The 108,623-nt window shown below is 49.5% G+C and carries 85 protein-coding genes, 8 tRNA genes, 1 rRNA gene and 2 pseudogenes; 78 read left to right on the top strand and 18 right to left on the bottom strand.

Annotation, left to right across the window (positions count from 1 at the left end; all coding sequences use genetic code 11):
* Positions 1–154: 154 nt before the first annotated feature.
* From rrf to IEY53_RS22220, 10 genes are all read left to right on the top strand, one after another.
* Positions 155–271 (top strand): 5S ribosomal RNA (gene rrf / locus IEY53_RS22265).
* A gap of 74 nt (positions 272–345) precedes the next feature.
* Positions 346–945, top strand: coding sequence for a DEAD/DEAH box helicase family protein (locus IEY53_RS22260; protein WP_189028904.1), 600 nt, complete (start codon positions 346–348; stop codon positions 943–945).
* Between the two features lie 89 nt (positions 946–1,034).
* A tRNA-Glu gene (locus IEY53_RS22255) sits at positions 1,035–1,106 on the top strand.
* 77 nt (positions 1,107–1,183) lie between these two features.
* Positions 1,184–1,259: transfer RNA gene (locus tag IEY53_RS22250), tRNA-Val, on the top strand.
* Between the two features lie 29 nt (positions 1,260–1,288).
* Positions 1,289–1,365, top strand: a tRNA-Met gene (locus IEY53_RS22245).
* 25 nt (positions 1,366–1,390) lie between these two features.
* Positions 1,391–1,468, top strand: a tRNA-Asp gene (locus IEY53_RS22240).
* 12 nt (positions 1,469–1,480) lie between these two features.
* Positions 1,481–1,553, top strand: a tRNA-Lys gene (locus IEY53_RS22235).
* A gap of 35 nt (positions 1,554–1,588) precedes the next feature.
* A tRNA-Gly gene (locus IEY53_RS22230) sits at positions 1,589–1,663 on the top strand.
* Between the two features lie 8 nt (positions 1,664–1,671).
* Positions 1,672–1,748: transfer RNA gene (locus IEY53_RS22225), tRNA-Arg, on the top strand.
* Between the two features lie 23 nt (positions 1,749–1,771).
* Positions 1,772–1,850, top strand: a tRNA-Leu gene (locus IEY53_RS22220).
* Positions 1,851–1,919: 69 nt separating this feature from the next.
* On the opposite strand, the gene IEY53_RS22215 is transcribed toward IEY53_RS22220, so the two are convergent.
* The gene (locus IEY53_RS22215) at positions 1,920–2,219 is read right to left on the bottom strand and encodes a hypothetical protein (RefSeq protein WP_189028903.1); all 300 of its coding nucleotides are present in this window, start codon (positions 2,217–2,219) and stop codon (positions 1,920–1,922) included.
* Between the two features lie 522 nt (positions 2,220–2,741).
* Between IEY53_RS22215 and IEY53_RS22210 the strand changes: the two genes are divergently transcribed.
* The 3 genes from IEY53_RS22210 to IEY53_RS22200 all read left to right on the top strand — a co-directional run bounded on the left by IEY53_RS22210 (position 2,742) and on the right by IEY53_RS22200 (position 11,789).
* Positions 2,742–3,245 (top strand): hypothetical protein, encoded by a 504-nt coding sequence (locus IEY53_RS22210; protein WP_189028901.1) that lies wholly within the window; start codon positions 2,742–2,744, stop codon positions 3,243–3,245.
* Positions 3,246–3,413: 168 nt separating this feature from the next.
* Complete coding sequence (locus tag IEY53_RS22205; RefSeq protein ID WP_189028899.1) at positions 3,414–4,232, top strand: alpha-amylase family protein; 819 nt, start codon at positions 3,414–3,416, stop codon at positions 4,230–4,232.
* 684 nt (positions 4,233–4,916) lie between these two features.
* The gene (locus IEY53_RS22200; protein ID WP_189028897.1) at positions 4,917–11,789 is read left to right on the top strand and encodes an S-layer homology domain-containing protein; all 6,873 of its coding nucleotides are present in this window, start codon (positions 4,917–4,919) and stop codon (positions 11,787–11,789) included.
* A 432-nt stretch (positions 11,790–12,221) separates the two neighbouring features.
* Here IEY53_RS22200 and IEY53_RS35220 read toward each other — a convergent pair.
* A pseudogene (locus tag IEY53_RS35220) lies at positions 12,222–12,695 on the bottom strand (class II fructose-bisphosphate aldolase).
* A 1-nt stretch (position 12,696) separates the two neighbouring features.
* Here IEY53_RS35220 and IEY53_RS22185 point away from each other — a divergent pair.
* The 6 genes from IEY53_RS22185 (at position 12,697) to IEY53_RS22160 (ending at position 20,678) form a co-directional block, all read left to right on the top strand.
* Positions 12,697–14,004: an Ig-like domain-containing protein gene (locus tag IEY53_RS22185; protein ID WP_229696291.1), complete on the top strand. Its 1,308-nt coding sequence runs from the start codon at positions 12,697–12,699 to the stop codon at positions 14,002–14,004.
* A 280-nt stretch (positions 14,005–14,284) separates the two neighbouring features.
* The gene (locus IEY53_RS22180) at positions 14,285–15,235 is read left to right on the top strand and encodes an ABC transporter permease (protein WP_189028891.1); all 951 of its coding nucleotides are present in this window, start codon (positions 14,285–14,287) and stop codon (positions 15,233–15,235) included.
* A gap of 19 nt (positions 15,236–15,254) precedes the next feature.
* Entirely contained in the window at positions 15,255–16,130 is an 876-nt protein-coding gene (locus tag IEY53_RS22175) for a carbohydrate ABC transporter permease (RefSeq protein WP_189028889.1), read from the top strand.
* A gap of 92 nt (positions 16,131–16,222) precedes the next feature.
* On the top strand, positions 16,223–17,860 hold the full coding sequence (locus tag IEY53_RS22170) for an extracellular solute-binding protein (RefSeq protein WP_189028887.1): 1,638 nt from the start codon (positions 16,223–16,225) through the stop codon (positions 17,858–17,860).
* A gap of 162 nt (positions 17,861–18,022) precedes the next feature.
* Positions 18,023–19,879, top strand: a complete 1,857-nt coding sequence (locus tag IEY53_RS22165; protein WP_189028885.1) for a cache domain-containing sensor histidine kinase — start codon at positions 18,023–18,025, stop codon at positions 19,877–19,879.
* The gene (locus IEY53_RS22160; protein ID WP_189028883.1) at positions 19,872–20,678 is read left to right on the top strand and encodes a response regulator transcription factor; all 807 of its coding nucleotides are present in this window, start codon (positions 19,872–19,874) and stop codon (positions 20,676–20,678) included. The genes IEY53_RS22165 and IEY53_RS22160 overlap by 8 nt, the downstream gene beginning before the upstream one ends.
* A gap of 5 nt (positions 20,679–20,683) precedes the next feature.
* On the opposite strand, the gene IEY53_RS22155 is transcribed toward IEY53_RS22160, so the two are convergent.
* Positions 20,684–20,887 carry a ParA family protein gene (locus IEY53_RS22155; RefSeq protein WP_308424241.1) on the bottom strand — a complete coding sequence of 68 codons (204 nt, stop codon included), beginning with the start codon at positions 20,885–20,887 and terminating at the stop codon, positions 20,684–20,686.
* A gap of 256 nt (positions 20,888–21,143) precedes the next feature.
* On the opposite strand from IEY53_RS22155, the gene IEY53_RS22150 reads away from it, so the two are divergent.
* From IEY53_RS22150 to IEY53_RS35215, 24 genes are all read left to right on the top strand, one after another.
* Positions 21,144–22,544 (top strand): ABC transporter substrate-binding protein, encoded by a 1,401-nt coding sequence (locus tag IEY53_RS22150; RefSeq protein WP_189028881.1) that lies wholly within the window; start codon positions 21,144–21,146, stop codon positions 22,542–22,544.
* A 104-nt stretch (positions 22,545–22,648) separates the two neighbouring features.
* Complete coding sequence (locus IEY53_RS22145) at positions 22,649–23,539, top strand: carbohydrate ABC transporter permease (RefSeq protein ID WP_189028879.1); 891 nt, start codon at positions 22,649–22,651, stop codon at positions 23,537–23,539.
* Between the two features lie 15 nt (positions 23,540–23,554).
* Positions 23,555–24,388, top strand: coding sequence for a carbohydrate ABC transporter permease (locus IEY53_RS22140; protein WP_189028877.1), 834 nt, complete (start codon positions 23,555–23,557; stop codon positions 24,386–24,388).
* Positions 24,389–24,601: 213 nt separating this feature from the next.
* Complete coding sequence (kimA, locus tag IEY53_RS22135) at positions 24,602–26,428, top strand: potassium transporter KimA (RefSeq protein ID WP_189028876.1); 1,827 nt, start codon at positions 24,602–24,604, stop codon at positions 26,426–26,428.
* 1,002 nt (positions 26,429–27,430) lie between these two features.
* On the top strand, positions 27,431–30,133 hold the full coding sequence (locus IEY53_RS22130) for an ATP-binding protein (protein WP_189028873.1): 2,703 nt from the start codon (positions 27,431–27,433) through the stop codon (positions 30,131–30,133).
* Positions 30,126–30,833, top strand: coding sequence for a response regulator (locus tag IEY53_RS22125; RefSeq protein WP_189028871.1), 708 nt, complete (start codon positions 30,126–30,128; stop codon positions 30,831–30,833). The genes IEY53_RS22130 and IEY53_RS22125 overlap by 8 nt, the downstream gene beginning before the upstream one ends.
* A gap of 180 nt (positions 30,834–31,013) precedes the next feature.
* The gene (locus tag IEY53_RS22120; RefSeq protein WP_189028869.1) at positions 31,014–31,370 is read left to right on the top strand and encodes a hypothetical protein; all 357 of its coding nucleotides are present in this window, start codon (positions 31,014–31,016) and stop codon (positions 31,368–31,370) included.
* A gap of 236 nt (positions 31,371–31,606) precedes the next feature.
* Positions 31,607–31,684 carry a K(+)-transporting ATPase subunit F gene (gene kdpF, locus IEY53_RS36105; RefSeq protein ID WP_189028922.1) on the top strand — a complete coding sequence of 26 codons (78 nt, stop codon included), beginning with the start codon at positions 31,607–31,609 and terminating at the stop codon, positions 31,682–31,684.
* A 75-nt stretch (positions 31,685–31,759) separates the two neighbouring features.
* Complete coding sequence (kdpA, locus tag IEY53_RS22110; RefSeq protein WP_189028867.1) at positions 31,760–33,436, top strand: potassium-transporting ATPase subunit KdpA; 1,677 nt, start codon at positions 31,760–31,762, stop codon at positions 33,434–33,436.
* 17 nt (positions 33,437–33,453) lie between these two features.
* Positions 33,454–35,487, top strand: coding sequence for a potassium-transporting ATPase subunit KdpB (kdpB, locus tag IEY53_RS22105; RefSeq protein WP_189028865.1), 2,034 nt, complete (start codon positions 33,454–33,456; stop codon positions 35,485–35,487).
* A 36-nt stretch (positions 35,488–35,523) separates the two neighbouring features.
* Positions 35,524–36,144 (top strand): potassium-transporting ATPase subunit KdpC, encoded by a 621-nt coding sequence (kdpC, locus tag IEY53_RS22100; protein ID WP_189028863.1) that lies wholly within the window; start codon positions 35,524–35,526, stop codon positions 36,142–36,144.
* Between the two features lie 66 nt (positions 36,145–36,210).
* The gene (locus IEY53_RS22095) at positions 36,211–38,544 is read left to right on the top strand and encodes a histidine kinase (protein WP_189028861.1); all 2,334 of its coding nucleotides are present in this window, start codon (positions 36,211–36,213) and stop codon (positions 38,542–38,544) included.
* A 125-nt stretch (positions 38,545–38,669) separates the two neighbouring features.
* Entirely contained in the window at positions 38,670–40,307 is a 1,638-nt protein-coding gene (nikA, locus tag IEY53_RS22090) for a nickel ABC transporter substrate-binding protein (protein WP_189028859.1), read from the top strand.
* A gap of 44 nt (positions 40,308–40,351) precedes the next feature.
* Positions 40,352–41,296 (top strand): nickel ABC transporter permease subunit NikB, encoded by a 945-nt coding sequence (gene nikB / locus IEY53_RS22085; protein WP_189028858.1) that lies wholly within the window; start codon positions 40,352–40,354, stop codon positions 41,294–41,296.
* Positions 41,293–42,123, top strand: a complete 831-nt coding sequence (nikC, locus tag IEY53_RS22080; protein ID WP_189028856.1) for a nickel ABC transporter permease subunit NikC — start codon at positions 41,293–41,295, stop codon at positions 42,121–42,123. The genes nikB and nikC overlap by 4 nt, the downstream gene beginning before the upstream one ends.
* Before the next feature lie 33 nt (positions 42,124–42,156).
* Complete coding sequence (locus IEY53_RS22075) at positions 42,157–42,975, top strand: ABC transporter ATP-binding protein (RefSeq protein WP_229696290.1); 819 nt, start codon at positions 42,157–42,159, stop codon at positions 42,973–42,975.
* Between the two features lie 34 nt (positions 42,976–43,009).
* Positions 43,010–43,807: a nickel import ATP-binding protein NikE gene (gene nikE, locus IEY53_RS22070; RefSeq protein WP_189028854.1), complete on the top strand. Its 798-nt coding sequence runs from the start codon at positions 43,010–43,012 to the stop codon at positions 43,805–43,807.
* A 238-nt stretch (positions 43,808–44,045) separates the two neighbouring features.
* Complete coding sequence (locus IEY53_RS22065; protein ID WP_189028852.1) at positions 44,046–44,939, top strand: ABC transporter permease; 894 nt, start codon at positions 44,046–44,048, stop codon at positions 44,937–44,939.
* Between the two features lie 6 nt (positions 44,940–44,945).
* A complete protein-coding gene (locus IEY53_RS22060; protein WP_189028850.1) occupies positions 44,946–45,842 on the top strand; it encodes a carbohydrate ABC transporter permease in 897 nt (298 codons plus the stop codon).
* Positions 45,843–45,913: 71 nt separating this feature from the next.
* Positions 45,914–47,590: a type 2 periplasmic-binding domain-containing protein gene (locus tag IEY53_RS22055; protein ID WP_229696289.1), complete on the top strand. Its 1,677-nt coding sequence runs from the start codon at positions 45,914–45,916 to the stop codon at positions 47,588–47,590.
* Positions 47,591–47,650: 60 nt separating this feature from the next.
* Entirely contained in the window at positions 47,651–49,444 is a 1,794-nt protein-coding gene (locus IEY53_RS22050) for a cache domain-containing sensor histidine kinase (RefSeq protein ID WP_189028848.1), read from the top strand.
* A complete protein-coding gene (locus IEY53_RS22045) occupies positions 49,441–51,066 on the top strand; it encodes a response regulator (protein WP_229696288.1) in 1,626 nt (541 codons plus the stop codon). Before IEY53_RS22050 ends, IEY53_RS22045 begins: the two co-directional genes overlap by 4 nt.
* A gap of 10 nt (positions 51,067–51,076) precedes the next feature.
* Positions 51,077–53,074, top strand: a complete 1,998-nt coding sequence (locus IEY53_RS22040) for a glycoside hydrolase family 2 TIM barrel-domain containing protein (protein ID WP_229696287.1) — start codon at positions 51,077–51,079, stop codon at positions 53,072–53,074.
* The gene (locus IEY53_RS35215; RefSeq protein WP_229696286.1) at positions 53,001–53,882 is read left to right on the top strand and encodes a DUF8487 domain-containing protein; all 882 of its coding nucleotides are present in this window, start codon (positions 53,001–53,003) and stop codon (positions 53,880–53,882) included. Before IEY53_RS22040 ends, IEY53_RS35215 begins: the two co-directional genes overlap by 74 nt.
* 541 nt (positions 53,883–54,423) lie before the next feature.
* Here IEY53_RS35215 and IEY53_RS22035 read toward each other — a convergent pair.
* The 3 genes from IEY53_RS22035 to IEY53_RS22025 form a co-directional block, all read right to left on the bottom strand.
* Complete coding sequence (locus tag IEY53_RS22035; RefSeq protein WP_189028846.1) at positions 54,424–55,254, bottom strand: carbohydrate ABC transporter permease; 831 nt, start codon at positions 55,252–55,254, stop codon at positions 54,424–54,426.
* Complete coding sequence (locus IEY53_RS22030) at positions 55,254–56,126, bottom strand: carbohydrate ABC transporter permease (protein WP_189028844.1); 873 nt, start codon at positions 56,124–56,126, stop codon at positions 55,254–55,256. Before IEY53_RS22030 ends, IEY53_RS22035 begins: the two co-directional genes overlap by 1 nt.
* Before the next feature lie 75 nt (positions 56,127–56,201).
* Positions 56,202–57,533, bottom strand: coding sequence for an ABC transporter substrate-binding protein (locus tag IEY53_RS22025; protein WP_229696285.1), 1,332 nt, complete (start codon positions 57,531–57,533; stop codon positions 56,202–56,204).
* 195 nt (positions 57,534–57,728) lie between these two features.
* On the opposite strand from IEY53_RS22025, the gene IEY53_RS22020 reads away from it, so the two are divergent.
* The 3 genes from IEY53_RS22020 to IEY53_RS22010 all read left to right on the top strand — a co-directional run bounded on the left by IEY53_RS22020 (position 57,729) and on the right by IEY53_RS22010 (position 61,496).
* Positions 57,729–59,516 (top strand): cache domain-containing sensor histidine kinase, encoded by a 1,788-nt coding sequence (locus tag IEY53_RS22020; protein WP_229696284.1) that lies wholly within the window; start codon positions 57,729–57,731, stop codon positions 59,514–59,516.
* A gap of 15 nt (positions 59,517–59,531) precedes the next feature.
* Entirely contained in the window at positions 59,532–61,034 is a 1,503-nt protein-coding gene (locus IEY53_RS22015; protein WP_189028842.1) for a response regulator, read from the top strand.
* Between the two features lie 141 nt (positions 61,035–61,175).
* Complete coding sequence (locus IEY53_RS22010) at positions 61,176–61,496, top strand: iron-sulfur cluster biosynthesis family protein (protein WP_308424240.1); 321 nt, start codon at positions 61,176–61,178, stop codon at positions 61,494–61,496.
* On the opposite strand, the gene IEY53_RS22005 is transcribed toward IEY53_RS22010, so the two are convergent.
* Genes IEY53_RS22005 through IEY53_RS21990 form a run of 4 tightly spaced genes read right to left on the bottom strand, consistent with a single transcriptional unit; the run spans position 61,497 to position 64,929 of the window.
* Complete coding sequence (locus IEY53_RS22005; protein ID WP_189028840.1) at positions 61,497–62,195, bottom strand: Crp/Fnr family transcriptional regulator; 699 nt, start codon at positions 62,193–62,195, stop codon at positions 61,497–61,499. It lies immediately after the preceding gene.
* Positions 62,196–62,234: 39 nt separating this feature from the next.
* Positions 62,235–62,408 (bottom strand): rubredoxin, encoded by a 174-nt coding sequence (gene rd, locus IEY53_RS22000; protein WP_189028838.1) that lies wholly within the window; start codon positions 62,406–62,408, stop codon positions 62,235–62,237.
* Between the two features lie 23 nt (positions 62,409–62,431).
* Positions 62,432–63,661: an NAD(P)/FAD-dependent oxidoreductase gene (locus IEY53_RS21995; RefSeq protein WP_189028836.1), complete on the bottom strand. Its 1,230-nt coding sequence runs from the start codon at positions 63,659–63,661 to the stop codon at positions 62,432–62,434.
* 32 nt (positions 63,662–63,693) lie between these two features.
* Positions 63,694–64,929 (bottom strand): FprA family A-type flavoprotein, encoded by a 1,236-nt coding sequence (locus IEY53_RS21990; protein WP_189028835.1) that lies wholly within the window; start codon positions 64,927–64,929, stop codon positions 63,694–63,696.
* A 155-nt stretch (positions 64,930–65,084) separates the two neighbouring features.
* Here IEY53_RS21990 and IEY53_RS21985 point away from each other — a divergent pair, with 155 nt between their 5' ends.
* The 3 genes from IEY53_RS21985 (at position 65,085) to IEY53_RS21975 (ending at position 68,230) form a co-directional block, all read left to right on the top strand.
* Complete coding sequence (locus tag IEY53_RS21985) at positions 65,085–65,444, top strand: DUF488 domain-containing protein (protein WP_189028833.1); 360 nt, start codon at positions 65,085–65,087, stop codon at positions 65,442–65,444.
* A gap of 127 nt (positions 65,445–65,571) precedes the next feature.
* Positions 65,572–67,251: a biosynthetic-type acetolactate synthase large subunit gene (gene ilvB / locus IEY53_RS21980; protein WP_189028831.1), complete on the top strand. Its 1,680-nt coding sequence runs from the start codon at positions 65,572–65,574 to the stop codon at positions 67,249–67,251.
* 457 nt (positions 67,252–67,708) lie between these two features.
* The gene (locus tag IEY53_RS21975) at positions 67,709–68,230 is read left to right on the top strand and encodes a hypothetical protein (protein ID WP_189028829.1); all 522 of its coding nucleotides are present in this window, start codon (positions 67,709–67,711) and stop codon (positions 68,228–68,230) included.
* 120 nt (positions 68,231–68,350) lie between these two features.
* Here IEY53_RS21975 and IEY53_RS21970 read toward each other — a convergent pair whose 3' ends face one another.
* Entirely contained in the window at positions 68,351–69,268 is a 918-nt protein-coding gene (locus IEY53_RS21970; RefSeq protein WP_189028908.1) for an aldo/keto reductase, read from the bottom strand.
* A 165-nt stretch (positions 69,269–69,433) separates the two neighbouring features.
* On the opposite strand from IEY53_RS21970, the gene IEY53_RS21965 reads away from it, so the two are divergent.
* Positions 69,434–69,835 (top strand): RrF2 family transcriptional regulator, encoded by a 402-nt coding sequence (locus IEY53_RS21965; RefSeq protein WP_189028827.1) that lies wholly within the window; start codon positions 69,434–69,436, stop codon positions 69,833–69,835.
* Between the two features lie 77 nt (positions 69,836–69,912).
* Entirely contained in the window at positions 69,913–70,821 is a 909-nt protein-coding gene (locus IEY53_RS21960) for an NAD(P)/FAD-dependent oxidoreductase (protein WP_189028825.1), read from the top strand.
* A gap of 103 nt (positions 70,822–70,924) precedes the next feature.
* On the opposite strand, the gene fabV is transcribed toward IEY53_RS21960, so the two are convergent.
* The 3 genes from fabV to IEY53_RS21945 form a co-directional block, all read right to left on the bottom strand.
* Entirely contained in the window at positions 70,925–72,115 is a 1,191-nt protein-coding gene (fabV, locus tag IEY53_RS21955; protein WP_189028823.1) for an enoyl-ACP reductase FabV, read from the bottom strand.
* Between the two features lie 105 nt (positions 72,116–72,220).
* A complete protein-coding gene (locus IEY53_RS21950) occupies positions 72,221–72,604 on the bottom strand; it encodes a MerR family transcriptional regulator (RefSeq protein ID WP_308424242.1) in 384 nt (127 codons plus the stop codon).
* Positions 72,605–72,642: 38 nt separating this feature from the next.
* A complete protein-coding gene (locus IEY53_RS21945) occupies positions 72,643–74,097 on the bottom strand; it encodes an alpha/beta hydrolase family protein (protein WP_189028820.1) in 1,455 nt (484 codons plus the stop codon).
* Between the two features lie 236 nt (positions 74,098–74,333).
* Here IEY53_RS21945 and IEY53_RS21940 point away from each other — a divergent pair, with 236 nt between their 5' ends.
* The 9 genes from IEY53_RS21940 to yajC all read left to right on the top strand — a co-directional run bounded on the left by IEY53_RS21940 (position 74,334) and on the right by yajC (position 83,496).
* Positions 74,334–75,578, top strand: coding sequence for a serpin family protein (locus IEY53_RS21940; RefSeq protein WP_189028818.1), 1,245 nt, complete (start codon positions 74,334–74,336; stop codon positions 75,576–75,578).
* Between the two features lie 48 nt (positions 75,579–75,626).
* On the top strand, positions 75,627–76,442 hold the full coding sequence (locus tag IEY53_RS21935; RefSeq protein ID WP_189028816.1) for a BofC C-terminal domain-containing protein: 816 nt from the start codon (positions 75,627–75,629) through the stop codon (positions 76,440–76,442).
* A gap of 205 nt (positions 76,443–76,647) precedes the next feature.
* Positions 76,648–77,151, top strand: coding sequence for a crossover junction endodeoxyribonuclease RuvC (gene ruvC / locus IEY53_RS21930; RefSeq protein WP_189028814.1), 504 nt, complete (start codon positions 76,648–76,650; stop codon positions 77,149–77,151).
* Positions 77,148–77,762, top strand: a complete 615-nt coding sequence (gene ruvA, locus IEY53_RS21925; protein WP_189028812.1) for a Holliday junction branch migration protein RuvA — start codon at positions 77,148–77,150, stop codon at positions 77,760–77,762. The genes ruvC and ruvA overlap by 4 nt, the downstream gene beginning before the upstream one ends.
* A gap of 41 nt (positions 77,763–77,803) precedes the next feature.
* The gene (gene ruvB, locus IEY53_RS21920; protein ID WP_189028810.1) at positions 77,804–78,811 is read left to right on the top strand and encodes a Holliday junction branch migration DNA helicase RuvB; all 1,008 of its coding nucleotides are present in this window, start codon (positions 77,804–77,806) and stop codon (positions 78,809–78,811) included.
* A gap of 3 nt (positions 78,812–78,814) precedes the next feature.
* A complete protein-coding gene (locus IEY53_RS21915; protein WP_229696283.1) occupies positions 78,815–80,947 on the top strand; it encodes a SpoIID/LytB domain-containing protein in 2,133 nt (710 codons plus the stop codon).
* Positions 80,948–80,956: 9 nt separating this feature from the next.
* Positions 80,957–81,985 (top strand): tRNA preQ1(34) S-adenosylmethionine ribosyltransferase-isomerase QueA, encoded by a 1,029-nt coding sequence (gene queA, locus IEY53_RS21910; RefSeq protein WP_189028808.1) that lies wholly within the window; start codon positions 80,957–80,959, stop codon positions 81,983–81,985.
* 20 nt (positions 81,986–82,005) lie between these two features.
* The gene (gene tgt, locus IEY53_RS21905) at positions 82,006–83,142 is read left to right on the top strand and encodes a tRNA guanosine(34) transglycosylase Tgt (protein WP_189028806.1); all 1,137 of its coding nucleotides are present in this window, start codon (positions 82,006–82,008) and stop codon (positions 83,140–83,142) included.
* 42 nt (positions 83,143–83,184) lie between these two features.
* A complete protein-coding gene (yajC, locus tag IEY53_RS21900; protein WP_189028805.1) occupies positions 83,185–83,496 on the top strand; it encodes a preprotein translocase subunit YajC in 312 nt (103 codons plus the stop codon).
* A gap of 517 nt (positions 83,497–84,013) precedes the next feature.
* On the opposite strand, the gene IEY53_RS21895 is transcribed toward yajC, so the two are convergent.
* Positions 84,014–84,838: a phosphatase PAP2 family protein gene (locus tag IEY53_RS21895; RefSeq protein WP_189028803.1), complete on the bottom strand. Its 825-nt coding sequence runs from the start codon at positions 84,836–84,838 to the stop codon at positions 84,014–84,016.
* Positions 84,839–85,198: 360 nt separating this feature from the next.
* Here IEY53_RS21895 and IEY53_RS21890 point away from each other — a divergent pair, with 360 nt between their 5' ends.
* The 6 genes from IEY53_RS21890 to IEY53_RS21865 all read left to right on the top strand — a co-directional run bounded on the left by IEY53_RS21890 (position 85,199) and on the right by IEY53_RS21865 (position 91,473).
* Entirely contained in the window at positions 85,199–86,953 is a 1,755-nt protein-coding gene (locus tag IEY53_RS21890) for an ABC transporter ATP-binding protein (protein WP_189028801.1), read from the top strand.
* A 106-nt stretch (positions 86,954–87,059) separates the two neighbouring features.
* Complete coding sequence (locus IEY53_RS21885) at positions 87,060–87,227, top strand: CLI_3235 family bacteriocin precursor (protein ID WP_189028799.1); 168 nt, start codon at positions 87,060–87,062, stop codon at positions 87,225–87,227.
* Between the two features lie 81 nt (positions 87,228–87,308).
* Positions 87,309–88,739, top strand: a complete 1,431-nt coding sequence (gene ccpM / locus IEY53_RS21880) for a Cys-rich peptide radical SAM maturase CcpM (RefSeq protein WP_189028797.1) — start codon at positions 87,309–87,311, stop codon at positions 88,737–88,739.
* A 14-nt stretch (positions 88,740–88,753) separates the two neighbouring features.
* Positions 88,754–89,875 carry a TIGR04066 family peptide maturation system protein gene (locus tag IEY53_RS21875; protein WP_189028795.1) on the top strand — a complete coding sequence of 374 codons (1,122 nt, stop codon included), beginning with the start codon at positions 88,754–88,756 and terminating at the stop codon, positions 89,873–89,875.
* A 35-nt stretch (positions 89,876–89,910) separates the two neighbouring features.
* A complete protein-coding gene (locus IEY53_RS21870; RefSeq protein ID WP_189028793.1) occupies positions 89,911–90,192 on the top strand; it encodes a peptide maturation system acyl carrier-related protein in 282 nt (93 codons plus the stop codon).
* A 3-nt stretch (positions 90,193–90,195) separates the two neighbouring features.
* Entirely contained in the window at positions 90,196–91,473 is a 1,278-nt protein-coding gene (locus IEY53_RS21865) for a S8 family serine peptidase (RefSeq protein ID WP_189028792.1), read from the top strand.
* A 1,136-nt stretch (positions 91,474–92,609) separates the two neighbouring features.
* On the opposite strand, the gene IEY53_RS21860 is transcribed toward IEY53_RS21865, so the two are convergent.
* Positions 92,610–93,002 (bottom strand): TIGR04086 family membrane protein, encoded by a 393-nt coding sequence (locus IEY53_RS21860; protein WP_189028790.1) that lies wholly within the window; start codon positions 93,000–93,002, stop codon positions 92,610–92,612.
* A gap of 294 nt (positions 93,003–93,296) precedes the next feature.
* Between IEY53_RS21860 and IEY53_RS21855 the strand changes: the two genes are divergently transcribed.
* Positions 93,297–94,061, top strand: coding sequence for a YetF domain-containing protein (locus IEY53_RS21855; RefSeq protein ID WP_189028788.1), 765 nt, complete (start codon positions 93,297–93,299; stop codon positions 94,059–94,061).
* Between the two features lie 6 nt (positions 94,062–94,067).
* Here the strand turns inward: IEY53_RS21855 and spoVB are convergent, their stop codons facing one another.
* Entirely contained in the window at positions 94,068–95,687 is a 1,620-nt protein-coding gene (gene spoVB / locus IEY53_RS21850) for a stage V sporulation protein B (protein WP_189028786.1), read from the bottom strand.
* 188 nt (positions 95,688–95,875) lie between these two features.
* Between spoVB and IEY53_RS21845 the strand changes: the two genes are divergently transcribed.
* The 6 genes from IEY53_RS21845 (at position 95,876) to IEY53_RS21820 (ending at position 102,609) form a co-directional block, all read left to right on the top strand.
* A complete protein-coding gene (locus tag IEY53_RS21845) occupies positions 95,876–96,127 on the top strand; it encodes a post-transcriptional regulator (protein WP_189028784.1) in 252 nt (83 codons plus the stop codon).
* Between the two features lie 221 nt (positions 96,128–96,348).
* Positions 96,349–97,599, top strand: coding sequence for a protein translocase subunit SecD (gene secD / locus IEY53_RS21840; RefSeq protein WP_189028782.1), 1,251 nt, complete (start codon positions 96,349–96,351; stop codon positions 97,597–97,599).
* Complete coding sequence (secF, locus tag IEY53_RS21835; RefSeq protein WP_189028780.1) at positions 97,589–98,491, top strand: protein translocase subunit SecF; 903 nt, start codon at positions 97,589–97,591, stop codon at positions 98,489–98,491. The genes secD and secF overlap by 11 nt, the downstream gene beginning before the upstream one ends.
* Positions 98,492–98,629: 138 nt before the next feature.
* Positions 98,630–99,592 (top strand): cation diffusion facilitator family transporter, encoded by a 963-nt coding sequence (locus tag IEY53_RS21830; RefSeq protein ID WP_189028778.1) that lies wholly within the window; start codon positions 98,630–98,632, stop codon positions 99,590–99,592.
* A 29-nt stretch (positions 99,593–99,621) separates the two neighbouring features.
* Positions 99,622–102,024, top strand: coding sequence for a single-stranded-DNA-specific exonuclease RecJ (recJ, locus tag IEY53_RS21825; protein ID WP_189028776.1), 2,403 nt, complete (start codon positions 99,622–99,624; stop codon positions 102,022–102,024).
* A gap of 66 nt (positions 102,025–102,090) precedes the next feature.
* Positions 102,091–102,609 (top strand): adenine phosphoribosyltransferase, encoded by a 519-nt coding sequence (locus IEY53_RS21820; protein ID WP_189028774.1) that lies wholly within the window; start codon positions 102,091–102,093, stop codon positions 102,607–102,609.
* Between the two features lie 109 nt (positions 102,610–102,718).
* Here IEY53_RS21820 and uraA read toward each other — a convergent pair whose 3' ends face one another.
* The gene (gene uraA, locus IEY53_RS21815) at positions 102,719–104,026 is read right to left on the bottom strand and encodes a uracil permease (RefSeq protein WP_189028772.1); all 1,308 of its coding nucleotides are present in this window, start codon (positions 104,024–104,026) and stop codon (positions 102,719–102,721) included.
* A gap of 307 nt (positions 104,027–104,333) precedes the next feature.
* Between uraA and IEY53_RS21810 the strand changes: the two genes are divergently transcribed.
* The 5 genes and pseudogenes from IEY53_RS21810 (at position 104,334) to IEY53_RS21790 (ending at position 108,426) form a co-directional block, all read left to right on the top strand.
* Positions 104,334–106,517: a RelA/SpoT family protein gene (locus IEY53_RS21810; protein ID WP_189028770.1), complete on the top strand. Its 2,184-nt coding sequence runs from the start codon at positions 104,334–104,336 to the stop codon at positions 106,515–106,517.
* Positions 106,518–106,539: 22 nt separating this feature from the next.
* The gene (gene dtd / locus IEY53_RS21805) at positions 106,540–106,983 is read left to right on the top strand and encodes a D-aminoacyl-tRNA deacylase (protein ID WP_189028768.1); all 444 of its coding nucleotides are present in this window, start codon (positions 106,540–106,542) and stop codon (positions 106,981–106,983) included.
* A gap of 201 nt (positions 106,984–107,184) precedes the next feature.
* A complete protein-coding gene (locus tag IEY53_RS21800; protein ID WP_189028766.1) occupies positions 107,185–107,340 on the top strand; it encodes a hypothetical protein in 156 nt (51 codons plus the stop codon).
* A 101-nt stretch (positions 107,341–107,441) separates the two neighbouring features.
* Positions 107,442–107,947, top strand: a pseudogene (locus tag IEY53_RS21795) (type 1 glutamine amidotransferase domain-containing protein).
* A 41-nt stretch (positions 107,948–107,988) separates the two neighbouring features.
* Positions 107,989–108,426, top strand: coding sequence for a hypothetical protein (locus IEY53_RS21790; RefSeq protein ID WP_189028762.1), 438 nt, complete (start codon positions 107,989–107,991; stop codon positions 108,424–108,426).
* The last annotated feature ends 197 nt before the right edge of the window (positions 108,427–108,623 follow it).

Genomic DNA, 108,623 nt, shown 5'->3' with positions numbered 1-108,623 from the left:
GGTCGAGGGCTTATCCAAATAAATATAGAACGCAAATTCGATTCGGATTCAGTTTTCAGGGAGTCAAACACCTGAACCACAAGCTGCATGTCTTTTCTGTAGACGGTTATTTTCCTGAAGGGATTCGGGGAGAGAAGCGAGCGGAAAAAACCTGTTTGGTGGCGATAGCGGAGGGGTTCCACACGTACCCATCCCGAACACGACCGTTAAGCCCTCCAGCGCCGATGGTACTTGGACCGAAGGGTCCTGGGAGAGTAGGACGTCGCCAAGCACATGAAACCACTGTTGATTATATAACAGTGGTTTTTTTGTTATAGGAGCTGATAACTTTCAGGAGGTACGGCCATGATTATCTGGATAAATGGAGCCTTTGGTTCGGGAAAGACCCAAACGGCCTTTGAGTTAAATCGCAGGATTCCCGAATCCTTTGTGTTTGACCCGGAAAATGCCGGTTACTACATACAAAAGAATATCCCTCCCGTGTTAAAGAAAAATGATTTTCAGAATTATTCTCAATGGCGTGAATTTAATTATTCCATGTTACATTACATCGCCTCAGAATATGATGGCGTTCTTATTGTTCCCATGACCGTAGTAGATCCTGATTACTTCATAGAAATTGCAGGACGGCTGAGACGTGATGGGATCCTTCTTCATCATTACACCTTGTGTGCTTCCCGGAAGCGTCTGTTGTCCAGGCTAAGGAGCCGTGGAGAAGGCAAACACTCGTGGGCTGCCCAGCAGATCGACAGATGTATACTAGGCCACCAGCATCCCGTATTTGCAGAGTATCTGAATACAGATAATTTGAGTATTGAACAAGTGGCAGAGACCATAGCATCCAGGCTTGAAATTCCTCTACTGCCCGCTGCTCAAGGCATGGTAAGAAGATTTATTCAGCGACTAAAGGTGAAGTATAAACATATTCGTCTGCTGGGCAGATAGATGTACCATAACTTTTTCTTGAAAACTATTGCTATATTCTTATTCGTTTGATATAATATTTTTTGTTGTCGAAAGAAAGATAACACTATGGCCCGTTGGTCAAGGGGTTAAGACACCTCCCTTTCACGGAGGTAACATGGGTTCGAATCCCATACGGGTCATTCTTTTTTACTTAATTATTTTGGACATCTTGCTTTCGGTGATCAAATGTGATATGATCATTAAGTTGCTTCTTTATGGAGGCTTAGCTCAGCTGGGAGAGCATCTGCCTTACAAGCAGAGGGTCGGGGGTTCGATCCCCTCAGCCTCCACCATGAAGCTACAATTGAATATTCTTTAATGACGCGGGGTGGAGCAGCCCGGTAGCTCGTCGGGCTCATAACCCGAAGGCCGCAGGTTCAAATCCTGCCCCCGCAACCAATTTACACTTAAGCAATTATTTCATGGAACCGTGGTGTAGTTGGCCTAACATGCCTGCCTGTCACGCAGGAGATCGCGGGTTCGAATCCCGTCGGTTCCGCCATTTAGTAATTATGAGCCATTAGCTCAGTTGGTAGAGCACCTGACTTTTAATCAGGGTGTCGAAGGTTCGAGTCCTTCATGGCTCACTCTTATGTGAGTCCATTGATTATACATACCGTGTGCGGACGTGGCTCAGCGGTAGAGCATCGCCTTGCCAAGGCGAGGGTCGCGGGTTCGATTCCCGTCGTCCGCTCCATTATATTTGCGCCCTTAGCTCAGCTGGATAGAGCGTTTGACTACGAATCAAAAGGTCGGGAGTTCGAATCTCTCAGGGCGCGCCATTATACTTACAGATTTATAATTTGCCGGTGTGGCGGAATGGCAGACGCGCTCGACTCAAAATCGAGTGGGAAACCGTGGAGGTTCGAGTCCTCTCACCGGTATACCTGAATTAGACTTGTAAGATTGCTTCCCGCAATTTTATGAGTCTTTTTATATTTTCAGGCAGTTGCTCATGGCTTTGGCTGAAGAAGGTTGACACTGTATTCCAAATGAGGGGATATGCTGGCCGTAGTCGAGAAATTGAGTAATATATCCCCCGCCTTAATTCGTTGTCCCATCTTGTCCATATAAATATTCTCCAGGTATTCCGTGCAGTAGCTCGACTTGCTTTGTATACAATCTTGATTTTGCTGCTCTTTCAGCCGTAATAGCAGTTCTTCAAAAGCAACTGCCAGCGCAGTTCGGTGGCTTATTTTGTTTTTGGTGCGATCTTTTCTACGGTAATGAGAGTTTCCCATCAAGAGATCCATTCGCATTGTAGAAGTCAGGACTCCGCTCCTCCTTAATCACCATATACTCCTCCCGCATAGTGATCGATTCGCTGAGAAAATCAAAATAGATGCCTGATATGAATTGCTGAGGGAGACTCTGCTGACGGGCTGGTTCGGCCAGGTGACTAAGGGATATTTTACTATGGATCCGGTGCCCCAAGGATTGGTTTCTTGGTGAGAAGCTCAGCGTAGGCCGATTGTAGTCTGCATAGTTTATATTTTCGTAAGATAGGCTCCCGCAGGCTACTAAAAAGGATGCAAAAGCGTATCTATTTTGTGCTTGCCGACTTTGGACAGGATCGTCCATTTTTGCAGTTTGCATGGTTAGACTTTCCCTTACAGATCTGGCCTGAATGCATGTTCATCTGCTGGAGCAAGAGCGATAATGCTCTTTCAACAAAACCAAGAATTTTACCCTGTAAAATAATCCTTATTTCCGGTTTTCACCAGTACCGCCATGAGGTAATCTCAACTTACTGAGAAAACCCTTTCGTCGAAACGATGCAAGCGGATGTTACCTTGGAAACTCCCGAAGTTGGCATTGAGCTCGTTCATATTCGGCTGAGCACGGAACAGCCCGCGGCACCGCCGGTTATCCGGTTGGCATGGGAGCAGCCGATAACCGATATCCACGGGGTATGGCATCCAAACGGCTGCCGGAACCGGGGGATGGTTCCAGACTGGGGAGCAGGCTATGCCAGCAAGCTGACTGTCTCCTCGCCGGTTGTCTGTCTGTTTAGCGGCGCCGGCCGCAACCGGATGACCTTCGCGTTCTCGGATACGTTGAACCCGGTAGTATGCCATGCGGGTGTTCACGAGGAAACGGCGGTATTTCACTGCTCGGTTACCTTATTTGAGGAACCGGTGGCTCCGCTTACCAGCTATGAAGCGACACTGCGGGTGGACTGCCGTGATTTGGCTTATTATGATAGCTTGAACCACGTGCAGATGTGGTGGAGCGGACTGCCGGGTTTGACGCCTTCACCCGTTCCGCGCCTCCCGTGAACCGATGTATTCAACCTGGTACAGCTTTCATCAAAAGCTGGCTTCCGCATCGGTAGAGGAGATGTGCCGCCTAGCGAAGGAAATTGGCTGCGAGTCGGTCATCATGGATGACGGCTGGCAAACCTCGGACAATACGCGGGGTTATGCATACTGTGGCGACTGGGAAGTATGCGCGACTGGGACCTGGATGGCTTCAAGCTGGACTTTGTGGACAGCTTCAATCTCCCCAAGGAAGCGAATCAAGAATATGGGAATGGGCGGGACTATATATCGGTGCCGGATGCGGTTGACCGGCTAATGACCGATATTCTTATGCGGCTTCGCAGGATCAATCCGGATGTGATGATTGAATTTCGCCAGGCCTATGTAGGCCCGTATATGCGCAAATACGGCAATATGTTCCGGGCTGCGGATTGTCCGAACGATTCCGTCGAGAACCGGGTGCACACTATCGATATCCGTCTCCTTTGCGGCAATACGGCAGCCCATGCGGACCCTATCATGTGGAATCCCGAGGACCCGGTGGAGTCCGCGGCGCTTCAATTGATCAGCGTGCTGTTTGCGGTTCCACAAATTTCTGTGCTGCTTGACCGTCTTCCGGTCAAAGACCGGGAGATGACCGCCTTTTGGCTGGCCTTCTGGAAGGAGCACCGGACTGTTTTGCTGGATGGGCATCTGGAGCCTCATCATCCGGAGCTTTTGTACCCGCTTGTTACGGCAAGCAATGAGGAGACGCTGATCGCCGCCGCCTATGAACGAACAGTCGTTACGCTAAACCGGGAGCTGCCGGAAACGGTCATCCTGGTGAACGGCACCCGCACCGCCGGAATGGTTGTAGAATTGGATAGAAGCTCCGGGCAGAGGGCCGTTGAAGTGATGGACTGCACAGGTCAGGTTGTGGAACAATTCACGCAGCATATGGAAGCTGGGATTCATCTTATTTCTGTTCCGCCGGCAGGTGTTGTCAGCCTGATAAGTGGAGAATGAGACTTTTCCCCTGTATTATCGTTCTTCTCTCCGGTTTTCCTATCTGTTGATTTCCGTTAAGTTACTATTGTAAGCACTTTCTTTTACGGATGCAGATCAACAATCTGCTTTATCCCATAGAGGTGTTTATGGATCACATCTATCAAGGGCTTTATTCATGTAAAACCGGCAATCCGCCGCTGTGTCGTCTCTTGTGGATTATCGGAAATTCCTTGTTGCTTAAGAATCAAATGCTCACAGTATGGGGCCTTAAAGGGGGAAACACAGGAGTAAGAATGCCAAGATGTCGCTGGTTGCCATCTGGTCGATCCCAAACACAGCAGGATAAAAACGGGGATTTCCGCATTATCCAAAGCTAGCTGTTTGCTTCCGGCCTGAAGGGCTGGCTCTTGTTACTTGAAGGCGCTTCCGCTCCATCAAACCCAGCGCTGGATATTTCTATTAACAAAAACATCAAATTACAGAGGCTTCCAACTTCCTGAATTCCCCGACAAAGATTGCTAAGCTTGTGGAGCTGAACATGCTGCGTGACTCCGTCATTGCCCAAATCATTATGGGCGGCGACATCAGGAAGTTAATGAATTTGCATGAAAATGGAAATCGCAAAGCGACACACAAATTCTGACTGAGCTTGAGGCAACCATCAAGCCGAAGTCAGGCAAGTAATGAGGGGAGAATCCATTTATGAGTCATTCGTTCAAACGTTTATCCGTGATCCTGCTTGCCGTTCTTCTGCTTCCATGGTTTCCGGTTCATGCCGGAGCTGCACAGCCGTCCCCGTTGTTTGAGGATGGCTTTGCAGGAGGATTGGACAACTGGGATTTATTCGGAAGCAATGCATGGTCAATAGACGGGGCAGGAACAGAAGCTCAGCTTAAGGGCACTACATCCTTGACCTCTCCCCAGCGTGCAGTGGTCAAAGCATCCAAACTGCCTTACAGCTCCACCGATTACAACGTGGAATTTACCGCGCAGGGAGACCGGTTTCGAGTTATCTTCCGGTATTCCTCCGGAACCGCCTATTATTTTCTGGAATTCAAAAGCACCAAGTCGGTTGAAATGTGGAAATACCCCAATTCCTCCGCAACCAAGCAGGTCGGGACACCGGTTGATATCGGGGCGGCCATTCCCGGCTTCAGCCTGTCGAGTTGGCATAAATACCGGCTGGAGGCTAAAGGAAGCACGTTCGGGCTTTATGTGGACGGAACACTGGTTACGACTTTCACGGACTCCACACTTTCTGCAGGGGGCGTCGGTTTTTCCTTGAAAAGCCTGAACGGCAGCACGACCGCAAATCTGAAGGTGGAGCAAGTGCTGGTTTCGCCTATAGGGGCCCAGGCTGCATTCTCCATCGTTCATACATCGGTTGCAGAGATTCCCTACAATTCGGATATTCCGGTATCCTTTCTCATTGAGGGTGCGGATTCTACGCTTAATGCCTCGATTCATTATGCATACGGGGATGCAGCGCCGGATCAGATCATTCAGGCGGCAGGAAGCGGCACAGGTCCCTATTTGGGGACCATTGCCGGGACGAACCAGACCAGCAAAATCCGCTATTATTTGACCGCCCAGGACGAGGAAGGCAGGATAGTGCGTTACCCGGAGTTGGGGGAAATCTCGGTTCCTGTCGGGGAAATCGTGCCCTACATCAATGATTTTGAAAGGGAAACGCTGAATGTTGTCCCCGTGGGCTGGAAGGTAGGCGGAAATACGAAGGTTATTCAGCTGCCGGACGGCAACAAGGTGTTCAATCTGAATGGATCGGGAAGCGCCAAGCTGAATCTTCCGATGTACCTGAATGCGGACAATTTTACCGTGAAATTCAAGGTGAGATATGAACGCACGAGCGAAGCGGCGCAGAATACCTGGCGCTTTCGTTACCGGTCGGTAGACGGTGCCAATAACAATGCCGTAGAATGGGCGACACACAACTCCAAATATTTCCTGATGCGAAAAACAACGCTTGGCGGCAACTATTATATAGCCAACTATGTCAAGTCGCTGCTTGATGAGTGGCACGATTACGAGCTTCGGGTAAGCGGAATTACGCACACGCTGTTCATTGACGGAGTGGAAATTGCAAGCGGAGACGATTCCGATCCGCTGGCGTTGAAGAAAGGGTACTTTCAGTGGAACGTAGTCGGCGGCATTAACCTGATGATTGACGACTTGGTAATCGAGCCGATTCAGGCACCGCCTGTTATTGATCTTCAGCCGTCTGGAAATTATGCCGGTATCTATTCGCTGGAGGAATCACCTGGATTCAAGCTGGCACTGGAAGCTGGAGCGGAAGCCCATGATTTTCAGATCGATTATACTGTGCGCCGAGCAGATCGGGACCAGGCGGTCGTTGCTTCCGGCACAAAGACGTACCAAATGGAGAAATATGCGAAGAATACCGATACCGTACTGTTTGTCCCAAGGCTGAATACGATTGGAACCTATGAGGTAGCGGCCGATTTTAGGATTGATGGCGTCGCTCAGCCTGCCAAGTCCAAGAAGATGCGTCTGGCCGTTATCAATGTGGCAGCTCCCGTCAGTCAGCCCGATCTGGACAATGAGAGCAAATTCGGTCTGAATACGCACTATGCCCTCAACTGGAACGATGATATTATCGACGGAGCCCGCAAGATGGGGGCGCGCCATCACCGCTCGTTCATCACCTGGGACAGCGTGGACAAGAATGTGAAGGATGCCTCAGGCAATACGGTCTACGATTACAGCGGAACTGATCCTCTGCTGAACAAGCTGTATTCTTACGGCTTCAACCAGATTACAGCATTAGGTATAGACAAGAATGCATTTTACCAGGAAGGCACCATCAATACGACCTCAGGTCTGAAGGCTATGGGCGACTTTGTAGCCAATACCGTCAGCAGGTACAAGAACCAGATCCGGCAGTGGGAAATGCCGAATGAGCCTGAGATTTTCTCCAAGCCTTATGTGCCCAGCGAGTTCGTGCAACTGCAGAAGGTAGCTTATCTGAACATGAAGAAAGCGGACCAAAACGCCATGCTGCTGGCCGGTGATCATACCTCCAGTGTGCTCAGTGTTCTTCCGAAGGAGCTGGAGCTTGGTTCCTTTGACTATGCGGACGCTTATTCCTACCATCCGTATGTGTACAATGCTATGCCGGACGGCAATTTGCAGAACATTATGAATGGTGTGAAGGATCTTGTAAACGCATACGGCGGCTGGAAGGACTATTATTTGACGGAGGGAGGCTGGCCTACCGCCACGGCGGGTTACCCTTCCGTGTCGGAGGAAACACAGCGGGACTACATCGTCCGCGCATTTCTGAATTACATGATTACCGATCAGATAAAGGCTTACGAATATTACAATTACAAAAACGATGGTACGGATGATCGGTATTACGACATATTCTGGGGGCTAACGGATAATGACGGCCGGCCGAAGCTGGCTTACACCGCTGCCAATCAACTGATGACCACTCTGGATAAATCCCGGTATATCGGAACCTGGGATACCGGGAATCCGGACATTGCCGTTCACGTGTTCCTGAACGATGGCGTACCGGTTGTCACAGCTTGGAAAAAGGTCGACCACAAGGATAATCCGGCTGTCAAACCTCCTGTCAGCACAATCACGCTACCATTTAGATCAGAGGGTGTAAGCATCAAGGATATCAACGGTACGGCTGTTCCTGTAACACCGGCAGGCGGCGGAGACCTGCAGCTTGCTGTATCCGGATCGCCCGTTTACATCACGGGTGCATCATCCGAATTTGTGTATCAGTCAGCGGTGAAGCTTTTGCAAGGCAAGCGGCAGGAAGCATCCACCAAGCTGGGTAAGGTGCAAACGGCGGGCAATGCTGCCCTTATCCAGGCTGATCTGACGGAGCTTTCCCGCATAGAATCACAGCTGGAGACAGCGTTGACAGGCGATAGCCAGGCAGCAGACGTGGAGCAGGGAATCAAGGATATTTATGCGCTGATGGCGCAGATGGCCGGACAAATCAAGAGCGGCTCTCTGGAGCAGACACCTGCTTATGTGGCGCTGGAGACTCTGTACAATATGGCAGAGAGCGCATCTGTGGCATTGACCTTTGCACTTGACGGCACAGGCGCGAACAGCCTGGATTATGCCGATTCCGTACAAGCCGTGACAGCAGCGTTCAACGCCAAGAAAGGCGATTACAGCGTGATGCCTGTCGCCACATCTGCGGTGCTGCGCTTGAACAGGTACGGCAGGCTGGCGGCTGCCGCCTACACACGGGGAAGCTATGCGGACAGCTACGCCTATAATCTGCTGGCACGGGAGTTTGCTTCTGCGGCTGCCGAAATCTCGGATTCCGAGCCTGCCAAATTCATCGGAGTGCTGGCCAATGCGGTGCCCACTCAGGCAAACGGAGAAGCGGGTTACGCTAATGGAATTACACTCTCCCTTGTAAACAATACCGATGTTCCCCAGCAGGTGTCGGTGAAGCTGCATGTGCCTGAAGGGTGGGAGTCATCGCAAAACGTGCAGTTGCCGGAGGCAGTGATCATACCCGCCGGGAGCTCACTTGATCTGCCGTATTCGATTCTTGTACCGGAAAATACGCTGAAGGGCCGCTACGATATCGCGTTTGAGATTTTGTACAATGGCGCGGCATTCGATACGAAGACGGTGCAGCTGACAGTGGAGGACGGACTTGATGTGAAGCTGATCCCCGTCAAGAAGACCATTGAGGAACTGGATGTGCTGTCCGTGCAATTGACGGGAACCTCGTCATTTTCCAAGACGGGCAAGGTCAGCGTTAAGGGTCCCGATGGAGTCCTTCTTGAGCCGTTAACCACAGACACCTTCAGCGGATTGCAAAAAGGCGGCAGTATCCGCCTGGACTTCCGGTGGACTTACCATGACCCGCTGCCATTTAATGAGTATACCATTGATATGCAGATTGTAGAGACGGATAAGAACAAGCTCATTTACCATGATCCCTTCCTGCCCCTTGAGTTCAACCTGGTCCAGCAGGCGCATGGTCTGACAATTGACGGAGACCTGAGTGATTGGGAAGATGCTTTTCCATTCCATCTCCGCAGCAAGTCCCAGCATGCAAGCGGCTATCGCGATCCCGGCAATCTGGAGGCGGTAGCATACGCCAAATGGAATGCCGAAGGGATGTATGTCGCCGTTTCGGTTAAGGATGACATCCACAAGCAGTCGGAGAATCCGGCGAACATGTGGAAGAACGACTCTGTGCAGGTCAGTCTGGATCCTCTGAACAACAGGGAGTCCCCTTATGGGCCGGATGATACGGAATGGGGCTTTGCACTGGCTAACGATGGTAGGCGGCACGTCAATATATTCAATTCGACGCTTCCCAATCCGAATGGGGATGTGAGCGGTCTAACGCCGTTTGAGGCAGTCCGGGATGAGGCTGCGCACCGGACGATTTATGAGTTCCAGCTCCCTGCCTCCTATATCAAAGATCTGAAGCCGGAGCTTGAAGGCAAAATTGGATTAAACATCGCTGTTAACGATGCGGATCTTCAGAACGGGCGGGATGATTTTGTTCAATGGACCCAAGGGACGGCTGATTCGAAGAACACATCGCTGTATCATTCCTTTATTTTCATAGACTACTCGCCTGCTGAGCCGCCTGCTGATTCGGAATCTCCCACATGGCCAGAGAATGCGGCAGTGACAGCATCGAATGTGACAACGGACAGTGTCGCGCTCAGCTGGACGGAAGCCCAGGATAACACAGCTGTGACGGGATACCGGATCGTCTGGGGCGACACTGAATCACTGAGCACGTACGGCAGTGTTACGAGTGCTGTCTACGGTACAGTCACAGACAGCGTTTATACCGCAGCAACAGCAGCCATTATTACAGGTCTAACTGCGGATACACCATATACATTCCTCGTATACGCCCGTGATGCTGCAGGAAACTGGAGTGTGAAAGGTTTGGAGGTGGGGATGAGAACAGCGTCTATGCCTCCTGCAGCGGATGTGAATGCGCCGGTGTGGAGCGATGCGAGCTTAAGTGTATCGGACAAAAGAACGACAGCCCTTACCTTGAACTGGCTCGCTGCGGTAGACGATACGGGAGTAACGCAGTACAGAATTCTCCTCGACGGCAGGGAACTGGCGGAAGTCACCGGCTCGGTTTATGAATATGAAGCCGCCGGTTTGACGCCGGATACCTCTTATACGTTCAAGGTGGAAGCGGGTGATGCTTCAGGCAATTGGAGCATTGACGGTCCGGCGGTTACGGTGAGAACGAATGCCGAATCCGGCGCCAGCCAAGGGACCACGGTCACGGTTGTCCAACCGGAGCCTCAGCCAGAGAAGGTCGTCAATGGTGTTAGAGTGCACGGCAAGGAGAGCGTTGAGGAACGTGCAGACGGAACAGGCCTTCTTAAGCTTGCTGTCAGCAGCAAAGCTTTGGATCAGGCGGTAGAAATGATTAAAGGCCAAGTAAAGCCTGTCATAATAATCCAGGCAGACTCTGCTTCAAGTGAATTGAAGGCGGAACTGCCGGCCGGCTCATTAATCACTGCGGCCCGGACTGCTCCGGATGCGGTCATCTTGGTTAAGACGCTTTCTTCCAGCTACAGTCTTCCGCTCAGTATTCTTCCTCTCGAAGCTCTGGCGGAATCCCTGGGTGCTCAGGTCCAGGACATGAAAATCGTGATTACCATTGAAAATGCCAACGCCAAAGAGCAGCGCAAGCTTGCGGACAAAGCACTGGAGTCCGGGATCCGGCTGCTGGGGATGCCGGTCGGGTTCAGCGTATGGGCTGAAGCAAATGGGAGAACACAGGAAATCCACGACTTTGGAAGTACGTATGTCTCCCGTACGATTCAGATCGAACAATCGGTGGATGCGAAGCATGCCACAGCCCTTCTATATAACACGGCGACCAGTGAGCTATCCTTTGTGCCGGCAACGTTCAAAGCGGAGGATGACAGTACCGAAGTCACCATCATGCGCAATGGCAACAGCATCTACACGGTCGCCGAATCGGATAAAACATTCGCAGACCTGTCTCGGCATTGGGCCAGGGAGGATATCGAGCTGATGGCCTCCAAGCTCATTGTTAAGGGAGAAGAAGAGAATTCATTCGCTCCAGAGCGAAGTATCACCCGCGCGGAATATGCCGCTTTGCTGGTAAGAGCGTTTAGTCTGACGGAAATTAGTGATTATGTTAATTTCAGGGATATATCCGCCGGGGAGTGGTATGCGGGTGCTGTTGGCGCTGCGGTGAAGGCCGGGCTTGCGGAAGGCTTTGAAGACGGAACCTTCAAGCCGGATGAAAGCATTACCCGTGAGCAAATAGCGGTTATGATGGTCAGGGCCATGGCTGCAGCAGGAGTAAAGCCCGATAACGGCAACACCCAGGATTCGCTTCTTACGAAATTTGCCGACATGGACTCCATTTCAAGCTGGTCGAGATCTTCTGTATCCTTACTAGCCGATGAGAGTATCATTCAGGGCATGACGGAGTCAGCGTTCGAGCCGGCAGCTCATGCAAGCCGGGCCCAAGCAGTTGTTATATTGAAGCGGATGCTGCTGCATATCGGCTTTATAAACGAATAATCAAGCGAGGGACCTCTATAAATATGGGGGTCCTTTGTCTTTTGGTGCGCGAACAGAAGCGTTCACGGGATCAATGGAATGAAGGTAGATGAATATCTACCCTATCCCAAAGTAAACGAAGAAGCCCTCTGGCTATCCATTCTGGACGGAACGGACCGCCCAAATATCGAGAGGCAACGGAATGGGAACCGAAGACCGAGCATAGAAACTTAGGCGCTACATCATGGTATGGGTCAACTACTTAAAGATAGCGGATATGAAAAACTGCTCCAGTCTGCGTATGAATGGACAAAAAAGCCGGGCTCTCATGATCTACTGGAAACAATGGAAACGAGTGAGAACACGGTTCAAGATGCTACAATCACTCGGAGGTCGGCTGCTCAATTAATGGCGTAGCCTCCTGCCCGATAGAGGGATGGCCGTTCCGGGCGCTTACGCCCGGTTCTGACTGCCGAACAATACTAACTTGCTCTTAACCACTTCTGTCAGGGCTGCCTCCGTTGCGGTCATAACCTCCGTGTAATTGATAGTACCGCTGTTGGTCACGGCCTTGATCCGGTTCATCATGCTGATAAACATGTCCGTACAAATGTTGATTTTCCCAACGCCATGAAGTACAATCGGCATTTACACTTTATTATAGATGTCTTGCAGCCTCTTGATATCCAGACGTGGTTCGGACCGGTAGACACCGTGAACGGTGCCGATCGCTACCGCAAGCGCGTCACAGCTGGTACGGCTGACAAAATCGCCGGCCTGCTCCACATCCGTAAAAAAGGCTTCAGCCTGCTGCTGCTCCGTGCCTGCTTCACCCCCGCCCAGATGACCGAGCTCCGCTTCCACGGAGGCTCCGGTTGCCCGGGCCCACTGGACAACCTGGCGGGTGTAATCGACATTTGGGCGCAATTTGAAAACCTACCGCCAGGCTTATGTGAAGCCGACCTGGGGGCTTGCGACCGAGGTGATCTACAACCGGGTGGACAACTGGATTGAGGACATTCCCGTCGCTCTGCGCTGGCAGTCCGCTGCGCCGGATTCGTTGTTCAGAATCAACGCCGATCAGGGCGACAACCCAATCGGCAATTATGACCAGCCGGAGAACCACCGGATTATGCAGGACGGCAAAGCTGCGGTCGGCGTGTATAAATCCTTAAGCGCGCCAAATGCAACCGATAATTATCTCAATGCGATGTTCCCGGACACAGGCTCGATTTTGAATCGAACGGAGCAAGCCGGCTGGGTCTTCAGCGACACGGGAGAGATGTACTTCGCCTTTAAGATGATCAAGCCGTATGCCTGGTACCATCAAACGCCTACCGATCCGGCCAACAAGGTAAAAACGACGACCCAGTTGCATCCCACCAAGCAATTGTATTACAGCTATAATATTCTCCGCAGCCAGGCCGATAAGAACGGTTGGGTGCTGGAAGCAGCGGACGCCGCGGAGTACGCCGATTTCGCCAGCTTCCGGAATGCTGTTCTGGCCAATGCAACGGTAGACAGCTCCCATACCTGGAGCTCGGATCACCCTTCAGTTGCAGCCGTCAGCACGGACGGCAAAGTGACGGCGGCAGTACCGGGAACAGCGACGATAACGGCAACAACGGAGGACGGCTCCTATACGGCAAGCTGTCTTGTAACCGTAATCCTTGAACCGCTGTTTGAGGACAGCTTTGCCGGAGGGCTTGCGAGCTGGGATTTCTTCGGCAGCACGGCCTGGAGCATTCAGGGCAGCGGAACGGAAGCTTTACTGACCGGCTCGACAACGCTGACCGGGCCGCAGCGCGCCGTGGTCAAGGCGGCCGCGCTTCCTTACCGTTCGCAGGATTACAGCCTGAGCTTCACGGCAGAAGCCGACCGCTTCCGCACGATGTTCCGCTACACCTCGGGAACCAGCTTTTACTTTCTGGAATTCAAAAACACGAGCATTGTCGAGCTGCGGAAATATCCCAATGCCTCCACCCCCGTGCAGGTGGGGATTGCCGTAGATATTGCGGCTGTCCTTCCAGGCTTCAATCTGGAGGCTCGGCACCCTTATAAAGTGGAGGTGCTGGGGAGCGAATATAAGCTATACATTGATGATGTGCTGGTTGCTGCCTTCACGGACGCTGACCTGACGGCAGGCGGAATCGGGTTCGCCCTGAAAAGTGCCGGTCCGGCGGTTCATTTGCTGGTGGATCAAGTGGTGGTCATGCCAAGGATAGCCACGCCATAGAACTGATGGCCAACCTTCATCGGACCTTGTAGCCGATTCCGGGCAGACTTTGAGTGGACAGTTTCCCAAGTGCCAGAGGATGCCTTCCGGAAGGAAGGCATCCTCTGTTTCATCGGCTGCTGCCCCATGATTTGCTTGTCCGGGGAGGAAAACGCGACTTTTCCCGGGTATTATTGTCCTTCGCTCCGGTTACCTGGCCCGGTCATTTCAGATAATATAGTACATGTAAGCACTTACATGTTTTGAATAGACAGAGAGAAGAAGACAGGAGGAGAGTTGGATGGGGATGGAAACTGCCAGGATAGCCGAGAGAGTAGAACCGCAGTTCAGGTGGAAGCTTAGAAGGATATGGAAGTACAAGCTGCTATATATCCTGCTGCTTCCCGCATTTGCCTGGGTTTTTGTTTTTGATTATCTGCCTCTCAAAGGGATCAGCATAGCCTTTATGGACTATAACGTCATTCAGGGCTTTTCCGCGAGTGATTGGGTGGGATTTAAGTATTTCCGCATGCTGTTCGAATCTGAAATGTTCCGTAATGCCTTCATGAACACGCTGCTCATCAGCTTGTACAAAATGCTCAGCGGTTTCCTCAGCCCGATTGTACTGGCGCTGGCATTGAATGAAATCCGCACAGTCTGGTTCAAGAAGACCCTGCAGACCGCGGTTTACTTGCCGAGATTCGTCTCCTGGGTGGTCTATGGTGGGATTATCTCCCTGCTGCTCTCGCCCGAGACCGGCGTGATCAATTCAATTATTGAATTTTTTGGCGGAAAGCCTGCTTACCTGCTTGCTGAACCTGCATACTTCCGGACCATTCTTGTGATCACGGATGCGCTCAAGGAGATGGGCTGGGCAGCCATTATCTATATAGCTGCCATTGCCGGGCTCAATCCGGAGGTTTACGAGGCAGCCACTATGGATGGAGCAACCCGCTTCAAGAAGATGCTGCATGTGACCCTTCCGGGCATTACGAGCACCATCATCGTTATCTTCATCCTCAGGGTGGGGACCGTCATGAGCGCCGGGCTGGACCAAGTGATCAATTTGTACAATCCCATGGTGTTTGAGGTAGGGGACATTCTCGACACCTACATTTACCGCATAGGTATCGAGCAGTTCAACCTCAGCCTCGCAGCGGCTGCTGACGTCATCAAGGGTTTGATCGGCTTCGTGCTGGTGCTCCTTACCAATCACGTCGCTGCCAAAGTCAATGATTCAGGAATTTTCTGACAAAGGGGAACACAAGCCGATGAAAACGTCAAAAAGGGAGGCAGGTTTTGCTGTCTCCAACTATATCATCCTCACCATACTCACCCTGGTTATCGTTCTGCCCTTCTGGTATGTGCTGTCCGTCTCTGTTACGCCTTATCAGATTTACAGCGAGAAGAACGGCCTGGTGCTGTTTCCTACCTCCTTCAGCCTCCAGTACTTCGATTATCTGCTGAAGGAAGGCTCCATGATTTATAATGCTTACGGCAATACCATCCGCAATACGGTGGGTGGTGTCGCGCTTGCCCTGCTGCTCACGGTTACGGCAGCTTATTCGCTGGCTGAGAAGAAGCTACCTGGCAGAAGGGTAATCATGCTGTACTTTGTCTTTACCATGCTGTTTAAAGGCGGCATGATCCCCACCTATATCACAATCAAGCAGTTGGGCCTGCTGAATACCAATTATGTACTCATTCTGGTCATGGCATACAGTGCCTTCAATATGATCCTGATGAAATCTTTTTTTGAGGGCATACCGGAAAGCCTCAAGGAGTCCGCCTCTATCGACGGCGCCTCAGAGTTCAGGATTCTGTGGAGAATCGTACTTCCCCTGTCCATGCCGGTGATTGCCACAGTGAGCTTACTCTACCTGGTTATTTACTGGAATGATTTCTTCAACGCTCTGCTGTATACCAGCGACTGGTCCAAAGCGCCGGTGCAGCTTGTGCTGCGGACGATCATTGCCAGCTCCAGCCTGCCGCCGGAGTTGCTTGAGACGGCCGGCTCCGCGCCGCCGCCGACAATCGGCATTCAGATGGCGGCAATTGTAATTGTAGCTCTACCGATGATGATCATCTATCCGTTCGTCCAGCGGTTCTTTGAGCAGGGCATGCTGATTGGATCGGTTAAAGGCTAGAGGCCTGGCTACTCAAGGTTGTCCTTCAACTTTGGTTTACTCTCTCAAGAGTAAATATACACACAGATTGATTCGAGGAGGTCTTATTGTTCATGCCTAAACAAAAAAGAAATTGGTCGTTTGGCGTACTTGCCGTCCTTCTGGCCGGAAGCGTAGCGCTTTCGGGCTGCGGCAAAAGCAATGAAGAAGGCAGTGCGTCACCATCCCTTGCGCCATCCGCACCGGGAGCTGAATCGCCGGCTGCCGAGGCGCCTTATGTGCTCAATTGGATGAAGGCGCAGGACATTTCCAAGCCCTATGATCCAGCCGCAGACGTGGTCATGCATGCCATTGAGCAGAAGCTCAATATCAAGATTGTTCCTGAGATGGTGGACGTCCAGCAATATAAAACAAAGCTTAATCTGAAAATAGCCAGCGGCGCCATTCCCGATGTGGTCAGAATCGACTTTGCTGACGATTTTCAGAAATATGCGCAGCAAGGAGCCTTCGTCGATCTGACTGATCTGATCAATGAGCAGGATACGCCGAACATCATGCGGGAGGTTCCACAGGATGTATTCGAGAAGGCCAAGGTAAACGGCAAAATTTATGGTATTCCCTATCAGGGCGGACCGGGTGCCGGGTATCGCTGGAATTTGGATATGCGCAAGGATTATCTGGAAAAAGTAAAGGCGGACATACCCAAGACGCTCGATGAGTATTACAACCTGCTCAAGAAGATCAAGACGGAGATGCCGGATGTCATTCCGCTCGGCGGTTATACGGCCCAGATTGGCGAGCAGAAATACGCTAACAATTCCTTCGACCATATCTTTGGCGCTTTTGGCGTAACGCCAGGCTTTTTCACTGAGAAAGACGGCAAGTTCAGCAACTATGATATTGAGCCGCAAATGCGGGAAGCGCTGCTGTTTCTGCAAAAGATGTACGCGGAGGGCCTAATTGACAAGGAATTCCCCACGATCAAGGAGGAGCAGGAGCGGACGAAGCTATACAGTGGCAAGCTGTTCTCCTGGATGGGCTGGTGGTCAACCCCCAATGGCTATGATACACAGATCGAAACTGGAGAGCTGATCAAGAGCGGCAGTCTGGCCAAGGATGGAACCTTGCCGGATCAGGCCAATGAGCCGTACAAATATTTGGCCTTGACCGATTCGCTTGTCGGTCCGGACGGAACGGCGGTTGCGCCAATGGGAGCCCCCTTCTCCCAGATGAATGCGATCAGTGTCAAAACAAAGGACCCGAAGAGAGTTTTGAAGATCATCGAGGACTCTCTGTCCCTGGAAAACCAGATCTTGACGGTATGGGGTATTGAAGGAGAGGATTACAAAATCGAGAACGGCGTGCTGAAGACTGTGACCGATCTCGTTGATCCGAAGACGTTGAAGGACAAGGGTGGCAACTACCGCGGCACACAAAGTTATCTGTTCGCTCCTGGACTTACAGGCTGGCCCCGCTATCTGGAGTCACTGCCGCTGCGCATGTCCGAGTCGCTGGGCATTGCAATTAACAATAAGTTCCAGATTACCGATGCCTCCAACTATCTGGACTCGCCTACGAAGATCGCCAAGCTGGTAGAGCTCAACACCATGCGCGACTCCGTATTCACGCAAATTATTATGGGTGGAGACATTAAGAAATTCGATGAATTCGTCGAGAAATGGAAGGCTCAGGGCGGAGCGAAAATCCTGCAGGAGCTGGAGGAGTCCTTCCAGAAGAAAGCGGGCAAGTAAAAGTTGTGCGTCTGCTCCGAAATCTCCCGCCAGGGCACAATTGCCCCGGCGGGGGATTTTTGAGCTGGCAGGGAGCTGCACCAAACCATGCTGACAAAGCGCCGGCGGTAGAGCATAATAATAGAGCCTAAACACACAAGGATCAATGGAGGGGAGACAACGATGCGTATACACAAATGGAAGGGCAGTTCCCGGTTATTATCCAGACTCAGCCTCCCGATTTTTGTCTTGATCGTTACGTTCATCGCCCTTTTTGCTACGGCTGCTAGCTACATTCTCATCCGGGTGCAGAACGATCACACGCTCAAGCTGGCGGAGCAATCAATGAAATTTGTCTATATGAACGCGGGATACCAGTTTGACACGATGAACAATGTCGCCGCTTTTATTGCCACCAATCAATCCATTGAGAATTTGCTGGAGAGCACCTATCAGGAGCCCTTTGATGCTGTTGATGACTTTTACATCCTCCAGGCGAATCTGCAAAACCTGTCTCTGCTTTCCCTGCTGAACGATTTCCGGTCGCAAGAGGCTGTGCAGCAATCCTATGTCGTATCTGTTGCGCTGGAGCCAGGCGCCGGGTTATATGAAATGGCGACAAACCACTTTTATCCGGTGACGGGCATCTTCAAGTCGGATGATCTGAAGAACCAGCCCTGGTTTCGCGGCCTGAGCAGCAAGGAGCGGCAGACGGAGTGGTGGGGCGAGAGGACAGACCGGCCGGAGGGTGCCATGATCTATTCGGCGCGGCGGAAGACCAGCCTTAAGGACGGCCGGAGCATCGGTACGGTGATCGTTGGGGCCAATATCAGGAGCATTCAGAGTGTATTCCGCAATGCGGAGCTGGAGCAGGGCTACCATTTGTTGCTGGATGAGAGCAAACGGGTTATTTTCAGTGAACGGTACAGCTTTCTGGAATCCGCAGACGAATTGCCGGTTGTGCGCGCATTGGACGCCTCTAAGGAGTCGATAATCGCCAACATTGACGGAGAAAAGCAGCGGGTGATGTCCGAAACGTTCGAGAACGGCTGGCGGCTGTTAACCATCGTTCCGGAGAGCCATATCAGCCGGTACACCCTGGTCATATCGGCAATCGGAGCAGCGAGCGTTGCCGCCGCCTTGTTGATCGCCGGCTTCTGGCTGCGGAGAATCGTGGTGCGGGTGACCGTTCCGATCACCAGGTTGGTAACCACCATCCAACGCCTGGAGGTTAGCGGGTTTAAAGAAACGCTGCCCCAGCAGAAATCCGGCATCTATGAGGTCGATGAGCTCAGCCAGACGTTCGGCTCCATGCTGGTCACGCTTCATGGCCTGATCGAGAAATCCTTTGAGGAAGAGCTGGAACGGCGTGAGCTGCAGCTTGAACTGCTGCATGCCCAGATCAATCCTCATTTTATCTACAACACATTGGATTTAATCAATTGCCGGGCCATTATGGCGGGTGATATGGAATCAAGCAAAATTGTCCGTTCTCTTGCTAATGTCTTTCGCTTCAGCCTTAACCGTGGGCAGACCCTGATCTCCCTGGAAGAGGAGATCAAACAGGTTGAAGCTTATCTGCACATTCAAAAAATGATGATGGATCATTTGCAGGTGGTCATTCAAGTGCCGGTTGGGCTGCTGCAGGCGAGAATGGTTCACCTTACCTTGCAACCGCTTGCGGAGAATGCTATCGTTCATGGGTTTACTGACCGGCAGAGCGACTGCAGGATCACGATTACGGCCCGGCTTGAGGGCAAGCTGCTTCTGCTGCACGTTGAGGACAACGGGACTGGCTGTGATGTGGAGCGGATGAACGAAGCGCTTCAGGAGAAACCGGCCAGTGAATCGGGGATCAAGTTCCTCGAGCCGGGGAACGGATACGGTATGATGAATGTTCACCGCAGAATCCAGCTGCATTGCGGCAAAGCCTACGGCTTGCACTATTTGCCCGCTGCAAAGGGGACATGCGTTGAGGTTGTACTGCCTTTTTACTCAGATTCGATTCTGCCAGGAATGGGGGCTGCGTCGTATGTATAAGCTGCTGATAGCTGAGGATGTCAAAATGGTCCGCGATACGCTGATGCACGCCATTGACTGGGAATCCTTGGGCATCACTGTACTGGGCGCCGTTGAGAATGGGGAGGAGGTGCTGGCGTGGCTGGAGCGGGAGGTCCCGGATCTGATTCTAACGGACATTGGCATGCCCGTAATGAACGGCTTGCAGCTGATTGAAGCTATAATGGCGAGCCATCCGGACATTCGCTGCATCATCCTGTCCGGGCTGAGTGAATTCGAGCATGCCCGCCAGGCGATCAAGCTGCATGTTCTTGACTATATTCTCAAGCCTATCGATCCGGAAGAGATTGAGCGGGTACTGGCCCATGCCGTAGGTGAGCTTAAGCTGCAGAGGGAGAAACAGCGTGGAATCTCCATGGCGGAGCAGGCCGTAAAAGAAAAGCTTCCGCATCTGGCAGATGTGCTTCCGGACGCAGGGTGGCCGGAAAACATCAAGAAGCGGAAACTGGTTGAACAGGCGATCGGGTATATAAAGGAACAATTCATGCGCCGGGATCTGTCCCTGGCGGACGTGGCCGGCTCCGTCGGACTCAGCGACAAATATTTGAATCTGCTGGTTAAAGAGGTGACCGGGAATACCATCAACCAAATGATCATTTCCTTGCGGATGGAAGAGGCAGCCCGACTGCTTAAGGACCCGCTGATCAAAATTTATAAAATCTGCGATCAGATCGGGTACACGGACCAAGATCATTTCCGTGAGAGCTTTAAGAAGCAGTTCGGGCTGACGCCGACCAAATACCGCAATCTTTTCCTTTGATTAAGCTAATCACCAAGGACGGTGCTGAGGGACAGTTGATCTGGCTGCTCAATCCCGAAGCAAAGAGTCAAATTGCCTTGCGGGTCGAAGTCTACCAGCAGCACCTTTTTTCCTTCATGGAATAGGGCATGGGCTAAATTGTAAGCGGTGGTCGTATTGCCTGTGCCGCCTTTCTGGTTGGCGATGGTTATCGTCTTGGCTTTGATCATCGGAAAAACCTCCCCCGAGTTTACGTTCCGCTAAAATTTGTTATCTTTTTTTAAAAGAAACAGAAGGTTTGGCGGCTTTTTGCTTATTCCCAATCCATGCCTGGGGGCCAGTCTGATAGGGGGCTTTTTGTCATGAAAAAAAGTTCAGAATATCTGAACAGACTTGGAAATAGAGATGAACATACGCTTTTTGTAAGCGTATTCTAATTAATTGGATGATGCATCCATTTTTCTATAGCCAAAAGGAGGGTGAAGGATGAAGTCAGGCAAGAGGGGATTTTGGCTTGTTGCGACGTCGGTTGTAAGTATGTCCTTATTGTTTGGTTGTTCCGGAGGCAAAACTAGCCCGGCTGAGACGGGTGATCCGGGGGAAGGGGAAGGGGGCGCGACGGCCAAAAAAACGATTATGGTCACATTCAGGGACGACGGTATCGGTGAGAATGGAGCGTTCTATAAGTGGCTTAAGGAAGTGGCGGCAAGCTATCCTGACAAAAATGTGGAGATCAAGCCTGCACCGATTCAAGCGTCGGAAGGCGATTATTTTGCGAAGGTCGCCCTGGCTTTGAAATCGAAGGATACCGCACCGGATATCGTGACTGAAGATACGTTTATTCTAAACTCAGATGCAAGCGCGGGATACCTGGAGCCGCTGGATGATAGATTGGCGAAGTGGGAGGACTGGGGCAACGGTTCTTTCATTGAAGCGATGAAGAAGGGCGTTACAGCCAGTGACGGTAAAGTATATGGGATTCCTTACAATACGGATTCCCGCGGGCTATGGTATAACAAGGAGATTTTCAAGCAGGCCGGCCTTCCGGAAGAATGGCAGCCGAAGACATGGGAGGATGTCTTGAACGCAGCCAGAACAATCAAGGAGAAAACGCCGGATGTCGTACCTTTATGGATGAACATGGGCAAGGCGTCGGGCGAGGCGACCTCCATGCAGACCTATGAAATGCTGCTGTATGGTACAGGGGAGAGGTTGTACGATGACGCCACCGGTAAATGGACGATCAAAAGCCAGGGCATTCTCGATGCGCTCGCCTTCATAGAGAAGGTCAATAAGGAAAAGCTGGGGCCGCCGCTATCCAAGGTTCTGAACGGTCAGGCGGGCAACACCGCTTCCCGCGAATACCTGCCGCAAGGCAAGCTGGGGATATCCCTGGATGGATCATGGATTACGGGGAATTACCTCGATACCGGGGCGGCGCCATGGCCCGAATACAAGGATTTGCTCGGTTTCGCGCCGATGCCGACCAGCCAGGGACAGGAGCCAGGCTCCATTACGCTGGCTGGAGGCTGGGCCCTGTCGATTCCAAGCAACTCCAGGAACAAGGATGAAGCTTGGGCATTTGTCCAATATGCCTTAGGCAAGGAAAACACCCAGAAGCTGGTTATATCTTCCGGAAATATCACCGTACGTGCCGATGTCGCCAAGGACCCGGAATATACCCAAATGCCGTTTAACGAGCTTGCGACGGAATACCTGAAGAACGCCGAGTTCAGACCGGCTCAGGATAAATATCCGGAAGTGTCCACACAAATCCAAACGATGGTGGAATCTGTGGCAACGGGGACCGCACCTGCCGATGCGATGAATAAATATGCGCAGGATGTTACCCGCATTGTCGGCGCCGATCATGTGGTCGAGGAATAGAGGAGGATAGGACAGAACCGGCTTGCTCAAGCGTTTTTTGACTCCCACGTGATGCTTGGGCAAGCGGCTTTTTGCAGAACTACAGCATGGAAGGAGAACGGTGCATGAGCAGTTTGTCTGTGGACGTCTACGGTAAGCCGAGAAAAACGTATAATTGGCTCTTTTTTTTACTGCCTTCGGTCGCGATCATGCTCGTGTTTTTTATTTATCCAATTGTATTGACGTTCTTCTATTCCTTTACGAATCTGGCGTTGACCGGCGAAGCCGCGAAAGAACTGAAATTTATCGGGTTCGATAACTATACGCGGATGTTCCAGGACCCGACAGTGAGAGTAAGTATCTGGAATACGCTGATCTTCCTCATCGGCTCGGCCGTTATCGGTCAGCAGGTGCTTGGATTTCTCATTGCCCTGCTGATGAAGCAGCGCAATAAGACGTTCCGGCGCATCATCGGGACCATCGTGCTTGCGGGATGGGTCACGCCCGAGATTGTATGCGCACTGTGCCTGTACAGCTTTTTTGGGGATGATGGGACGTTGAATGCCATGATCAGCTTTTTCGGCTTTTCGGAAGTAACGTGGTTGTTCACGGTGCCGATGCTCACCGTTATCCTGGCGAACATATGGCATGGTACGGCATTTTCGATGCTGGTGTTTCAAGCCGCGCTGGACGATGTACCGAGCGAAATCGAGGAGGCTGCGGTGGTGGACGGGGCCTCCAAGTGGAAAATATTCACACGTATCATTCTCCCTTATATCAAAGGGACAATCACAACCAATATGATGCTGGTCACGCTGCAGACACTTGGGGTGTTCGGCCTGATTTATGCGATGACCGGGGGCGGTCCCGGCTCCTCTACGACTACGCTGCCAATCTTCATGTACAACCAGGCTTTCATCAACTATCAGCTCGGTTACGGGACAGCGATATCGCTGCTGCTGCTGTTAATCGGCATCGTGCTCAGTCTGTTGTATATCCGATCAATGAAAGAATAGCCGAGGTGAATCCATATGAACGCCAAACAACGCAAACTGGTCTTTCGCATCCTGCCGTATGCCATCCTTGCAGGTATTGGAATATGCTTCGTGCTTCCGCTTCTCTGGATTCTCGTGGCTTCAGTAGATCCCAATGCGATGCAATCCCTGAAGGCTCCAAGCCGGATTACCGGAGCAAATTATGTCGAAGTTATCACAAGCAGAGACAATCAAAGAGCTTTTATGATCGGCCTTGTGATGTCGCTAAGCCAAGCCGTGGTTGTTGTAGTTCTGGCCTTATTGGCAGCCTATCCGCTATCTCGTTATCAGATGAAATACAAAAAGCCCTTCATGCTTACGATTCTGTTCATGACTTCCCTGCCCATCACAGCGGTAATGGTACCGGTGTATCAGTTGTTTCTGGGGCTGAAGCTGTATGACAGCATTATTGGGGTCATTTTGTTTTATGTGGCGTCTTCGATGCCGTATGGAATCTGGATGATGAAAAATTTCATGGATTCCGTACCGGGCGACCTGGAGGAAGCTGCCTGGGTGGATGGAGCTTCGGTATTTACCGGTATCCGCAAGGTCGTGGCCCCGCTGATGGTTCCGGGAATTTGCACAGTGGCGATTTTCACCTTCTCCGGCAGCTGGGGCAACTTCTTCGTGCCGTATATTCTGCTCCAATCCCCCGAGAAGTTCCCCGCTTCCGTGAAGCTGTATCAGTTCTTCGGGCAATACGGGATGGTCGACTACGGCAGCCTGGCTGCGTTTTCGGTCCTGTATGCGATCCCGGCGATCATTTTGTATATCCTCTCGCAACAGTACATGTCCAAGGGTTTTGGACTGCAGGGAGGTACGAAAGGGTAGGGGCGCTTCCGCAAAGTGTCCCCTGAAAGTCATATTGTTGATCTGAAAAACAAACGGCAGCAATGCCGTTTTTGTTTGCCATTTGTCTGTTCCTTTTTACAATAGAAAGTACTCGTAAAGCGAGTATAAATGTGGAAATAGGAGAGCAAAGTAAATAAAAGCGTTAAACCCAATGCCTGTTAATTCAAAAATGAAAAGTGAGTGGTGAAACCCGTGACATCCTTTTTAAAAAGGTTTTTAATTGGAAGACCATTAAAGTCCACCGAATTAGGGGAGCAAAAGCTGAATAAAGCAAAAGCGCTCGCCATCCTTTCTTCAGACGCGTTGTCTTCCGTAGCCTACGGGCCGGAGCAAATATTGCTTGTTTTGATTACTATTGGTGCAACTGCACTCTGGTACTCGATTCCCATTGCAATTGGTGTATTGCTTTTGTTAACCGCACTGATTTTATCCTACAGGCAAATTATCTTCGCTTACTCTCACGGTGGGGGAGCCTATGTTGTATCGAAGGAAAATTTGGGGAAATACCCAGGACTGATTGCGGGTGGTTCGTTATTGGTTGACTATATCTTAACGGTAGCGGTAAGTGTATCTGCCGGCGCAGATGCCATCACATCGGCTTTTCCAAACCTGCATGAGTATAATGTGATGATCTCTGTAGTATTTATCGTGTTTATTACGATATTGAATTTAAGAGGTGTAACGGAGTCCGCTTCTGTATTGGCTTACCCTGTTTATTTATTCGTACTGGCCTTAGCCATTTTGATGGGTACAGGCCTGTACAATATCCTTACGGGCAATGTTCCAGCGGAACTGCACGTCCCTTTAGGCACACCGGTGGCCGGTATCAGTTTGTTCCTGCTGCTGCGGGCATTTTCTTCCGGGAGCTCCGCTTTAACCGGTGTTGAAGCCATTTCCAATGCGATTCCCAATTTTAAAAGTCCCGCGGCTGCGAATGCCGCCAAAACTTTAATGGCAATGGGGGCCATACTGGCTGTTTTATTCTCAGGAATTGTTGTGTTAGCGTATTATTATGGAGTTGCTCCCATGGCGGAAGTGACAGTCGTTTCCCAAATTGCAGAACAAACCTTCGGACGAAATGCGATGTATTATTTTATTCAGGGGACAACTGCATTGATTTTGGTTCTGGCCGCCAATACAGGCTACTCGGCTTTTCCCTTGCTGGCCGTTAATCTTGCCAAAGATAAGTTTATTCCGAGAATGTTCACCATGAGAGGGGACAGGCTGGGGTATTCCAACGGCATTATCATACTGGGGGTGCTCTCGATCCTTTTACTCTTTGTATTTGGTGGCAAGACAGAGCAGCTAATTCCCTTATACGCGGTAGGGGTCTTTATTCCCTTTACGTTGTCCCAGACAGGGATGATGGTGAAATGGATGCGGGGAAAACCTAAGGGCTGGGTGCAAAAGTTTACGATTAACACCGTAGGTGCTTTGATAAGCTTTCTGGTCACCATAATGTTCTTTTTGACCAAATTTACACAAGTATGGCCTGTCTTAATCTTTTTGCCTCTTCTCATTCTGCTGTTTCATCGGATTAACAAGCATTACGAGGCGGTGGCCGATCAACTCAGGATAACCACTTGTGAACAAGGGATACAAATTGAAGGGAATGTGATCATCGTGCCTGTTGCCGGGATCACTCATGTGGTGATGAATTCATTAAATTATGCTAAATCACTGTCTGCACATCAGATTATTGCTGTACATGTGCCGTTCGAAAGAGAGGAAGAAGCAGTATTTGAGGAAAAATGGGAAAAGTGGCAGCCGGATGTGAGGCTGGTGACGCTTTTCACTCCTTATAGAAGTATTATTCAGCCCCTGACCAAATTTATTGATACCGTTCAGCGAAAAGCGAACGAATCAAACTATAAGGTTACCGTGATCATTCCACAGTTCATTCCCAAAAAAGGCTGGCATAACATTCTGCATAATCAATCAAGCCTGTTGATCCGTGCTCATTTGCTTTTTCGCAAAGATGTGATCGTGACGACTGTACCTTATCACTTGAAAAAGTAGCACAGCAGGAAAAGAACGCTCCAGAATCATGATTATGGATTCCGGAGCGCCCATTCTTTTAATAAAGACAATCTTGGGACAATAGTGAACAGTAAGAAATCGATTCTTCGAATAAAAGGGATACATTCAAATGGCCGATGCGCTGGTTCATTGGATAAGACATCGATATGGCCTGAGGCACGGGAACGTTTAATTGATGCTCACATCTTGCTGACCCGGAGGCGATTTGTAACTGGGGGCTCCTGGCCCGCAGCATGCCGGATAAAGCAGACTGCAGCAATACCAGTTGGCTTGATGTCCATTCTTGTCTCTGATGGCGCATTGTCATTAACGCTTCCTCAAGTGTAGAACGGCGGATGCATCTCAGAAAAGATCCCCATTTAATTAAATCGATAGTTTTTCCTTTCATGGAAACCTCACATTCCCCGTAACTGACTTGTTCTCCGCAGGTGAGTCTCAACACCAGATATAAACATCCGGTCCGGATGGACCTGTATGCAAACGAAGGCTGTTTGTCAAAAGCGAAGAGTTCAATTCGTGAAAGCCTGCCGCTATTCATAGATACTGCCCCCTTGAATTTCCATGGACCCAAAAGATTGCAGGTGATGGGTTTGTACATCAGCTGTTTGTCCGTGCTTACTCGTCTCCAGTCAGCATATGTGTTAAGGGGAATCATACACGGAGTTTCTAGGTCTGTAAAAAAGCAAAGCTTCCCTTTAGAGTCAGGAATAAGCCATATTCGAGTGAAAAGTCAAAATAAGCTTACTGAAGCTCGTAGTTAGCTTTGTTTTTCTACCGAATACGCTTATTTCTTGCGTTCTTAATAGGTTCTTAATCGACTACCGAAACATTCTTATGCATTCTTAATTTCCTGTGAAAGGTGAAATCTTAATGTAATCTTAATACTAGAGTCAAAGTTATAACACGATGCTGATATTGCCCGTGATATACTTACAAATAAAAGAAATCACTATAATAAACAGAAACGAAAGCAGGCTTAAGATGGCAGCCAAACCGATTGAAGCCAGGTCGACGTTCAAGCAGATTAGCGATATACCACCAGAAAAAAGACGTGGAAAGCTGAAAATTTTTATCGGGTACGCGCCAGGCGTCGGCAAAACCTGTGCGATGCTGAGCGCCGGTCATAAAGGGCAAAAAGATGGAGTGGACGTGGTCGCCGGATATATTAATCCTCAGGCAAGGCCGGATACAGCAGCTTTCCTTAAAGGTTTGGAAATGTTGCCTCATACGGGAAATTCCAGTGAGGGTCGTGGCTTTAAAGAATTTGACCTGGATCATGCACTCCAAAGAAGTCCTGACCTCATTCTGGTTGACGATCTGGCCCATACCAATGCGGCGGGATATCGTCATAAAAAAAGGTACCAGGATGTGGAGGAACTTCTTCGGGCGGGAATTCATGTGTACACAACGATTAATGTTCAGCAGATTGAAAGTATGGCTGATCTTGTTTCCTCTATCACCGGGATGTCCGTGCAGGATTGCATTCCCGACAGCGTATTTGACAATGCCGATCAGGTGGAATTGGTCGATATTGAACCGGATGTTCTTCTGGGCCGATTGAAGAAGGGAAAGATTTACAACAGTAATGAGGAGACAGAAAAAGCACAAAACCATCTATTTACCAAAGAGAAGCTGAATGCTTTGCGTGAAATTGCTTTGCATAAAACGGCAAGTCAGTTGAACCGAATCGCGGCGCAAATCAGCGTACAGGTGAAAAGAAAGGAATATGACACAAAAGATCATATTCTGGTCTGCCTGTCTTCGGCCGATTCCAACAAAAAGGTGATCCGAACAGCAGCGAGGATGGCTGAAGTTTATCATAGTCAATTCACAGCACTGTTTGTGGAGACACCGGAAACCAGACAAGTAACACAAAAAAACAAAACGGGACTAAGAGAAAATCTGAGATTGGCTGAGCAGCTGGGCGCACAAATTGCAACAGTGTATGGAGAAGATGTGCCAGGACAAATTGCGGAATATGTCAAAACAAGCCATGTATCAAAGATCGTCCTGGGCCGCTCGCTCTATAAAAAGAGAGGGTTCTCTAAATCCACTGTGGTTGATAAATTAATCGCTTTGGTCCCTAATATCGAGACGTATATTATTCCCTATACCGAGCCCGCGTTCGCTAAAAGATCATCTTTTTCCCTGGAATCTCCAAGGGTATCACTGGCCGATATGGCCAAGACGGCCTCTATACTGGTTGCCTGTACACTGGTTGGAAAGTGGTTTCATGAGCTGGGCTTCAGAGAGGCGAACATTATCACGGTGTACATTCTGGGTGTTCTTCTAAATGCGATGGTTACCAAAGGGAGGATATATAGCGTAGTTTCATCGATAATGAGTGTGCTCGTGTTCAATTACTTCTTTACCGAGCCTTATTATTCCTTGCAGGCGTATGATTCAGGTTATCCGGTTACCTTTCTGGTGATGCTTGCGGCTTCTTTCATCATGAGCACATTGACCATGCGGGTAAGGGAGCAGGCCGCTCAATCCGCACAGAAAGCCTATCGTACAGAGGTGCTTTTAGAGACCAGCCGCAAATTGCAGCAGGCAAAGGACTTCCCGGCAATTATTGATGAAACGGCACATCAGATGGTGAAACTGTTGGATAGAACGATTATTTTTTATGCCATTGGGCAACAGGCCCTGAGCGCACCGCTGATTTTCCCGAAAAATGAGTCAGTTGCCGTTCCGCAGGTCTATACGGGAGAGAGGGAACAGGCGGTAGCGGAGTGGGTGCTCAAAAACAATAAACGCGCCGGCGCGACTACGGATACGTTTTCTGACGCTCACTGCCTGTACCACGCGGTGCGCGGAGGGGATACGGTGTTTGCCGTGGCGGCCATTGTTATGGATCAGGAAGAGCCCTTGGAGATATTCGAAAAAAGCCTGATGATTGCCATGCTCGGCGAATGCGCACTCGCGATGGAAAAGGAGAGACTGAATGAAAAGCAGAAGGAAATCTTCATGCAGATCCAGCAGGAGCAGCTCCGCGCCAATTTGCTTCGGGCGATTTCCCATGATTTACGTACTCCCCTGACCAGCATTTCCGGCAATGCAGGAATTCTGATTGGCAACTTTGAGGTGTTGAGCGAGGAACAGAAAAAGGGCCTGTATACAGACATCTACGACGACTCCATCTGGCTGATTCATTTGGTGGAGAATTTGCTGTCCATCAGCCGTATTGAAAATGGTACGTTAAATCTGAATCTGCAGGCCGAATTAATAGAGGAGGTCATCTCCGAAGCTTTGCTTCATGTGAACCGCAACAGCAAGAACTATATAATCCAAACCGTATTAGACGATGAATGGCTTATGGCCCGGATGGATTCACGGCTTATTGTTCAGGTTCTGATCAATCTTGTGGACAATGCCATCAAGTATACCCCGTGCGGATCGCATATCACGCTTTCTGCAAGGCGTGACAAGCATATGATCGTAGTGGAAGTGTCTGACGATGGTCCGGGGATTGCAGAAGAAGCGAAAGCCAGACTGTTTGAGATGTTCTATACCGCGGATAATATTCGCGGGGACGGGCGCCGCGGCCTGGGGCTGGGGCTTTCTCTATGCAAATCAATTGTGAATGCCCATGGGGGCACTATTGGTATCAGAGACCATTATCCGAAGGGAACGGTATTTTATTTTACCCTGCAGGCTGAGGAGGTAAGTGTTTATGAATAGACCTTTTATTCTTGTCGTGGAGGATGACAAGCCTATACGCAAGCTGATCACGACCACTCTGGAGACCCAAGGGTATCGGTATCACACGGCGGAAACAGGGGAAGCCTCAATTATTGAAGCGGTATCCAGACAACCGGATCTGATGATTCTGGATTTGGGGCTGCCGGATATGGATGGGGTGGATATTATAAAAAAAGTGCGGACATGGTCTAATCTACCGATTATTGTGGTCAGCGCGCGCAGTGAGGACCGGGATAAAATTGAGGCGCTGGATGCAGGGGCAGACGACTATTTGACCAAGCCCTTCAGCGTGGAAGAACTGCTCGCCAGACTCCGGGTCAGTTTGCGGCGAATCCGCCATGACAGTGATAAGCTCCTGAAGGATGCCTCCAGTTTTATTAACGGGCCTTTAAAAATTGATTATGCGGCAGGATGCGTGTGGCTGGCTGAAGAAGAAATTCATCTGACACCAAGCGAGTATAGACTTTTATGCCTGCTGGCCAAGAATGTGGGTAAAGTGTTGACCCATAATTATATTCTGCATGAGATTTGGGGCAACCACCCCTACGATGTCTCCGCTTTGCGTGTATTTATGGCTACTTTGCGAAAAAAAATCGAAAAAACGTCCTCGCAGCCCAGATATATTCAAACGCATATTGGAATCGGTTACCGAATGCTGCAGGTGGGCGATGACGGTTAAACGCTCTGAATACGATTGGATTACAACAACCATGCCCTTATGGAGCATGGTTTTTTTGTGTTATCGGAATCTTAAGACGATCTTTATCCGTTCATGCAAACCCTAATCCTAAACTAATGGCGGGAGTGTTACGCTTTATGACGGAAGCAAGAAGAATACATGGGGAAAGAGGTTATGGAGATGATGAGAATTTTGGCCGGGGTGGGTCTGCTCTCACTGTCGTTGCTGGTGCTGTATTCCGTCAAAAAAGTATACGATTATCGCGACATGCGGGAGATGGATCCAACGGTCTACTATGAGGACTACGGCATCTATAAGGCAGCCAAAGTTTTTGCTGAGGGAGTGCCTGTCAATGTCATTGAAGAAATGCTGTCAAAGAGCTATGAGCTTGATGTTATGCAGATAGAGCAGATACTGTCTCTGGCGTTGCCTTATAGGAATGACAGCGATGGAGGCTATGACGCTTTTATCCAGGCTGTAAATCAGGTGTTGGGAGAAGAAGTATACCAGATAAATAATATAGGTGAAATATCTTAATGCGATCTTAATCCTTTCATATAGGATCCTAATCCTGAATTAATGACAGACATGATACGCTGAACAGGAATCTTTTTAAATCAAAAGGGAGCGCTTTGAAGCATGTTACTAGGAGAGGAGAGAGAAACGATGATGGATGTGTACATGGTTGCGGCATTGGTTGCAATCTTCGGTCTGTTCTATGCATTCGCGAGCTGGTGCGAACGTGTTGTTGACGATAGAGGGGGGCAAGGGCAATGACGGTAATTATTGCAGCTACCTTGTTTTTGTTTCTCTATCTGGTCTATGCCTTGATCCATCCGGAGAAGTTCTAGCAGATCATCATGAAGCATTGTTAAAAAGAAACGATTAGGCGGGCGATCGCTTGCCTAAATTAAGGAGGGTCATTCGTGGGTATTGTGCAAATCGTCGCAGTCATCATTATTCTGCTGCTGCTCGTCAAACCGCTCGGAACTTATCTCTATAACGTCTTTTCCAATGAGCCGAACCGGACAGACCGGATCTTCGGCGGGATCGAGCGGGGAATATATAAATTAGGCGGCCTGAAAAAGAGAGAGGGCATGTCTTGGAAAAGGTATGCTATCAGTTTTCTGTCCACCAATATTGTGCTTGTGGCCTTTGGCTATCTTATTCTCCGTGTGCAGGGAGGATTGCCGCTTAATCCGAACGGAATCGGTGAGATGGAGCAGACGCTCACCTTTAATACAGTGATCAGTTTTATGACCAACACCAATCTGCAGCATTACAGCGGGGAGACAGGGCTTTCGTATTTTTCGCAAATGGCTGTCATCACCATGATGATGTTCACGTCGGCGGCGAGCGGCTTTTCCGTGGCGGTGGCTTTTGTAAGAGGCATTACGGGCAGAAAGACACTGGGGAACTTTTTTGAAGACTTTGTCAAAGCCCACACACGGGTGTTTATCCCCCTTGCCTTGCTCGTAACGCTGCTGCTCGTAGCGCAACAAGTTCCGCAGACGTTGAAGCCGACACTGGAGGTCGCAACCCTGGAGGGACAGACCCAGCAGATTGCGATTGGGCCAGTGGCTTCCCTGGAATCCATCAAGCATCTCGGAACGAACGGCGGCGGATTCTTCGGGGCCAACTCGGCTCATCCGTTTGAGAATCCGTCCCCCCTTACCAATGTCATTGAAATTCTGTCAATGTGGATGCTGCCCGCAGCGCTGCCGTATATGTACGGTCTGTTTGCCAAAAACAAGCGGCAAGGCTGGGGAATATTTACGGCGATGATGGTGTTGTTCCTCTTGCTGCTTTCCTTGAACTTTTATGCGGAGAGCAAAGGCAACCCGGCGATCAATGCCATGGGAATTGATGCCTCTCAAGGCAGTATGGAGGGCAAGGAAGTCCGCTTTGGCATTCCGCAATCCTCCTTGTTTACAACGGTGACCACCGCGGCGACAACAGGCAGTGTCAACAATATGCATGACACCCAGACCCCGCTGGGAGGAATTACCCCGCTGGCACTGATGATGCTGAACAACGTGTTCGGAGGTAAAGGGGTAGGTTTGATTAACATGCTGATGTACGCCATACTTGCGGTCTTCTTGTGCGGATTGATGGTGGGGCGGACGCCTGAATTCCTCGGCCGAAAAATCGAAGCCAGGGAAATGAAGCTGATTGCGATTGCGATTTTGATTCATCCACTGATCATTCTGGCGCCGACGGCTGCTTCCTTCCTGACGGATCTCGGCCAAGGGGCGATCAGCAATGCCGGTTATCATGGATTGACGCAGGTGCTGTACGAGTACGCCTCATCTGCCGCTAACAACGGCTCAGGTTTTGAAGGACTTGCGGATAACAGTACGTTCTGGAATATGATGACGGGGCTAGTGATGCTGCTTGGACGTTATGTTTCCATGATTGCCATGCTGGCTGTTGCCGGTTCTCTGCTGCGCAAGCAGCCCGTTCCGGAAACCATCGGCACCTTCCGCACGGACAACGGCCTCTTTACCGGGATTTTGATCGGCACGGTACTGATTATTGGCGCGCTGACGTTCCTGCCGGTCATCGTGCTGGGACCGATTGCGGAACATTTGACTCTACGGTAGAGAGAGGGAGAACAAAGATGAGTACGGTACAAAAAAAGAGGCTGTTGAGTGGTCCTATCATACGAAGTGCGGTCAAGGACAGTTTTGTTAAACTGAACCCGATGACTTTAATCAAGAATCCGGTCATGTTTGTCGTAGAAATGGGGACGATTATGGTCCTGCTGATGGTACTCGCCCCCGGTTATTTCGGTGCCAAGGAATCGATAGGGTTCAATATCACGGTGTTTTTCATCCTGCTGGTAACGGTTTTGTTCGCGAATTTTGCAGAAGCCCTGGCGGAGGGACGCGGCAAAGCGCAGGCTGATTCGCTGAAGAAAACGAAGCAGGATATTACTGCCAATAAGCTGGTGGGTGATGCCGTCAAGACGGTCGTTTCCTCCGAGCTGCGGAAGGGGGATATCGTCCTCGTCAGTCAGGGAGAACTGATTCCCGGCGACGGAGAGGTCATTGAAGGGCTGGCTTCTGTTGACGAATCAGCGATTACGGGAGAATCGGCCCCTGTCATTAAGGAAGCGGGTGGAGACTTCAACTCGGTCACTGGCGGTACGAGAGTGGTCAGTGATCAAATCAAGGTGCGGATTACGAGCGATCCGGGCGAATCTTTTCTCGACCGGATGATTTCTTTGGTCGAAGGCGCCAAGCGGCAGAAGACACCCAACGAAATTGCTCTTAACACGCTATTGATCAGCTTGACCATTATCTTTTTGATTGTGGTCGTTACGCTGCGCCCGATTGCGGCTTACCTTGGAGTTAACCTGGACATTCCGGTTCTGATTGCGCTGCTGGTCTGTTTGATTCCCACGACCATTGGCGGGTTGTTGTCTGCTATCGGGATCGCGGGCATGGATCGGGTCACCCAATTCAACGTTCTGGCGATGTCCGGGAAAGCGGTAGAAGCAGCAGGGGATATCAATACGATGATTCTCGACAAAACGGGCACTATCACCTTCGGCAACCGCATGGCCAGCGAATTTGTTCCAGTGGGGAAAGAGACGGAGGAGGATTTGGCCGTATGGGCAGCGATCAGCTCAGTGAAGGATGAGACACCGGAAGGGCGTTCTGTTATCGAATTGGTCAAGAAGCTGGGCCACGGCTATGATACCGGATGGGAAGCGGAAGGGGAATTTATTGAATTCCGTGCCGAAACCCGGATGAGTGGATTGGATTTGAAAGACGGCCGGAAGGTTCGCAAAGGAGCTGTGGATTCCATTAAGCGCTGGGTGCTGTCGCAGGGAGGTCAGGTTCCCGATAATCTGGACAAAAATTCGAACGCAATCGCCGGCAAAGGCGGCACCCCGCTTGCTGTGGCTGTAGATAACCGGATTTATGGACTCATCTATCTGAAAGACACGGTAAAGCCGGGAATGAAGGAACGATTTGATGAACTGCGCAAAATGGGCATCAAGACCATCATGTGTACGGGAGATAATCCGCTGACTGCCGCGACGATTGCGGCAGAAGCCGGGGTGGACGGTTACATTGCCGAAAGCACACCGGAGAACAAAATTGAAGTTATTCGCCGTGAACAGAAGGAAGGCAAGCTGGTTGCCATGACAGGCGACGGGACAAACGATGCGCCCGCCCTGGCGCAGGCGGATGTGGGACTTGCGATGAATAGCGGGACCTCCGCTGCCAAGGAAGCGGCCAATATGGTCGACCTGGACTCCGATCCGTCCAAAATCATTGAAGTCGTAGCTATCGGCAAGCAGTTGCTGATGACGCGCGGCGCCCTGACGACCTTCAGCATTGCCAATGACATCGCCAAATATTTTGCCATTATTCCTGCGATGTTCACCTTGGCTATCCCGCAAATGGAGTTGCTGAACGTGATGGGGCTGGGCTCTCCAAGCTCGGCGATTATCTCGGCGCTGATTTTCAATGCAATTATTATTCCGCTGCTGATTCCGCTGGCGATGAGAGGCGTATCTTATAAACCGATGAGTTCGGTCAAATTGCTGCGGCGGAATATTTTCATCTATGGTCTGGGGGGAATCGTTGTTCCTTTCCTCGGCATTAAAGCGATTGATTTGCTTGTCAGTATTTGGATCTAAAAGAAGTGTATTATGGTGCCAGAGAGGATGATAAAGATGGAAAATATAAATACGGAATTATCGGATCATGAGCCTGTCTCCAAAGGAGCCTATTTGTTGAGTGTGGTACGACTCAGCGCCGTGTTCATCATACTGTGCGGTATTGTTTACCCGCTGGCCTCTACGGCCCTTGCCCAGGTGCTAATGCCTTCTCAGGCGAATGGAAGTTTGTTGAAGAACAGCGAAGGCAAGATCATTGGCTCTGAGCTGATTGGCCAAAACTTCACAAATCCGGCGTTGTTTCATGGCCGCGTATCCAGCATTGAATATAAAGCCGAGGCTTCAGGCTCCAACAACTATGGTCCGTCCAATCCGGATATGCTGCAGCGCACAAGAGAATTCATCGCCAAGTGGAAGGTGGACAATCCCGAAGTTCCTATCCATGAACTGCCGATTGGTCTCGTTACGAACTCCGGCTCAGGGCTGGACCCGCATCTCTCTCCGGCTTCTGCACGGGTACAGATTCCCAGAATTAGCGGCCTGACCGGTATTTCAGCGGATAAGCTGGAAGAACTCGTAAGGGAACACACCGAAGGACGCGATCTTGGTTTATTCGGCGAGGAACGTGTCAATGTACTGAAGCTGAATATGGCTTTATCGCAGTTGTCGGTGAAATAGCCACACACCCTGTCCGTGCAGTCGATGCGGACAGGGTTATTAACAGTTTGGGGAGAAGGTGAAGGAGTGGCGCCTTATAAACGCAAAACGCCTGAAGAAATCTTGTATTCCATATACCGGCTGCATCGGGGCAGATTAAAAATTATTATCGGCTCTGTCAGCGGTTCGGGTAAGACGTATCATATGTTGCAAGAGGGCCGGCTTTTGAAGAAGCAGGGGATCGATGTGGTATTCAGTGCCGTATCGACCATGCAACGTGCGGAGACCGTCCAGCAGCTTGAGAACTTGGAACGCGTGCCCAGTATCCATTGGTGGAAGGACGGCAAGGAGCAGAAGGACCTTCCTCTGGAGGTTCTGCTGGCACGAAATCCCGAGGTGCTGCTGGTGGATGGACTGGCCCATCACAATCGTGAGGATGCGCGCTTTCCTACCCGGCTCGAAGATATCCGATATTTGATGGACAACGGCATCAGCGTAATTACGACCATCAATGTGTATGAGCTGGCCGGAGTTGAGGAATTTATCTTTCAAATGACGGGTATTCGGGCAGAAGAGACGGTGCCTTTGAATACGCTGGAACTGGCGGATGAAGTGCGTCTGATTGACGTATCTCCGGAAACGATTTTGAAGCGAATGGAAGATGGGGTTCTGGGCGGTGAGACTCACCCCGCTATGTCCCGCCGGGGCAATCTTGGCGTGCTGCGTGAGGTATCCTTGCGGCTGGTGGCGGAGGGGGTAAACGATTCTCTGGAAAAACATCGGGAAGAGCATGGGCTTATCGGCCCTTCTGGCGCCACAGAGCGGATACTGGTATCTGCACAATACCATTGGAATGGGTCCCTTTATGTGAGAAGAGGCCAGCAAATCGCCAAGCGGCTTAATGGTGATCTGATGGTGGTGACATTTGTTGTACTTGATTCTCCGCTGACAAAGGAACAGCAAACCTTTAAACGTTCCATCATTAAACTGGTTGGACGGGTGGAGGCGAAGTTTGAGGAGCTTGAGCTGGCTCGCCTGCGTCAGCTTCCTTCTGTATTGGTGCGTTATGCGATTCAACATAACGTCACCCGGATCGTCATGGGTCATTCTAAAAAAAGCCGCTGGCAGGAAAAATGGCAGGGCTCCATAGCAAACCGCGTATTGCGAAAAACGCGAAACATTGATGTGTTTCTGATGGCGGATCGTTCCGAGCAGGAGGGGGAGAGGATTCTGCCCATCAGGCCCAGCTCGAAGAAAAAAGAGGAGCCATTCCATCGGTTGACCACCAAGGAAATGGAGAAGAAGATTGAAACCATTCGCCGTGGCAGCTTCAAGGTCTATATCGGTGCAGCTCCGGGTGTAGGCAAGACATACAAAATGTTGCAAGAGGGCAATCTTCTGTTGAACCGGGGGATTGATGTCGTCATCGGGCTTCTTGAGACGCATGGACGGAAGGAAACCAAAGAGCAAGTAGGCGGATTATCAACGATTTCGCGGGCTAAAATGAATTATCAATCAACCTTGTTGGAAGAAATGGACACCGATGCAATTATTGCACGCCATCCAGAGGTTGTGCTGGTTGATGAACTGGCGCACACTAATGTACCTGGCAGTAAGACTCGAAAGCGATATGAAGATGTCATCCGCCTGCTGGAGAATGGCATCTCTGTGATTACCACTGTGAATGTGCAGCATCTGGAAAGCCTGAATGATGCGGTAGCCCAATTAACCGGTGTGCGTGTCCGGGAGACGGTGCCGGACGCGATCTTGAAAATGGCGGGGGAAGTGGAGCTTATCGACGTTACGCCGCAAATGCTGCAGGAGCGGATGCGGGAAGGAAAAATTTACGCGGCAGAGAAGGTGAACCAGGCACTGAATTCGTTTTTTAAGATCGGCAATCTGATTGCGCTGCGTGAGCTGGCCCTGCGGGAACTTGCCGATGATGTGGACGAACGGCTGGAAGCCTGGGACCGGGATACCTCTTTGCGGGGGCCATGGAGCAGGCGGGAGGTTATTTGCGTCTGTGTGGATATGGGGCCGCAGGCAGAGCGGCTGATACGCCGCGGATTCCGGATTGCGCATCGCTTGAAGGCAGAATGGTATGTACATTATGTGCATTGCAGGGAAGCGCAAACGTCCGAATACCAGAAGCGGCTGGAGACGCTTCGCCATTTGACAGAACGGCTCGGCGGAAAAATGGAGGTGGCCGAGGCCAGCAGCAGGGCGAACATCCATCGGCATCTACTGGATAGGATGAACGGCCTGCAGACGACACAGCTTATTATTGGCCAGTCCCGAAAACCTTTATGGCGGACGTTGTTTAAAGAGAGCTTCGTTCACTACTTGCTCCGGAACGCCCGCCATATGGATATGCTGATTGTGGCTGATTTTGATCCGAATGTTGCAGAACCGACAAAATAGATTTCCCATTATCTGCTATCCGGTACCATGCCATTATTGTGTTGACAAAAGCAACGGTTCTCCCTATTCTTAATGAATGCATATGAGAATCATTATCATACACAAAAAAGGAGATTTTACAGTTCATGTTTGTATTTCATCGTAGATCTACAGCTCTGATTCTGTCGGTAACGCTCTTGCTCTTGTTTATTATTGTGGGTTGCAGTAATGAGGGAAGCAGCAAGGACGCTTCCACAAGCTCTGCTAATGATGTATCCTCCTCCCAATCAATTACCATGTCATGGCCTCGCGATATCGGTACAATGAATCCGCATACGTATAATCCTTCACAACTTTTTGCCCAATCCATGATTTATGAGCCACTGGTAAGCTACCAGAAGGACGGGAAATTGGAGCCTGCATTGGCTGAATCGTGGACTACATCGGGCGATGGGAAGGTATACACGTTCAAACTTCGTCAAGGCGTAAAATTTTCCGATGGCACTGATTTTAATGCAGAGATCGTGAAAAAGAATTTTGATGCAGTCATGAAACACAAGGATATGCATAGCTGGCTCGGCGTTGTAGGTGTACTCGATAAAGCAGAGGTTGTGGACGACCATACCTTCCGCCTGACGCTTACTGAGCCGTATTATCCCGTCTTGCAGGATCTCTCTGTCGTTCGTCCGTTCCGTTTCCTCGGGAAAGCCGGGTTTCCGGAGGATGGTGATACATCGGAGGGTGTCAAGGAGCCGGTCGGAACAGGTCCATGGATGCTGGCCGAATACAAACAGGATGAATATGCCGTCTTTAAGCGTAATCCGAATTATTGGGGGACTGCACCAAAGATCGATCAGGTAACCGTCAAAATCATTCCTGATGCGGAAACCCGCGTAGCCGCTTTTGAAAAAGGAGATCTTGACCTGATTTATGGTGAAGGTGTTATCAGCCTCGACGCGTTCAAACTGCTTCGTGAGAATGATGAGTATGTAACTCAATTGTCCGATCCTGTAGGAACCCGCAGCCTGTTATTGAACTCGTCCAATCCGAAGCTGTCTGACGTCAAAGTGCGGATGGCGCTGCATAAAGGCTTTAACAAACAGGTTATGGTTGAAGGGATTACCTCTGGCCTCGAAGAAGCGGCTGATTCGGTATTGTCCAAAAACTATCCATACACCAATGTGGACCTTGAGCCCGTTCGGTATGATCTGGAGCAATCCAAGGCATTGCTGGATGAAGCGGGCTGGAAGCTGCCTGCCGGGGGAACGATTAGAGAAAAAGAGGGTCAACCGCTGGAACTGGAGATGATTTTCGACAAAACAGACCCGATCCAGAAAGCCATGGCGGAAACGATCCAGGCGGAGTGGGGACAACTCGGTGTCAAAGTCAATCTTACCGGACTGGAGCTGACTGTCCAAATTAAACGCCTGAAAGCAAATGATTTTGATCTGTATTTCTGGTATAACTACGGTGCACCGTATGATCCACATTCCTTCATAAATGTCGTAGCCAGTCCTGGATTTGGTATATCCGAAACACTGAGTGCGATTCCGATGAAAAAGGAACTGGATGATCGGGTCCATGCGGCACTGTCATCCACGGACGAAACCAAACGCCAGGAGCTGTATGGCTTTATTCTGAAAACATTGCAGGAGCAGTCGGCCATCGTACCGATCTCATACATCAAAAAAACGGCTGTATATCAGAAGAAAATTACCGACTTTGTCTTCCCGGCAAACCGTGATGAACACCCGTTGACTGGGATTGAAGTAGGCGCTCCGTGAATTTCGGAATTGCTTGTGCATGTTGTGCAAAGGGAGGCAGATGAGTGATCAGTTATATCGGTAAACGAATGATATCAATCATTCCTATCGTTTTTGTCGCTACTCTTGTAACCTTTGCACTTATTCATATTTCACCGGTTGATCCAGCCGAGGCCTACCTGACGGCAGCCCACATCTATCCAACACCAGAAGTGCTGGAGCAGAAGCGGCATGAATTTGGCCTGGATCAGCCTTTGCTGACCCAATACTTGAACACGATCAAACGAATGGCCAAGATGGATTTCGGGACATCCTATCTCACCAACAAACCCGTATGGGACGAGGTGAAATCAAGATTACCCGCAACCGTTGAATTGGCGCTGTGGAGTATGCTTTTTTCCGCACTGGTGAGCATACCGCTGGGGATATTGGCGGCAGTGTACAAGAATAGCTGGATTGATAGGGTTAGCCGGGGAATTTCATATTTCGGAGCTTCAATTCCGCAATTTTGGCTGGGATATTTGCTGATATTCTTGTTCTCGGTCAAGCTTGACTGGCTGCCCGTGGAGGGACGCGGGACATGGGAGAACCTTGTTTTGCCGACAATAACCCTTTCACTGGTGCTTATTGCCGTGTATACGCGTCTGCTGCGTTCCAGTATGCTGGAGCAGATGCAGGAGACCTATGTGCAGTATGCCAGAACACGGGGGCTTCGGGAGCGGTCAATCCTGCTGAAGCACGTGTTGAAAATTGCCATATCACCACTGATTACCGGAATGGGCATGAATCTTGGAAAGCTGTTAACAGGTACGATTATTGTCGAGCAGGTATTTTCATGGCCGGGTTTTGGACGTTATTTTGTGGATGCAATCTTTAACCGGGATATCCCGGTGATACAATGTTATGTTTTTCTGGCGGCGTGCTTGTTCATCGTTTGCAATCTGCTCGTTGATCTGGTACAGCTCTACATGGACCCACGGATATCGACGAAAGGACGGGCGGAGCTGTGATTAATAAATGGCGCGCAGTTTTTAGAGGCCAGAAAGCCATCCAGATTTGCTCGGCAGTGGTTCTTTTTTTCTTCATCGTTATGCTGCTGGCTCCCTGGATTGCTCCCCACGACCCTGTAAAGGTGAACTTGTTGGAGAAACTGGATGGCCCATCGGTAGAGCACTGGCTGGGAACGGATCATTTGGGACGGGATAATCTTTCAAGACTGATTTATGGCGCAAGGATATCGATCGGTTTTGCTGCGCTGATCTTTCTGTCTTCCTTAATTATTGGTGTTGTTGTTGGTTCAGTCTCCGGTTATGTTGGTGGATGGGTGGACAGCTTGCTAATGCGTCTCTGCGAAGGTATTATGGCGTTTCCAAATCTGGTACTGGTGCTTGGCATTGTGGGCATTTTTGGACCTGGACTGATGCAAGTGCTGCTGGCACTTATGATGGTGCAGTGGGTTTATTATGCGAGAGTATGCCGGAACATGGTAGTTAGTCTGAGGGAACGCAATTTTATTACAGCGGCAAGGATCAGCGGCTCGTCCTCCTGGAGCATCATTCGGCGGCATATCATTCCGAACGTACAACGACCCATTGTAGTCATGGGTACATTGGAGATGGGCTGGGCCATTATGGATATATCTGCACTGTCGTTTCTTGGGTTAGGAATTCAGCCGCCAAATGCAGAATGGGGCGCCATGATTCATGAAGGGACAAGCTACATGCGAAGCCATCCGGAACTGATGATTTATCCGGGCCTGCTGATTCTGGCTGTAGTGATTACGTTCAATATCCTGGGTGAGGCTTTGTCGGAACGATTTGGTGTTGCCAAACGGTAGTCGTTGGATTTATGGATGCATGGGGGTGAAGTTGTGGAAGTTGATACGCCGAATGTGCTTGAAGTTCGTAATCTGCAGGTGAATCTAAACACGGGGACGGGTCTGGTTTCGCTTCTGGAGCCCGTTCATTTCCAACTTGGAAAAGGTCGCGTATTTGGTCTTGTGGGTGAGAGTGGCAGTGGAAAGTCGATAACCTGCAAGGCCATTCTTCAGCTCTTGGATCAGCGAAGGATGGAGGTCTCGGGGAGCGTCCGCCTCAATGGCCGCGAACTCGGTTCCTTATCGAGTGAGGAGATGCGGTGCATTCGTGGAAAAGAGATCGGATGCATAATGCAGAATCCGATGAATGCTTTCACACCGGTCTTTACTATCGGGGCCCAATTCATTGAAACGCTGCGAACGCATACCGGACTGTCAAAAAGGCAGGCGCGGGAACGGGCAACCGCTGCACTTGCCGACATGAACCTCCCTGAACCTGGAAAACTGATGAGGATGTATCCCTTTCAGTTAAGCGGGGGGATGTTGCAGCGGGTAATGATAGCGATATCCATGTGTTTGCAGCCCGCCCTGGTCATTGCTGATGAGCCTACGACAGCTCTAGATGTGGTAAATCAGCTTAAGGTACTCCGCGAGCTTGACAGGCTTCGTATGGAATATGGAACATCCATTTTGCTGGTTTCGCATGATTTGGGGGTGATCTCCCAAATGGCAGATGAGGTGGCTGTCATGTATAAAGGAAACATTGTAGAGCAGGCTGAAGTGTATGAGCTGTTTAATAATCCACAGCATAAATATACACGTGAGTTGCTGCAAGCAAGGCCGCGATCTTCAAAAGCCCTGAGTCCTTTATGATTGAAATCCAAAGAAGCAGAGAGGAAGGTGACATGTGCTTCAGGTCCGTGAAGTAAGCCACAGCTATGGCAATCGCAACTGGTTGGACCGTTCGGGATCACGTCCTGTTCTGGAAAACATTTCACTTACAATGGATAAGGGCTCGTGTTATGGATTACTGGGTACAAGCGGAGCCGGCAAAAGCACGCTAGGCAAAATCATATTGGGAATCGAGAAGCCGAGCAAGGGAGAAGTATGGTTTGAGGGGAAGAACCTTTATCATTCCAGCAGGAAATTGCTGAAGGAATGGAGACGTGACCTGCAAGTCGTATTTCAGGACTGTTATTCGGCAGTGAATCCGCTGATGACTGCCGCACAGATTATCGGCGAGCCGTTGCGTAACTTTGAACGTTATTCACCCAAAGAACTTCAGCGGCGTATCGGTATATTGCTTGAACAGGTCGGACTTCGTCCTGAGGATGAGAGGAAGTATCCGCATCAGTTTAGCGGCGGTCAGCTGCAGCGGGTCAATATCGCCAGGGCGATTGCGCTTAAACCGAAGTTAATCGTGCTGGATGAGTCGGTGAGCAGCCTGGACATGGTGCATCAAACTCAAATTTTATCCTTGCTTGCGGATTTGAGAACACATTATGGTTTGTCCTATCTATTCATTACACATGACATTCGGGCAGCAACAGCCATTTGCGATCATATCGCCGTGATGGATCAGGGAAGTTTGGTGTATCAGGGAGGTGACAGGGAATCTTTGATCCAATGTGCTCATCCTGCCGTAAAGCAGCTGGTCTCATCGATTTTGCCGGAACATCCTTCCGAACGTATTGTCTTAAATTGAAAAAGTTTGTTTTATGCCCCCCATCTCTCTTTTGCTATTACCGGATCGTTGTTCCTTGTATCCGGTGATAGCTTCAATTTCCCCAGATTTATTCTGATCCCCCTTTGCTGCATCTCCAAAGAGCTGCAATATGAAAGCGCTTAATAAATTCTAATCAGAACGATAGATATCCAATCGCTGTTATATAGGCGTGTGTTAACTTTCCCCTTATGATAGAAATATCAAGGAGGGATGCAGATTGTACGCTAAGTTTTACAAATATCGCTGGCAATATTTGATGATTTTACCGGGGGTTGTCCTGCTTCTGTTGTTCAGCTATATTCCCATGGCAGGCATACAGGTTGCATTCCGTGATTTTCAGATCGGGTCATCGATCTGGAACAGTCCATGGGTGGGTCTGGATAACTTCTCCTTTTTCCAAGATCCTCAGTTTTTGACTGTAGTCAAAAATACGCTCTATATATCGGTGTTGAAATTCGTCTTCGGTTTTCCGGCACCGATTCTGCTGGCCCTGCTAATCAATGAAGTGACCCGGCCGGTATTCAAACGTTTCGTTCAGTCTGTCAGCTACCTGCCGCATTTCTTTTCCTGGATTGTAGTCGCCTATATTCTGCAATCCTTTCTGACACTTGACGGCGGCCTGGTCAACCAGCTCATCACCAAAACCGGCGGTGAGCCAGTCTTCTTCCTCGGCTCTACAGAATGGTTCCGCCCCATGGTGGTGTTCAGCGGCCTCTGGAAGGAAACCGGATGGAACACCATTCTCTATCTGGCTGCCATTACGACCATTGATCCGCAGTTGTATGAATCAGCCAAGGTAGAGGGAGCCGGCAAACTGGCCCAGATTCGGCATATTACCATTCCGGGCATTCTGCCGACCATTTCAATTGTCCTGATCCTCAGTATTCCAAGCCTGATCACAGTAGGGATGGATCAAATTTACCCGCTGATGAATTCAGCCAACCAGGAGGTGGCGGATGTGCTGGATACGTATATTCTCCGGAGTGGTTTACAGCAGGGGTATTTTGGGATGGCGACAGCAGTAGGTTTGATCTCTTCGTTGATCAGTCTGGTGCTCGTCGTTTCGACGAATCAATTATCCAGAAAAATTAACGGCGAAGGATTATGGTGATTGCCTATGAAGATGAGCAGAGGAGAAAAAATTGCCCAATATGTCATCGTAACGCTGTTGGCCTTGCTGTGCGTATCCGTGTTGTATCCATTCTTGTACATGCTGGCCATTTCGCTCAATGACGGCGCAGATGCAGCCAAAGGCGGAGTGTATCTGTGGCCGCGGAATTTCACGCTTATTAATTACGAGATCGTTCTGGGCAATGAGACTATACGAAATTCTTATCTGATTACGATTGGAAGAACAGTAATTGGCACGTTTGGCGGATTGCTCGTAACCCTTCTGGTAGCGTTTGGCCTATCATACCGTGGGCTTCCGCTTAGAAGCACCATACTCGGCTACATTCTGCTGACGATGTTGTTTAACGGTGGACTTGTTCCGTTTTATATCCAATTGAATCATCTCGGGCTTATCAATACCTTCTGGGTGTATATCCTTCCTGGCCTCTTTTCGGTATGGAACATGTTCGTCATGCTGAAGTTTATCCAAGGGATACCAGAGGCGCTGGTAGAGTCGGCAGAGCTGGATGGAGCCGGTCCGGTTCGCATATTAATGCAGATCATTATTCCGTTGTCTAAGCCGATGCTTGCGGCACTGGGGCTGTTTACTGCCGTTGGGCATTGGAATGACTGGTTCGCGGGCGCCTTTTTCGTCACAAAGCAGAATCTGATTCCGGTACAAACCTTTCTGCAGCAGTTGCTTGCGGCATCGGATCTGTCCGCAGTACTGGGTTCAAACTCTAATCAGGAGGCACTCGCCAGAGGCTCACAGCTCCAGAACATTACCCTGATGTCGATCAAGATGGCGGTGGTCATGGTCAGTGCGCTTCCGATCCTCTGCGTGTATCCGTTTCTGCAGAAATATTTTGTCAAAGGGGTCCTCGTGGGCTCGGTGAAAGGGTGAATTCCAGGGTATTATGGCAGCAACTCTATACCATTTGTGAAGTATAACTTTTGAACAGGGGGAGTATAAGAGTGACTAACAAAAAGAATCGCCTGGCGGCACTGGCCATTGCGGCAATGCTGACGGTTGTTGCGGGATGCTCAGGTTCCGGTGGAAATCAGGCAGAGAACGTGGGCACAGGCAACGAGTCCAAGAGCGGATCTCCGTCGTTCAATCTGTGGCTCGGATGGACGTTGACCATCAACAACGACAGCCTGGTTCAGAAATATTGGCGGGACAAGGAGCCTGGGGTCGATGTGAAACTGGAAACCACCCAAGGGGACGCGATGACGGCACTCAATTTGAAGATCAACACGGGCGGCTTTGAGGATGCAGCCATCTTTGGACGAAACGAAACAGTCAGGAGTGCTATGAACCGTTCTAAGCAGATTATGTCCTTAGAGCAATATTTCGATATGCCTGACAAATATCCGGGCCTGGCGTCTATACCGAAGCAGTACCTGGAGCTGATGAAGGATGAGGAGGGGCATATTTGGTCGATTCCAACCTGGTTTGACCAGAATCCGGATGAACCGTGGCCGGGCTGGGCTTCGCAGGCTTGGTTTATTAGAACAGATGTGCTGGAGAAAGCAGGGTTGACCAAAGAAGATTTAACTACGATCGAAGGGGTGGAAGTCTATCTGAGAAAGGCTGCAGAGCAAAAGGATGCTGCCGGCAAAGCGCTTTTGCCGCTTTCCTTCCTGATGGACACCAACGATACGCTGAACTGGAGCGACGAGAATGCGATCCTAACCTCTTTTGGGGTGACAACGGCAGGTAGAGGGATTGATAAAAGAGGCGATGATTTTGTATTCGCTTACGACGATCCGGGCTTCAAGGCAGCTTATCAATGGATGAACAAGCTGTACCGGGAGAAACTGATCGATCCCGAAGTGGTGACCAATAAGAAAGAGCAATACATGGAGAAGAACAAGGCTGGCCGTGTCGCCCTTAATGCAGGCACCTTCTGGAACATTTCTCCCACTGTTTGGGAAACGCTGGACGGTCCCACAGAGCCGGGCTGGTATTATGATGTGATTCCATTCCCTAAAGTGCAGGGTGTAGAGAAGGTCGGTATCAATCAAGTGACGAATCCGAATCCGGGTTATGATGTTTATATCAGCAAGAAGACCAAAAATTTGGAGGCCATTCTGAAATTTTTCGATTATTCTCTGCAGCAGAAGCCTGAGCAGCAGCAGGTTATCAACGAAGGACCAGCAGGACTTTATTGGGATTGGATTGACAAGCCGATAGGGAAATGGGAGTTTACTGATGAGACCTATAAGGCCAGCCGGAATTCCGGCGATGCAGCCCAGAAAGCAAAAGCGACACCGGAACTGTACATGGTATCTTCCTACAGCAACGAGTGGTACCCTTGGTGGAACACCGCAGAAGCTGAGAAGGCTGGGGCGGCCAAAACGATTAAGTTAACGGAATCCATCGGCAAAATGGGCAGTATCCGGGTCGCTGAGCCCTATGACCTGTTAGAAATGAAGCAGGGCGGGGTTTGGGAAAAGTATTCGCCGGAGGTAGAAAACATCCGCAAGGAATACAGAGCCAAACTGCTGATGGCTAAGGATGATGCCCAGTTTGAATCGGAATGGGAAAAATTCCGGGAAGCGTTGGAAAAACGCGGGCACTGGAGCGAAGTGAAACAGGAATGGCTTGACACTTACCAGGCGGCAATGAAAGCAGGCGAACAAAAATAAATGAAACGGAGCAGCCCCGCTTTTTGGGGTGCTCCCTTTGTAGTTTTATGGGGGGGCCATATGAATCTGAGGCAGCGTATAGAGAAATCGATCATTCGTATGACCCGTTCTATGAATTTAAGAAGCAAAATCGTGCTGTTTTATAGTGTAATTGTGTTTATTCCAACGGTGCTTCTGGTGCTGGGGGCCGGATATATGACGCTCCATATTGTGCGTGCCAATTATATGCTGACCATCAAGGAGGCGGTTCGCCAGAGTGCCCAGAGCATTGAATTTCGCAAGCAAAGCTACGATCTTCTCGCCACCCGGACCGCGACTGACGGGGAGTTGATTTCCAGATTATCACGTGACTACAAAGATATTTCCGAACAATTGGGTACGGTTGAATATGTGGACCGCTCTTTTCTGTTTACGAGTAAATACCTGCCTGGCATTGAGAATTTCCGGATCTATCACACCAACGACACACTGGTTCAGGACGGCGGACTTTTGTGGAAGCCGGAAGAACGTAAACTCTCTGGCTTGACCGAGCAGGTATGGTATCAAGAGAGGTTCCGTTCACAGGACAACCTGATGTGGACTAATGCCCTGGACGACAAGACGCGGCTGGTGGTTTCACACAAAATCCTTAATGCCTACGGAGATGTATACGGGATTGTATACCTGCTGCTAAACTATAACGTAGTATTTGCCGAATCGTTTGACCGGCCTTTTGAGGGTGCGGGACAAATGTATATCGTGGACGGCAACGAGCAGATTATCGCCTCCTCGGAGCCAGATGAGATTGGGAGCCGGTTGTCTGCCTCTTCCTTAAGTCCCTATTGGGGAAGTCCGGAAGGAACGGCAGTGAACGGCGACGGCAGGGTATTGATCACGCAAAAAATCAAGTCCGGCTGGACGGTAGCAGCACTTGTGCATCTTGACCGGATGGAGGAGCAGTCCACACGTATTCAGTATTCGATTGTCGGAGTCATTGCCTTTTTTCTATTGCTATCCATTTTCCTCATCACGATCGTGCTTAAGAATGTGATCTGGCGAATCCGCAAGCTTGGGGTTCGGATGACAGATATCTCGGAGGGTTACTTTGAGGCGACCGTGAAGAATAGAGACAACGATGAACTGGGTGAGCTTGAGCTGCTGTTTAATTCCATGTCCGGCCGACTTGGGAATCTGGTCAAAGAGCATACGGAAGCTGTTCTTAAGGAGCGGGAGCAATCGTTCAGAGCTCTGCAGGCGCAGATCAATCCCCATTTTATCTATAACTCGCTGAGCTTAATCCGCTGGCGGGCTATGGACCAGCAGGATGAGATCCAGGTCCGGACTATTGATGCTTTGACGACATTCTACCGGCTGGCCCTTAACAACCGGGTCAACGTTACCCGGATTCGTGACGAAATAGAACATCTGAAGGCGTACGTCGAGATCCAGCAGTTGCGTTATCCCGGCCAGGTGCTGGTGGAATGGCAGGTCGATCCGGACGTTCTTGATCTGTACACCATTAAGCTTATCTTGCAGCCCATCGTGGAGAACTGCTACCTGCATGGCGGCATTACAACAAAACAACATGCTTTTATCCAGATTACGATCCAACGACTTGGGGATACCGTTCAGTTTGAGGTGTTTGACAACGGTCAAGGGATTGACAGCGAGAAGCTGCAACGAATACGCAGCGGCAGCTATACCGGGACTGCCAACGGATTCGGCATGAACAACATCCGTGACCGGCTGACGCTGTATTTCGGTTCGGCAGGCCGTTTTGAAATTAACAGTATGGAAGACGAGTGGACGGCCGTAACGGTTCAAATCCCTGTTTATGAAGAAAGTCCTGAAATTAAAAAGGGGGATGAAGCATGATCCAGGCTTTGATCGTCGATGACGAACTAATGCAGGTTCAGGGACTTGTCCGTCATATCGGGTGGGAGAAATTGGGGTATCACCGGCCTCTGACCGCGCAATCTGCGGAGGAAGCCCTCTCCCTGTTGGCTGCCCATAAAGTGGATGTCCTGATTACGGATGTGTTGATGCCGGGCATGACGGGAATTGAGCTCTTGGCCAAGTGCAGGTCTGACTTTCAAAGCCTTCAGTCTCTGCAGACCGTGATGATCAGCGGATATGACGAATTTGAATTTGTGCAGGAGGCTATTCATCTGGGGGCCAAGGCGTATGTGCTTAAGCCCGTTAAGACGGAAGAATTAGAAACGAAGCTGGCTGTATTCCGGGATTCCATCGAGAAGAAGAACCGGATCGAAGAGGAAACGAATAACCTCCGGGAAAAGGTGACAGACAGCTATGAGGTGCTGCAGGAGCGTTTCGTCAAGGATCTGATTGAAGGCTGGATACATAGTGACGATCTGCTTGAATCCTGGCGGCGTCTGCTGGAATTGCCTTTGGGGGAATGGCAGCCCGCATTATTTCTGTTCAGCTATGACCAGCTGCTGTTGTCCGGTCCTTACGATGCCAAAGAGCGCATAATGCTGAGTGAAGGGCTCTTGAACTGTGTTAAGCTGGGGTTATCCGAATTCTCAGGGACGTATATCGGAAAAACGGGAGCCGACGAGGTGGTAGTCATCCTGCTGAATGTTTCTCCGCATGACCGCGTTAGGCTTGCGAAGCAGCTCACCTTCATACAGGATGTTCTGCGGGAGCAGTTCAATGCCTCTGTCACGGTCGGGATCAGCAGGGAATGCAGCTGCTGGGAAGAGATTCCGCTGTTGTATAAGGAAGTGAGGCATATGCTGGCCGGTGCCCGATTGTCCGGTTATGGGCAGATTTTGTATTTCGATCATATCGAAATGAATGAATATCATGATTTCCGGCTGCGGGAGGAGTATATCCCTGAAATCGTCAAACTGCTGGACAGCGGGGAGAGCGGGAAGAGCGGGGAGAGCGGGAAGGCGGCAGCCTATTTCGACCATGCATTTGAAATGCTGCTTGCGAAGCAGCCCGTATCCTTTTCCTATATCCAGGCGTTCGGGATGGTTCTGATCAGTGAACTGGCCCGCAAGTTGAAACGGACGAAGGACACGGACGCCGAAATGAACATCCTTGTCTGGCAGAAACTAATTGACTGTACAGGTGCGGAGGAGGTCAGGCGGGCCGTTCTGGATTACCTTGCACAGTATACTCAGTTGAAGCAGAAGGAGCAGACCGTTCAGCAGCACAACCTGATTCAGAAAGTCGCCTGTTACCTGGAGGAGCATCTGCAGGATAATGTGACCGTGAAGCAGCTCGCTGAGCAGTTTCATTTGAACTCAAGTTATCTGAGTGTCCTGTTCAAAAAAGAAATGGGCAGAACCATCTCCGACTTTGCCCAGGAGGCGCGGATGAACAAAGCTAAGGAATTGCTCCGGGACCCGAGCATTAAGGTCTATGAGGTGGCCGAGCAGGTTGGGTTTCAGACGGCAGCCTACTTTACGTTTTTATTCAAGAAATTGAACGGCACTACACCTCAGGAATTTAGAGATTACTACTATTAGGAGGGATATCTTGAAGACAAAGATTAGCTTGGAAGGTGAATGGAAGCTGCAGCTTGATGAACGGAAGCAGGGACTGTCGCTTCCGTTCATGGATTCAATGACATTGCCCGGCACTACGTCGCACGCACGTAAAGGGCCAAAAAATGAGACGGTGCTGGTGGATGCATTAACGGATGAGTATTGGTTTGAAGGGTACGCCTGGTATTCAAAAGAGGTGGAGATTCCGGAATCGCTTGCTGATAAGACCTGCTATCTCTTTCTGGAAAGAACCCGGCAGACGAAGGTCTGGTTGAACGATCAGGAGATAGGCACATGCAACAGCCTGAACACCCCCCATATCTATGAATTGACAGGCCTGCTTCGAAAGGGCCGGCAGACGATTACGATCCGGGTCGATAATACCGATTACCCGACCAAAGGAGGGCATTTGACTTCCAAGGATACGCAGACCAACTGGAATGGAATTACAGGCCGCATGGAGCTTCAGTTCTTTGGAGCCTCCTATCTGAGCGACATCCGGGTCTATCCGAATCTGTCCACGCGTTCTGTTACGATCACTGCCAGTCTGGCAGGTGCAGCGCAGGGAACGGTTGCTGTCTCAGCCGCCAGTTGGAACAGTGAGCTGGAACATAGGGCAGAAGTGCAGGAGTTCGCCCTCTGGTCGCCGGACCTGTCTATTGAATATCCGCTGGGGCAGGATGCATTGTTATGGAGTGAAGCCAGTCCTAATCTATATACACTGAACATCAGCCTGAAAGACGAGCGGGGCGAGGAAACGGATCGGCACGAGCTGAGCTTTGGCCTGCGGGAATTCAAGACAGACCAAGACAAGTTTACGATCAACGGGGAGCGGACCTTTCTCCGTGGCAAACATGACGGATTAATCTTCCCGCTCACAGCTTATGCCCCAACCGATGTGGAGGAATGGTTGAGAATCCTCAGCATTTCCAAGTCCTACGGCATCAACCATTACCGGTTCCATACCTGCTGCCCGCCGGAAGCGGCTTTCACCGCAGCGGACATGCTGGGGATATACATGGAGCCGGAGCTTCCATTCTGGGGAACGATCACTGAAGACGGCGATGAGCGTCATAATCAGGCGGAGCAGGATTACCTGGTCAGCGAAGGGTATGCGATCTTGAAGGCATTCGGCAATCATCCGTCTTTCGTGATGATGTCGCTGGGCAACGAGCTGTGGGGCAGCAGAACTAGAATCGATTCGATTCAGAAAGCCTATAAAGCGTTTGATAACAGGCATCTGTACACTCAGGGCTCCAATAATCATCAGTTCGCACCGGCCGTTCTGGAGCATGATGATTTCTTCTGCGGGGTGCGCTTTTCGAAAAATCGGCTGTTCAGAGGTTCCTACGCGATGTGTGATGCCCCGCTGGGCCATGTCCAGACTGACCTGCCGGGCACATTAAAGGATTATGATGATCAGATCGTTCCTCCGGATCTGCAAAGCGGGCCTAACACGTCCAGTGAGACTGGCGGAACCGTACAGATCCAGTATGGCACGGAAGCCAAGACCGTACAGCTCGGAGAGGCCGATAAGGAGTGGATTCCCGAAATCCCCGTGATCTCCCATGAAATCGGACAATATGCGACTTATCCCGATTATGCGGAAATTGAGAAATACAAGGGCTCCCTGAAAGCCGGGAATTTCAAAATATTCCGGGAGCGGCTGGAGGAGAAAGGGCTTGGCCATTTGGCCTCCAAATATTTTGCCAGCTCGGGGCAACTGGCGGTAGCCTGCTACAAGGAAGAGCTGGAGGCTGCGTTCCGGTCCAGACGGCTTGCAGGTTTTCAACTGCTGGACCTGCAGGATTTCAGCGGACAGGGAACTGCGCTGGTCGGCATCCTTGATGCCTTTATGGACACAAAGGGACTGATCTCGCCGGAAGAATGGCGCACCTTCTGCAGCGATGCCGGTGATGGCAAGGTTCGAGAAATACAACTATGTTTCGGGAGAGGGCTTCAATGCCCATATCGAGCTGTGTTGGTATAGAAGCTACGCGCCGGGTCGAATCAAGCTGCAGTGGAAGCTGGCCGCTGGCCAGAGGGTGTTGGCTTCCGGTACAGCCAACGCGGCTCCCCCTTCAAGGGCTAATTACATCGATATCTGTGAGCTGGCTATCGACATGCCGGCTGTAGACCAGATGACCAAGGTCACTTTTGCCCTCCAAATCGAAGGGACGGATATCTGCAAGGTGTACGACCTCTGGATATATCCTCAGCAGGTTAATGCAGGCCTAAAGGATATCCACCTTTTTGAAGAGCTTTCCGGTGAAGCTCTCGCACTGCTGGAGAAGGGTGAGAATGTGCTGCTCATGCCGAAGCCCGAGCGCCTTGAGAACGCTGTAGAAGGTTTTTACTGTACGGATTTCTGGTGTTATCCCATGTTCCGGTCCATCTCCGAAAGCATGAACCGGCCCGTTCCCGTCGGGACCATGGGTCTCTTGATTGATAACAGCCATCCGGTATTCCGCGATTTCCCCAGCGAACAATATTCAACATATCCCTGGTGGAGCATCGTGTCGCATTCAAAGTCAATCATTATGGACGGGACCGCCAAAGAATGGAGCCCTATCGTACAGACGATCGATAATTTCGAGCGGAACCACAAACTTGGCTTCCTGTTGGAGTGCCGTGTAGGCCAAGGCAATCTGCTTGTATGTGCGCTGGATGCCGACAAAGCCGGTGGAACTCCGGAAGGAAGACAGTTTCTGTCCAGTCTGACTGCCTACATGAAATCTGCGGAATTCAGACCCCGGTACGAGGCCAGCGTATCCGAACTTTTACAGCTTATTCACTAAGGCTACAGCCAAAGTATTTGCCTGGACTGCCGTGAGTATCACGCTCATCCTCATGATCGAGCATCTGATCATCCATCCTTTGCGAAGGTATATCATGCGCTGGAACACCGGAGAGTAGGATACCGCGAGCACTCCTGTGGATGCTCCGCGATCGGGCATTTTTCACATCACTGATATGAACGAGACTGTCAAACGCAAATTGTAGCTCCCTTAGTTTCGCTGTACTCGTAGGAGCAGGGTGAACGTTGCCACGGCCGGATTGCACGAATGAAAGGCAAAAATGCCTTAGAAATGTGCCGTACAGGTAGATTGGCACGAATGAAAGGCAAAAATGCCTTAGAATGTGCTGTACAGGGTAAATTGGCCCGAATGAAAGGCAAAAATGCCTCAGAAATGTGCCGTTCGGGCCTGTTGCAGACGAAAGGGTTGAATGAGTTACACTATTCCCACATTCCAAAACGAAAAGGGCTGCCTCTTGAGAGACAGCCCCTTTCATTTATTTCAGTCTGCGCTAAAGGGGCATGAGAGGAAGTAGCCCCGCTTAACCCTTTACGGCTCCCGCCGTAAGCCCGCTGACAATGTATTTTTGGCAGAATAGATACAGGATCAGTACAGGCAAGGAGGTGAGGACCAGGTCGGCGAAGATCAGGTTCCAGTCCCGGCTGTATTTGCCGTAGAAATTGTAGACTGACAGCGGCATCGTCCAATCGGAGCTGTCGGTCAGGAAGTAGAGCGGGATGGTAATATCATTCCAGACAGACATAAATACCATAATGGCTACCGTAGCGTTGACCGGTACGATCAGCGGTGTCACGATTTTGAAGAAGACATCAAACGTATTGGCACCTTCGAGAAAGGCCACCTCATCCAGCGCTTTGGGGATGGATCTGATGAACCCGCTGTAGAGAAATACGCTGAATGCCGTATTTAGTGAAGCATAAATCAGGATAACACTGGTGATGCTGCCGTAGAAGCCCATCCATTGCACTACACGTATAGTAGTAATCGTAGACATCGGGGCGATGAGTCCCATAAAAAAGAACATGTACAGAAATCCGGACCATTTCGTTTCTCTGCGGACCAGAATAAAGGAAGCAGCCGAGGATGTGAATATATTAAGTACGGACGAGACACCGGTAATCAGCAAGCCGTTTAAAAAGGCCCTCCCCAAACCACCTTCCCGGAAGACCTGGGTGTAGTTGGAGAATATCCATTTCTCCGGCAGCCGCAGCGAGAAGCGCAGCACCTCCGAACTCGTCATAAAACTTCCGAAGAGCATAATAAGCAGCGGAAAAATAATCGTGAGCGAGGCCAGAATCAGAAAGCCTTCGACCAGATAGTTGCGCCAAGCCATTTTACGTGTGAAGCTCATTATTCCGATACCTCCTTACGCCGCATAAAGATCAGCAGTGGAATAGCAATGATGGTAACCGCCGCGAACAGCAGGGTATTGACTGCGGTGCCCAGACCCCAGCTTCCTTCTCCAAACGAACGCAGGATGATGGTACCTACCACCTGGGAGGCGTTGCCCGGGCCCCCGCCGGTCAGAACAAAAACTTCCGAGAAGACCTTAAGTCCCCCGATCAGCGTCAGCATCAGATTGATGTTGATGGCAGGCAGCAGAAGTGGCAGGGTGATGGCCGTAAAGCTTTTCCAGGAGCCGGCCCCGTCAATGGTGGCCGCTTCATAATATTCCTTGGAGATCGACTGTAATCCGGCCAGGTAGATCGCCATTTGAAAGCCGGTATGCTGCCAGATCGAGACAGCGGCGACCGTCCAGATGACGATGGATGGATCGGTCAGCCAAGCCTGGCTTAAGGAATGCAGGCCTACGGTATCCAGTAATTTGTTGATGGTCCCTTCGGATCGCAGCATCGGTGTAAACACAATGCTAATAACCAAAACACTGAGAATTGAAGGCGAATAAAAGATGGCCCGCAGAATATTTTTGGATTTTAGCCGCATGTTTAAGCCGACGGCAAGAGCGATCCCGAGAATGTTTTTCCCAAGCACCGTGACCACTGCAAAAATACATGTATTTTTGATGGCCAACAGCAACGTTTTGTCGGTGAAGATTCGTTCAAAATTGTCCCAGCCGATGAACTTGATCGTCTCCCGGTCCAAACGCCAATCGGTGAAGGAATAATATAAGCCGGTTAACGCCGGGAACACGAAAAAGACGGAGTAAATGATAAGTGCTGGCCAGATTAAGTAATATGAGTACAGCTTCTTTGATATTTTCATCTCTTCACACTCCATTATAGCGTGGGGCAGAATAAAGCCCGGTACGGGTCCTTATTCTGCCTGTTGTCTGTTTATTTAGAATCCGGCAACTCCTTTGTCCTTCATCAGCTGGTTGAATTTCTCATCCCAGGCTTTTAGTACGCCCTGAGGATCCAGCCCGCCTGCGAATTCATCCTGCAGCAGTCTGTACAGTTCACTGCGGTCGACCAGCATGTAGGCATCGGTCGTCAGTACGGTTTTTTTAGGCGTAATGTATTGATCCACAATTTCCTGCTTGTACTCAGGAAGCTCCGGGGTGTTGACATCGTTAAAGTTGGAGACATATCCCTGGTTATCCACGATCTTCTGTGCTATTTCTTTGGTGGCAATGAATTCAAGGAATTTCTTGGCTTCGGCCAGGTGTTTGGCTTTTTTCGGCACGAACAATTGACCGCCCAGCGGGCTTGCGCCAAGGCTGGCTCCTTCGGCAGAAGGAATGGCGAACAGGCCAAGATGCATGTTAGGGTCTTTTTCGCTCACATTCTCAATCAGCCAGTCACCCATAAACATCATCGCCACTTCTTTATTCAGGAATTTGCCTACAGCCATATCATAGCTGTCGCTTAGAATATCAGCGTTGGTGTAGCCTTTTTTGTAGACATCGTATTGCTGCTGCAGGAAGGTGGCGAATTCTGGAATGTCCGCCCATTTCTTACGGTTGGCGTTGATGTCGTCGAAGAGGGCAGGTTCGTTTTTGGCAGCATAATCGGCAAAAGCGGCCGCCGGCCAGATATTCGCAGCCCATGCATCCTTAAATGGCATAAAGACCGGTGTAATTCCGCTGGCCTTGATCTTTTCGCATACCGCGAGGAATTCTTCAAAGTTGTTCGGAATCTCAAGACCCAGCTCCTTAAAGATGTCCTTATTGTAGACAACCCCTTGCATCCCTGTGTCCTGGCTTACATGGAAGCTGTACACATGCCCCTCGGCGGAAAGCACATCTTTGTTCAGCAGCCTGGCGACCCAAGGTTCATTGTCGAGAATTTCAAAGTTGCGTTCCAGGTTCAGATCCGTTACGGCACTTGCCAGATTGTACTGGATAATGTCCGGCGTTTCATCCACGGCGAGCTTGGTTTGCAGTACGGTTGCCGTTTGTTCGGCAGGAAGCAATTGAAGATTAACTTTGATGTTGTGCTTTTGTTCAAATTCGTCCAGCAGGTCCTGTGCGATAAAAGCGGAATCCTGCGAGCTTTTGGAGATAGCCAGTTCGATGGTTACTTTCTCGCCGCTGCCGCTGCCACTGTTGCCTGAGCCGGAAGCATTGGAATTTGAAGGGGTATTGGCATTTTCTGAACCGCAAGCGGCCAGAGACACCGCCATTACACTCGCCAGAATGCCTGTCGCCATTTTCTTCATTTTGTCATTCACAGTTATCGCCCCCAAAAGAAATGTATGTTTGTTGTTTGAATTCGCTTTCACAACTGATTATAGAGGCTGGCCAGTAAGAGGTACATGTTTGTGCTTTACTCTTTTTGTGTAATATCCTGAACACGAATTTAGCTTGTCCATAAAGCAATCGGGATGATACAGTAGGAGCATTAAGCTGTTCAAGGAGGATATGATTTGGTTACTTTCATCAAAAGAGGCTTCGACAGCAGCAAATTACAGGCTAGTCTTCAGACTAAATTTCTCCTGACCTTTGTCATCCTCTTGCTGATTGTGCTGGGTTGTTTTTTGGTGTATGTCAATGTTCTGGTGATTCAGCCGCTCAAGGAGAAGACAGAAAATGAGAAGCAGATGATGGCCGCCAAGGTCAGCGATCAGCTTAATCTGTATATCAACAATCAGAACCAGCTTTCACAGCGGATTTTATCCAATAAGGATGTCTTCCAACTGCTCTCGGGCGGCGATTATTCGGGAGTCACCATTGAAGGACTGACGCGAAGCCGGAAGCTGAAGGACTTTATGTTTCAGGCGATTGGCCCCAGCTTAAATATTGAGGACATGATGATCTATGATCTGAAAGGGACTGAGATCGCTTCCTACATCGGATATGCAGGCAACCCAACCTCCCTGGCAGCTTTTTTAAAAGAAAGCAAGTCCATGCCCACCTGGAGCCGGAGCGGTTATACGTTATACCGCCAGCCGAACGGGAGCATTTCATTTGTGCGGACGATCATGAATCAGAATGGGCAAGTGTTCGGGTATCTGGCAATTCAGCTGGATCAAGCCTTTTTACAGCAATCGGTGTCCGGTCTGGGGGACGGGGAAGGGTTCATTTTGGATAATGAGGGTCAAGTGATCGCGAGCTCGGTACCCCTTGAAGAAGAGGAAGAAATCCCTGTCTTCCGGGAGTTTGCAGCAGACAGCGGGATTTATATGGACAACCAGGATAACTACGTGGCTTATTACAAGTCTCCCGATACGGGCTGGACCAGTTATATTATAACCCCCAAGCATTTTGTGCTCGGCCCGGTTGATTCCGTTAAATATATATCTATTCTCCTGATTACATCGCTGATGCTGTTTTCCTTTGTTTATATTTATATCTCGGCCCGAAGGCTTCTTCTCCCTATTCGGAAGCTGCGCAGCCAGATTTTGCGGATTAATTACAGCAATATGAACATAAAACTGGAAGCGCGTTCACACAATAACGAATTGATTCAACTGAATGAAGCGTTCCAGGAGCTGCTTGAGCGGCTGCAGGGGTCTATTGACAGAGAGAAGCTGGCGCTGCATGAAGAAGTGAAGGCCAGAAATTCGGCCCTCCAGGCGCAGATCGCTCCCCATTTCATCCACAATGTGCTGTATCTGATCAGTATTGCCGCCCAGGAGGGCAAAAACGCCATTGTCTCTGAGATGTGCAAGCATTTGTCGGACAGTCTGCGCTACATTGTCTCCTCCCCTTATCAGCATGTTACACTCACCGAAGAGCTGAGGCATACCCAGCATTATTTGTCTTTGGTGCAGCAGAATTTTGAGGATGATCTGGAGTGGGAGATTGATGAGGATGAAGCCTTTGACCTTATCGAATTGCCGCGCCTTGTGATTCAGCCTTTTGTGGAGAATTGTATTGAGCATGCTTTTAGATGTACCGATCCGCCTTGGCGGATTAAGGTCCGGGTGAAGGTGTATAACGGGATATGGGCCATTGAAATCACGGACAACGGGGACGGGTTCGAGCCTGGCCGGATTCAGGAGATCCTGGACAATATTCATGAATCGGATTCAGGGGTGTACCAGCTGCAGAACAATACCTCCGCGATAGGGAATATGGGAATTGTGAATACGGTGAACCGGCTTAAGCTAATGTACAAAAACCGGCTGTTTTTTAACATATACAATCATTCGGAGGAAGGTAAGGGGGCGACGGTCCAGCTTATTGCCTCTCTGACCAAAGACTTCTACTGACCGGGAGGGAATGCCATGTACCGTGCATTAATTGCTGAGGACAGCAAACCGATTCTGCGTAATATCCAGGCGCTTGTGCATGCTACGGAGCTGCCGGTCGAAATCGTTGCCAGTGCCTCCAACGGCATGGAGGCACTGGAATACATCCGCAACAATCCTGTGGATATCCTGCTGACGGATATACGGATGCCAAAGCTGGATGGTCTTGCCCTAATCGAGCAAGCTAAGGGCCTGAATCCGCAGCTGAAGGCGGTGCTGATCAGCGGGTACAGTGATTTCGAATATACACGCAAAGCTCTGAATTTGCAGGTCTTTGACTATTTGCTGAAGCCTGTTGAACGTCCACAGCTGGTCGAGGTTATGGAACGGCTGGTGCAGCAATTGAATGAACGGCACAGCACGGATAAGGATCTTTTTAAAGAGATTGTGGACCCCGGGTTCCATGCTTCAATGAAACTGGATGCGGATTTCAGCCTGCACCCCAAAAGGGTGTTCATTGTCCGCAAGCAGCCGTTTACCCCTGATCTGCCCGGGCACCAAGCAGGTGTGGTCCAGGACTGCTTCACCCAAGCCTATGCTCCGCATACCTGCTGGGTATTCCCGGCACAGGCTGCGGGGCAGCTGCTTGTTCTGGTCAATGCCTCGATTCAGGAGAAGTACCCTGACATCCAGGAATGCATGGAAGCAGCACAGCAAAGGCTGCAGGTCGAGGGGCTTGAAGTTTCCATGGCAACCCAGGTGCAGGCTGTGGAGAATCAGGCTGTACCGGAGCTTTATGATAGAATCAGCCGAATGCTGGTTGAACAAATGCCCCTTGGCCGTTGCCTGCTGCTGGACGCCGGTTCTGCTCTCACAACGGGTATGAGGGTCAATACCGAGCTTGAACAGCTAACGGCCTGCTTTGTGGATATGATTAACCAGCGGCAGAAGGAGAAATGTGAACATCGGCTGAGGCAACAGCTGGCGGGCTGGCACAGCGGTATTATCCGCATGGCCGAGCTGGAGAAGTTCACATGGACGCTGGCGGATGCCTTCGCCCGCATCGCTTATCATCAGGAGCCGGAGGGCAGGCTGAAGCTTGCGGCTGAGGTGAGAGCGCTGTTTGTGCAGGACAGCTATGCTGCTTTTTGTGAAGCACTGCTGACCTGGACCGGCCAATGTTTTGAGCTTATGTATAATTTGAATAAAAAAAGCAGCTATGAATTGTTCCGGCAGCTGGATCAGTATTTGCAGCTGAATCTGTACTCCCAGGTATCCATCGGTGATTTGGCGCTGAAATTCCATGTCAGTCCTTCCTATGTCAGCCGGATTATCAAAAAGTACACACAAAACACCTTTGTCCATTACTATATGCGGCTAAAAATAAATGAGGCCTGCCGGCTGATTGCCGACAAGCCGGATATTAAGGTCAAAGAGCTGGCCGAGGTATTGTCGTTCGGGGACCAGCATTATTTCTCCAGGGTGTTTAAAGAATACACGGGCAGCAGTCCTACAGAATACAAGGATCAGGCCAAGTGAGAAATCAGCTAACCGTCAAAAAGAAAGTGACCACAGTCACAGGTTAATTCGACCAAAAGCTACTATACTGTGCACATCATCTGCCCGGAAGCCAGCGGAACAGCGGGCTGGCCGGGCAGCAATTCAAAGGAGCGAATATCTATGCATATAGAACTGGACGAGCTGACTACCCGGAAGCTGGAGCAGAACCTGGCAGAGAAGCCCGGAGTTTTTAAACTGTTTGTTGACACGGAAGGCTGCGGCTGCAATGGGGTTATCGTGATCCGGATCGTAAGCCGTCCCGAGGATACGGATATTAGAATTCAGACGGAGCCTTTTACTTTTTATGTTGACCGCCAGCAGGAATCTTTGTTTGATGAGAAGATGCGGCTGAAAGCGGATGTGGACTATCCATCCTTCAAGCTGACAAGTGACTCCAACCTGCTGGGGAATCATATCCGGATTCAGGATCTCAGGGACTAATTAATCGATATATTCATTTAGCAGCTGCATATTTTGAATGGTGATTTCCCGTGTCCCCTTGATCTCAATAATGCCCAGACGTTCGAATTTGCTGAATTTGCGGCTGATGGTTTCCCGGGTCACGCCAACATAGTTGGCCATTTCCTCGCGTGAAAGGGGAAGTTCCACCTTAATGCGTTCCTTGACCGGCTTGCCGTATTTGTGGCCCATTTCCATAATCATGTAAGCGATACGGATTTCAGGGTCCTTGGTGGCCAGGCTCTGAGCCAGCTTCTCGGTATGGGCCAGTCTTTTGGTGACGGTCTTGAGCAGCTTCAGCGAAATGTCGGGATTGTTCCGAATCAGCAGCTCCATATCGTCTTTGGTGAGCATACAGATATGTGTAGTTTTGAGGGCATAAGCGCTGAAATTACTGAGTTCGTCACTGTTAAAAATGTTCAGTTCGCCAAAAAAGTCACCGGTGGAGAGAATGTGCAGGATTTGCTCCTTGCCTTGCGGTGTCATTTTTAACAGTTTGACATGGCCGTTTTTAATAATGTACAACGTATCGGAAGGCTGCTCCTCCAATATAAGAGCTTCGCCTTTTTCGTATTTTCTGTGCCGGATCATCGCGCTGACCTTGGCCAAATCCTCATCCGAAAGCGACGTGAAGATCGGGACTTTGCGGGCGCAGGGCTGTTGGCAGGAACTTTCTGTCATCATGTCACCTCCAGGAAGGGTACTAACAAGCTTTACCAGTTATTGCGGATTCTCTTCGACAGGGGCAAAGTGGCTGGTATCTTCTCCGCAGACCGGGCATACCCAATCTTCGGGAAGATCCTCGAAGGCTGTACCAGGCAGAATATCCTCATCAGGATCGCCTAAAGCCGGATTATAGATGTATCCGCAAGGCAGGCATATATATTTTTTCATATTTAGATCTCCTTGTCAGTGGATTATTGGTGTTGGTATTGTGATCTTTTCGTGACTTCAGCCATCAGGTCTGGAATGCTGCTACTCTGAAGATCCAGTCCGTCCAGGCGGATGCCTTGCTCAATGGCCGTTTTATACGGTAAGGAGGCAGCGGCATTGTCGAATACAATGGCCCCGCAAATGACGCCGCCCTTGATAAACAGCCGGCTGTAATACTCCTCAGTCAGGCCGGTGACGCTGATATCACACTGCTCATCGACCTGGCCGATGGAGAACAGCGGGGTGTCAAAAGCGTTAAACAAGGTCAAGGGAACGGGACGTTTATAAGTGGCTGGATTCCCCGTCATATTGCTGCCGGCTATGGTGCCCTGTTCTATGGCGCTGCCCCACAGGCCGTCCACCCGGCCTTCGAATTCGGCATTGTCCCCGGCCGCATACACATGGGCTGCACTCGTCTGCATATACTCGTCTACAAGGATGCCGTTCCTCACTTCAAGTCCAATCTGCCGGGCAAGGGTTATATTGGGAACAATCCCAATGGAATACACCACATGTTCACAAGGCAGCTGGGAGCCATCTTGAAGCTCTACGCCTTCGGCGCGGCCTGATCCCGTAATTGTGGCAACACCTTGACCCAGTCTGATGTCTGCTCCCCGCCCGAGCATGCGCTGCTCAAGCAGAGCGGCAGACCGCTCATCGAGCTGGCGGATCATAAGGCGAGGGGCAGCCTCTATGATCGTTACAGCATATCCCGCTTCTATAAAAGACCAGGCTGTTTCTACGCCCTGGACACCGCCGCCGATGATGGCGATGCGGTCTCCCGGCTGCAAGGCGGCTTTGAGCCTGTCGGCATCGTTCCGGTCCCGGATCGAATGCACCCCGGGCAAGGCGGCGCCTGCAATATCCAGTTTACGGTTAGTCGCACCGGTACACAGCAGAAGCTTATGATAAGCAATCATTTGGCCGTCGGCAGAAGTAACCGTTCGGTTAACGGTGTCGATGGAGGTGACAGTGGTGTTGGCTTGAAGATTAATCTTGTTCTGAACAAACCATTTCTCCTTCTTGATCGACACCTTCTCCTGATGCAAATCGGTGAATAGTCCTTTGGACAGCTTAATTCTATGGTAGGGAAAACTGGGCTCCGCTCCCACAATGGAGATTTCCGCATCTAAGTCATGGTCGCGGATGGCTTTGGCTGCATAGACGGAGGCGACTCCGCTGCCTACAATAACATAATGTCTGTTTTTTTCCATAGGGCTCTTCCTTTCCTGCTTGTAATAATAGGTCAGACAGCACTTAACAGCAGATCAGAGATGAATTCGGCGGCATTTTTGATCTTGTTGATCTGTGCTTCCTCTCTGGGGGCAAACCGAATGCGGACCGGGAATTCCACGTGCGTCATTCCTGTTGTTTTGATGACATTCGAGGTGCTTTGCACCGACATATTCGTTCCGTTCAGATAATCCTGCACGACCTCAATCGCTTCACCGCTCCAACCATAGGAGCCAAAAGCGGCAGCGAGCTTGCCTTCCAGGTTCATCTCCGGCAGTTTCTGGAGCAGTCCCTCGAGTCTGCCGGTCATATCTGCATATTTCGTGGAGCTGCCGACAAATACGGCATCTGCCGATTCAATGCTGCGGAGAATATCGTTTTCTTCGGCTTTGTCTACGTCCCACAATTCAACAGCGATATGGTTCTCCTGGAAGCAGTCACGCAGAATATGGGCCATTTTTTTGGTGTTGTTCTTGAGGGTTGCGTATACGATGGCAACTTTCCGGTCCTCAAGGGTTTCCGTGCTGAGCGTAGCATAAGTATTGATGTAATCGGCAATGTTGCGCCGCAGAATAAAGCCGTGTGAAGGAGCAATCATCTCAATCTCCATCTCGTTGACTGCTTCAAGCAATGTCCGCACGTATCTTCTGTGGGGGTGAATAATCGCCTGATAATATCCGTTGAAATCCGCAGTGATATCATATCCGGCTTCATCTTCAAAGAGTGAATTGACCGCCACGTGTGTGCTGAAAATATCGCAAGGGAACAATACTTTATCTTCCTTGCAGTAGGTTATCATAGTTTCCGCAGTATGAAGATAAGGCGTCTCTTTAAAAAGCAGGGTTTTTCCACCGATATCCAGCTGGTCGCCGTCTTTGACAACCAGATAGTTGCGGTGCTGCAGCTTGTACATTTGCTGAATCTCCGGCACGGCAATTTCTGTGCATACGATGGTGGCGTTGGTTGCTTTGGAAGCAAGTGCGGCCAGTCCGCCTGAATGGTCCGGTTCGGTATGATTAATGACAATATACTGGATATCCAGCGGATCAATCAGCTCGGCCAGCGCTTCAGCGAATTCTCTGCCGAATTCCATGTCCACGGTATCAATAACGGTAGGTTTGCCGGTCTTGAGCAAATAGGAATTATAGGTGGTGCCTTTGGTTAAGAGAAGACGGTGAAAAGGGACCTCGCGTTGATCCACTTTTCCGATCCAGTAAATATCTTTGGCGAGCTTATATCCGGGTTTCATATAATAACCTCCTGCGTAATGTTGATTTGGGAACAACTTGATTCTATCCCTTCCGGAGTTGAAAAAAGAGGATTGAAATCAAATTTTGAAAAGTCTTTATTTCGGGAAGCCGAAGGTTTACCGGGAGTTTCCTATTCTAAGGAGCTGATGTGCCAATGCTGCAAATAAAACGGATCTATGAGCAGGCCGAACCTGCGGATGGGCGGCGGATACTGGTTGACCGCCTGTGGCCGCGCGGCGTCCGTAAGGAAGAAGCCCAGGTGTCGGAATGGATGAAGGAGGTGGCCCCCGGTGCTGACCTGCGAAAATGGTTCGGACACAGACCTGAACGTTTCGCGGAATTCGCCGGACGCTACGAAGAAGAGTTGAAGGTTGGACAAGCCAAGGTACAGCTGGAGCGCCTGAAAGCTTATCTGGAATCAGGCCCGCTTACACTGGTGTATGCCGCCAGGGACGAAGAACATAATCATGCATGGGTTCTAATGCGGGTTCTGGAGCGTTCACTGAGTAGGTAAGACGGGGGGCTTCTCTCAAAGACTGTCAAAATACAAGTGACTGCGGTCACACAGGTGTACCGCCTGATCCATCTATACTGTCCCAAAGGCTCATTCAGACTAGAAGAGGATAAGGAGCGGATTGGGAATGACAGGAGCGGAGTTGCTGATTCAGCTATTGCTGGAACAGGAAGTGGATACTATTTTTGGTTATCCCGGAGGAGCGGTGCTGCCGGTGTATGACGCGTTGTTTGATTGCGGGAGCATACAGCATATTCTCGTCCGCCATGAGCAGGCAGCGGTCCATGCGGCTGACGGTTACGCAAGATCGACAGGACGCGTAGGGGTGTCGCTCGTGACCAGCGGTCCCGGAGCAACCAATGCAATCACGGGCATTGCTACAGCATTTATGGATTCGGTGCCGATGGTGGTCCTGACCGGACAGGTCCCCACCGACATGATTGGACTGGACAGCTTTCAGGAGGTAGACATCTTTGGCATGACCCTGTCGGTCACCAAACATAATTACATAGTAATGAACAAAGCGGAGCTGCCGCGGATTATTCAGGAGGCCTTTCATCTTGCGGCTTCCGGCCGCCCGGGCCCTGTACTGATTGATCTGCCCAAAAATGTGATGACCGACCGGACACCGGTCAGCTATACACCTTTGATGCCGGGAGCCCCTGTGCAAATCCGCGGGTACCGGGCGGAGTGGAACATCAGCTCTGCAGAACTGGGGGAGGTTGCACACAGGCTGCGGCAGGCCCGCAAACCTCTGCTGCTGGTAGGTGGAGGTTGTGTAGCCGGCAACAGTCCGGCCCTGCTGCAGGAGATCGCCGTGCGCTGCGATCTGCCGGTGGCAACCACCCTGATGGGCATCGGTGCCTTCCCGTCCCGGCATCCGCTGCAGCTTGGCATGGTAGGGATGCACGGAACCGCAGCAGCGAACCGGGCGGTGCAGGCTGCGGATCTGCTGATCTGCCTGGGGGTGCGTTTCAGCGACCGGGTCACCGGACAGCGCCGGGCCTTCTCGCCGGACTCCTACAAGATTCAGGTGGATCTGGAGGAGGCCGAATTCGGCAAAAATATCGGCATTGATCTGGCGCTTTGCGGCCCGGTTGCCGATGTGCTCGAGGGACTGCTGGCACAGTTGACGGAGATGCGCCATCCGGAGTGGCAGGAGCAAATTTCCGGGTGGAGCAGACATCCTTTGCTGCCTGACCCCAAAACTGCCGCCGGGCAAATGACGCCCCAGGAGGTTATCCGCTGCATCGATCAGGCTACGGCAGAGGATACCATCATTACAACTGATGTTGGACAGCACCAGATCTGGACAGCCCATCATTATTACTTCTCCAAGCCGCGCACCCTGCTGACCTCCGGCGGTTTGGGAACCATGGGCTATGGGTTCCCTGCGGCGATCGGTGCGGCTGTGGCCTTTCCGGAACGGCAGGTGTTATGTATCAGCGGAGACGGAAGCTTTCAGATGAATATGCAGGAAATAATGACCGCCGTTGACCTGGGGCTGAATGTTAAGGTAGCGATTCTCAAGAACGGCTACCTGGGGATGGTGCGGCAATGGCAGCAGATGTTCCTCAACAACCGCTATTCTGCGGTGCGCATCAGTTCGCCCGATTTTGCAGCCTTGGCAAAGTCCTTCGGAGCTCAGGGATATCATGCCGAAACTATACAGGAAGCCGCAGAGATCCTGGCGCAGGCCTTGCGTACCCCGGGCCCGGCGATTATGGAATTCAGTGTGCTGGAAGAGACGAACGTCTATCCGATTGTTCCTCCCGGTGCCGGCAACCTGGATCTGATAGAAGGCTAGTATAGTGCTTCACACTTCACCAGTCTTAATGTCTTAAGCTGGCCGGAACCTACGCAGAACCCGAAATCTTTTTCTGGTCGAGAGGTAGCCGGAGTATCAAGTTAGACGAGGGAAAGAGGGAAAGAGGGAAAGAGGGAAAGAAGGAAAGAAGGAAAGAGGGTTTGGCTGCATTTTGTACATCGGAATGCGGGTAAACCTGGCTTTTCTTCGATTTGACTGTATTTGATGCATCAGGAACGGCGGAAAAGGGCGAAAAACAGCAATTTTCTAAATTTATACTGCACAAAATACATCAGAATCGACATTCAAGCCATCCCAGGTCAATCGTGCTGCACTAAATACATTAGAACCGCTAACGGCCGCTGATCTGAGGAGTCAAATCTTTCGTGTATTTCCCATAGGAGTCCGTAAAATGTTAAACTATGAATATAGCATTTTACGGGGAGTGAGTGTTCGTATGAAAAAGATGACAGCCGGGTTTATTGCCGGTGCGCTTCTTATGGTAAGTGCGCAGGCACTCGGATCCTCTTCATCACTGGTTGGTAAGAAAATACAAGCGGAGTATACTTTAACTGTGTACGGAAAAAAGCTGGCCGACTCGGCTATTGTCATTGATGGAAAAAGCTATGCGCCGGTGCGTGCCATCGGAGAGCTGGCGGGCTACAATGTATCGGTAGCGGGCAGAAATATCAGCCTGAACGAAAAAAGCACGGTTTCCCCAGGGAAGTCAGCCGATAAAGGCGGAAATGCCGTGATTGCTCCTGTTCCCGTCTTCACACCGGAGTCCGGTTCTACGGTGACCCGAACCAAAATCAATGCCATTGACAACAAAATAGATACTGTAGTTGACAGTATCCTCACTACCAGCAGTGCTTTGAAAGCCGATCCCGATAACACAGACCTGAAAAGTAAGTTGAACCAATATAAAGAGGAATATGCAGAACTCCTGGAGCAAAAGGAAGCCGAACTGGAGAAGTGAGTGAAGCGTTGAAGAGTTGAAGGCTTTCCAGAAATAATAAACAGCCGGGCCTCCAATTTTGCGAAGCCCGGCTGTGTGCTGTTTAAGAACAAATTGCAGGGATTGACGAAGGCCAGGCGTTTAAGGGAGCTTATTGCCGGCAGCCCGGTAGATCTCATACCACTCCTGGCGGGTGAGGGTAATCTCCGAAGCTTTGGCCATATCCAGCAAGCGCTGCGTGTTGGTTGTACCAACGATCGGCTGCATGGTGGCCGGATGTCTGAGAATCCAGGCAATGGCAATGGCCGTATTGGCCACCCCTTTTTCCTCTGCCAGCCGGTCAATGACCCGGTTCAGTTCAGGAAACTTGTCATTGTCCAGAAATACGCCCTCAAAAAATCCGTATTGGAAAGGCGACCAGGGCTGAATGGTCATATCATGGAGGCGGCTGTATTCCAGAATTCCGTTGTCATGAACAACAGATGCGGGGTTGGTCATGTTGACATTGAACCCGGCGTCGATCATGCCAGTGACCATAATGCTCAGCTGCAGCTGGTTGAACAGGAGCGGCTGTTGAACCTTTTTCTTAAGCAGCTCAATCTGCAGCGGATTCTGGTTGCTGACGCCAAAATGCTTGACCATTCCTTTTTGCTCCAGAATGTCAAAAGCTTCAGCAACTTCTTCCGGTTCGAACAAGGTGTCCGGGCGGTGCAGCAGCAAGACGTCGAGATAATCGGTCTTCAGGCGTTTGAGGCTGCCTTCCACCGACTGCAGAATATGCTCCTTGGAGAAGTCGAAATAACCCTGGCGTATCCCGCATTTGCTCTGGATCATCAGCTTGCTCCGCATCCCCGGATTCTGGTTCAGCACCTCGGCGAAGACTTCCTCCGCCCGGCCGTCGGCATAAATATCGGCGTGGTCAAAAAAGTCGATCCCGGCCTCCAGGGCTTTATTGATGTGGAGATCAGCTTCCTGAGCAGACAACTCTGCAATGCGCATACAGCCGAGGGAAATCTGTGAGACGTCCAATATTCCGCTCGCTACACTTATTCTCTTCACCAAGATGAATTCACTCCTTCAAATATAGGTTGACCCGTGTATCCCCAAACAATAGCACAAAGCCTTAATCCAAGGCAATTTCTGCTGATCGTAGCGGAGTACAGCTTGACAATCGGTATTATTAGAACTATTATAGACTCACAAAGTCTGGAATCGAGGTGGACTATGAAGTATTCCAAAGCAACCAATTATGCACTGCATACGATGCTGTACCTAATTGCTGTATCGCCCGATAAGCCGGTTGGGGTACAGCAGCTGGCAGACAAGCAATCCGTGTCACCTACGTATCTGTCCAAAATTCTCACCAAACTCGTCAAGGCCGGGATGATTGAATCGGCTTCCGGAGCCAATGGAGGATACCGTCTTAAGCGGAATCAGGATGACATCTCGTTTCTCGATGTTATTCACGCTATAGAGGGAACAGCATCCTTATTTGAATGTTCGCTCAATCACGGACCCGAATGTCTGATTCAGCAGGTGATGGTGCAGGCCGAAGGCATGATGGAGCAGCATCTGAAGGATACTAAGCTCAGCGCACTGGCCGAGAAATTTACTGTGGCCCAATAGCCATAGTTTTTTTCGGACAAATCACAGACATAGTTAGTCTTTAAAGTCTTTGATTATAATGGAGGAGGTTAACTAAAATGATGTACGATTGTTGTATTATCGGCGGCGGACCGGCAGGCCTGAATGCTGCCCTGGTACTGGGCAGAGCAAGACGGAAGGTGGCACTGTTCGATGATGCCCAGCCACGTAATGCGGTGACGCATGCGTCGCATGGTTTTCTGACCAGGGATGGAGTCAAACCGGCAGAATTCCGCAGAATCGCTTACGAAGAGGTACTGCGTTACCCGTCAGTGGAACATTGGCAGCATAGGGTGGCGGCGATCCGCAGCGTGGGCAGCGGGTTTGAGGTTGTGACAGAATCCGGCGGGAGCGTCCGGACAAAGAAGGTTATTCTGGCCTACGGCTTCAAGGAAAGTTTCCCGGAGATCGCCGGATTCCGGCAGTTCTATGGGCAGAGTCTGTTCAATTGTCCTTACTGTGATGGCTGGGAGCTGAGAGATCAGGCTCTGGTTGTGATTGCGGAAGAGCCGCGTGCGTTCCATATGGCCCAAACCGTGTACAACTGGAGCAAAGATCTGGTAGTCTGCACAAACGGACACCAAGTCTTTTCGGAGGAACAGAAACAGGAACTGGGCCGCGCAAACATCCGCATCATGGAACAACCCATTGCTGCTTTTAAGGGGACCGACGGTTTATTGGAGGAACTGCAATTTGTGGATGGCACAAGCCTTCAAAGAACCGGAGGTTTCATTATACCGAAATTGATCCCCAAGGGGACCTTTGGGGCAGATTTGGGCTGTGAGCTGACGGAAGCCGGCGGGGTGGTTACAGATGTACTCGGAAGAAGTTCGGTTCCGGGGGTGTATGCGGCTGGAGATGCTGCGGAGACGATGGCCTCGCAGCTGATTATGGCAGCTGCTGGAGGCAGCAAGGCTGCAATGGCGGTCAATGCGGATTTGATCGAAGAGGAATGGAAAGGACAATAATTAACTCCGGGACCATAATCGGGCCCATAATAATGAGGGTGCCTGACAGCCAGTTCAAACTGAACTGGCTTGCGGGCACCCTCTGTTGTATGATGAACGTTTGTTAGGATTGATTAGGAATCGCTACAGCCGGGTCCACATCCGCCTCATAATCCACACCTGCGGTTTTGAAGCCGAACAACTGGAAGAAATCTTCACGGTAGCCTTCCAGATCGGCCAGCTCGGTTACATTGCCGGTCTCCAGTTCGCTCCAGCGCTTCATGACCTCCTCCTGCACATCTGCGCGCATCTCCCAATCATCAATCCGGATCAGAGCGCTGCCATCCAGCGCAGACTCGCCTGCCGGATATAAATGCTCCGAGAAAAGGCGGTAGATTTGCTGAATGCAGTTCTCATGAAGGCCTTTTTCCTTCATGACTTGATAAAGTGCGGAAATATACAGTGGAACTACCGGAATCGCCGAGCTGGATTGGGTGACCAAAGCTTTGTTTACAGAGACAAAGGCACGTCCGCCATTTCGGCTAAGCAGCCCATGCAGCTCTTTAGCCGTCTGTTCCAAATGGTTCTTGGCTTTGCCGATGGTGCCTTCCCGGTAGATCGCATGAGTGATTTCCGGACCTATGTAGGAGTAAGCAACGGTTGTGGCGCCCTGTGCCAGCACTCCGGCTTCCGAGAGCTGTTGAATCCACAACCTCCAGTCTTCCCCGCCCATGACTGCGATAGTTTGGGTTACTTCATCTTCTGTGGCAGGCTCAATGGTAGTGAAAGAGACTTCACCCGTATGGAAATTCAGGGTTTTGTTCGTATAAGCTTCCCCTACCGGCTTAATGACGGAGGAGAAGGTCTCCCCGGTTACCGGATGGGTACGGCGTGGAGAAGCAACACTGTAGACTACCAGATCAACGGTGCCAAGCTCAGCCTTGATCAGCTCTATGGTTGCAGACTTTATGCCATCCGAGAAGGCATCTCCGACAATACTGAATGACTTCAGTCCTTGGGCCTGAGCCTCTTGCTCAAAGGCTGCAGAGTTGTACCAGCCTGCACTTGCCGTACGTTGTCCTTCGGCAGCTTTGTCAAAAAAAACGCCGACCGTATTGGCGCCTGACCCAAAAGCTGCGGTAATCCGCGAAGCCAGCCCGTATCCGGTCGATGCTCCGACAACAAGCACATTTTTGGGGCCTTTAATAGCCGGTTGGGCTTTCACGTAGTCAACTTGTTCCTCAACTTGTTTGGCGCATCCTTCCGGATGGGCGGTTGTACAAATGAAGCCGCGGGTTTTGGGCTGAATAATCATAGGTAAATCCCCTTTAGTTTATATTTAAACAATCCTATACTTCAGTAGAAGTATAGCAAACAATATTTAGTTATTCAAAGAGTGCATTTAAATTGAAACTTTACATCAGGCGTTGGAGTTGCGGAAAGACGACATATAGTTGGAGATTTCTGTCTCCGGGGTCTCCAGCAGACCGGACAGCATCGCTTGCAGAGTGCGCAGGGATTGAATTTTATCCTCAATTTCAACAATCTTGTTCCGCACCAATGACTTCAGGTCTTCAATCACCATGTCCGTGCCAAGCATCTGCAGCGCCTCCCGGATCTCTTTAAGCGAATAACCGAGCGATTGGGTATCCCGAATGAACTTGATCTTGACGAGATAATCCTCAGAGTACACACGGTACCCGTTCTCCCCCCGCTTCGGGGCTGGCAGGATGCCCTGATCCTCATAATAACGGATGGTGGCTGTACTGATTCCGGTCCGTTTTGCCAATTCGCCGCGTTTCATTCCGTCCACAATCGTTCCTCCCGTCTGCTTAGGCTTTTTTAGCGCTGCTGTCCGTGCCTGGTGTACTTCTCATCAAACTTTACCTCGGGATATTGGGGCGAGGGCCCTTGCAGCAGCGGCTGCTGTTCTTCCTTCAGATATTGATCGAAGAAGGCTCTTACATACGAACGTGTGATATCAATATTATGCACAGGATCCATCTCTTTGGCAAAAAGGGCAGGGGACAGCAGCCCAATCTCCGTAAAGCTCTGGTGGAACAAATGGTCGATGGTCATGTAGTAGGTATCCCCGGTGCTTTTTTGCATCACGGAATCCAGGTCCGGAGCAAACTCCTCATAGAACACTTTGTCCTTTTGGGCCTCTGCCGGGTCAAGGCTTTTGGCTGTATTGCCGGTCATCAGGTACATAAAAGGCTGCTTCAGGCCGGTGTGGGAGACGGTTCCCCAGAAACCTCCTTCCAGACTTACACCTGCTTTGAAGCGCGGGTCCATAGCCATAGCCTCGGCTGTTGTTGCGCCGCCGTACGAGTGCCCGAAAATGCCGACACGGTCCAGATCCATTGTCCCGGTGAACAGGCCATTCGGGTCGTCGGCATTCCACTCTGTCAGTGTGTCGAGCACAAAGCTGGCATCTGCGGCACGGACGGCAACGCCCTTGACGTTATTCTCGTACAGGCCAGCCGATGTGGGGAACGTTGGTTCAGGCACATACAGAACTTCCCGTCCATCCGGAAAAGTGACTTTGGCGGACGTGTAGGGGTGGTCAATGCCGACTACAATGTAGCCGTGACTGACCAGTTCCTCAATAGCGGTCATGCTCTGGAACCGGGTAGAACGCACACCGGGTGAGAAGAGCAGCACCGGATATTCGGCTTCGGCAGCGGCTACCTTGACTCCCTCCACAACATGGGTTGGAATCGTTGTGACGTAGCCGAACAGCTGTCTGGGAATACCGAACACGAGGCTGATGGCATCTCCCAGCGCTGCCGGGTAATGCTCTACAGCCAGTCCTTTGGCTTGTTTCGCATCGACAGGGTACCAGACATTCACCATCAGCTCCCGCTTGTCATTTGGGGCTGTGCTTAAGGTTTCTTCCCTGCCGGAATCCGTCAGCTGCCGGGAAATGGTGCCTACAGCATAACCTCCTGTCGGTTCGGGCATGGAGAAGACCGGGAGCAGATAGCTCAAATACAGCGAGGCAGCAGTGAGCGCCAGCACGGCTGCGCTGAGCAGTGTCTTTTTCCATATTGACCGGGATCGGGTCTGGGCGTTTGGTTTGGCCACTCTCAGGATCAGAACAACAATCAGGGTGAGCAGAACGGCATATACCGGAACCATTTGCAGCCGCAAATGGTCCAGCGTCCCATGCAGCAGTAAAGCCAGTACGAGTCCCGACAATAAGAATGTATCTAGCCGCCGGTTTCTCGTGCGCAGCAGAAGTACGACTGTGGCAATCAGGCTGACCAGAATAAGGGGAATATCAAGCAGTTTCATTGTGCAAATACCTCCAGTTTTGATCTCGGCTGCTCTTTGTTTACAAGAGAAGCGGAGTTGATAAAGCCAGCATAAACCTTGAAGTATACTTCAAGGTCAAGCTCTGGAGGCATAATCAGGGTAAGAGTATTCTTTCTTTGGAAAATCCTTGCAACCTTTACCTGTTTCCTGCGTCGATTTACGTAAGGGGATACACTCACGATAGAGGGAGCGATGCTCCAGGAACGGGGGATGGTGTGCGAAAAAGATGGATCACATTTGCGGCAAGCGTGCTGCTGCTATCAGGCTGCACCGGGGGGGAAGCGGATACGATGACTATTGAACAGAGAAAGGAGGCGGCAGCTGTGCTGGATTCACGGCTTGTACAGCAAACCAACAGGCTGGGCCTGGAATTGTTCAGCCAGCTCAGGAAGGAGGAAGCGGGGAACCTGAGCTTGTCTCCTTACAGTATTGGAACGGCTATGGCTTTGGCCTATAACGGCAGCGATGCGGAGACGTCGGAGGAGCTTGGGACATTGCTTGGTTACGCTCCTTCGGAACGGGAGCAGCTTAATGCTGACCATAGTGGAATGATGGAGCTGCTAAATCATACGGGAGACGGGATACAACTGAGCTTGGCGAATTCAGTATGGACCCGTAAAGAGCTGTCACTACGTAAGGATTATCTTCAGACACTTCAGAATCAATACAGTGCAGAGCACCGGACTACGGATCTGGCGGGGGCTCAAGGCGTCGAAGATATCAATAAATGGGTAGCTGACAACACCGCACATAAGATCAAGGATATCCTGAGGGAGCCTCCTGGAAACAACGCTGTAGCCGTGCTGGTAAATGCCGTATATTTTAAAGCAGGGTGGAAGAAGGAATTTAATAAGGAAAAGACGAAGCCCGCTGCTTTTCATCCTGCGGCAGGTCCCGCTGTGCAAGTTGATATGATGCAGCAATCTGGCAGCTACCTGTACGCGCAAAGCGAGGATTGGCAGGCGGTTAAGCTCCCTTACGGCGAAGGGCAGATGGACATGCTCGTTATTCTGCCGGCTGCAGACTTTTCGCTTGAAGAACTACAGACGCAGCTTAAGGACGGAGCATTTCCGGGAAAGCAGGGCTTCGGCGAAAGAAGCGGGGAGATTCGGCTCCCCCGGTTCCAATCCGGCTACGGAACGGATCTTAAGCAAGCAGTGCAGGCACTTGGGGTACAGCATGCCTTTGATCCCCGGACAGGGAATTTCTCGCGGATGGCCGATATCCCGGACCCTATCTACATCAGCCGGATTGTGCATCAGAGCTGGATTGAAGTCAATGAACGCGGCACGGAAGCAGCGGCTTCGACACTTATCGACACAAGAGCGGGCTCCGCTCCGCCTGTCGACGGGCCGTTTGAGATGATAGTCGACAGACCCTTTTTCTATGCGGTAGAGGATGCCCAGACCGGGCTGTGGCTGTTTCTTGGGGAGATAGAGGACCCTACGGTGACGAAATAAGAACTTCAAGTTTCCTGCGTAAAGCGAAATTTGACAGAAAACGCATAAATGATCCCTTCACAGGTCACAATAGGAAAAAAGCAGAATGAAGGGATTAACGTGAACGCTTTTCGCTTGAAAAAACAGCTTTGGCGGCGCTGGAGACGTTGGAAAAAAGCGCTGTGGGTGGGTGCGGCGTGTGCCGTCCTGACCGTTCTGGCCTGGCGCGGCATGCAGGTGCCGAAGGAAATCAGCGGTCTGCTGACGGATTCCGCCTCAACAGTAACTGATACTTTTGACAGCTTGCGTACCTCGACACAAATGGACGATGATCAAGGGGACGGGACGGCTCCCGTTTTTAAAGCGGGCGAGAATACTGAGGAGGATAAACGCAGGTCTTTGTCACAGGAGGAACTGCTCCAGACCCTTACGGGGAGCGGCATCAGCCGCACGGTGCATCTGAAGACAACCTATGTATCCGGTGAAGAGATTCAGACGCTGAAAGGCAAAAAAACTCCGGAGCAATTGGAGGTGCTGATTGCAGAGCATGCAGCTTGGGACGGCTGGATCAGTCCGGAAGGCGACCTCTGGCTGGAAAAAAGAGTGGATGATCTTTCCCCGCTGACCAAAAGGGACGCCTATATCGGCGTTGATGAGCATGGCAATTTGAAGCTGTTCAAGGGGCCTCCGGTTGATGAAAAGGTGCTGAAGACTTTTTTTCAGCTGGATATGGGTTCGATGAAGTCTTCCTTGCCCGAGGACATGTGGAGACAGCTGCAGGAAGGTATCCGTGTCCAGGACATTGAGGAATATAACAGTGTGTTGTCCACGTTCAGCGACTATGCGCGGGACAGTGCGGAGCAGGTTATGCAGAACAGGGAGTAGCGGAAGAAAAAAAGGGTAAGGCTCGTGGCGCCAAACGGCATCGCGGGCCTTTTTTGGCTTTTTCGCCCGGGGCGGCAAACTTTATGTCTCCGGGGCAGATGATTTTTGCTATAATGGGTAGAAGGAATACATATGTTCGCTTCAGGGGCGGAGGAATGGGATTTAAATGGTCCGGATTCACCCTGAAATAGAGGAGAGATAAGGGTTGCGTATTTTGGGGATTGACCCGGGACTGGCCATTGTCGGTTTCGGTTTTGTAGATAAGGAAGGCCATAAGGTAACACCTGTCCAGTACGGCTGCATCCAGACAGAGGCACATACACCCGAGGAAGAACGGCTGCTGCATGTGTATGAAGGCATGGTGCAATTGATAGATAAATATAAACCGGATGCGGTGGCGCTGGAGAAGCTGTTCTTCAGCCGCAACGTGACGACGGCTCTGCCGGTAGCACAGGCGCGCGGGGTGCTCGTGCTGGCCGCCGTGCAGCGTGGACTTCCGGTAGCAGAGTATACGCCGATGCAGGTGAAGCAGGCCATTGTCGGCTATGGCAAGGCAGAGAAGCGGCAGGTGCAGGAAATGGTCAAGATGTTCCTGAAGCTGTCGGCGATTCCGAAGCCCGATGATGTGGCGGATGCGCTGGCGATTGCCGTGTGCCACGCCCATTCCTACAGTCTAAATTCCAAATTAAATGAGGTATTGCGAAAATGATAGATTTTTTAAGAGGTCCGGTTGTTCATTTGGAAGCGGAGTACGTGGTGCTGGATGTGCAGGGTGTAGGCTACCGGGTGTTCTGCCCGAATCCCTATGCTTTTGCCAAAACGGAAGGTCCCGTGATGATCTACATTCATTACCAGACCCGTGAGGATGCCACGCTGCTGTTCGGATTCCCGACCCGGGAGGAACAACGGTTGTTCCGCAAGCTGATCGAGGTATCGGGCATTGGCCCGCGTGTGGCGCTGGGCATTCTGACCGGCGGGACGCCGGATCAATTGATCTCGGCCATCTATCAGGAGAATATTACGTTCCTGACGAAGCTGCCGGGCATCGGCAAGAAGACGGCACAGCGCATGATTCTTGATTTGAAGGACAAGCTGGATGGCCTGAGCCTGGCTTCCATGCAGACGGGCCTGTTCGCCGTGCCGCAGGAAGAAGCAAACGTATTGCCCTGGCAGGAGGCGCGTGACGGTCTTAAAGCGCTGGGTTATACCGAGACCGAGCTGGACCGTGTCTGGCTGACCCTGAAGAAGGACGGGGAAGAGAACGGTACGGTTGATGTGTTGATGAAGAAGGCGCTGAAGCTGCTGTATGTAGCGAAATAAAGCCTGTCAGAGCATCCTGAGGAAAGGGGAGCGATGGAGAAATGGACGACCGGATCATATCCGCAAATTTGATGATGGAAGAGCAGGCGGTAGAATTAAGTCTGCGTCCCCGTTATCTGGGAGAATACATTGGGCAGACCCAGGTGAAAGAGAACCTGAAGATCTATATTGAAGCCGCCAAAATGAGAAGCGAAGCGCTCGATCATGTGCTGCTGTATGGACCTCCGGGTCTTGGCAAAACCACGCTGGCGAACATTATCGCCAACGAGCTGGGCGTGAATCTGCGGACCACCTCAGGTCCGGCAATTGAACGTCCGGGCGATCTGGCGGCACTGCTCACCAATCTGCAGGAGGGTGATGTTCTTTTCATTGACGAGATTCACCGCCTCCACCGGACAGTGGAGGAAGTTATGTATCCGGCCATGGAGGATTTTGCCCTGGACATTATGATCGGCAAAGGTCCAAGCGCCCGTTCGGTGCGGCTGGACCTGCCGCCGTTTACGCTCATTGGGGCGACCACAAGAGCCGGACTGCTGTCCGCGCCGCTGCGCGACCGCTTCGGGGTGGTCAGCCGTCTGGAGTTCTATACGATTGATGAGCTGAGCTTTATTGTATCCCGCAATGCCGAGCTGCTGGGCATTGAGATTCTGGGCGATGCCGCTGAAGAAGTAGCTCTGCGTGCGCGGGGAACCCCGCGGATCGCGAACCGCCTGCTTAAGCGGGTCCGCGATTTCGCCCAGGTGCGCGGCGATGGGATTATTACGCCGGACATCGCTGCCGAAGCGCTGAAGCTGCTGCAGGTCGATCCGCGGGGACTGGATAACATCGATCATAAAATGCTGCATTCCATGATTGCAAGCTTCCGCGGCGGCCCGGTTGGGCTGGATACAATTGCCGCTACCATAGGTGAAGAGAGCCAAACGATTGAAGATGTGTATGAACCCTATCTGCTGCAGATTGGTTTCCTGCAGCGCACGCCGCGCGGCAGAATCGTAACCCCTGCGGCTTATCACCATCTGGGACTGCCGCTCCCTCCGGAGCAGCCCTGAACCATGAACCACAATGATGAGGAGGATGCAGAGATGACGCAGGCAGGTATGAAATGGAGAGGATGGGCTCCGCTGGCCAAGGGATTGCTCACGGCGGTAATAGCGGCCGGGAGCTTCCTTATGTCGGCTGGACCCACTCAGGCAGAGACGAACCGCACCATCCGGGTTGCACTTTATGCGGATATTGGAAGTAAATATAAATCTACGATCCCGCTGGCGACTTTGCAGTCGGGGCAAAGTTTTACGATCTCTTCAAGTCCCGGAAGCGGGGCCTCGCTGACTGTTCCGGCCAAGAACCCGGTCCGGGCCAGTCTTGACGGATACAGGGTAAAGGTGCTGGAATCTTCCTCCTGGCAGGCTGCTGCCGAAGCGGCCCGAAAGCTGCAATCGACATCGGACAAACCGCAGTTATTCGTAGTTTCCAGGAACGGGAGTAATGTGTATCAGCTGTATACCGGCGTATATGCCAGCGAAAAGGCTGCTGCGGAAGGGCTTGCCCGTGTAGGCAAAGCCGGGTTGGCGATCCCGGCGGGCCAAACTCCGGCCGTCAAAGGCGGCAACCATCTGACGTCCGGAGCTTATGCAAGCCAGCAGGAGGCCGAAGCCGCACTTGGCGGCATTACGGCTGCCGGATTCGACGCTTGGGTGGTGCTGGCAGCAGCGGGAGAAGGCTCTGCGCCGTTTGAGGTTTGGATCGGCGAAGCGGCCAGTGACAGTGAGCTGGCGGCGCTGAGGGCAGAAGTAACTGCTGCGCTTCCGCAGCTTGTGCTGTCTGCGGGAGCGGCTGCATCTTCCGGACTCAAGGTCCGCATGGATGCAGGAATGGACTGGAAGAGCGAAGCCCAAGCCGCCCATTATACAATATCCGGGAGTGGAGCCAAATTTATCGCGGCCGGCAATGAAGCCGGTATTCAGGTTACCGAGCGATCGGGACGTATCTATCGCGGGAATCTGGAGCTGAGCGCTTTGAACGGCTCGCTTGCCGTGATTAATGAAGTACCGCTGGAGCAATATTTATATGCGGTGGTCGGCGGAGAAGTATCCTCGAACTGGCCGGCAGAGGCGCTGAAGGCCCAGGCGGTGGCTGCCCGTAGTTATGCACTGTCGCAGGGCAACCGGTTTGAAGTGGCGAATGTGGTCGATACGACGCTTAGCCAGGTATATAACGGGATGGGAGCAGAGGCTCCTACCATTATTAATGCTGTGGATGCCACCGCCGGAGAAGTGCTGATGAACGGCGGCAAAATCGTTGAGGCCGTCTTTTCCTCCAACAGCGGAGGTGTAACGGCAGACCCGTCTGAGGTGTGGGGCAATGGCGGAGAGGTATTTGTCAGTGTGCCGAGCCCGGAGGATACTGCTGCCGCAGCAGCCAAGAAGTGGTACTACGTACTGCTGGCGAATGGAACCTCGGGTTATGCCCGTGAAGACAACCTCAAGCTTACAGGAGACAAGACGGCAGCCGGTCTGGAAGTGGTGACGGCGACAACCAAGGATGTGAACATCCGTCCGCTGCCCGTTGTCGAGAGCGGTGTAAGTGCTGTGGGCAAGCTGAACCCGGGCGAAAATGCCATCGTATTGGACAAGGTCTACGAATCGGGGAGCTACAGCTGGATCAAGGGGCCTTATACGTCTGCACAACTGCTGAAGAGTATGCAGGGAAAGGCGGGCAGTTCCTTGCCTTCTTCGATTTCCAGCCTGCAGGTTACCCAGCGAGGTCCTTCAGGCCGGGTGATGCAGGTCAAAGCCAACGGTGAAATTGTGCAGGTGAAATACCCCGATCTGTTCCGCTCCACGTTCAACGGACTGCCCAGCACCTTGTTTGATATTGTTTCACCCGGCAGTTATACTGTATTAGGCGCTGACGGGTCAACCGCAACCATCGGCAGTTCGCAGAGTGCGGGAGTGCTGTCAGCCTCCGGAAAAGTTACGGTTGGCGGCAGCGGAACCGTAGTGATGGGCGGGGATACTGCCGCCCGGGTAATCACCGGCAGTCCGGGATTTCTGTTCGTTGGCCAGGGATATGGCCATGGACTTGGCATGTCTCAATGGGGTGTCAAAGGAATGGCGGACAACGGGTATGATTACAAGAAGATATTGCAACACTATTTTCATAACGTTACTATAGTTAAGGAATGAAGACTGACCATGAATGTAGACTTGTATGATTTTGATTTGCCGGAGGAATTAATTGCCCAGACACCGCTCCTTGACCGCAGCGCTTCAAGGCTGCTGCTGGTGGAGAAGGAGACGGGAGCATTGTCTCACGGGCATTTTACGGATATTATCGACCACTTGCTGCCTGGCGACACCCTTGTGCTGAATGATACCCGCGTTCTTCCCGCCCGTCTGTTCGGCGTGAAGGAAGATACGGGTGCCAAGGCGGAAGTGCTGCTGCTCAAGAATCTCGGGGAAGACCGCTGGGAGGCACTCGTCAAACCCGGGAAAAAGCTGAAGGCCGGAGCAGTCATTGTGTTCGGGGATGAGCTGAGGGCAGTTATTGAAGAAGAAGCGGATATGGGTGGCCGGACGCTGCGCTTCATCTATAATGGAATTTTTCACGAAATTCTGGACAGACTGGGAACAATGCCGCTTCCCCCGTATATTAAAGAGACACTTGATGACCGGGAACGGTATCAGACGGTTTACGCCCGTCACGAGGGTTCAGCCGCTGCACCGACAGCCGGGCTTCATTTCACAGAAGAGCTACTGCAAAGGATTGAAGCCAAAGGCGTAACGGTAGCGTACATTACGCTTCATGTGGGTCTGGGCACCTTCCGTCCAATGTCTGTAGATAAAGTCGAAGAGCATGTGATGCATGCCGAATATTATGTGTTGTCGCAAGAGACGGCGGACGTGCTTAACGCGGCCAAACAAAAAGGCGGACGGATTATTGCCGTCGGCACGACCTCATGCCGCACCCTGGAGACTGTAGGCAGACAATGCCAAGGCGGTCCGCTGACAGCAGGCAGCGGATGGACGGATATTTTCATCTATCCGGGATATACCTTTCAGGTCGTCAATGCACTGATTACGAATTTTCATCTGCCCAAGTCCACTTTGGTGATGCTGGTCAGCGCGCTGGCCGGCCGTGAGCATATTCTTAATGCTTACGAAGAAGCCATCCGGCAGAAGTACAGGTTTTTCAGCTTCGGAGATGCGATGTTCATTTATTAAGTAAGAGGATGGGTTAAACAATGGCAGCAATTACTTATGAGCACATCAAAACGTGCAAACAATCCGGAGCCCGGCTCGGAAGAGTCCATACTCCACACGGTGTTATTGAGACACCGGCTTTTATGCCTGTAGGCACACTGGCCACGGTCAAAACGATGAGCCCGGAAGAACTGAAAGAGATGGATGCCCATATCATTCTGAGCAATACCTACCATCTGTTCCTGCGCCCGGGCCATGACATTATCCGCGAGGCCGGCGGCCTGCACAAATTCATGAACTGGGACCGTCCCATTCTGACCGACAGCGGCGGCTTTCAGGTCTTCTCGCTGAGCGATATGCGGAAGATTACCGAAGAGGGTGTGCATTTCCGCTCCCATTTGAACGGAGACAAGAAGTTCCTTTCCCCGGAAGTGGCGATGGAAATTCAGAACGCCCTGGGGTCTGATATTATGATGGCTTTTGATGAATGTCCGCCTTATCCGGCCGAATACGATTACGTCAAAAAGTCTTTGGAGCGTACGACACGCTGGGCGGAACGTTGCCTTGCAAGCCATGCCCGTCCAGAGGATCAGGGACTGTTCGCGATTGTTCAGGGAGGCATGCATGAGGATCTGCGCCGTCAGAGTGCGGCTGATTTGACTTCCATGGATTTCCCGGGGTATGCTATTGGAGGGCTCAGCGTCGGAGAGTCCAAGCAGCTAATGTATGAAGTGCTGGATTATACGGTTCCGCTGCTGCCGCAAGGGAAACCGCGCTATTTAATGGGCGTCGGTTCACCGGATGCGCTGCTGGAAGGATCGATCCGGGGAGTGGACATGTTTGACTGTGTTCTGCCTACCCGTATTGCCCGCAACGGAACGACGATGACCAGTCAGGGAAGACTCGTTGTACGCAACGCACAGTATGCCCGTGATTTCGGGCCGCTTGATCCGGAGTGCAGCTGTTACACATGCCGGAATTATTCCCGCGCGTATTTGCGCCATTTGATCAAAGCCGATGAAACCTTCGGTCTAAGATTGACGACATACCATAATTTGCACTTCCTGTTGGAACTAATGCGTAAAGTGCGTGAAGCCATCAGAGAAGATCGGCTGCTTGATTTTCGCGATGAGTTTTTTGCACAATACGGCTTATATGATAATCTTAAAGGCTTTTAAGGACTGATTGTGCGCTAATGCACTTTGAAAGGGGGGAGAATTATGTTTCAATATGCAACAGCAGCACCAAGTGGGGGTAGCTTACTGGGTCTTATAGGCCCGTTTGTACTAATGTTTGTTGTTTTCTACTTCTTGTTGATTCGTCCGCAGCAGAAGAAAACAAAAACACGCAATTTGATGTTGAAAGCTCTGAAGAAGGGCGATAAGGTGGTCACTATTGGTGGCCTTCACGGGACGATCATGGAGATTTCCGATGATATCGTGGTGCTTCGTGTAAATGATGTCACCAAATTGACCTTTGACCGGGGTTCTATCAGTCACTCTGTATCTCCGGATGCGGATGAAAAAGCGTAGTATGCAATATTAGTTAGTCATGAGACTGTTCCGCCAGCCTGTTAAGGCGCGGAGCAGTCTTTTTGATTTTATGGATATTGGAGGACATGGGTATTTGTGTGGACGCACCGCAAACGGACCGTTGTTACAATCGCTGTTGTATCCAGATTTAATTTATTAGGTTTAGCGGACCGGAGAAGCGTTATTTCGCGAAATAAGCTCATTTTTCTGGTCAGACGGACTCAGGAGCCGTTAATGCTCCATGGACCCTTGTTTTGGGCTAGAGATCATACAATAAGAGCACCTGTGTCCGCTTCCTTGCACAGCCGGTCCCGGTGACGAGTTGTTGCCGGCACCAAGTCAACCGCTGACTATGGATTTGAGCCCTTTTAAAAAGCACAAAGCAGCGATTCTCCAATACAGGAGGTGGTCGCTGCTTTGTTGACTTTTTACGGTTACTGGAATAAAGAAGGGCTGTCTCTGTCGTATAAAATCTAGTTATGGAACAACCTCTTCTGTCAGTGATGCTATAGAAGAATTAACGTATATTGGCGCGGGAAGCGCGGGTCTGCAAGGCAAGTGCTGGATCACCGCTGCGCAGGGTCAGCTTGGAGAATTGTACCCCGAGTGAGGTGGAGACCACAGCCAGCAGTACGCCGCCAATCATATCCGTCAGCCAGTGTATGCCAAGATAGAAAATACCAAAGACGATGAAGGCTGCCGAGATGCTTGAAATAACCATCCAGATCCGGTTGCCTGAACGAAAAGCGAGCAGTGCCACAGTAACGGAGATGGAAGTATGCAGGCTTGGGAAACAATTGTTCAATCCGGAGAGCTGCCGGTATTCCTGCTCGAACCTAGGGAAGGCATCAAGCATTGTGAATTTGACACCTGCCGGCGCATAGGACCATACTTCGTTGACCGGTACAAACAGGTAGAACGGGATAGCGATGGCATAATTCAATATTATCGCATAACAGGTTGCATACAACATTACACGGTTCCCCAGCGCATAAATACCAAGTGATGCCGCGAGGACGGCTTGCAGCATGAAAATGTAAAAAAATACAATCACCGGTGTGAGCCAGGGACTATAAAAAAGCTGCTGAAGCTGCTGGACAAAATGACCTTCCAATCCAAAGACGAAAGGGGTGAAATCAGAAGTAAGATGCATCCTCTCCTCAATTTGCAGTTCGTATTTATTCAGAGTGAGGACTCCGAAGACGGCAGCAAGCAGGATAAGAAATTTATAGGACCGAAGCTCTTTGCCCATTGATACTAAAGCCAGAATTGGATTGCGTTTCGAGCCAACCCATAACAGCAGGATTACAATTAATACAGTGTATAAAACGATATGATTCATTGATTGGTAAAGCAAAACGATCGACGCCCCCTTGATTCCTCATAGTGAGATGAACTCATTTTAACATATTTTCAGTGGAAAAAATGCTTTTGTCTATTAGGATTTATTTCTATTAATAATCTCCGCAGGCTTCATAATATTGTACAAGAGTTTTAATTGCGAAAATTCTTTTCTTACACATTTATTAAAATAGATTAAATAACAAAAAAAGTAATTAGTGAATTGAAAATTCATGATAATTCAATATACTTATATAAAATACTAAATATTGACAAATGATTACAAATATTTTAAGCTTAGCAAAACATTATGTTGTAATAAATAATAGAAAAAATCTAAGAGGCTAAGGTGGTAACAATATTGCAACCTAACTTATTTGATACAAGTTTGCGTTTATTATTTTCAAAATCAATTAAATTTTTAAAACCTTATAAACTTAGATTTTTGTTTTCTATAATTTGTTTAGTAAGTGGTGTGGGGATAAGTTTAATAGAGCCCTTAATTTGGGGGAAGCTTTTAACAGGATTATTCTCTAAGGACTATCAACATATAATAAAATTGATAGTTTACATAATTATCATATATTCTCTTCAGATCATTTTAAATTATGTTCAAACTTTTTTATTCAGTTACTTAAATGAAAATATTATATACGATTTAAAAGAGAGTATTTTTCGGAAAATTATGAATTTGCAGGTTTCAGCATTTGAGGATATTGGGCAAGGTGGATTTCTTTCACGGTTGCATGAAGATACAGCTACTATTTCCAATTTAATAACTCAAGAATTTATCAATATTAGCCTTGATATTTTAAAAGTTGTTTTTGTAGGTATAATTGCATTTGCGATTAGTCCTACTTTAGCATTTATTACAATAATCTCCTTTCCATTAACCTATTACATAAACTTAAAATTTGGAAAGCTATTGAAAGAAAAAAATACCACAACAATGAATGTATATGATGAATATTTCTCAGTAGTACAAGAATCTTTAGCAGGGATTAAAGAAATAAAAGCATTAGGAGTAAAGAAAGAAAGAGTAAATTTATTCCTAGAGTTAAGTTCAAGAATAAAAAAATTAAATATAGACATGAACATCCTATCTACATTAGCGGGGAATATAAGTTTAATAGTCAATTATACTACACAGATTGTACTGTACTCTGTGGGTGCATATTTAATTTTTAAGGAGAATTTAAAAGTAGAATATTTTATTGCCTTTACATCGTATAGTCAACAGTTCTTGAGATCTCTTTCAAATCTTACCAAAATAAATTTAAGTCTCCGAAAAGCAGGAGTTTCGTTGCAAAGAGTTTACGATCTGATAGATCATAAATCTGTTGAAGAATTTGGTGATTTAGATATTGACTCATTAGAGGGGGAAATAAAGTTTGAAAATGTTAACTTTAATTACGAAAAACAAAATACTGTACTCCAAAACTTAAATTTAGATATAAATCCAGGAAAAAAATATGCAATGGTTGGTTTAAATGGTGCTGGAAAAAGTACAATTTTCAATTTGATTACTAGATTTAATGACCCCTTAACAGGAAAAATTACAATAGATGGTATTGATATAAAAGAACTGAATGAAATTTCTCTGAGGAAAAATATAGCTGTGGTGAGACAAGAACCAACTTTATTTAATCTGACTATTAAAGAGAATTTATTACTTGCAAATCCACAAAGCAGTATGAGAGATATTATAAATGCTTGTGAAAAAGTGAACATACATGAATTTATTAATACATTACCCGAAAGATATAATACAAAATTATTAAATAGTGCTCGAAACCTTTCTGGAGGGCAAAGACAAAGCATTGCATTTGCAAGAGCGATTCTTAAAAGGTCTAAGATTATTTTATTCGATGAAGCCACATCTGCTCTAGATAATGATTCTCAATTCAGTACAAAAAAAATTATTAATGAATTATCAAATGATCATTTAGTCATAATTATTGCCCACAGACTTTTAAATATAATAGATGCTGATGAAATTATGGTTGTTAATAATGGGCAGATAGTAAATCAAGGAACACATGAATATCTAATGAAAGTTGATTCTTTGTACCAAAGGTTGTACAAAGAGGAATTGGATTTTATGAAAAATAGATAAAAAATACTAATAAAATTTTCATTGAAGTTATGTTTCCTTATGTTCGCGCGCAAACATAAGGGTTCATATAAATAAAAATAGTAACAAAAGAAGGGAGAATTATAAAATGAAAAAATTGAATAAAAAGAATCATGAACAAAGGTATACTATTGAGGCTTATGCTTGCAGTTGTTTATGCTGGTGCGCAGTATGTAAGTGTGGGAATTGGCTTTCATGGGGTGATGGTGATTCAAGCAGCAATGGTCATAACTATCCGTCTAATGCAGCTTATTAAGGGAAGGTTTTTAGTTATCTGAATTATCAAAACGGGGGGGCCCCCCCGTTTTATATATTTTTATGAATAGGGGTGTTTGATATGGGGAAAGGTTCAAGTCCGTTTGTACATGTATTTAAAAATATGGACAAATTTTATTTTTTTGATATCAATCAACATAAAATTGTAAATATCTCAGAGGAGAGTTTCAATATACTAAAGGATCATCAAGAATTCTTAAATCATGAACTTTATACTCTTCAAGAACAAGGATTTCTTTCATCAAATAGGGTGAAGGTGATTGAACATCCTGCGACGGAAATGTTAGAAGATATTTTGAGTAATAAAATAAAAAAGTTAAATTTGCAACTAACTCAGCAATGCAATTTTCGATGTGATTACTGTGTTTATTCTGGTGGATATGACAACCGAAACCACTCAAGCAAAAGAATGAACTGGGAAGTAGCTAAAAAAGGAATAGACTTTCTAATTGATAGCTCAAAAGATTCTTCGAACATCAATATCAGTTTTTATGGGGGAGAACCACTAATTGAATTTGAATTGATTAAAAAAAGCATGGAATATGCGATTGAAGCTTCAGATGGAAAAATAGTAACTTTCAGCATGACTACCAACGGTAGTTTATTAAATGATGAGAAAATAGAATTTTTTTCTAAATTTAATATTCATTTAACTATCAGCTTAGATGGTCCTCGAGATATCCACGACAAAAATAGGAAATTTGCTACTAATAACTGTGGTACCTTTGAAACAGTATATAACAATATTAAAAGTATAGAACTGAAATATCCGGATTTTAAAAAAAATATCCAATTTTCTATGGTAATTGATCCTTCAATCGATTTGAACTGTTTAAATGAATTTGTAGCTGACGAGGAAGATTTTTTTAAAGAAACTGCAATTATGGGGTCAATAATCTCTGATCATTATCGAAAAGAGAAAGTCGAAGTGAATGAAGATTTTATATCTGAATGGCAATACAATAAATTCAAATATTTTCTCCACTTGTTTGAGGAGATTCCTGATAAAAACAACTCTCAATTAATGAGAAGTTCTAATGCTTTATTAATTGATTTTATAAATGACTCAAGTAAATCATATTACCCACTTCTAGAAAAAAGCCACCATGCAGGACCATGTATACCAGGTCAACTTAGATTATTTATGAACACTGAAGGAGATTTTTTTCCATGTGAAAGAGTTAATGAAAATTCAAAAATTATGAAGATTGGTAATGTGGTTGAGGGATTAAATGTTGAAAAAGTAGACAAATTACTGAATGTTGGAAAGATTACCGAGGAAGAATGTAAGAATTGTTTTGCTTTTAGAGGATGCATTGTCTGTGCTGCTATGGCGGATAGCGGAGATGAAGAAGAAAGACTATCCAAGGAACTTAAAGAACAAGCATGTGTAAATGCAAGACGGAACTTTGAAGAAATGCTAAAGGACGCTTGTACATTAAAAGATTTAGGCTTTAGAAGTGACATGATAAAAGTAAGTAAAAATTACTAAAGGAGGATCTTTTAATGAAGAACGATGTTCTTATATATCCATATGATTCCAGCTTCGCTCCAATTTTACGAAGTAATAACTTCATTGATAAATTTAATGAGATTCATCTATGTTCATTAAATGGTTCCGGTCTTTGTGGAAAAGACGCTTCAATTGCGGATGGGGGGTCAGCTCTAAATCTAGTAGTTAAAAAAGATTTTGATGCATTATTGAGCATTGTAGATACAGTTATTTTCACTGAAGTAGATAGTTATATTGATTTCGAGTGGTCACTTTACCCAAAGATTAAGATGGCTATTGATGCTCATAAAAAAATTATAAACTTGGCTCCTCTTTCTCCTCAAATTAGAGAAGAGTTGAGAATAAATAGCATAGAAAATGAAGTGCTTTTTGAGGATTATTCAAATAATCCTGATTCAACCATAGACGAAATTAATTGCAGAGAAGGTATTCTTAATATTAACACTCCGGTAATTGTAGTAATGGGGTTATCCAATAGCACTGGGAAATTCACAACTCAAATTAATATAAAAAAACAGCTTGAAGAGAGTGGATATAAGATAAGTATGATCGGATCAAGATCATATTGTGAGTTTCTTGGATATCACTCTTTTCCAAATTTTATGACTGAAAGAAAGTTTGACGATGTAGAGAAAATTTTTCTATTTAATAAGTACATCAAAAACATCGAGAAATCTGAAAATCCAGATGTTATCGTAATTTGCATCCCTGGCGGTATTGTTCCTTACGACAACAAGATACACAACAATTTTGGTATTACTGCATTTTTAGTATCACAAGCTGTAGTGCCTGATGCATCCGTTTTATGTTTATTTCATGAAGATTTTACCGCGAAATATTTAGAATTAATAGGAAATACAGTGAAGTATAGATTTGGCTTTGAAATAGACGCTTATAATATTAGTAATCGGCAGATCGACTGGGTAGAGATGGTAAATGCAAAACCAGAAAAAGTTAGATCTAGTACTATAAACATAAAGCTAATTGATAAAACAATCGAAAAAGTAAATAGCTTGACGACAGTTCCTATCTATAATTTATTAAGTGATAAGGGCGATTTAACGGAAATGTTAATAAACAAACTGTCTGAGAATAGTAATAGTGTAGTATTTTAGTTTATAAGTTCATTTACATTGGGGGCTGATTTTTTATGATAATTGAAATTGAAACTTTTAATGTTAAAGCATCAATTATTGATATTTTAAATAATGTCATATTTACTGATTCATTTGTTTTTATAGAAGATTATTGTGACAAAGATTTATTAGGTAGTGAAATTCGATTAAAAGCAAGGGATTTATTAAGATTATATTTTGAAATTAAAAAGAAGTTTCATGTTAAAATAGCGGAAGATGCTATTGTAAGTGGACATTTCAGAACTGTTAACAAAATCACTTTACTTGTTAAAAATGAAATGAATTTAGGTAATTAAGTAATGTACTCTGGAAAAATAAAAATTGCAATTATTGATGATGGGATCAACACAAAATGCTTTGATTTCGGCGAATTAGAAGAGGATATTGAAATTACTGAGCATAGTATTAAAAAACGAAAAAAAATATCTGATGAGCCACCTTTCTTAAGTCATGGAACAATATGCGGAATTATCATAAAAAATAATGCTTCACTTGCGGCTTTGTGTAGTGTGAAGATATTAAACTCAAAAAAGGGCAAAGCAAGTAAAGAACAGTTGATACGTGCATTGTATTGGTGTTTGGAAAATGGCGTTAGAATAGTAAATATGAGTATCGGATCAATTAATATTAAAGATTTCGATGATATTAAAAATTGTGTTAATTATGTAGCTGCAAAAGGATTAATTATAATAGCTGCTGTTAACAATAATGGCAGATATACTGTACCTGCATGCTTAACTAATGTAATAGGGGTTTCATGTAATCAGTTTAATTTGAAAGAAGAGGGTTACTATTTTGTTGGAAATTCTTTAATGGGAATAGATGTATTTACAAGTGGTCGACACTTTTTAAACAGTACATTCGGATATTGTAACCCATCTAATAGTTATGCAACACCATATATAACTGCAAAAATATTCTGGATTCTTCTCAGACAATATCATTTCAATCTTGAAGATATTAAATTAGAGCTTTATAAGAATTCTTTGAATTTTACCGGAGATTATTACGATCCTTATCGTTGTGTGAATGTTGATTGGTTATATAGTGAAATGTCAATTGGTTCAGTTGATTTTATATCTGATAAGTACTGGGATAAAGAGCTGTATAAAAGTAAATTATTATCTTCATTACCCAAGTCAATAGATAATTTCCAGTCTGATATCCCTGTAATCGTCTTTAAAGATCGAAACCTAGAAACAATGTTGAAAATTGCAAAAAAGTTCACTCAAAAAGGCTATTCTACAATCTGTGTCTCTACAAATGAAGAATCTTTAAATGTAGGTTGTGAGTTCCTTCCAGAAGGTATTCTTGCCGAAAGTTTTATGTTTTATATTAAGAATAAATATGTGAATGATTTAGTTCTATATAACGATCATAATTATCTTACAACCCCTACAGAGGGAGAGTTTAATTTCGATGTAGAAATATTAATTGGAAAAAATTTCGATAAATTAGAAGGGCCAGTTATTACAGATCTAAAGATTCATAAATACTATAGTTTTAAAGTTGGTAGCTCAGTCTCTAGAAGAGCTATAACAGAGCTATATAAAAAAATAATAAAAATTTTTATTTGATCTGTTAGTCTTGTGACGAAAGAAAAATCGAAGGGTGGAATAAAAATCCACTGGGCTGTTGCCTATCAGGCAGTAGGAGGAATGAAAACCGCCTAAGGGATCGTTTGAATGGTTTAAGACACAAGTCGGAGCCACTGGAAGTCTTAGCCCGGGGCAAAAAAAACGTATGTAAAAAAATCTAAGATACCCGCTTGCACTAAGCTATTGCTGCCGAACGTACGTCATTAGTTTTCGGAAGTTTCCGACGGATGGTAACATTGCCTCTCGTCGAACTAGTTTTCGATACTTGTTGTATAACCGCATCTGGGGTTCCATGAAATCAACTGCATAGGGGCATCAATGTTTTCTTGCCGGCAAACCAAATCCCCTTTGGTAGTTGGACGATGCCGGTAGCTCAGCAGCTTTCAACAGTAGACGGTCGGACATAGTCGGTTGCCCGCCTTGGTCAGCTTATTCGGTTACCCTCTGGCCTGAAGAATACTCGTGGGGAACCAGTCCCAATAGGCCATGAGCTGAGAGCGAGAGGGCGGAAACGCCAGAAACTGCCGATTTGAAGAGGAAATCGGCGGTGAGGGAGGCCAACCCATGCAGACTTTGCAGGGCTTGAACCTCAGCCCCCTGCGTTCTTGCATCGCTTGTTCTAGCAGTGCGCTTCGATCTGCCTTTTCGTTCTCCGACTTCCCTAATCGTTTGCAGATCTTCCTGGAATATGGTCGCATGCCCCGCTCGATAAAAACGGAGGGTGCTCAGCTACTCCCGTACTTTTTTTGTCCATTTTGTTCTAATTCCTGAAGGCTGGACGATGAGTAGCGATCCAGAAATTTTAACAACGGCTCCTTTGCAGGTGGACATTTCCCATACATCTTGGAGTTGAGGAGCCGCTGCGGCATCGTGCTTAATCGCACCGATATTACGCGCCTTTTCTCTTCGAAGCTAGGCGACAGCCTTAGCAATTGTTGCTTTGGACACAGTCAAACCTACGTATTTTGTGTACTTTAAGGTAACCAGCTCTTTGCTTGTAGTTCTGAAATGGGTGTATATTACTTCCATTTTAACCTACGTACTGCAAACGTGAGCTGGCCTTTTTTTCATCTTAACTAAGATATTTTAAATCATCATTGTTAGTGCAATTTATGTTATGACCTAGATAAATTAACTCCAAACATTCCGCCCAGTGCCCCGATGGCAGAGGCTGCAAGGATCCAGAGCAGGTCACTGCCTGAGAAAGGGCTGTCCAAAGCCAGGAAGCCGACCAACAAAATGATAATGGCGTAAAAGGCTCCGGTCAGGCATCCCTGATACCAGCCTTTACGGCTGGCTCTGCGGCCTGCTGCAAGTCCGCCGAAAGCTGCGGCAATGCCATGTACAATGTAAGTATACATCGCAAGATCCTCTTCACTCAGCCCGCTGCCCCAGAGCAGGAGCGAGAGGACAAAGGCGCCCAGCAGCATCCAAAGAAAAGACCGGCACAGACCGGATAATACAGGATTGGCTATTCTCCAAGAGAGCAGCCGCCGGATTAGGTACATGGTACAACCTCCTAAATTTTGTGTGCTTATGTACTGCCGGAATCTGTTTGTAGGGATTCCGGCGGACATAGCCTGCTTTTAACCTGATAGCAGTCACTTCATTCTGTACAAGTTACTATTTATTGTATGGGTGGGCTTGCCCCAATAGTACAAGAATGAGGGGTAGTCTTTTTACCATTAATTAATAGCACGTTTTCCGAATGTTCCCGGGGCCGCCCGGTCAGAATAGGGTTACATTGATCCGCCTGTGAGATGAATTTGTGCAGGTGAGAACGGAAGGGGAGCGAAGACAATATGTTCCAGCATATTACTGCCCACATCTTTCTGACCGTGCTGATGTATTTCTTCATATTCCTGTGCATGCGCATTATGGGGAAAAGAGAAATCGGCAAGCTGTCGGTGTTTGACCTTACGATCTCCATTATGATTGCCGAGATTGCCGTCTTTGTCATTGAAGATATCGAGCGGCCGATCTATGACGGTGTGGTTCCGATGGCTACACTCGTCCTGATTCAATTGCTGGTGGCCTGGCTAAGTCTGAGGAGCCGCAAGCTGCGCCTCTTCATCGACGGCAAACCCAGTGTGCTCATCTCGGACGGCAAGCTGCACCGGGGGGAGATGCGCAGACAGCGTTATAATCTTGATGACTTACTGCTGCAGCTGCGCGGGCAAAATATCGACAGCCCGGCGGATGTGGAATTTGCAATCCTTGAGACCAGCGGACAACTGACCGTGGTGGAGAAGAAGAGAGGAGTCTCGTCCTCCAATCAATCGGGAAACAGCAGTTCCAGTGCCGAAAAAAAGAAAGACTTTGTCTTCTCCAAAGAGGAGAAGACTCCGAGTGTGGAGCTTCCGAAAAACAAGATCAGATATGAAGGGCTTCCAATCCCGCTGATTATGGACGGAAAGGTTCAGGACGAGAATCTGGAAATGATCGGGAAAAACCGCTTTTGGCTGAGAACACAGATCCGTCAGAAAGGAGTCTCCGATTTCAAGGAGATCTTCCTTTGCTCCATTGATCATAAAGGAGAAATGTATATTGACCGCTTGCGCTCCTGAATCCCGTTAGCGCCAGCGCTTCAAGAAATTCAGGCGGTCTAAATCCCGCAGGGAGAAAAGCCCGGTTAGCAGGCAGAGGGACGAGTACAATGCCATTCCACAGGCAGCAGCATACAGAAACTGAATCCACTGGGTTCCGGACAGGGGAATGGCTGTATATACATAATGTACACCTGCCCCGGTAATGATCATTGCGGCTACAGTCTTGATCAGATCGGACAGCCGCAGCCTCAAGGAAATCTGGGTAACTACACTGTAACCGTGAAGAAGGGTCACCAGGATACTGTTGATAATGATGGCAATGATCGCGCCATAGATCCCATATTCCGGCCGCGAAGCCAAAGTGAAAATTAGTATAATTTTGACGACAGCACCGATCAAGGTATTGACAAGCGCCCTGCCCGGACGATCCATAGCTTGCAGTGCAGCCTGCAGCGGGGCCTGCACATACAGAAACAAGGCGAAGGGGGCCATTAAGCGCAGCATCGGGGCCGTGTCCGCATTCCCGTATAATAAAGTGCACAGAGGTTCGGCCAGAATATACATCATCACCGCAAAAGGAGCTCCGGTCACCAGGGCCAGGCGCAGTGCCTGATGCAGCCGTTTATGGATCGTTGGCGTATCCCTTCGCGCGGCAGCCTCTGACAGGGAAGGTACCAAAGAGACGGCCAGAGAAGAGGTTAAGGCCCCGGGCAGCAGCAGCAGCGGAATCACCATGCCCTGCAAATTTCCATATTGGGAGGTGGCGGCAGCTGTGGCAATTCCGGCCAGCGCAAGGCTGCGTGCGGTTATAATGGACTCCAGGAGATAGGAGAATGAACCTACCAGCCTGCCGGCGGTTACAGGAATCGCAATACCCAGCATACGGGTCAACATGGGAGTGTTTTTTCGTTCCGCTGCCGGTAGCGTCAGCATGCCATCAGTAGGATTTGCCTGCTCTTCAGGAACGGAGCTGCCTGATTTTTTGTCTTTTTGAAGAATGACATAATATTGCCATAAAAGAGCCAACATCCCCGCGATTTCTCCGACAGTCACACCCAGCATCGCCCCTGCCGCGGCAAAAGCCATACCTTTGGGAAGCAGCAGCCAGGAGAACCACAACATAAATAATATCCGCACAATGGTTTCCAGAACCGAAGAGAATGCAGAGGGAATCATGTTCTGCCGTCCCTGAAAATAACCCCTGTAAACGGCTGAAACCGCGACAATCCCAAGCATGGGGATCATGCCGATAAATACATAATATACACGGGGGTCTGGCAGAAGAACCGTAGCGACCCAGGAGGCACTGATGAGCGCAATGAAGGTGAACAGGATCGCCATCCCTACTGTTAAAGCCAGGCCAGTGCGCAGGATCTGCCGAGACTTATCCGGACGGTTTTCCCCTTCGGCTTCTGCAACCATTTTGGCAATCGCGAGCGGTATTCCGCCGGTAATGACAGTCATCAGCACCAGGAAAAAAGGATAGCCGAGCTGATACAGCCCCACTCCTTCAGACCCGATGATCCGCGGCAGGGCGATCCGGGGGATGAACCCGAGCATACGGTTGATGATCCCGGCAGCAAGTAAAATTAATGTTCCCTGAATAAAGCTCTGTTTTCTTAAAGTAGAGTTATAGTTCTTCAAAGGGCACTCCCTCTTCCCGGTCGAAATGAACGCTCTGCAACTTGTCTCTTCCTATGGATATGCAGTACAACCCATTGCATGACAAGCATTGCAGATGACAAGTTTCGCGGGCCAAGAAGGAAACCGGGAGCTGAAGTCGAATACATAGGATGAGCATGCGTATATGAGTAATCAGGAGGTGGCATCACATGGAATCGGAGCAATGGAATCATGACGAGCTTAGCGCAGAAATCGACGCCATGTGCCGCAGTAAAGCGGAGGAATTCCGGCTCCTCGGCTATGAATATGTAACCGCCAAGGATATTTGGGATTGCATCAGCAGGAATTATGCGAAAGAAGGAACACCGCCTTTACACAAGCTGGTGAATGATATTTATTCCTTGAAAGCCAACAGTTATATGAATTATTTGACGATTGCCGCTTACAGGGGACTGAACTGAAGAAAAGGAACGATTTTCTTTTGCATAAGGCTGCACAAAGCGGTAAAGTAATGGAAGAACAACTGCACATTTCCTATGAAAAACGGATGGCATGCCCATAGCGCACAGCCGGCCGTTTCTTTGTGTGAATATAGCCGTGTCCAGACTGGCATGAATTGACGCTCATTTCCCGCGTGGCTATAATAGGAATATTGAGTAATGAAAGGGGAACTAGCAAGAGCATGAAGAGACTTTTAAGCTTTATTGTTACTGTGGCCGTCCTGACGGGCGTCATGGTATTTTCAACTCCAGGTCTGCTGGACAAGGTTCGGCTGGGTCTGGATCTAAAAGGCGGATTCGAGATCCTGTACCAGGCAGAGCCGATGGAGACGGGAGGAGCGCTGACCCATTCTTCACTGCAAAAGACCGCTGAAAGTCTGGAGAAACGGGCCAACGCCCTTGGAACCAGCGAACCTGAGGTAACCACAGAAGGAACTGACCGCATTCGTCTCAAAATTGCGGGGGTTACCAATGAGGCTGAAGTGCGCAAAAAGATGAAAGAACCTGCGGTTCTGACTTTCCGGAGTGCTGCCGAAGGCGATGCTGCGGGCACTTACAGCAAAATCGAGCTGGTGGGCAGTGATTTTGTCGAGGGGGCTGCAGAGGTTGAACGCGACAATCTTAACCAACCTGTAATTGGTATTAAGATTAAGGACAAAGATAAATTTGCAGAGATCACCAAACGTCTGCTTGGGAGAGATCTTGCCATTTACCTAGATGATAGATTGCTATCAAATCCTGAAGTCAGAGCAGAACTTACCGATGGTGCAGCATCAATTTCTGGTGGATATACGCTGGAAACGGCGCGTGAACTGGCCGATACGATCAACCTAGGTGCTCTGCCCCTGAAGCTAACAGAGAAATATTCCCAAAGCGTAGGCGCTACACTCGGGAAACAGTCTTTGGATCAGACGCTTTTGGCAGGTTTGGTCGGTTCCGTCATTATCCTGCTCTTCATGATCGGCATGTACCGTTCACCGGGTTTACTGGCCAGCTTTGCACTGATTTTGCATACATGGCTCCTGATTCTGGTCTTTGTCATAGCCGACTTTACGCTGACTCTCCCCGGTATCGCCGCATTCATTCTCGGTATAGGGATGGCTGTCGATGCCAATATCATTACAAATGAACGGATCAGGGAAGAGATGCGCAGCGGTAAGAGCATTTTGTCTTCTGTTAAATCAGGCAACAAAATCTCCTTCCGTACCGTTATGGATTCCAATATTACAACTATTATTGTAGCTTCTGTTATGTTTGCCTTCGGTACGGGTGCAGTTAAAGGTTTTGCGTTGGTGTTGATTGTAGAAATCGTGCTCAGTATCGCCACTAATCTTTATTTCTCCCACTGGTTGCTCACCCTGCTGGTCAAATCCGGCAAACTGAGTACGCCGAAGCATTTCGGGGTTAAGGAGAGTGAAATCCGTGCGCTTTAAGAAAGAGCTTGATTTTGTACACCTAAGCAAATTTTTCTATGTTTTCTCCATTGTGCTGACCATTATGGGGCTGGTATTTCTGGCGTTCCTCGGTCTGAACTACAGTGTCGATTTCAAAGCAGGGTCCAATGTTGATACCGCACTCTCGAAGAACGTAACGGTTGAAGAGGTTCGTTCGGCAATCGGAGGAGTTGGCGTCCCTCATGAACCGAGCATTACAATGGGTGAAAAGCGGATCAACATCCGTTATGAACAAGAGCTTAATGATAATCAAAGCGAGGCACTGAAAGCTGCGATTACAAAGCTGGACGACAAAGCTTCCTTTGAGATTAACACCGTTGATACCGAGATGGCCAAGGAACTGGCCAAAAACGCGATTTATGCCGTCCTCATTTCCTGTCTGGGGATCATTGTTTATGTCAGCATCCGCTTTGAATGGCGTTTTGCGGTCGCCGCGATTGTTGCACTGATGCATGATGCCTTCATGGTAGTCGCAATTTTCTCCATCTTCCGTTTAGAGGTGGATCTGACGTTTATTATCGCGGTACTTACCATTATCGGTTATTCGATCAATGATACGATCGTTATCTTTGACCGGATCCGCGAGAATTTGCGCTTCGGTAAGCAGAAGACCTACGAGGATCTTAAGGTGCTGGTCAACAAGAGTGTATCCCAGACCTTGCTGCGTTCCATATATACGGCTTTTACCGTCTTTATCGCGGCGTTTTTCCTGCTTGTTCTTGGCGGTGAGTCGATAAAAATGTTCTCGCTCGCTATGGTTATCGGATTGCTCTTTGGAGCCTACTCTTCCATCTTTATTGCAAGCCCGCTCTGGCTGCTGCTTAAGAAGCGTCAGAAGCCTGCTGTGAATAACAACCCGGCCAAAGTGTAAGAACCATATACACCTGTAATAGCAGCAGTACACAAGCCGCGTCAAAGGCGACGCGGCTTTCGAAATCTTTGGAGTGAAAGGTCCGGCAAATCGCTTCATCATCATGTGGATACTTGCTATTGGTTAGGAGGCCTTGCTATGAATGACAAACAATCACCGCAAAGCGAAACCGTTGCCTGGACAGGGATCGTCAGCGATGTTGCTCTGGCTGTAGCCAAGGGAAGTATCGGTTATCTGTCCGGCAGCAAGGCGTTGATGGGGGATGCTTTGTATTCCGGAGCGGATGCCGCAGCGAAGCTGGCGGAAGCTCTTCCGTGGCGTCCCGAGCAAGGGAAAAAGAACAAGGGAGCTTTGCAAGCTGAGCACCGGCGGGGCAAAAAGGAGCCGATTATTGCTGTTTTTTGTTCGGTTATTATTTTTATGGGCGGTCTGCAGATCTTATTTTCGGCGATACGTGATCTAACCCTGGGTCATTTATCCACGCCTGGCGAATGGGCACTCGTTACGGTCCTCCTTTCCATTTTACTTAAAGAGGCTGTATTTCAATATCAATACCGGTATTTCAAAAGACTGGGCGACGGTAGTCATGCCTCTTATGCGGACAGTCACCGGTTCAGTCTTTATACTTCTATCACAGTATTCCTGGGCATCACGCTGTCTATGGCTGGAAGCTATCTGGAATGGCATCCCTTGCTGTACATGGACCCTATTGCTGCACTGCTGACAGGCTGCCTTATTCTTCGTAAAGGTTATGTTCTTGTGGCGGGTTCGGTTTATGGGAAACCTGTTCAGGAGCTGCCACCGGAGGAAGCGGCCAATTTTATTGAAACCGTACAGCGGGTACACGGGGTAATCCGTGTAGAGCATTTGAAGGCGGTCGAGCAGGGACGTTACTTAAATCTGGAAGTAAAAATCAGCGTCAACCCCCGTATTACGGTCATGGAAGCACAGGATATCTCCGAATGTGCGCGCAAGCTCTTGCAGCACAGGTTTGTTCATGTAGGGGATGTCCATATCGATGTGGTGCCGTATGACCCCGGCTATCCGTATAAAAGCAATCATGAACTGGGGGATAACGACATACCCACGCTGCTTCAGTAGTCTGCAGGGTGAGAGAAAGGTGAGCTCTATTGCTTCATTCCAAAACAAGATGGCATTCTCCGGCAGCCGATCCCGATGTTGTAGCGGGGCTGGCCCGGAGCCTTTCTATTTCTCCGCTCTTGTCTTCATTGCTTGTTACAAGGGGAATGACAACGCCTGATGAGGCGCTGTTGTTCATGGAAGGCGGAGCGGACGAACAGCATGATCCCTTCCTGCTGCAAGGAATGGCGGAAGCCGTTCCGCGAATCAGAAAGGCACTTGATGAAGGGGAACATATTCTGGTCTATGGCGATTATGATGCCGATGGTGTATCCAGTACCGCGCTGATGATCTATTTGCTGCGTTACCTCAGCGCTTCCTTTGATATTTATATTCCACATCGTTCCAATGAGGGCTACGGCCTGCATAACCATGCGCTCGATTGGGCGTTGCAGCAGGGAGTATCCCTGATTATTACGGTGGATACCGGTATTAGCGCCTATCATCAGATTGCCTATGCCAATACGCTGGGCATCGATATCATCGTTACCGACCATCATGAACCGCCAGAGCTGCTGCCCGAAGCCTTTGCACTGATCAATCCCAAAATTCCGGGTTGTCCTTATCCGTTCAAAGGTTTGGCCGGCGTTGGCGTTGCTCTCAAGCTGGCGCAGGCGATGCTGGGTCCGGACACGCCTGAAGCGTGGACCGAGATTGCGGCGATTGGCACCGTGGCCGACCTGATGCCGCTGGTCGGCGAGAACCGGGATATAGTCCGGCGAGGATTACTCAGTATGCGCGAATCGCATTTCCCCGGTATTCGCGCCCTGCTGAATGTCAGCGGAATCACGATGAGCACGGTCAGTGCGGTGAATATTGCCTTTGGCATGGCACCGCGGATCAATGCCAGTGGACGACTGGACCATGCAGGCCGGGCAGTAACACTGCTCACTACAGAGCTGGCTGCAGAAGCAGAGCAGCTGGCTGCAGAGCTGGATGTGCTGAACAAGGAACGCCAGCTGGTGGTGGAAAGAATTGTTGCTGAGGCTACCGCCCAGTTGGAGGCTACACACGAGTCCGGCTCGCTGCCGGATATTATCGTGCTGGCCGATACCGGCTGGAATGTGGGCGTTGTTGGAATTGTTGCCTCCAAGCTGCTGGAGCGTTATTATCGCCCGGTTATCATTTTGGACATCCATCCGGAGACTGGAATGTGCAAAGGCTCAGCCCGCTCCATCCCGGGACTGGATATTTACGAGGCCCTTTCGTCATGTGCCGGGCTGATGGACCATTTCGGCGGTCATCCGGCTGCAGCGGGTATGAGCCTGCACCGTGATCAACTGGTGGCGTTCGCGGCGGCACTTAACCAATATGCGGCCAGTGTACTTTCGCCGGAGCATTTTATACCGGCTGCAGCGGCTGATGCCGAGGTGTCACTTGCCGAGCTGTCGCTGCAAGCGGCGGATGAGCTGGACAAGCTGGCCCCCTTCGGGATGGCCAATCCGCTGCCTAAGTTCATTGTACGCGGGGCGGTAATTCAAGAGACGCGTACCATGGGCCAAGGAAGCAAACACTTGAAGCTGGTCTTGCAGCAGGACGGCTGCCTTCTGGAGACGGTAGCTTTCGGCAAAGGCGCACTCGCCGAGCTGCTTCCGGTAGGAACTGTACTGGATGTACTTGCGGAGCTGACGGTGAATGAGTGGAACGGTTCACGCAAACCACAGCTGATGCTCCAGGATCTGGCTGTGCCGGAAGCGCAATTGTTTGATCTGCGCGGTTCTGCTGACGCTGCCGGGAAAGCGTTATATCTCAAAGAAATGCTGCGGCCTTACAGCGGCAGTTCCCCGTTTCATGCGGCTGCAGTGTTTCAGAGTGAGCGTACGGCAGTGCAGAGCGGATTGAAAGGTATGTCCCTTTGGGTTTATGATAATGACGGAGGAATTTCGGCAATCGGTCAGGAGCAGAACGCTGCACCGGAGCAAGGGATTTCGCTAATATGCCTGATGGATATGCCGGAAACCCCGGAACAGCTGGATGCACTGTTTGCGACTTTTTCGGACGTGACCAATATAGCACTGCTGCATTCCATCAAAGAGGCGAAGGAGCGTCTGCAAATTCCGACGCGCGACCATTTTAAGAGCTTATATAAATCGCTGGCTTCCATGGCAGCATCGGCGGTACCGGAGCGGGAAGTCCTGCTGCGCCTAAGCCGCCAATCCTCGATGAGCATGCGGATGCTGAGCAGGATGCTGGATGTGTTCGAGGAGCTTGATTTCATAGAACGAAACCAGGGACGGATTGTGTTTGTTTCCCAGCCGGCTGCCAAAAGCCTGACCGCTTCCCGCCATTTCGTCCGGCTGGGCGAGGTGGCGGAGATGGAACAATATTTCATGGAAAGCAGCCTGTCCCAGCTTCATGACTGGATGCTGTCGCGCCGCCTTGGCGCATCGTGAACAGTTTGTAACCGCTGCAATCAAGGAAACGTACGCCCCGCATATAACTTTTAGGAGATGATAAGCTTGGATTTTAGAGATAGTATTCGTGTGATTCCCGATTTCCCCCAGCCCGGCATCAGTTTCAAAGATATTACCACACTGCTTAAAGACGGTGAAGCCTATCGCCGGGCCATCGATGAGCTCAAGGCTCTGGTCTCGCACCTTCAGATTGATGTGATTGCCGGACCCGAAGCGCGCGGCTTTGTAGTTGGCGCTCCACTTGCTTATGCTTTGGGAGTTGGTTTTGTACCTATTCGCAAAAGCGGCAAGCTGCCTTATGAGACTATCGAGGTGGGGTATGATCTGGAGTACGGAAAAGACACGCTGGCCGTTCACACGGATGCCATCAAACCCGGACAAAACGTACTGATCGCTGATGATCTGCTGGCTACAGGCGGAACGATTGCCACTTCAGTCAGCCTGGTGGAGCAGCTTGGGGGGAAAGTGGTCGGCGCGGCTTTCCTGATTGAACTGGTTCAGCTGGCCGGACGCAAGAAGCTGAATGATATTGAAGTTATGGCGTTGTTGAACTACGAGGATTAATGTAGGTCCCGGCTCTTTTCCCGGGAAATAACAAGAGGGCTGCTGTCAGATTCAAAGACAGCAGCCCTCTTTAGGCTAAACAAGCATAATAAGGTTGATTCAGCAGAGGTTAATGGGCAGCCTTGTCACTTTCCCCATCGTCATTGGATAAACCAAGCACTTCAATAAGCTTAAAGAATAAGGACAACACGATACCGACAATCGTAGCCAGCGCCATCCCCTTAAGCTCAATACCGCCGATGTGAAGCGTTGTTCCGCTGATGCCGACTACAAGCACCAAGGTAGCCAGGATCATATTCGTGGCTTTGGAGAAATCGACCTTTTGTTCTACGAAAATACGCAGGCCGGAGGCTGCGATAACACCAAACAGTAGCAACGAGACACCGCCCATAACAGGCGCGGGGATGTTGGCGATGACCGAGGAGAAGGTGCCCGAGAAAGAGAGCAATATAGCAATGATCGCAGCACCGCCAATGACGAAGACCGAATATACTTTGGTCAGGGCCATAACGCCGATATTCTCACCATAAGTGGTATTGGGCGTGGAACCGACAAAACCGGAGATGATCGTCGAAATTCCGTTGCCCATCAAGGAACGGTCAAGTCCAGGGTCTTTGGCCAGATCCTTGCCCACAATATTGCTGGTCACCAGCAAGTGGCCAATATGCTCAACAATAACTACCAGTGATACAGGAATAATTGTGAAGATGACTTCCCAGTCGAAAGAAGGAGTCACCAGGGTAGGATGGGCAAAAAAGCTCGCATTAGAAATAGCTTCCGTATTCACCTTGCCCATAACATAAGCGAGACCGTAACCGGTAACGATACCGATAAGGATATGAATGATTTTGGGGAAACCGCGGAAGAGGACAGCTCCAATCACAGTAACCCCCAGTGTAACCATGGAAAGTGTGATGGCACTGCCATCTGCCGTCCATTCAGTTGCTCCATCGGGAGCGATCAGTCCGGCCATGCGGGCCGCGACAGGGACCAGCTCAAGGCCGATGGTGGCAACGATGGCTCCCATAACAGCCGGAGGGAATACGACATCGATCCAGCCGGTTCCGGCAAAGCGGACAATCAAGGCCACGATCACAAAGATAACGCCGGTGACGATGAAGGCGCCAAGCGCCAGCGAGTACCCGTGCATATGGTCGCCCTTATGCTCCTTAAGAACGGCCAGTACCGGAGAAATAAAAGCAAAGCTGGAGCCGAGGTAAGCAGGGATTTTGCCGCGGCAGATCAAAATATACAGCAGAGTCCCGAGCCCGTTCATCAGCAGAATCATGCCGGGGTCTACGCCAAACAAATTCGGCACAAGTACCGTACTGCCGAACATGGCGAACAAATGCTGGAGACTTAACAAAAAGCCCGGTCCCCAAGGGAGTCTTTCGTTCACTTGAATTTCGCGTTGCAATGGAGTTCACTCCTCTTTCTTCTCTTATAGAATGTCAACCTGCGGGAAAACCGCCTTTACCAGATTAAATAGATCAGCGGCTTTTTACAACAACATTTTGCAAGTGCCACTATTTTGTCTTATCTCGGCACCTTGACGGAGCGCGGTCCCGTGCCATGGCAAGTGTTGACGTAATCCATCGTAAGCGTCATAATTATAAACAACTTTAGATAGGTGAACAAGACCCGCTAAGAAATGACGGAACCTGCAGATTTTGCAACCTTTTGCGGGTTCATTTTATTATAGAAAGGAAACGGATACGACGAGAATGGGCATAGAGCGATTAATTGACAAGGCTGGCGCCTATATAAAAGAAAAAGATCTTCTCCGCATCCGGGAAGCTTATGAATTTGCCGATCAGGCTCATCACGGCCAGGTCCGAAAATCGGGGGAGCCGTATATTCTGCACCCGCTTGCGGTCGCAGATATTGTCGTCAATATGCAAATGGATGTAATCTCCATTATTGCGGCGCTTTTACATGATGTTGTAGAAGATACGACGGTCTCATTGGAACAAATCCGCGAGAATTTTGGCGATACCTGTGCGATGCTTGTGGACGGCTTAACCAAGCTGGAACGCATCCGTTTCCGCTCCAAGCAGGAGCAGCAGAATGAGAATTACCGCAAAATGTTCATTGCCATGGCTCAGGATATTCGTGTCATCGTGATCAAACTGGCCGATCGTCTGCATAATATGCGGACCCTGAAATATCAGTCGGAAGAAAGTCAGCGGCGGATTTCTTATGAGACCCTGGAGATTTTCTGTCCCATTGCCGACCGGCTGGGGATCTCGGCCATCAAGTGGGAGATGGAGGATATTGCGCTCCGGTACCTCAATCCGCAGCAGTATTACCGTATTGCCAACCTGGTGCATAAGAAGCGCGCTGAACGAGAGCAGTTCATCGACAGCGTCATTGGCCGGATTCGCGCCAAGCTGGATGAAATGGGGATTGAAGGCGACCTTTCGGGCCGCCCCAAGCATATTTACAGTGTCTACAACAAAATGAGCACCAGAAACAAGCAATTTAACGAGATTTATGACCTGCTGGCCATTCGTATTATTGTCGATAACATCAAGGATTGTTATGCCACGCTGGGCATTATTCATACGCTTTGGAAGCCCATGCCGGGCCGGTTCAAGGATTATATAGCGATGCCCAAAGCGAATATGTATCAATCCCTGCATACGACAGTGGTGGGTCCAGGCGGCGAGCCGACAGAAGTGCAGATCCGCACCTGGGAAATGCACCGGACCGCCGAGTTCGGGATTGCCGCCCACTGGGCGTATAAGGAAGGTACCAGCAATACCAATGTCAATCCGGAGAACCGGATGCCTTTTTTCCGGGAAATCCTGGAGCTGCAGCATGAGGCGAAGGACGCGGAAGAGTTCGTGGAATCGCTCAAAATGGACTTTTTCTCCGACCTGGTCTTCGTATTCACGCCTAAGGGAGAAGTCATTGAGCTGCCTGCCGGGTCTGTTCCGCTTGATTTCGCTTTCCGGATTCATACGGAGGTCGGCAACCGCACCATCGGTTCCAAGGTCAACGGCCGGATTGTTCCGCTGGACCACAAGCTGAAGACCGGGGATATCGTGGAGATTCTGACCTCGAAGCATTCGTATGGCCCAAGCCGGGATTGGCTGAAGATCGCCCAGTCCTCGCATGCGCGAAGCAAGATCAAGCAGTGGTTCAAGAAAGAGAAACGCGAGGAGAATGTCGAAAAAGGCCGCGAAGCTATAGAACGTGAGCTGAAGCGTTTGAATGTGGATGTAGCGGAATGGTGCTCAGACGACAAAATGGTGGAAGCGGCGAAGAAATTCGCTTTTAACGATATCGAAGATATGCTCTCCGCGGTTGGTTTCGGCGGCATTACGGCGGCGCAGATTGCCTCCAAGCTGACGGAGAAACTGCGCAAGGAGCAGGAGGAAGCGGCCAATCATCTGGAGCTGACTTCAGAGATGAAGGAGATCAAATCCAGCGGCGAGAAGCGGAATCAGCCTACGAACGGGGTACGTGTCAAAGGCATTGAGAACCTGCTTGTTCGTTTTGCCCGATGTTGCAACCCGGTGCCGGGCGACGATATTGTCGGTTATGTAACCCGCGGGCGCGGCGTATCCGTGCACCGTGAAGATTGTCCGAACATTCCTGGAGACGGGGACGGGGAAGAAGCAGCAAGGGTCATTGAGGTGGAATGGGAAGGCAGCATGGAGGCAAATTACAGCGTCGATATTGAGATTACCGGCCATGACCGCAATGGACTGCTCAATGAGGTGCTGCAGGCGGTGTCAGAGAGCAAGACGAATATCTCGGCCGTTACGGGACGTTCGGACAAGAACAAGATGGCGATGATCCACATGACCATTCTCATCCGCAACACGGACCATCTGCAGTCGGTAGTGGACCGGGTTAAGCGGGTCAAGGATGTCTATACCGTTAACCGCATTATGCAATAAGAGCAGGAGTTGAATCATTTCCATGAAAGTGGTAGTGCAGCGTTGCAAGGAAGCCAAAGTTACGGCGCTCGGGCAGGTAACCGGAGAGATTGGTGCAGGTCTTATGCTGCTCGTCGGAGTGACGCATGGCGATACGGAGAAGGATGCCAAATATTTGGCGGAGAAGGTAGCGGGACTGCGTATCTTTGAAGACGAAGACGGCAAAATGAACTTCAGCGTCACCGATATCGGCGGTGCGGTATTGTCCGTATCCCAATTTACGCTCTACGGAGATTGCCGCAAGGGCAGACGGCCCAATTTTATGGCCGCAGCTGCTCCTGCCGAGGCAAAGAAGCTGTATGATACGTTTAATGAGCTGCTGAGAGGCGACGGGCTGCAGGTCGAAACAGGTGTTTTCGGCGCCATGATGGATGTGTCGCTGACCAACTGGGGACCGGTGACGCTCATTCTGGACAGCCGGGCCTAGCCTATTTTTCCTGAGCATCTGTTACGGTTATAACCGGTATCCGGTTTTAGGATGCCGCATCCTTGTTCCTTTTGGAGCAGGCATGCGGCATTCTTTTTTTTGCAGGCGTGGGAAGGATCACAAGAAGGATAACCCAAGGCTGAGCGGGATACACTAGAGGCGGATGAGTGTAGACAGCAGGCAAGGAGTGTAGAGGCACACATGAGACAATCCCGGAAGGCCTGGATATGGAGCAGCAACGGTGTGTTAACAGCGGGCAGTCCAGCTGAAGTGAACGTGCAGGCAAGAGCGGGAGAGGATCCCGCAGCACTGAATGTGTTAAAAGGAAGAAGCCGCGATCTTCTGCCGCGCACCTGATGCAGGCAAAGGGGGCGGCTTTTCCATACCCGTTTGGTACTTTGGGGATCAGGGTAATAGAATGTCAAGAAGAGATCCTGAGGGAAGGGAGAACGAAAAGCATGAGCAAGGTTGCATTTTTGTTGCCTAACGACTTGAGGACTCCGAGATGAAGGTACCTTACGATGAAGTTATACAAGCAGGACATCAGGCAGATATTATCGGCCTGAAGTTGAATGAGGAGCTGCGCGGCAAAAAAGGAGAGGCTACTTATACGGCCGATAAGGCGATTGCGGAGGTAAAGGCGGCAGACTATGACGCTGTAGTTATCCCGGGTGGCTCCTCTCCGGAGAACCTGCGTCAAAGCCCGGAGATTCTGACCTTCGTGAAGGAGGCGAATGACGCAGGTAAAGCGATTGCTTCCATCTGCCACGGCCCGCAAATTCTGATCAGTGCCGATCTGCTGCGAGGCCGCACGATTACATCCTACCCGCCGTTGCAGGACGATGTGGTCAATGCCGGAGCGGAGTTCAGGGATGAAGAGGTGGTAGTGGACCGGAATTTTATTACATCACGCACACCTAAAGATGAGCCCGCCTTTGTGCGTGAGCTGCTGAAGGTTCTGTAATATAGTGTTGCGGGAACTATTAAACCAAGGAGGAATTTCAAATGATGAAAAGAATCCAGGCTTATTTCAGAACAGAAGACGAGGCGCAAGGTGCAAAAACTTCCCTGATCGCTTACAACGTGGATGTGCCTGAAGTATCAGAGCTCACCGATACCCTTGGGCGCGACCGGAATATCCTCTTTCCTATCCTGCCCCTTAACAATTCTTCCATGGCTGCGGGTGCGGCCGGAGCGGCAGGCTCGCCAAGCGGGAACCCGGCTGCGGGAGCTGTATTGGCACCGGGCCTGGCAGATTCGGAGACTTCAGGCGATGCTGAAGGCCGGGTTCATGAAGACCAGGTGAGGGAAGCGAAGGATGTGGACGATAGAGACCTTGATGATTTGCGTTATGTGATGGAGCTTAAGGTTCCCGAAGCCCATTTCAACGAAGTAATCCAGGTGCTGCGCGGCAAACATGCCTTTGTTGAGGTTTTTGAATAAACAATGGCTCAAATCATAATCAGCGGTTGACTTAGGCCGGGCAACAACTCGTCACCGGATCGGCTGTTCAAGGAAGCGGAGCGGACTCAGTGGACCTTATTTGAGGAAACGAAAGGTGTTGTGTTTTTATACGGACACAGTGATTTAGACTAAGAGGTGGACACGGAAAGTACAACTCATGGATAATAGAATCAAAC

This window comes from Paenibacillus albidus (assembly GCF_014644435.1).
In the GTDB taxonomy this organism is placed as follows: Bacteria; Bacillota; Bacilli; order Paenibacillales; family Paenibacillaceae; genus Paenibacillus_AQ; species Paenibacillus_AQ albidus.
This window is presented reverse-complemented; position numbering and strand designations above follow the sequence as displayed.

What these genes read in the sequence shown, in the direction of transcription:
- IEY53_RS22260 (WP_189028904.1), top strand. Translation starts at nt 346, where the DNA reads ATGATTATCTGGATAAATGGAGCCTTTGGTTCGGGAAAGACCCAAACG.
- IEY53_RS22215 (WP_189028903.1), bottom strand. Translation starts at nt 2,219, where the DNA reads ATGGATCTCTTGATGGGAAACTCTCATTACCGTAGAAAAGATCGCACC.
- IEY53_RS22210 (WP_189028901.1), top strand. Translation starts at nt 2,742, where the DNA reads ATGCAAGCGGATGTTACCTTGGAAACTCCCGAAGTTGGCATTGAGCTC.
- IEY53_RS22205 (WP_189028899.1), top strand. Translation starts at nt 3,414, where the DNA reads ATGCGCGACTGGGACCTGGATGGCTTCAAGCTGGACTTTGTGGACAGC.
- IEY53_RS22200 (WP_189028897.1), top strand. Translation starts at nt 4,917, where the DNA reads ATGAGTCATTCGTTCAAACGTTTATCCGTGATCCTGCTTGCCGTTCTT.
- IEY53_RS22180 (WP_189028891.1), top strand. Translation starts at nt 14,285, where the DNA reads ATGGGGATGGAAACTGCCAGGATAGCCGAGAGAGTAGAACCGCAGTTC.
- IEY53_RS22175 (WP_189028889.1), top strand. Translation starts at nt 15,255, where the DNA reads ATGAAAACGTCAAAAAGGGAGGCAGGTTTTGCTGTCTCCAACTATATC.
- IEY53_RS22170 (WP_189028887.1), top strand. Translation starts at nt 16,223, where the DNA reads ATGCCTAAACAAAAAAGAAATTGGTCGTTTGGCGTACTTGCCGTCCTT.
- IEY53_RS22165 (WP_189028885.1), top strand. Translation starts at nt 18,023, where the DNA reads ATGCGTATACACAAATGGAAGGGCAGTTCCCGGTTATTATCCAGACTC.
- IEY53_RS22160 (WP_189028883.1), top strand. Translation starts at nt 19,872, where the DNA reads ATGTATAAGCTGCTGATAGCTGAGGATGTCAAAATGGTCCGCGATACG.
- IEY53_RS22155 (WP_308424241.1), bottom strand. Translation starts at nt 20,887, where the DNA reads ATGATCAAAGCCAAGACGATAACCATCGCCAACCAGAAAGGCGGCACA.
- IEY53_RS22150 (WP_189028881.1), top strand. Translation starts at nt 21,144, where the DNA reads ATGAAGTCAGGCAAGAGGGGATTTTGGCTTGTTGCGACGTCGGTTGTA.
- IEY53_RS22145 (WP_189028879.1), top strand. Translation starts at nt 22,649, where the DNA reads ATGAGCAGTTTGTCTGTGGACGTCTACGGTAAGCCGAGAAAAACGTAT.
- IEY53_RS22140 (WP_189028877.1), top strand. Translation starts at nt 23,555, where the DNA reads ATGAACGCCAAACAACGCAAACTGGTCTTTCGCATCCTGCCGTATGCC.
- IEY53_RS22130 (WP_189028873.1), top strand. Translation starts at nt 27,431, where the DNA reads ATGGCAGCCAAACCGATTGAAGCCAGGTCGACGTTCAAGCAGATTAGC.
- IEY53_RS22125 (WP_189028871.1), top strand. Translation starts at nt 30,126, where the DNA reads ATGAATAGACCTTTTATTCTTGTCGTGGAGGATGACAAGCCTATACGC.
- IEY53_RS22120 (WP_189028869.1), top strand. Translation starts at nt 31,014, where the DNA reads ATGATGAGAATTTTGGCCGGGGTGGGTCTGCTCTCACTGTCGTTGCTG.
- kdpF (WP_189028922.1), top strand. Translation starts at nt 31,607, where the DNA reads ATGACGGTAATTATTGCAGCTACCTTGTTTTTGTTTCTCTATCTGGTC.
- kdpB (WP_189028865.1), top strand. Translation starts at nt 33,454, where the DNA reads ATGAGTACGGTACAAAAAAAGAGGCTGTTGAGTGGTCCTATCATACGA.
- kdpC (WP_189028863.1), top strand. Translation starts at nt 35,524, where the DNA reads ATGGAAAATATAAATACGGAATTATCGGATCATGAGCCTGTCTCCAAA.
- nikA (WP_189028859.1), top strand. Translation starts at nt 38,670, where the DNA reads ATGTTTGTATTTCATCGTAGATCTACAGCTCTGATTCTGTCGGTAACG.
- IEY53_RS22060 (WP_189028850.1), top strand. Translation starts at nt 44,946, where the DNA reads ATGAAGATGAGCAGAGGAGAAAAAATTGCCCAATATGTCATCGTAACG.
- IEY53_RS22050 (WP_189028848.1), top strand. Translation starts at nt 47,651, where the DNA reads ATGAATCTGAGGCAGCGTATAGAGAAATCGATCATTCGTATGACCCGT.
- IEY53_RS22045 (WP_229696288.1), top strand. Translation starts at nt 49,441, where the DNA reads ATGATCCAGGCTTTGATCGTCGATGACGAACTAATGCAGGTTCAGGGA.
- IEY53_RS35215 (WP_229696286.1), top strand. Translation starts at nt 53,001, where the DNA reads ATGGCAAGGTTCGAGAAATACAACTATGTTTCGGGAGAGGGCTTCAAT.
- IEY53_RS22035 (WP_189028846.1), bottom strand. Translation starts at nt 55,254, where the DNA reads ATGAGCTTCACACGTAAAATGGCTTGGCGCAACTATCTGGTCGAAGGC.
- IEY53_RS22030 (WP_189028844.1), bottom strand. Translation starts at nt 56,126, where the DNA reads ATGAAAATATCAAAGAAGCTGTACTCATATTACTTAATCTGGCCAGCA.
- IEY53_RS22015 (WP_189028842.1), top strand. Translation starts at nt 59,532, where the DNA reads ATGTACCGTGCATTAATTGCTGAGGACAGCAAACCGATTCTGCGTAAT.
- IEY53_RS22010 (WP_308424240.1), top strand. Translation starts at nt 61,176, where the DNA reads ATGCATATAGAACTGGACGAGCTGACTACCCGGAAGCTGGAGCAGAAC.
- IEY53_RS22005 (WP_189028840.1), bottom strand. Translation starts at nt 62,195, where the DNA reads ATGACAGAAAGTTCCTGCCAACAGCCCTGCGCCCGCAAAGTCCCGATC.
- rd (WP_189028838.1), bottom strand. Translation starts at nt 62,408, where the DNA reads ATGAAAAAATATATATGCCTGCCTTGCGGATACATCTATAATCCGGCT.
- IEY53_RS21995 (WP_189028836.1), bottom strand. Translation starts at nt 63,661, where the DNA reads ATGGAAAAAAACAGACATTATGTTATTGTAGGCAGCGGAGTCGCCTCC.
- IEY53_RS21990 (WP_189028835.1), bottom strand. Translation starts at nt 64,929, where the DNA reads ATGAAACCCGGATATAAGCTCGCCAAAGATATTTACTGGATCGGAAAA.
- IEY53_RS21985 (WP_189028833.1), top strand. Translation starts at nt 65,085, where the DNA reads ATGCTGCAAATAAAACGGATCTATGAGCAGGCCGAACCTGCGGATGGG.
- ilvB (WP_189028831.1), top strand. Translation starts at nt 65,572, where the DNA reads ATGACAGGAGCGGAGTTGCTGATTCAGCTATTGCTGGAACAGGAAGTG.
- IEY53_RS21975 (WP_189028829.1), top strand. Translation starts at nt 67,709, where the DNA reads ATGAAAAAGATGACAGCCGGGTTTATTGCCGGTGCGCTTCTTATGGTA.
- IEY53_RS21965 (WP_189028827.1), top strand. Translation starts at nt 69,434, where the DNA reads ATGAAGTATTCCAAAGCAACCAATTATGCACTGCATACGATGCTGTAC.
- IEY53_RS21960 (WP_189028825.1), top strand. Translation starts at nt 69,913, where the DNA reads ATGATGTACGATTGTTGTATTATCGGCGGCGGACCGGCAGGCCTGAAT.
- fabV (WP_189028823.1), bottom strand. Translation starts at nt 72,115, where the DNA reads ATGATTATTCAGCCCAAAACCCGCGGCTTCATTTGTACAACCGCCCAT.
- IEY53_RS21950 (WP_308424242.1), bottom strand. Translation starts at nt 72,604, where the DNA reads ATGAAACGCGGCGAATTGGCAAAACGGACCGGAATCAGTACAGCCACC.
- IEY53_RS21945 (WP_189028820.1), bottom strand. Translation starts at nt 74,097, where the DNA reads ATGAAACTGCTTGATATTCCCCTTATTCTGGTCAGCCTGATTGCCACA.
- IEY53_RS21935 (WP_189028816.1), top strand. Translation starts at nt 75,627, where the DNA reads ATGATCCCTTCACAGGTCACAATAGGAAAAAAGCAGAATGAAGGGATT.
- ruvA (WP_189028812.1), top strand. Translation starts at nt 77,148, where the DNA reads ATGATAGATTTTTTAAGAGGTCCGGTTGTTCATTTGGAAGCGGAGTAC.
- ruvB (WP_189028810.1), top strand. Translation starts at nt 77,804, where the DNA reads ATGGACGACCGGATCATATCCGCAAATTTGATGATGGAAGAGCAGGCG.
- IEY53_RS21915 (WP_229696283.1), top strand. Translation starts at nt 78,815, where the DNA reads ATGAACCACAATGATGAGGAGGATGCAGAGATGACGCAGGCAGGTATG.
- queA (WP_189028808.1), top strand. Translation starts at nt 80,957, where the DNA reads ATGAATGTAGACTTGTATGATTTTGATTTGCCGGAGGAATTAATTGCC.
- tgt (WP_189028806.1), top strand. Translation starts at nt 82,006, where the DNA reads ATGGCAGCAATTACTTATGAGCACATCAAAACGTGCAAACAATCCGGA.
- yajC (WP_189028805.1), top strand. Translation starts at nt 83,185, where the DNA reads ATGTTTCAATATGCAACAGCAGCACCAAGTGGGGGTAGCTTACTGGGT.
- IEY53_RS21895 (WP_189028803.1), bottom strand. Translation starts at nt 84,838, where the DNA reads ATGAATCATATCGTTTTATACACTGTATTAATTGTAATCCTGCTGTTA.
- IEY53_RS21885 (WP_189028799.1), top strand. Translation starts at nt 87,060, where the DNA reads ATGAAAAAATTGAATAAAAAGAATCATGAACAAAGGTATACTATTGAG.
- ccpM (WP_189028797.1), top strand. Translation starts at nt 87,309, where the DNA reads ATGGGGAAAGGTTCAAGTCCGTTTGTACATGTATTTAAAAATATGGAC.
- IEY53_RS21875 (WP_189028795.1), top strand. Translation starts at nt 88,754, where the DNA reads ATGAAGAACGATGTTCTTATATATCCATATGATTCCAGCTTCGCTCCA.
- IEY53_RS21870 (WP_189028793.1), top strand. Translation starts at nt 89,911, where the DNA reads ATGATAATTGAAATTGAAACTTTTAATGTTAAAGCATCAATTATTGAT.
- IEY53_RS21865 (WP_189028792.1), top strand. Translation starts at nt 90,196, where the DNA reads ATGTACTCTGGAAAAATAAAAATTGCAATTATTGATGATGGGATCAAC.
- IEY53_RS21860 (WP_189028790.1), bottom strand. Translation starts at nt 93,002, where the DNA reads ATGTACCTAATCCGGCGGCTGCTCTCTTGGAGAATAGCCAATCCTGTA.
- IEY53_RS21855 (WP_189028788.1), top strand. Translation starts at nt 93,297, where the DNA reads ATGTTCCAGCATATTACTGCCCACATCTTTCTGACCGTGCTGATGTAT.
- IEY53_RS21845 (WP_189028784.1), top strand. Translation starts at nt 95,876, where the DNA reads ATGGAATCGGAGCAATGGAATCATGACGAGCTTAGCGCAGAAATCGAC.
- secD (WP_189028782.1), top strand. Translation starts at nt 96,349, where the DNA reads ATGAAGAGACTTTTAAGCTTTATTGTTACTGTGGCCGTCCTGACGGGC.
- IEY53_RS21830 (WP_189028778.1), top strand. Translation starts at nt 98,630, where the DNA reads ATGAATGACAAACAATCACCGCAAAGCGAAACCGTTGCCTGGACAGGG.
- IEY53_RS21810 (WP_189028770.1), top strand. Translation starts at nt 104,334, where the DNA reads ATGGGCATAGAGCGATTAATTGACAAGGCTGGCGCCTATATAAAAGAA.
- dtd (WP_189028768.1), top strand. Translation starts at nt 106,540, where the DNA reads ATGAAAGTGGTAGTGCAGCGTTGCAAGGAAGCCAAAGTTACGGCGCTC.
- IEY53_RS21800 (WP_189028766.1), top strand. Translation starts at nt 107,185, where the DNA reads ATGAGACAATCCCGGAAGGCCTGGATATGGAGCAGCAACGGTGTGTTA.
- IEY53_RS21790 (WP_189028762.1), top strand. Translation starts at nt 107,989, where the DNA reads ATGATGAAAAGAATCCAGGCTTATTTCAGAACAGAAGACGAGGCGCAA.